Genomic DNA, 115,343 nt, shown 5'->3' with positions numbered 1-115,343 from the left:
GCCGTAGAAGACGCACGGATACCCGTCGCGGCGCAGCAGGATCAGCGCGTATGCGCTCTGCTTGAACCAGTCGTCGATCCACGATTCCAGCGATTCGCCCGGCTGGGAGTCATGGTTGTCCACGAAAGTAACGGCGTTCGTCGGGTGGGTCTGCACGAGCGTGTCGTCGAAAATTTTCGTCAGGTCGAAGGCGCTGCCGGACTGCGAAGCTTCGTGCAGCTTGTAGTGCAGCGCGACGTCGAACAGATCGATCCGGTAATCGACGTTGTCGAGGAATTCCCGGCAGGCGTTCAGGTCGTTGTTCCAGAATTCGCCGACGATGTAGAAGTCTTCGCCGCGCTTGCGGATCATCTCGCCCGCGAATTCACGGATGAAGTCATGGTTGATGTGCTTGATCGCGTCCAGGCGGTAGCCGCTGCACTGAAGCGTATCGACGAGCCAGCGGCCCCACTCCATCATCTCTTCGCGCACTTCCGGCAGCCGGTAGTCGATATTGGCGAACATCAGGTAATCGTAGTTGCCGAATTCGTTGTCGACCTTGTCGTCCCAGCCGCGGTTCTCGCCGCCGATGCGGTAGATGCCGTTGTTGCCGGTCGCGTTGTCGAAGTCCGTGCCGTTGAAGTGGGTGGCATCCCATTTGAACGCGGAATACTGCTCGCCGCGGCCCGGGAACGTGAACTTGGTCCAGCCTTCGATCTCGAACGGCTCTTCCGAGATGACTTCGTTGCGGTTGTTCGGATCGACTTCGACGACTTTGAACCGTTCCGTCTCGTCCGCGCCGGCTTTGTGGTTCATGACCAGGTCGACGTAGACGGCAACGCCGAATTCGTGGCAGGCCGCGATAGCGCTTTTCAATTCTTCCTTCGTGCCGTATTTGGTCCGGACCGTGCCTTTCTGGTCGAATTCGCCCAGATCGTACAAATCGTATACGCCGTAGCCGGTATCTTCCGCGGATTGGCCTTTGGTGACAGGCGGAATCCAGACGGAGTCAATGCCCCATTGCTTGAGTTCGGGAGCCATTTCCTTGAGTCGGTTCCAATGCTGACCGTCGGCATCTACGTGCCATTCAAAAAATTGCATCATTGTGTGGTTAGCGGGCATGTTAAAAAAAACCTCCTCGAATATGTTGGGGTTCGGCTGCGTATGCGGATGTCCGTAAAAGCGAACTCGGAAGCCGGATGCCATCAGGCCGTCATGTAGATAAAAGACGCATGGGCGTCCGGGGTAATCGGTAAGGAACGCTGCGTTGGAAAGTCGCGATCGGGATGCCGGATCTCTTTTCGATGACGAAGAAAGAGTGGCTCGCTCGCTAAAGGAATAATACAAGTTACCCAAAAGGATGGGGGGCTTAAACGAGCCGGATTTTTTTTGTGGGCAGAATAAATCGATAGGGATTTCGTTAACGCTTACATGGAAAAGATAAGGGAACGATTGAGCCGGCCTGCTTGAATAGGGAGCCGCAGGGGGTAATGATAAACTGTGCCGTTTGCGGGATCTTTGCGGAAGCGGACCAACTTTGGGGAGGCGTTTTTCTTGACGACCGAAAACATGCTGGAACTGATGCAAAACAGACGCAGTATTTACGGAATCAGCAAGGAACAGACAGCATCCGACGACAAAATCCGCGAGCTGATCGAGCAGGCGCTGCTGCACGTGCCGTCGGCATTCAATTCGCAGAGCGCGCGCGTCGTCGTCCTGCTCGGCGAGCATCACGACAAACTGTGGGACTTCACGACAGGCATCCTAAAAGAAATCGTGCCGGAAGGCAGCTTCGGGCCGACGCAGGAAAAAATGGACAGCTTCAAAGCGGGCTACGGCACCATTCTCTTCTTCGAGGACGAATCGGTTATCCGCGGCATGCAGGAGCAGTTCCAGGCGTATCAGGACAATTTCCCGATCTGGTCGCAGCAGTCTTCGGGCATGCACCAGTACGCGATCTGGACGCTGCTCGAAGCGGAAGGCTACGGCGCTTCGCTCCAGCATTACAATCCGCTGATCGACGAGAAGGTCAAGCCGGAATGGGACATCCCGGAGAGCTGGAAGCTGATCGCGCAGATGCCGTTCGGCAAGCCGACGGCCCCGGCCGGCGAGAAGCAGTTCAAGCCGCTCGAAGAACGCCTGAAATGGTTTAAGTAAGGCGCGGCGGACCCTCATCACGGGAATCACAATTAGGGAAAAAGAATGGCTATCACAGAAAAAAAGACCGCTCGCGATGCGTCGTTTACGCATCGGAGCGGTCTTTTTGCGAGTTAGAACAGTTTCTCCTGCTGCGGTTGTTCCGGTTCGTCGGCCTGCGCCGCCTGCCCGGCTTGTTCCGGCGGCGGCCACGGCGCTCCGGCGGGAATCGGCTGGCCGAGCAGTTCCATCAGCTCCAGCGCGTTGGGCGTGGCGTCCTTGTCGGAGTTGTTGTTGAACGCGACGTACACATGCTTGCTCTGCTTGTCCAGGTCGAGCAGGATATCGCGCCATTCGGTCAACTCCTCGGTGCTGTAGCGGTACAGATAGCGCAGCTTGCGCCAGTTCGGATCGCTGCTCTTGTGCCAGCCGCCGACGTTGCGTCCGTGCATCCGCACATAGGTCGCTTCGTCGCTCGTCGCGTGCGCGATGATCGGAATCGATCCGCTGCCGGCCTGCGGTTCGTCGACGACGGTCTGAATCCAGCCTTCTTTGCGCATAAAATCAAGCGTCTTGTCGCGGAACTGCGGCGAATACCACGATTGGTGCCGGAATTCGAGTGCGCACGGCACGTCCTTCATGAATTCGCGCGTGACGCGCAGCTTCTCCACGTTCTCGCGGGTGCAGTCGAACCAGGGCGGGTATTGGAACAGCGTCATCGTCAGTTTGTCCGCTTCGATGACGGGCGCAAGGCTCGTATGAAAAGCGGCGAACATCTCTTCCGGCGTGTCAAAATAATTCTTTTTCTCGCGCAGATGCCCGGTCATGCCCTGATACGCCTTGATGACGAACCCGAAATCGTCCGGCGTCTGGGACACCCATTTCTCATAATTTTTGACGGGCTGGATCGCGTAAAACGAACTGTCCAACTCGACCAGCTTGAACGTCTCGCTGTAGGCGGGCAGCCGTTCGGCGGGTTTCTTTTTGCCGTATAGTTCGTCGTGGTCGCTAAAATTCGTAAGTCCGATCGTGATGATGGGAATCCCTCCTCGTCCGGCGCTGAGAAGCCTTTTTCTTCTTATTACACGAAAACGGGGCGAAGCAATCGGCAGCGCAAATGAAGGGTGAAGCCTGGGCCCGCGGCAGGTACAATGGAGAAGCACGATCATATTCCCGCAGCGGAGAGGAAGAAGAACATGACGGAATCCCGATTCGAGACCGCCGAAGAGTTGGCCCAGCGCCAGCTCGACTGCTATAACGCCCACGACCTGGAGGGCTTTCTGGACGTGTATGCCGAAGACGCGAAGCTGTACGTGCTGCCGGGCGGGACGCTGATCGCCGAAGGGCGCGAGCAGATGCGCGAGCGCTACCGCACACGGTTCGAGCTCGACAAAGTGCAGGCCAAGCTCGTCAACCGCATGGTGCTCGGCAGCCGGGTCATCGACCACGAGCATGTGACCCGGGCCGGATCGGACGCGGTCACGCAGGCCGCCGCGATCTACGACACGCACAGCGGCCGCATTACGGCCGCCTGGTTCGTCTCGGAGTGACGGGAAGCGCGGGGCAATACGCCGAAAAGGAAAAGCCGTCCCTGTCCGCAAACGCGGTCGGGACGGCTTTTTGGTTGTACGGGCCTCGAGGTGAGGCCTCGAAGGCAGGACCTCGAAGGCAGGCTTCGCAGCCGGTGTCTCGCAGCCGGTGCCTTGCGGTCGGCGCATACGGACGCATGCGGATCGGGCAGGGTACGCTCGGCGGTGCCAGACCAGACGGCGTTCGGGCGAGAGCCGCCGCTTGCGAGGGCCGCGGACCGGAGACGGCGGTCTTCAAAAGGCGTCCGGGCTCCGGGCTCGGATTCCGCGCCGGGGCCGGTCAGCCGAGCATCGGATTGCCCTGCATGCCGACCCACAGGTCGGACTGCTCCAGCTGCGCGGCGATGCGCAGCAGCAGGTCTTCGCGCCCTTTGGCGGCGATCATCTGCACGCCGAGCGGCAGGCCGTCTTCGGTCAGGTGCAGCGGCAGGCTGGTCGCGGGCTGGCCGGTCAGGTTGGCGAGCTGCGTAAACGGCGTATACGTCAGGCTGCGCTCGAAAATGTCGTACAGCATCTGCCGCTGTTCGCCGGCGGAAAGCTCGCTCACGCGCATCCACGGAGCGGCCTGCTCCGGCGTATGCGTCAGCTCGCCGACGCGCGGAGCGGGCAGGGCGCTTGCCGGCGTCACGTACAGATCGTAGCGTGCCGACAATTCGGCCATCTGCGCCGCGGCGACGTCCCATTCGTTCAGGCTGTGCACGAACTCGGCGGCGGAGACGTTTTTGCCGGCTTCGGCGAACACCCACGTGATGATGTCCACCTCTTCGGGCCGGATGTCGCGGCCGAGCATGCGCTCCAGCGAGATGAACATGGCGGACACTTCGCCCGCGTTCATCGTGTAATAGTTTTCCATCAGGCGGACGCCGTTGACCGGGCTGAGCTTTTCTTCGACCTCGTGGCCCTGGCTTTCCAGCCAGCGGACGGTCTTCAGCACGGCCTGCACGGCGTCTTCGCCGACGGGCGTGCCGACCGGCGACGCGGTCGTAAAGGCGATCCGCAGCGGGCGCGGATGAGGCGCGAGCATGTCTTGGGCGTAGACGCCCGGATAGAGCGGCGTCTGGAACGCGGCTTCGGGCTGCACGATTTGCAGCAGGTCCAGCAGCGCCGCGCTATCGCGCACGGTGCGCGACAGGGCGAAGTCGATCGACGCGCCCTGCCATTGGCGGCCGATGCCGGGGCCGACCGGGGTCCGGCCGCGCGTCGGCTTGAGGCCGAACAGGCCGGTGAACGACGCCGGGATGCGGATCGAACCGCCGCCGTCGCTCGCGCCGGCGGCGGGCACGATGCCCGAGGCGATCGCGGCCGCCGCGCCGCCGCTGGAGCCGCCCGGGGAATACTCCGGATTCCACGGATTGCGCGCCGGCCCGTATAGGGCCGGTTCGGTAATGTTCTTGAGCCCGAATTCGGGCGTATTCGTGTGGCCGAGCGGGATCAGGCCGCCGGCCCGCAGGCGGGCGACGTAATTGGAATCGCGGCGCGCGACGTTGCCCTGCAGCAGGGCCGAGCCGGAAGTGAGCGGCTCGCCTGCGAGCGCCTGCGAAATGTCTTTGAGCAGGTACGGCACGCCGGCAAACGGGCGCTCCGCGCTCGGGGCGGAGATCGCCGCCGCTTCCGCGAGCGCGGCTTCGCGCCGGTCGCGCACGACGGCGTTAAGCCGCGGATTCACTTCGTCCATCCGCGACAAAGCGGCCTGCGCCAGCTCGACGGCCGACACTTCCTTGTTGCGCAGCAGCCCGGCCAGGCCGACCGCATCGTATTGGACGTATTGGGCGAACTTCATAAGAGATTCCTTCTTTCTGAACGTCGCCGCCGCTTCGCGCCGCCTAAGGCTTTTCCTGAAACGGCGCGGAGCAGCGGGGAATGACGGAATGGAATGGAGTGGAACCGGTTTGGCACACGGCCGGGTGAACAGGTCCGGGCGGGTCTGAACCGGACCTGCTCTAACCGGAACCCGACCTGCCCGGACGTTAGGACGACGAAAATGTTGACTTCCGGTATACATTTTCCGCTCCGAGAGCCGTTTTCCTGCCGAATGTTGACTTTTTGCACACTTTTCTCTTCATATCGGTCCGTAACGGCGCTGAATCGGGCGAAAAGTTGACTTTTCGTACACATTTAGGCCGGAATTGAAGATTATCGCCCAAAATGTTGACCTTTTGCACACTTTTCTCCCGGCCTCAATCCCCGACCGATTTCGCCGGCACGTCCTTGCCTGTCGGCAGCGGCTCCGCGTCCGGTTCGGGGATGTGCTCGCCGGCGGCGAGCTGGACGTTGTTGCGGCCGCTTTGTTTGGCGCGGTAGAGCGCTTCGTCGGCGAGCTTGGTCAGCCGCTTGAGCGGGCGGCCCGGACGGGCTTCGACGAGGCCGAAGCTTGCGGTCGCGCCGACCGGACCCGAAGGGGTCATGACGGGACCGGAATCCAGTTCGCGCCGGACGCGTTCGAGCAGGCCGTAGGCGTCTTCGAGAGAGCGCCCCGGCATGCAGAGCGCGAACTCCTCGCCGCCGTAACGGCCGAATACGTCGCGATCGCCGAGATAGATTTTGCAGGCATGCACGACATGCCGGATCACGCAGTCGCCGACGTCGTGGCCGTGCGTATCGTTGATCGATTTGAAGCGGTCGATATCGAACAGGGCGATCGTCAGCGGTTCGCCGATCTCCCACGCTTCGATCAGCAGCTTCTCCGAACGCTCGACGAAATGCGTCCGGTTGTAGATCTGCGTCATGCCGTCATAGGTCGCCATCTGTTCCAGCTTGCGGTGCAGCAGCACGTTCTCGGTGACGTCGAGCACGACGACCGTGCGTCCGGCCGGAGAGCCTCCGTGCTTATGGTAGACGATCGACGAACGGAAGCGGTAATGGCGGGCGCCGTCGTCCGCCAGCCATTCGATCTGGCGGTCTTCCGCTTCGAGGAACGTCATGTCCGTATCCCACGGACGGAGACGGCGCGCCGGGAACGCCTGGTCCGCTTTTTGGCCGATGCGCTCGGGCGTGAGGAACGGGAACATCTGCGAAGCGGCTTTGTTGTAGTCGGCGAGCCGGCCGGCGGCGTCGAGGACGAGGACGCCGTCGCGCATGCTTTCCAAAATATTTTCGCGTACGACCGGGGTCGAAGTCAGCATGCCGGCCGACAGGATCGCCCAGCAGTACAGCAGGTTGGTCAAGCTCATGGTAGCGGGTACGGGATCGATATGGTAGGGGGTAAGGTTCAGGATGTAGACCAGGGAGGCGCCGATCGGAAGAAACAAGCTGACGAACATGGTCGCCGTCTGCTTGCGGTAGACGTTCAGCGTCTGGCGCATGTGCATGGCCAGCAGCCACATGCCCACGACGCCGCAGCCGAGCGTATAGCTGCCGTTGACGACGTACCAGAGGCCCATCGCGAAGTCGGCCAGCGGCCACGGGGAATCGGCGCGCAGGTCCATGCTCTGGTAGACGAGGCCGTGCAGGTCGTTGGTCAGCATAAGCAGCGAGGTAAGGAAGGGAATGACCAAAAAGGCCGCCGTCGCGCGGGGAGTCATCATTCGTTCGCGCCCGATGTAGTGGAACACCACAAGCAGGTTCAACGGCGAAATGAAAGGAAGCCCCAGATACTCGAAAGAAATCCAGAACTTGATCTCCGCAAGCGACGAGCTGGCCAGTTCGAGGGAACTGCCGAACGTATAAATGGCGGTTGCCACGGACATCCAGATGAACAGCGTCATGCCCGTGAAGCGCGTTTTTTGAAAAGAAGCGTATAGGGCCAACAGAACGCTGAGTACGCCCGACATGGCAAAAACAGCGATAAAGGTGGAGAACGCAGTATTCATGGATGGGGGAACTCCTGTCTTTTAGAGTCAAACCGATTTTGCGCAATCCGATTCGTACAGCATCAAAATCATACCATAAAAAGATGCGCGAAAAGTCGTTTTATCCCCGGCCGAGGCAGAAATATATGCACAATTTTAACGAATCGGCCAGTGCTCCGCGAGCGGTCCGCCGTCGCCGTGGACCGGATCGGTTCGGGGCAGCGGCACGCGGGCGATTTCTTCGATCGACTGCTCCCGCTTGCCGTCGTTTTCGATCCGCGTGTTGTAGTCCATGCCGTCCGGGTAAGCGCCCACGACCCGAAAATCGGCGCTCGCGGTAATGCGTTTGTGGCCGGTGCCGGCCGGCAGCACGATAACGTCGCCCGCCTGCAGGTCGAATGTGCTGCCGTTCTCGCCGCCGACCTTGAGCAGCAAGGTGCCGCACGTCACGCCGAGCACTTCGTGCGCGCTGCTGTGGTAATGATGGTAATTGAACACGCCGTTCTCCCAGCTGTTGCGCCAGTTGTGGCTGTTGAAGACCGATTCGGCCCACTCCGGCTTGTCGCCGAGCGCGCCGGGATACAAGATCACGGGCAGCTTCGGATTGTTGGGAATGATGCCGTCGTCCTCGAAATAAAACGTTTGCGCTTCGCGTCGTTCGTTCATGGTACGCACCTCCGCAGGATGAATGTATGGCAATGATTACCCGAATGCGGCGGTCAGCGATACGGAATCGGCGGAGAAAATCCACAATTTCGCGGCAAAAAAGGTACTTTACCCGCTATAATAGCGGATAGGCCGGATCCGGCGGGAACTTCGCGGACGGACCCGGAAATTCGGAAAGGAGCGCAGCATATGCCGACCCTGGACCTTTTATCGTATATGACGGAAGAGAATTTGCGCGAGTGGATGGAACGGTTCCGCGCGCTCGGACCGCTGCCCGGCATTTTTCTGACGTTCCTCAAATCGTTCGTGCCGCCGCTGCCGACCGCCGTGATCGTGGGCGTCAACGCGGCGGCGTACGGACTGTGGCTCGGCTTTCTCTACTCGTGGATCGGGCTGGTCGCGGGCTGCATGACGACGTTCCTGATCGTGCGCGCCGTCGCGTCGCGTCCGTATTTCCGGCGCTGGGCGGAGCGGCCCAAAGTGCAGAAAAGCCTGCTCTGGGCACGCCGCAACGCGTTCAGCTTCGTGTTCATCCTGAGCATGATGCCGGTCGGGCCGTTCGCGATCGTGAACACGGCGGCGGCGGTCGTGCAGATGCCCAGACGCGCGTTTCTGCTCGCGATTGCCGGAGGCAAAGCGATCATGGTGCTGGCCGTCTCGTACGTGGGGCATGATCTGGCCCGGTTCGTCGAGCGGCCGTACGAGCTGCTGTACGTGGTCGGGTTTCTCGCGTTCTCGTTCTGGGCGAGCCGGCGGGCGGAAGCTTATTTTACGCGGGACACGCCATAGGGACAGGCCGCGGAACAACGCCGTGTACACCTGCGCAGAGTCGCGGCAGAGCAGTAGCAGAGAGCCGTTTCCGGATCGGGAACGGTTTTGTTGTGGGAAAAAATAGGGCGTTACCGTTTGGGCGGGGCTGCGGTATAATCGGGATATTCCAACGAAAGCCCGCCCGGGCGCAGACCGGAGCGGGCCGGCGAAAAGGGGACGAGGCCATGATGGCGCAACAGGGGAAACAGCGGATCGAGCTTTTCGAAAACGGTTTAAGTTTGGTGTTCGACGTGACGGAGGAAGGCGACGTCCGGCTGCTGCACGCAGGCTGCCTGCCGTTCGAAGAAGAGCGGATCGACGAGCGGGCGCGGCAGGGCTTCCGGGTGCTCGAAGTACAGCTCAGCGGCGAAGACCGCGACGAATACCACGGGAGAAGCCACCGGGCTTCCTATCCGGGACTGCGCCTGAGATACGTCCGGCATGCCGAACAGCGCACCGGGGCGGGACTGCTGTTCACGCTCGACATGCACGACCCGGCGACGGGACTTGCGACGACTTCTTTTTTCCAATTCCATGACGGGCTTGCGGTGCTCAAGAGCTGGACCGAGCTGCGCAATGCCGGCACGGAGGAGCTTGGCGTCGAATACGTGTCGTCGTTTTCGCTGAACGGGCTGGCCAAGGACGGAGCGGGCGACCAGGACGACAAAATGAAGCTGCATCTGGCGCACAACGGCTGGCAAAGCGAAGTCCAGTGGCGCAGCAACACGCTGCCGGAGCTCGGATTGTCGCATATGACGGATCGCAGCTCCAAACGGATCTCCCTGAGCAACACGGGTTCGTGGGCCGCCGCGGAACATCTGCCGATGGGGCTGCTGGAAAATACGGAAGCCGGCACGACGCTGTTCTGGCAGATCGAGCATAACGGATCTTGGCATTGGGAACTGCTCAACCAGTTCGACCATCTGTCGCTGCTCGTGAGCGGTCCGTCGGAGCACGATCACGGCTGGTGGAAAAAACTGCTGCCCGGCGAGACGTTCGCAAGCGTACCGGTCGCGGTCGGCTGGGCGCGCGGCGGCTTCGAGGAAGCGATCGGCGAACTGACGCGGTACCGCCGTGCCACCCGGCGTCCGAATGCGGACAACGAGCATCTGCGCATCATTTTCAACGATTACATGAACTGCCTGTGGGGCAATCCGACGACGCAGAACCTGCTGCCGCTGATCGATGCCGCCGCGGACGTGGGCTGCAAATATTTCTGTATCGACTGCGGGTGGTATTCGCCGGGCGTCTGGTGGGACGGAGTGGGCGAATGGCTGCCGTCGGAGGAGCGCTTCCCGGAAGGCATCAAATACGTGCTCGACTATATTCGCGGCAAAGGCATGGTCCCGGGACTGTGGCTGGAGATCGAAGTCATGGGCATCCACAGTCCGAAGCTTGCGGAGGCGGACGATTCCTGGTTCTTCATGCGGCACGGCAAAAGGGTCAAAGACCGCAGCCGCTACCATCTCGATTTCCGCAATCCGGCCGTCGTCGCCCATGCGGACGAAGTGCTGCGCCGGCTCGTCGAGGAGTACGGGGTCGGATATATCAAAATGGATTACAATATCAACGCCGGACTCGGCACGGAACTCGATTCGGACAGCCTCGGTGACGGCCTGCTCGAACATAACCGCGCGTATCTGTCGTGGATCGACCGCATCTTCGCCGCGTATCCGGAACTGGTCATCGAAAACTGTTCCAGCGGCGGCATGCGTATGGATTACGCGATGCTCAGCCGGCACAGCATCCAGTCGACAAGCGATCAGGAAAACTACGTGAACTACGCGCAGATCGCGGCGAGTTCGCCGGCCGCGCTGACGCCGGAGCAGTCGGCGATCTGGTCGTATCCGCTGCGCGAAGGCGACGACGAGGAAGTCGTCTTCAATATGGTGAACGCGCTGCTGCTGCGCGTGCACCAGAGCGGGCATCTGGCGGAGCTGAGCCCGCCGCGCCGCGAGCTCGTTCGCGAGGCGCTTGCGGTGTACAAAGCCATTCGCGGCGATATTCGCGAAGGGCTTCCGTTCTGGCCGCTGGGGCTGCCGAAAATCGAAGACGGCTGGGTCAGCTTCGGCCTGCGCCGGGGCGGCACGCGCTACGTCGCCGTATGGCGGCTGGACGACGCCGCAAGCGAAGCGTCGCTGCCCCTGCCCGGCCTGGCCGGCAAAGCGGCGGAATGCCGCCTGCTGTACCCGCAGGGCCGCTCCGGCGGCGGCTGCGTCTGGAACGCCGAAGACGGCGAATTGAAGGTCCGGCTCGACCGGGAGCGGACGGCGCGGCTGTTCGAAGTCGTCGAGAGCGGAACGACAGGCACCAAATAAAGGCGAAAACGGCAAAAAGACCGCAGCCCGCGTAAGCGGGGGCGGTCTCTTCTTAATGTACCCGAAGCTTGCGCTCCGGCTGCCGCCGATCGGCTCGGCGGCATTCCTCGAGGTGTGTTAAGTAAGGGCAAGCCCAAAGGGCTGCGTTAACCGCCGTAAGGCGGAAAATCGATCATTCGTCGTAAAAATTAGTGGCGGTCTTTGGCTTCGCCGATTTTTTCCTGTACGGCGCCTTTGGCTTTGTCCATCTTGCCGTCAGCTTGCATGCCCGGATCGTTCTTCGCATTGCCGACCTGATCTTTGATCTCGCCTTTGGCTTTGTTCACGCCTGCCTTGATTTTGTCGCCAAGTCCGTTGTCGCTCATGCCGAACATCTCCTTCGCATTTTGGGAATAAGTTCACATCGTGGTGCTAGTTTTTAATTACCCTTCGCCTGCGGAGGTTAAACGAAATTTGTCGATAAATCGTCTGCCGATCGCGAACGGCGGCGAGCCGCCCGAATTTCCTTCGGGTTCGGAAGAAGGCTTGGCGGAATCCGGGGCCGGGAGGGTTTTATTGGACTCGTCCCCCCGTGCCGATGGTATAATCGGTTCAACGGGGTTTTATTTTTATTCAAGACCGCTTGAATATTTTGGGGCACGGGTCGGACGCACGGGTCGGCTCTCCCGCAGGCACAATACGCAGTTTTCATTTTCTATGGGAAAGCGGGTGAACAAAAAATGAAAGATTCGATGCAAGCGGCGGCGTGTCCGTCGCCGGCTTTGACCGCGGCGGCCGGCGACCTGCTTCAACTTGCCGCCGAAGTGTCGGGCGCGGAGACGCTGTTCGTCGCCAAGCGGACGGAGGACGGCATCCGTCCGCTGTTCGTATGGGGCCGGGCCCGGGAAGGGCTTCGCGTCGGTGAACTGCTGAACCTGCCCGATCCGTCGGGCGGGGAGAGCGGCCTCACCGTTGAGCTGCCGCTGCTGAACGGGAACGAACACGGGCTGCTGGGCGCCCGGCGCAGCGGCAGGGCGTTCGACGCCGGCGAAGAGCAGGCGCTCGGACGCGCGGCTTCCGTCCTCGCGCGTCTGGCCGAGTCGGAAGAGAAAAGCTCTGCCGTGCGGCGCGAGCAAGAACTGCGCCAAAGCCGCGAAGACGCGGAGCGGGCCGCCCGCCAGACCGGCGAGCTGCTCGCGATGATGGGGCACGATATTCGCACGCCGATGAACGGCATCGTCGCCATGTCGGAACTGCTCAAGGAAAGCGGGCTGACGACCGAGCAGCAGCAGTATTTGCAAATCATCGAAGGCAGCCAGCAGTCGCTGCTGGAACTGGTCGGCAGCATTCTCGATTACGGCAAATTGGAAGCCCGGCAGATGAAGCTTGAGCCGGCGCCCATGGACCTGCTGGGGGCGCTCGAAGACACGGTCTACCAATTCGCGGCCAAAGCGGCGCAGCGCCCGGAGCTCGAATTGACGCTGGATCTCGATCTCGACCCCGGACTGATCCTGATCGGGGACGTCGGCAAGATTCGCCAGGTCGTCAGCAACCTGCTGAGCAACGCGATCAAATTCACGGCGGCCGGGGAAGTGCGGATTTCGGCGCGCCGACTGGACGGGCAAGAGGGCGGCGATGCCCGGGCATGGATCGAAATCGTCGTCTGCGATACCGGAATCGGCTTGTCGGAAGCCGACATCGGCCGGCTGTTTCAGGATTATGCCCAGGTGCACCGCGACGAAGCGGGAGACTATGGCGGAACGGGACTCGGCCTGTCGATCAGCAGGCGGCTGGTCGAGCTGATGGGCGGCCGGATTCGGGCCGAAGGACGCGAAGGCGTAGGCACGCGAATGATCTTCGCCGTGCCGCTGGAGATCGACCGCGAAGTCGAACCCGGCGTGTCCGATCCGGCGCAACTGCGGGACCGGCGTCTGCTGCTCGCCGCGCGCGGAAGCGGAACGCGCCTGACGCTGTCGCGCCTGGCCGCGCGTCTCGGCATGGAAGTGTGGACGGCATCGACCGTGGCGGAAGCGGCGCTCGTGCTCGTCGGCGAAGGCCCGTTCGATCTCGTGCTGAGCGAATGGGCGCTCGAAGAAGACCCCGGGCCGCGGCCCGATCTGCCGCCCGGGGCTGCGCCGGCCGCTCCGCTTATCCTGCTGCACCCGCTGATTCACGACAGCGAGCCTGCCGCGCCCGGCGGACGCCCGGTCCCGGCTTCGCTGACGAAGCCTGTCCGGCGGAGCGAACTGTGCAGCGTGTTGGCGCTGGCCTGCTGCCCGGCCGAAGGTTGAACGGGCGGCCGCGAGCGATGCGGCGAGCCAACGGGAAATGGAAAACGGGAAGAGGAAAAAGGAAAAAGGAAAAAGAAAAAGGACCTTTTCAAGCCCCTCGGCGGGGCGGGAAAGGTCCTTTGTGCTGGGTGCCGCGTGCGTCGTCTTCCGCTTGTCGAAGCGGCAGCGTGTAGGACTCGGCCGCCGGCGGTCTGCCGCTTACGGGGACGACGGGCTGCCGGACTCGACGCCGCCGGACGCCGGAGCGTCGAACGGCTCCGCGTCTTCCATGAATTCGTCCAGGTCGCGGTCCGCTTTGTTCTGGTTGCACAGCATGCAGGCGCAGACGCAGTTGAGCGGCGTCGTATGGCCGCCTTTGGCGCGCGGCAGCAGATGGTCGATCGTGTCGCCGTATTCGCCGCAGAAATGGCATGTATAGCGGTCGCGTTCCAGAATGTAGCGGCGGAACGTCCGATTCGTATACAACCGCCGGATCGTGAAGCGGTTGACGAGTACGGCCGCGTGCTCGCGCACGAGGCAGCGCGCCATTTCGAGGTCGGTCTCCTGCTGCCAGCGCCGCCCTTTGTCGGTACGGCCGCGCATGCGGATCGTCCCCTGGCGGGTCGGCCGCAGCTCGGCTTCGCGCGTCGGCTCCAGCAGCGCGTCGGCCGGCGGTTCCGGCGGCGGACGCCGAACGCGCCGCTTGGGCGCGGCTTCGACCGCTTCGACTTCTTCGGGCAGCGGCTCATGCGGCCGCGCTTCGGCCGAAGGCGGCATCGGGTCGGATGCCGCGTCGGGCGCCTCCAGATTCGGCGACCGGCGCCGCTTGCGGCAGTCGCGGCAGGCCCCGCGCCGCGATTCGCTGCCGGACCGCTTGCCGGTCCGGCGCAGGAAGTCTCCGAGCGGCTTCGGCTCGCCGCAGTACAGGCACGCCTTGACGCCGCCTGTCGGCGCGGCGTCCTCGCGCGGATCGGCGGCGGCTTGTTCCGCCGCGCCGGTCCGCGCCTCCGCCGGCCTGTCCGGGGCCGGCGGCGTTTCCTTGTCCGGCGAGCGAGGCGCGCCGGACCGCTCTTCGTCCGGCGTTATGCCGCCGGACAGGCTCTCCGCGCCTTCGGCGCCCGGCGGCGCGGTTTTGTTCGCGCCGCTCCGACGGCGCTTGCGGCGCCGCTTGCGCGGCTTGGCGCCGTCGACGGCGGGACCGGCGCTGCGCACGGTCTCGGCCCGGCCGACGTTGTCGGCTTCGCCGCCGGCGTGGCGCTCTGCTTCGGCCTCGGCCGTCGGGCCGGGCTCGGCGGCCGCTTCGGCGCCGCGCTTGCCGCGGCGGCTTTTCGCGCCGCCGCGTCTTTTTTTGCGCCGGGCGGAAGCGGGGGCTTCGGCGTCGGCGGGATCGGCTTCGCGGCGCTGGCCGCGGTCTTCTTCCGGCGCCGGGGCGGCCGGCTGAACTTCGCGGGAAGCGCCGGGCGCCTCGGCCGAAGGTTCGGACGCCGGCGGGCTGCCCGCCGGCGTCTGCGAACCGGAGCGCCGCTTGCGCCGGCGTTTGCGTTTGCGCGGCGCGTCGGCCGCGATCGGTTCCGGCGTCTCGGGCGGCGCCGCGTCCCGTTCGGACGGGGAGGCATGCGAGCCTGCCGCCGAATCGGCCAGCGGCTTCGGTTCTTGCGGGTTGCGTTCACGTGTCATGAGGCGATCCTCCTTTCCGGATAGGCCGCGGCCGATTCCGTATTCGGCCGCGGCGTGGTGCGTGTCGGACTCAGCCGATGGTCACTTTGCCTTCCGGATAGCGGAACGGCTCTTTGTCCATTTTCGGCGTCAGGGTAAAAGCGAGCGTGATCGGCCCGAGTCGGCCGACGAACATGAGAACGATGATCAGGAATTGTCCGAACGGCGTCAGTTGGGACGTCAATCCCATCGAGATGCCTGCGGTCGCGTAGGCGGACGTCGTTTCGAACAAGATACCGAGGAACGAATAGTTTTCCGTGACGGACAAGATCATGGCGGCCACGACGATCAGCAGAAAAGACAGCAGGGAAAACGTGATCGCTTTGTATACGCGGTCCTGCGCGATCCGGTAGCGGAAAAAGACGATATCCTGCCGGCCGCGGATCATGGCGAGCACCGCTCCGATCAGGATGGCGAACGTGGTCACTTTGATGCCGCCTCCGGCCGAGCCGGGAGCCGCGCCGATAAACATCATGATGACGATGAAGAACTGCGTCGCCTGCCGCAGCGCGCCCACGTCGAGCGTCGCGAGACCGGCCGAACGGGAAGTGACCGACTGGAAAAACGAAGCAAACGTTTTGCCGGACAGATCCAGCGGCTTGAGCGTCGCGGGATTGTTGAATTCGAACACGAAGATCACGATTGCGCCGACGATAACGAGAGCGCCGGTCATCGACAGCACGACTTTGCTGTGCAGCGACAGTTTGCGCTTTTTGGGAAAAGCGAGCAGGTCGGCAATGACGATAAAACCGATGCCGCCGAGCAGAATCATCGGCATGGCGATCAGGTTGATAAACGGGTCATCCACGTAATGGATCAGGCTGCCCGCCCGGCCTTCGATAGCCCCGAACAGGTCGAAGCCCGCATTGTTAAAAATGGAGATGCTATGAAAAGCGCCGAAATAGGCGGCCTGTCCCAGCGGCATTTCAAACGAGAAACGGGCGAACAACAGAATCGCGCCGACCGATTCGATCACGATCGCGTACACCAGCACTTTGCGGATCAGCCGAATGATACCTTCCGTCGAGCTCTGGCTCAGCGTTTCCTGCAAAATCAGCCGTTCGCGGAACGTGATCCGGCGGCGGAACACCAGCGCGATCAGCGTGGCGACGGTCATGAAGCCGAGTCCCCCGATCTGGACGAGCCCGATCAGAACGAGCTGCCCGAACGTCGTCAGGTCGACGCCGGGATTGACGACGGACAGTCCGGTGACGCACGTCGCCGAAGCGGCCATGAACACGGCATCGAGGTAAGCCATCGATTGCCCGGAGGCGGAAGCGGCCGGAAGGCACAAAAGGCCGGAACCGGCCAGAATCATGACGAGGAAACCGGCGGCCAACACTTGGGGCGGATTGAGTCTGAGCAGCGGATTTCGGCTTCTTACGGGTTTGAACATAATGGTGCCCTCGCCTTATAGGTTAGAAATGGGATTTCCGATTCATTGTATTACCGGCGTCCGTCAAAGTAAAGGATCGCCTATAGGCGGGCGCTTGGCGCACCCTGCCCGGCGACGAGCGGAGAGGTTCGAAATCGTGCTTGTCCGCGCTGCGAACATACGGCGAACCGGCCGCCGAGGGGCAGTCGCGAGGTAAGCAGAAAGCAACCAGAAGCAAACGCAAGCAATCATAGGCGGCCCTGTGGCAATCGACGGACAATCGAGAGGCGATCGAACGGCAATCCAGAGCCAACGAATCCTGTTATCGCTATTTGCGTTTATTTCGCTTTTTTGAAAATCTAACGAATCGTGATGTTCTTATTTGGCATTTTGAGCAGGGATTTGGCCGTTTTGGAGCAAATAGCGTGATTAGCATTCGTTAAAAATGCGCAAAAGCGGTTTCGAGGGCAAATAGCGTGTGTAGGATTCGTTAGGTCGGCCGTGGCGTTCAGTTATGCAGGATGCCAGGTATTAAAAAAAGCCGTACGCCCGGGGCGTACGGCTTTTTTATCTGTAAAGGCGGCTCCGAGCCGGTCAGGCCGAGGAAACGCAACAATTTATCTTTTGGTTTTTACGTTAATCAACGTAAAAACGCAACAATCTCCTCATTAAATTTCTCCGGTTCGTCCATCATGAGGGCGTGGCCGCTTTTCTCGAACGTCACGACGTGGGACGTGGCGATGCCGGCGTTCATCGTCTGCGCCAGGCCGTAAGGGCAAATCTCGTCTTTCTCGCCGTGGAAAATGGCGGTCGGTACGGTGATCTGCGCCAGGTCGCCGCGCAGGTCTTCGTCGCGCAGCATCTCGGCGGCGCGGAGCGTGCCGACGGCGGACGCCTGGAAAGCGACCATTTCGACCCAGGCGAACGAAGAAGCGCTTGGCGATTTGTGCGTCAGCTTTTTGCCGAACGCCGTAATCATTTTCGGGCGATCTTCCAGCGTAGGCTGAATGATCTGTTCGTTGACGTCTTCGATCGTCATCGCGTTCGGCACGCCGTCGCGAACGGTGAAGCTCGGAGCGGCCGCGCCGATCAGCAGCAGCTTCGATACGCCGTGCGATTGATGGCGGGCCGCGTAGCGTACCGCTGTCGCGCCGCCCATGGAGAAGCCGACCAGCACGGCGTCTTCGAGGCCCAGCGCGTCGATGACCGCACGGACGTCGTCCGCGTAGCGGTCATACGTGTAGCCTTCCCACGGGGCGTCGGATTTGCCGAAGCCGCGCGCGTCGATGCCGATGCAGCGGAAGCCCATGCCCGGCAGGCGCATATATTGGTATTCGAACATTCGCGAATCGAGCGGCCATCCGTGCAGGAAAATAACCGGTCTTCCCTGACCTACGTCTTCCACGTAAATATTGACTCCCGGTTCCACTTCAACGTATTTTCCCATGTTCAAAAACCTCCTCGGATGTGTGCCGCGTATGCGGAGTGCGATGTATGTGGCGAATGATGGATAAGATGAATAGGCCAAAACGATATCTGGGATTAGGATCGCTGCCGCGCCGCCGGGCCGGGGGATTGGGCCCGCGGCGAAGGCCTGCGATCGATCGCTTATCTATTACCCGCAAATCGGCGTTGAATCCCCGGGTCGTCCAAAAAAAGCGGTCGAAGCGGAACTCTCTTTTCCCGAAAGCGTTTTACCCCGGCGATTCGCCCCTATCCCCGAGAGGGTATTGTTAAGCGGACGGGCGAACGGCGGCGCAGGCGGAGCGAACAGGCCGTTTCCGAGCGGGCAAGCTGCGATTGAATCAATTCGCAAGGCGCGGACATGCGATCGAGCAGGCGCGCAGAGCGATCGGTCAAGCCGCCGCCGTCGCCCCAAACAATAGAAATCAGACTGTCATAAATCACACTGTAAGGAGGCGCATCATATGGCAAAATGGAGCAGACTGCTGGGAGCGGCGTGCTTGTCGGGCGTGCTGCTCATGCTGACGGCCTGCGGAAACGGCCAATCGGCTGACGGGAAAGTACATATCGAGTTTTTCCAAAACAAGCCGGAAGCCAAAGGTTCGTTCGACAAGCTGATCGCGAAGTTCAACGAGGAGAATCCGGACATCGTCGTCACGCAGACCAATCCGCCGGACGCCGAGACGGTGCTCATGACGCGGGTCGTCAAAAACGACGTGCCGGACGTCATCGGGATGGGCGCGACGGACACGTACTCCGTCCTCGGACAAAGCGAGATTTTCGCCGATCTGGCCGGAGAGCCTTTTCTGGACCGGATTAATCCCCGCTATATGCAGATGCTGAACGATCTGACCGGCGAGGAAGCGATTACCGGCATTCCCTACGCGGCCAATGCCGACGGGATTATGTACAACCGCAAAATTTTCGAAGAGCTGAATCTGGACGTGCCGAAGACGTGGGACGAGTTCATGGACACCGCGCAGAAGATTCAGGACGCGGGCATCACGCCGTTCTATCTCACGTACAAAGACGACTGGACGACCAATCTGCTGTTCAACGCGCTGGCCCCGAACATCGCCGGCATCGACTTTTTCCTGGAACGGCGCGACGACAAAGTGACGTTCGCGGATCCCGTCATGCGCGAAGTCGCCGAGAAAGCGCTCGCCGTGCTGCCTTACGGCACGAACGACAACTTCGGCCGCACGTACGCCGACGGCAACCGCGCTTTCGCCAACGGCGAAGCCGCGATGTATATTCAGGGCAGCTGGGCGATCCCGGAGATCCGCAAAGCCAACGCCGATATCGACCTCGGCTTCTTCGCGACTCCGACCGGCGACGACGCCGAAAGCAACAATCTCGTCTCCGGCGTCGATACGCTGCTGGCCGTCGCCGAAAGCACCGACCACCGCGAAGAATCGATGAAATTTATCGAATTCCTGATCGCGGACGAGAACATTTCGCAGTACATCAAGGAACAGACCGCCTTTTCCGCCGTCGAAGGCATCGACCAGAACGATCCGGCCGTGGCCGAGCTTCAGCCTTATTTCGACTCCGGCCGCCTCGTCGACTTTGCCGACCATTACATCCCGGCCGCCGTACAGCTCAACTCGCTCGTGCAGGAATTCCTTCAGCGCGGCGACGTCGACGCTTTCCTGAAGCGCCTCGACAGCGAATGGACCAAAGTCGCCAACCGCAGATCCTGACCTTTTGATCCGGCGGCTCTTTTGACCCGCTATTGATCTGCCGTCCCTGATCTGCTCGGCCCGCTCCACCCAGGCGGCCTGGATACAAGGCTGCCTGCCCCCTACCCTAAAAAAACAACTCGACGCGCGAGCGTGAGCGGAGGGCGGGGAAATCCCGGAAAAGCGAAGCGGTCGCCTTTGAGGTCCGATTTTCACCTTGCAAAAGTTCAATCCAAAAATCGGACCGAAACAGCGATTGAAGGGATTCCCCGCCCGGAGCGCCTCCCGAGCACCGGAGCGCCTCCCAAGCACCCGAAGCGCCTCCCGAGCCCCCACACCGCTCAAGCGTCGAGAAAGGAGGACCCTATGGCAAAAAGAAAAGCCGCCTTTTACTGGATGACCGTCCCGGCTTTGCTGCTGTTTTTCGTATTCCATACGTTCCCGGCCCTGCAGGGGGTATTCTACTCCTTCACGAACTGGAACGGTTTCGCCAAAACGTACGACTTCGTCGGCTTCAAGAACTACTATTATCTGTTCCAGGACGACAACGTCGGCAACGCCTACTGGTTCACGTTCAAGTTCGCGATTCTCGTCACGATCGTGATCAACGTGCTCAGCCTGCTGATCGCGATGGGGCTGAACGCCAGCATCAAAGCACGGAACTTTTTCCGCGGCGTGTACTTCCTGCCGAACATCCTGAGCGTCCTGATCGTCGGCTACATATTCAACTACCTGTTCTCCAACGTGTTCACCGTCTGGGGCGAGAACCTCGGCATCGGGGCGCTGTCCACGAACCTGCTCGGCAGCCAGACGCTCGCCTGGATCGGCGTCGCGTTCGTCGCGATCTGGCAGGGCATCGCGCTGAACACGATCTTGTACCTGTCCGGCCTGCAGACGATTCCGACGCAGCTGTACGAAGCTTCCGGTCTCGACGGCGCCAACAAATGGCAGGAGTTTTGGAAAATTACGTTCCCGCTCATCGCTCCTTTTTTCACCATTAATATGGTCCTGGCGATGAAGAATGCGCTGATGGTATTCGACCTGATCGTCGCGCTGACGAACGGCGGGCCGGGCCGCGCCACGCAGTCGATCTCGCACCTGATCTACACGGGTGGCTTCGAAGGCGGCGAATTCGCGTATCAGTCGGCGAACTCGGTCATCTACTTTATCGTGATTGCGGTCATCTCGATCGTGCAGATCCGATACTTGCAGAGAAGGGAGACGGATATGTAATGAAAACCCGCAAACGGACCAACTGGATCGCCATGATCCTGATTGCGCTCGGGACGATCTTCATCTTGTTCCCGCTGTACATGGCCGTCACCATCGCGCTCAAAAACCAGACGGACATGCTGAATTCCATTTTCGGCCTGCCGACCAATCTGCGCTTTGAAAACTTCGCCAAAGCGATCGAAATGACGAACTTTTTCCAGGCACTCGGCAACAGCGCGATCGTCACGATCTCGACCGTTGTCCTGACCATCCTGAGCAACTCGCTCGTCGCCTACGCGGTCGCGCGGAACATGGGCAAGAGCAAGTTTTTCAAAGGACTGTATTTCTACTTTATCAGCGCCATGTTCATCCCGTTCCCGATTATCATGCTGCCGATCGTCAAACTGACGGCATCGTTCGGGATGACGAACCTGCTCGGCCTGATCATCCTGCACACGGTGTACGGACTCGCCTTCAACGTGTTCATCTACGTCGGCTACATCCGCTCGATTCCGATCGATCTGGAAGAAGCGGCGACGGTCGACGGCACGGGGACGTTCGGGACGTTCGTCCGTATCATCTTCCCGCTGATGGCGCCGATCAACGCGACGGTGGGCATCCTGATCTGCCTGTCGACGTACAACGACTTCCTGCTGCCGCTCGTCATCTTGAGCGATCAGAACCAGTACACGCTGCCGCTCGTGCAGTACGTGTTCCAGGGACAGTTCAACACGGAGTTCAACCTGGCGTTCGCGTCGTACCTGCTGGCGATGCTGCCGATGATCGTCATCTATCTGTTCGCTCAGAAGTGGATCATCAACGGCGTTACGCAGGGCGCGGTCAAATAAGCTTCTCCGAAATGTCGTTAATGTCCGGCTTCAAGCGTCCGGTTTCGCCTGCGAAGGCGGGCCGGGCGCTTTTTGCGTATCAAAAAAGGGCCCGGCGCAAGATCAGTCCGGCATGGATGGATCGGCGGGGCATGGCGTATAATGGCGGCATGGGAAAAAAGGCGAGGCCCGCGCGTCTCCGTACGGAGGACGCGGCATAGCGGGCCGGAGCCGGAAGGAGGCACGGATGTGGCGGTGATTAGTTTTGACGACGAGCGGATGGAAGCCGCATGCGGCGGAAGGGACATGAAGCTGCTGGCCAAAGAGTATGCGCTGCTGCGCTTTTTGCACGACAACGTCAACCGGGTGTTCAGCCGCGACCAACTGCTGGACCGGGTCTGGCCGGGCGAATACCCGGTCGACCGCACGGTGGACGATCACGTCTACCGGCTGCGCAAAAAGCTCAAAGCGGCGGGCGGGCCGTCGATCGAGACGATTCGCGGCATCGGGTACAGCCTGGCGCTGAGTCCGTCGCCTGTAGGCGCCGACGCACTGTCGCTGCGCGATCCGGCGGTGCAGGAAGCGATGAACGGCATCTTCGCGCGGTATCACCGTCTGGGACAGGGCCGGGCGCTGCTCGCGTTGGCGGCGCAGCGGGAATCGCTCGGCTTCGAGCTGGACGCGTTCTACGCCTTGTACGTGCATTTCGTCGAAGGGGACCTGCGCTGGTTCGTGACGCACGAAGCTGCGCCGATCCGCGAGCGGATCTATTGGCTGCTGCTGTTCTATCTGGTCGTCGATACGCCGGAGCCCAAGTCGGCCGTATGCGAACGCGCGCTTCGGCTGCGCGCCCTGCCGCCCGAAGGGCACCGGGAGATGGAGATTCTGAACATCGCCGACCTGTACGCGGAGGAAGGACGGATCGGCGAAGCGCTGTCCACGCTGGATACCGCCCGCCGCGTGTCGCGGGAACAGGCTCTGGACGGATTCGTCGTCCCGATCGAGATCAGCGCGTTGTACGTCCGGCTGATGCAGGGCGATCCGGCCCTTGCGGAGCGGCAGTCTGCGGAAGCGGCCCGGCTGCTCGAACGCGAGCCTTATTTGCGCGAGCTGGCCGGCTACCGGCTGCTCGAAGGAGCCCGGCTGCTGCTTGCGGGCAGCGCCGCGGCAGGCGAGGCGCTGATCCGCGAAGGGCTGGACACGCTTGCGCGGTCGGGCTTCGTGCCGCATCGGCTGCTCGCGCTGCGCAGGCTGGTCGGCGTGCTGGACCGGCATGCGCCAGGCGGGGACGCCGGGCGCCGCTACGCGAAGCAGCTGCAGGCGGAATACGCGAAGTTCGGTCTGGACGAATGGCAGGACCGGCTCGGCGAACGCATTCTCGATTATTTGGACCGGCTGGAAGAGTCCCTCTGATAAACCTCTGACATTTCCCGGCTAGACTGAATCCGTGCTTAACGACGGAGGCGGTTCTTCGGAATCGCCGGGAGAGGAAGAACGAGGAATGGAGAACAAGAAGAGGCAAGAAGCAAGACAGGGCCGCCCGGTCCCGGCAAGAGGCGCGGAAAGCGGTCGCAAGGCAAACAGCGAGGCCGCGGGCGCCCGCCGGTCTTCGCTGCTCCGGCATCCGGTCTTTGGCCGGATGTTCGCGGCGTACGGCATTTCCGTATTCGGCGACTGGTTCGACGTGATCGCGATCCAGGTACTGATCGGCTACCGCTGGCAGGCGAGCCCGCTGGAGATCGCGCTGGTGCCCGTCTGTATGGCGCTGCCGGGCATGCTGCTCGGCACGGCAGCGGGAACGGCCGCCGACCGCTGGAACCGGCTCGCGCTGATGCGCCTGTGCGACGTGCTCACGGCGCTGGCCACGCTGGGCATTTTGTTCGTTCCGAACCTGTACGGGCTGTTTCCGCTGCTGGCGCTGCGGGCCGCGCTCGGCGTATTCAACGTGCCGGCGCAGCAGGCGCTGACCCGCCGCGTCGTCGACGAGGAGCGTCTGATCGACGCGTCCTCGCTCAACGGCCTGGCCAGCCAACTGTCGCGGATCGCCGGGCCGCTTGCCGGGGCGGCCGTGCTCGCGCTGCTGTCGCCGCAGGCGTGCATGCTGATCAATGCCGGCGCGCGGCTGCTGTCGTACGGCATTTTGAAGACCGTTCCCCGGGAGGCCGATCGAGGTCCGGAACCTGCCGGGCAGGCGAAGGGCAAAGGCGGCTCGAACTTCCGCCGCGAATGGCGGGAAGGCTGGGCGTTGATCCGCCGCACTCCGCCGCTGCTGCGCGCGATGGCGTTCGCGCTGTGCGGCATGCTCGTCGTGCAGATGATCGACTTCCAGTTCATCAGCCTGTTTCGCGCGATCGCGCCGGACCGCGAGACGGCGATCGGCTGGCTGCTGGCCGCTTCCGGCGTGTCGGCGGCCGCTGCGGCCGCGGCCAATATGCGCTTCGGGCCGCTGCGGCGCAGCGGGTACGGGCTCAAGCTCGGCGGGAGCTATGTCCTGATCGGACTGTCGATCCTGCTGCTCGGCCTGCTGCCGACCGGCGCTTCGACCGCCGCGCTGCTCGGCCTCGGGCTGCTGCTCGGAGCGGGCAACGGGCTGTTCATGGTCACGTTCAACCATGCGCTTCAGACCCAGACGCCGGCTAATATGACCGGCCGCGTCTTCGGCATCCAGGGCACGCTGCTGAGCGCGGTCATGCTCGCGGCTCCGCCGCTTGGCGGGCTGTTGGTGCAGCGGTTCGGACCGGGCCCCGTATTCGCGGCGGCCGGACTGTCGATTCTGCTGCTCGGAGCGGCGGGATTTGTGTTCGGACGGACTTTTTGGAAGACGACGCCTGCGAAGTAGGAATTTGGACCTCTTTTTGCCCCTTTCCGGGAGGAAAGGGGCTTTTGTCATCGAACCGTAATATAAGGTTACAACTTTTTTTCTGGAAATATCCTCAGGATGTCTTAAGCTAGAAGAGCAGGGTTTTTCCCGATTGACAACAACGATCGATGACACCGACTCCGCGCACGGGCATCCCCGTCGCTTGAACCTGACCCGCTATGTGAACTCTTGAACATTCTCGGTGCTTCGCGAACAGCGCCTTCCACTCCATATATCCTTCGGGAACGAAATGAGGACCTCCAATTATGAAAAGAACACGCCGCCTTGCCGTCTCTGTCCTGGTCTGCCTGTCCGTCGCGGCTGCGGCGCTGACCGCGTCCGCCGCCGCTTCCATCAAAGTGTACCGAAACGGGACCGAAGTCGTGACCGAAGCTTCCCCGAGATTCGTCGAAGGACAGGTCATGATCCCGCTCAGCCTCGCCGGAGAACTGTTCGACCAGGACATGGACTACGATTCCGTGCAGCGCGTGCTCAACGTCGACAGCCGGACAGGCGAGATCGCGAAGTCCGCGGACGGCAAGCTGGCGGTGACCGGCACGGCCGCCTTGAACGGCATGTGGGACGACCTGATGCTGCGCAGCGGCGATCGCGTCGTCGGCGTGCCGGGCAAGACGCTCGGGCCGGACAGCCCGTATCCGCCGGAATTCGCTTCGGCTCCGCTTACGGGAGGCCCGGCTGCGGACATCGTCATCCTGCTGACGCAGGGCTACGGGACCGGGTTGTACGTCAACGAAGCGTTCGTCTATACGGCTGAGCTTGAGCCGGTTGCGCTCGAAGACGCCCTCGTGTCGATGCGCAAGCAGACCCGGGCGGGCTTCCGTGCGGACGGGAGCGTCTTCGTCGAGACGGGCGGGCAGTTCACCGCCATCGCGGCGCAGCGGCTGCTGACGGATCGCGGCAATCCGGGGGCGGCGCCGACTTTCGGCGGGGTCGTGCGCTACGCGGTCGAGGACGGGCGTCTGACCGCGACGGCGGGCGTGCAGGTCGGGTCTTCCGAATTCATCGGCGATCTCAAGCTTGTGTACACGTACGCCAACGGCGTGCTGCAGGCCGGAGCGCCCCGGTTCACCGCGTACGAAGAATACCGGTAATCGGACGCCTGGTCGGATGCTTGATCCGGCGCTTTGAGCGCCGGCGCCGTCCCGAACACCTCCGGCGCTTGCCGGCTACCCTTTTGCGGCGGACGTGAAACGAGATTTACAGCACTATGGAAAAAATGGAAAAGCTATTTCAAACTTTATTGTTATCGGGTAAGATCAAGATAAGAGGAATTTCCTATTCCCAATATAACGAATCGGGCGTAATGCACACATCGATTCAAGAGGGGGCGACGGAACTTATGCAAGAGACGGGACTAATTCAGGATATCGTATACACAGGGGTTCCGGGGCTTGACGAACTGCTTGGAGGCGGTGTTCCAAGGGGGACCACCATCATTCTCGAAGGCAATCCGGGCACGGGCAAGACGACGCTCGGGATTCAGTTTTTGCTGGAGGGAGCCAGGCAGTACGGAGAGTCCGGCATTTATATTACGTTCGAAGAACTTCCGGAGCAAATTTACCGCGACATGTCGGGGTTCGGCTGGGATCTGAGAGAGCTTGAGAGACAGAACAAGCTGCGGATCATCTGTCTGGAACCGGACGTACTGCTCGACCAGATGATGCGCACGGACGGGCTGTTCGAACAGCTTATCCGCGAGATCGACTGCAAGCGCGTCGTGATCGACAGCATCAGCCTGTTCCGCAAACTGGGCGGCGACCAGACCGACGGACGCGACCAGATCTATTCCATCCGCAACATTATGCGCAAGTTCGACCTCACCGCTTTTTTCCTGAGAGAATACGGAGAGACGGAAGGACGCTCGACGCCTTTCGAAAACTACGTGTGCGACGGCATCATCCGCCTGTCGCTGAGGGAACATCTCGAAAAATACCGCAAGCGCACGATCGAAATCCTCAAGATGCGCGGCACGTGCATCGTGGAAGGCGAACACCATTACCGCTTTTTGAAAGACGGCATTCGCATCCTGCCCGCGCTGTCGATGGTCGAAGACAAGATTCTGAACGACGGCGTGGACCGGCTGAGTACGGGCATCGAGTCGCTGGACGAGCTGATGATGGGCGGAATCCCGCAGGGAAGCGCATTCATGTTCGACAGCAACAGCAAAGCCAACTACAAGTACCTGATGAATTCGATCCATGCGGAACGGTTGAGACAAGGGGACTGCGTGCTGTTCATGCTGTCGGGGCTGAGTTCGGTCGAGACGCTGGAGCAGACGCTGGAACTGTTCGGGGTATCGCTGAAGGAAGCGGCGCTGGAAGAACGGGTCTTTTTCATCGATCATTATCACCGTAAAGTCGCGCCCGAGTACGAGAACCGGATCGTGTACGTCGACCGTCTCTCAAACGAGGAATACCAGAAAAAAGTGTATGAAGCGATCAATCCGTATTTCCGCGAATCGATGGTGCTGGGCAAACGCTGGTTTATCCACTATGACCTCAACACGATCATTTCCGAGCGGGGACGCGAATTTGTCAAACGGAATTTCGCCGACGAGATGGCCCGCTGCAGGGCGGCCGGCATTACGGTTCTCTGCCAGAGCAATTTTACGGAAATCGGATTGGAGACGTCTTCCTTCCTCGAACGGGCTTCGAACGGGGTCATCCGCACCTGGGTAGACGGAAGCTATCAGTATCTCCAGATCACGAAATCCCCGGGCGGCCGCATGTCGGCTCCCCATATCGTCGATAATATCAGGGACAGACCGTATGTTAGGCTGATATAGGGGGCACATGAGAAAGATGACGATTTCGGATCAGGAGTTGTTGAAACTGCAGATGGAGTGCACCGTGTTTTTTGAAAACAACCCTTACGCCTATGAAACCGCAAGGGGGCTCGCCAAAAAACTCGGACGCGGCGTTGAGCCGCTGGAAGTCGTACTAAACCGCTTGGCCGCAATCTCCATCCTGGACAAAAGAGGTGAAGGGAACATGGCTATCTATTCGTACAAAACCCCTTATACTCAAAATGAAGTGGAGATCCATTAATATGATCGAGAAAAGCTGGGCAATGGACGTCAGGAAAACCGTCGAAGAAATCCAACATACCTATGCCGAATTTACGAATCTTTCCATTTTGATCGTGGACGGGGAAGGGCGGCCGCTCGTCAAGCCTTCCTCTTACCATCCCTTCTTCAAAAAGTTGGTCGAATCGGACGGGGAAACGCGCGAACGCTTCTGGCAGGAAGTCCGCCATTACGCGGGGCTGACCAAGCCCGCGCTGTGCGACCTGTGGCTGCCGGGCGTGAAGTTCATCATCGCGCCTTTCCGGTCGCCGGCCGGAGACGCCGTGCACTACGTCGTGGCCGGGGTGCTGATCCAGTCGGGCACCAAAGCGATGCTGGAAGAAGAAGTGACCCGCAGCGGCCTGTACGACGAAGGGCGCAAGCTGCTGCTCGATCTCGTGCTGGAAGCGGAAGAGCTGTCGAGCGAAGAAGCCGACATCTGGCGCGAGAAGATCGGGAAGCTGGCGGAGACGGCCGAACGCATCCTGCGCTCCGCTTACCGCGAGACGTACGTGCGGGATCGCCTCGCCGAACTGCGCGGCGTGCTGTCCGTGGCGCGGCGGGACCGTGCATCGGTCAGCCAGACGTTCGAACAGTTTATGGAAGTCAGCGGCGCATCCGGTGTGATGGGCTACGCCGAGAAGATCGGTCCCGGCGAATACCGGATCAACCGGATCGCGGGCGAAGGCACGGCCGCGCTGCAGGACGCCGAGTTCCGCGAAGGCGAAGGCTTTCTCGGGCAGGCCGCGCTGAGCGACAGTCCGATGCAGTGGACCGATATCCAGCGGGACCCGCGCTCGTTCTTTCTCAAGCAGCGGCTGGGCGCCGAATTTTACGGGCTGCGCTGCTTTCCCGTCCGCGTGGGCGGCGAGCAGCTCGGCATTCTGTTCATCGTGGACAAGAACAAGGTGCAGGTCGATTCGCTGCTGCGCGAATTCGAAGACATCCTGATTGCGCTCGTCGGCGAATATATCGCCAGCGGCACGATCGAAGCGCGCATGGAACGCCAGATCCAGCGCCTGCGTCCGCTGATGGAAGTGACCCGCTTCATGATCTCCGCCCAGAACACGCAGCGGATCATGTTCATGCTCGTCGACATGAGCCTCAGCCTCGTCTGGAATCCTTCGTCGGCGATCATCGTGCACGAAAGCTCCAACGGGCAAAAAGTGCAGATCGTCTCCCGCGGCATCGCCAACGATTTCGCCGAGCAGTACGCGCGCGACGTCGCCAAGCGCATCCTGCGCGAAAATCCGGCGCATTCGCCGGGCTTCGAACTGTCGCAGACCGAAGAAGGCCAGCTCATGATCGAATACCCGATCGTGTACGCGGGCAAGACGCGCGGCGTTCTGGCCGTCTCGCTCGGCAGCGAGCAGGAAGCGGAAGAATGCCGCGAAGTGCTGCTGGCGCTTGCCACGATGGGCAGCATCATCCTGCAGTCGGTGCATGACCAGCGGCAGCTCGGCCTGCAGAACGAACGCTTCCTGCGCCTGATGCACGCTTCGGCCAAGCTTGGCGAAAGCGATCAGGGCAAAGTGTCCGACCTGTCGCTGAGACTGGTCGACGAGTACGCCCGCTACGGCGGCATCAAGCCCGAGGAAGCGACTTTCCTGCAGCGGACAAGCATGCTGTCGGTGCTGGACGATGCCGCGCGGCGCGAATTGGGCGAAGCGTTCCCCGACGAGCTGGCGGTGCTCAAAGAATATCGCGCCATGGTCGACTCGGAAGGCCAAACGGGAAATTTTTCCTATTCCCGGCTGGCCCAACTGCTGCGCACCGCGCTGTACTTCGCGGCGCTCGACGAAGAAACGGCGGGCCGCCTGCATCTGACGGGCGTCTCGCCGGAACTGTTCAACCATTTCCGCAAGTTCATGGCGGTTCGGCATACGGTGCAGAGCGAAGTCGTGCTGTCGGACGGTTCGACGGCCGCTTTCAATCCCGCCGAAGCCGAAGAACGCGGCATCGACGCGATCGTCAAGGAATTCGGGCTGTCCAAGCGGGAAAAAGAAGTGCTGGAGCTCGTCGTGCGCGCGTCGAGCAACAAAGACATCGCCGCCAAGCTGTTTATTAGCGAGCATACGGTCAAAAACCATTTGACGAACATTTTCAACAAGATGAGTGTAAGCGATCGGGCCCAGGCGATCGCGAGAGTGTTCAACCGGGGCATCGGCTGATCCGCCGACGATCGTACTACTACCCTGATCCATACGGCGTGAAACAAAAGAACCTTCCTACTTTGGAAGGTTCTTTTTTTGTCGGTTTTTCGAACAGACTAGTCAAAAATTCCCCTTTCTCTAACTTGATATGGAAAATTAAAGTGGAATGATGTATAAAAGTTCCAAAGAGATTTTTATTTGGGAAAAGGCATCGATCCGCCGGACTGCCCAAAGCTTGCCGTCGTTGAGTCGCAACAACAGAGACAGAAACAGAGAGGGTGCGGATGCGCAAATGGAAAAAGGGATACAGCAAAGGACTTGGAGATCTTGGATCAGCGGACTGCTGGCCGTCGTCATGGTCATCGCCATGTTCCCGGTGGGGCCGGGACGCGCTTTGGCGGCAGGGACGCTTAACGTCACGACTTCGGTGCCCAACGCCGTAGCCGGCGATACGACCGATATCAATCTGGCGTATACGAACAGCGCGGTATTGAACCTGAATGTGGGCGCCGTCGATTTCCATCTTCCGACGGGCCTCAAAGCGACCACGTCGGACCAGATCAACGGCGTGAATCTGACCCCTTCGCAGATTTTGGATGGCGGCCAGCGGGTACGGATCAGCGGGCTGAGCCTCACGCTTCTGCAAGCGACTTCGACGCTCTCGCTCAAACAGAAAACGATGCCCGTATCCGGCAATTATAATTTCGAAGTCCGGGTCTACGGTCTTACCCTCACCGTCATCAACACCACGCCAAGCGAAACGCAAACGGCAGGGCTGTCGATCGGCGCCTTGAGCCTGTCGATCGGCGGCATCCAGGTCGTCAACAATCCCGGCGCTGCCGATACCGTTACGGTCGGCGCCGTCAAGGCCGGCGACGTCGTCAAAATCTACAATCCCGACGCCTCGCTTCGGACGCAGCTGACCGCCCAGTCGGACGGAACGCTGACCGTTCCGGTCGTGCTCAATCCGGCAGGCGGAACCGTCAGCATCAGCCAGACGCGCGGCGGGGTAGAAAGCCTTAGACTGCCGGTCGTCTATCTGGAAGAAATCGTGCCCCCGGTGCTGCTGACTTCGGTCTATGTGTCCAACCAGTCCGGCAATGCCGACAGCGTGACGGTCAGCGACCTGAATCCCGGCGATTCCGTTCGCCTGTATACGTCGTTGACGGGCACGACGCCGCTCGCGACGTCTTCCCCGGTCGCGGCCGGCCAAAGTTCGGTCGTCGTACCGACGACGCTGACGCCGCTCGGCGGCAGCGTCTACGTATCGCGGGTACGCAGCGACGTCGAAAGCGTCCGCACACTCGTGCCTTACCTGCCGGAAGTCGTAGCCGCGCTGACGTCCAATCTCGTGTCGATCACGAACGGTTCGGGCAATTCCGACCAGGTGCGGGTCACGGGCCTGACGCCGGGCGACATCGTCCGCGTCTACGCGACGGACGGCACGCTGCTGAACTCGCTGACGGCGAATTCGAGCGGCATTGCCCAGGGAACCGTAGCGCTGGCGCCGGGAGGCGGCACCGTCAATCTGGTGCTGCTGCGCAACGGCGTGGAAAGTCTGGCGCTTCCGGTCGCGTACGTGGCCGAGACGGTCCGCTCGCTGCTGTCGAGCGATATCGTGATCACGAACAACAAAAACGACAGCGACGTCGTGACCGTGAAGGGCCTGCAGGAAGGCGACCGTATCGTGCTCGCGGTCGGCACCGGCACCCCGATCACTTCGCCTCCGGTCGGAAGTAACGGAAGCATCGATCTTCCGGCGGCGCTGCTCCCGAACGGCGGCAGCGTGACGCTCAACATTTTGCGCAACACGATCGAAGGACCGAAGCTTACGCTGCTGTACGATCCGGAGAAAGTCGATGCGCCGCTCACGTCGCAGATTACGCCGACCAACAATTCCGGCGACGCTGACCGCGTGAGCGTCAGCGGCCTGGAAGCCGGAGACGAAATTCTCGTCTACGCTTCGGCCGACGCGACGACGGAACTCGGCCGCGCGACGGCCGTCGCCGGCGGTTCTTCCGCCAGCGCCTCGGCTGCGGTTACGTTGACGCCGGCAGGCGGCACCGTCTACGTGGCGATCCAGCGCCACGGCGTCGTCAGCACGCGCACCGCGGCCGCTTACAGCACCGAGACGGTCGCGGCTCCCGCGCCCAATACGGTAACCGTCACGAACAATACGGCCGGCAGCGATTCGATCGCGGTCACGGGCCTGCAGGCCGGCGACAAGGTTCGCGTCTATGAAGCCGACGGCACGACGTTGATCGGCGAAGCTTCCGCCGTCGGTTCGGGCGGCGCCTACTCGGCTTCGCTGACCGGACGGACGCTTGCGCCCGCGGGCGGAAACGTTCGGGTGAGCATCGTGCGCAACACGATCGAAAGCGCCAAAACGACCGTCACCTACAATGCGGAATACGTGGCTCCGCCGCCACCCGCCACGATTACGGTGACGAACAACGCGAATCCGACCGCGGATACGGTCCGGGTCGGCGCTTTGCAGGCCGGCGATTCGATTCGCATTTACCAAAACGGCACAAGAACGGCGGAAGTGCCGGCAGCGGGAATGACGGCTTCGACCAACGTGACGTTGAACGGAGCCGGAGGCACGCTCAGCGTCAGCATCGTGCGCAACGGCGTCGAGAGCACGACGACGACCGTGACGTACCCTGCCGAAATTCCGAACTTTGCCGGTTCCGTCTCCGTGGTGAACGCGGAAGGCGATTCCGATACGTTTACGCTTACGGGCATGACGGCCGGCACGGCAGTGACCGTCTATCCGCAGGCCGACGGCACGGGCACGGCCCTGAACGCCGGCACGGTCGGCGCGAACGGCATCTTGAGCCTTCCGGTCACGCTTATTCCGGGCGGAAGCACGCTCAGCTTCGTCTTCACGCCGCCAAGTTCCGGCGCAAGCGCTCCGATCGCCGTCACATACGGCCCGGAACCGGTCACGCCGCCGAGCATGGACAGCATCGTACCGGCGAACAATACGGGCAATGCCGATACGGTCACGATCTCGAACCTCAACGATAACGACACGGTCAAAATCTTCGGCGTGAGCGAAGGCGGAACGTTGTCCCAAATCGGGACCGGCTCGGCAAGCGGTGCTGCCGGCAGCGCGTCCGCGGTCGTCAATCTGGCGCTCGTTCCGGCCGGAGGCACGATCGCCGTCACGATTACGCGCGGCGGCCTGACCAGCGAAGCGACGCGCGTCAATTACCCTTCGGAAGTCGTCAACGCTCCGGCGGTCGCGGACATCACCGTCGCGAACCTGGCCGGCACGGGCAGCGACTCCGTTAAAGTGGACAATTTGACGAACGGCGATTCCGTCACGGTCCGCAGCTACTCGGCCGGCAGTGCGCTGATCGAGACCCAAACGGCGAGCGCCGTCGGCACGTCCGCGCAGGCGGCGCTGCCGCTGGCTCCGGCCGGCGGGTACGTGACCGTCACGATTACGCGCAACACGATCGTCAGCGCCGCGACGACGGCGAATTACAGCGCCGAGACCGTTCCGGCTCCGGAAGTCGGTCAAATCGCGGTCTTGAACAACGCGGACACGGCCGCGGATCGCGTGACCGTTCAGGGCCTTGCGCCTAACGATTACGCGGAAATCGTCAGCTATAACGCGGCCGACGTCGAAATCGACCGCAAGCGCGTTCCGGCGCAGGGCGGCGAAGCGTCCGCCCTGATCGCTCTGGCTCCGGCCGGCGGCCATGTCACGGCGGCGATCATTCGCTACAGCACCGACGGAACGGGCGGCTTGTCCAGCGCGACGACCCGCGTGTCCTACAGCGCCGAAGTCGTGCCGCCTCCGGCGGCAGGGACCATTGCGGTCCGCAACAATTCCGGCAGCGGCGATACGGTCGCGGTCAGCGGGTTGAATGCGGGCGACCAGATTCGCGTCTACACTGCGGACGGAACGACGGAGCTCGGCAGAGCCGACGTCTCGGGAACGTCCGCCTCGGCTAACGTCACGCTCGTTCCGGGCGGCGGCGTCGTGCGTGTCACGATCGTGCGCAGCGGGCTGGAAAGTACCGGTACGCAGGTGTCGTACGGGGGCGAAGTCGTTCCGGCGCCGGAAGCTTCCGGCATTACGGTCGTCAATGCGGCGGGAACGTCCGCCGATACGGTGACGGTGTCCGGGCTTGAACCGGGAGACGTCATCAACGTATACGAAGGCGCCGATCTGCTCGGCACGGGAACGGTCGCGGCCGGCGCGGCATCGGTGCAAATTCCGGCCGCTCTGCGAAGCGCGGGCGGGATCGTTCAGGTGACGATCACGCGCAACACGATTACCGGCCCGGTTACGGGCGTGCCGTATGCGGCGGAAGTCGTTCCGGCCCCGGCCGCGGCGGAGATTGCAGTCTCGAACGTATCCAATACGGGCGCCCTGCTCGATACGGTCACCGTTACGGGAGTGACGGCGGGCGAGATCGTTCACGTCTACGATTCTTCGTACACGGAGATCGGCAGCAGCCCGTCGAACGGAGCGATCGTGACGGTCGGCATTCCAGGGAATCTCGCACCGGCGGGCGGAAGCCTGCTGGTCAGAATCGAACGCGGCGGATTGTTCAGCGCCTACGTTCCGGTCACTTATGAAGCGGAGACGATCGAGCCGATCGAACAGAATGCCGTCTCGGCGACGAATACGACCGGCGACGTCGACGCGATGAGCGTAAGCGGCCTGAATGCCGGCGAATCGGTACGCGTCTACCGGGCGAACGGCGTGCTGCTGACGACGCAGCCATACACGGCGAATCCGACCGTGTTCAATGTGGAATTTGCGCCGGAAGGCGAGACGCTGACGCTGATCCGCGTACGCGACGGCATCGAAAGCGTCGGCATCGCCTTTACGGTCGAAGCCGAAGCCGTGCCGGCCGTGGATGCGGTCAACGTGACCGCGACGAACAACGCGGGAGCGCGGGATACGGTGGAGGTTGCTGTCGCGGTAGGCGATTACGAGGCCGGCGATGTGTACGTCGCCTATGACGAGAGCCTGAACGAATTGGGCAGAAGCGACGCCTACGTCAACGGAATGTTCATTATTCCGGTGACGCTGCTGCCGACAGGAGGCACCGTTCAGGTGGCTCTGGAACGCAGAGGCGTGACCGGCCAGGCTTCCGGCGTGACTTACGCGGCCGAAGCCGCGGCACCGGCTCAAGGGCCGGCTGCGGCGGACATTACGGTCACGAACGATCAGGGCGGCACCGATCCGGTTGTCGTCGATAACGTCGAGACCGGGGATGTTGTGGTCGTCTACAATGCGGCCGGTACGGAAATTGGCCGCGCGACCGCCGCGGCGGACGGCAGCGTGACGGTGCTCGTCAATCTGGCGGACGCCAGCGGAGGCACCGTTCAAGTCTCGATCGTGCGCGGCGGAGCCGAAAGCGCACGGACGCCTCAGACGTACGCGGCTTACGATCCGAATCAGCCGGAAGTACCGGCTGCGGCGCAGGTATCGATTCTGCGTTCGACCGATCCTGCGGACGAAGACGAAGTGACCGTTACCGGCCTCGAAGCCGAAGACGTGGTCGAATTCTTCGATGACGAAGACACAAGCATCGGCACGGCCGACGCGAACGATTCGGGCGTCGCGGTTCTGCGGACGCTGAGATTGAAATCGTACGCGAGCACGCTTAAGCTGAACGTGCTGCGCGAAGGTTCCGTCAGCGGACCGCTTGCCGTCGCCTATCCGGCGCAGGCGACTTCGGTCGCGGCACCGGCTTCCGGTGACATCACGGTGAACAATGCCGCGGGGACGTCCAGCGACACGGTGACCGTGACGGGCGTCTTTGGCGGAGACCGCGTCCGCGTGTACACGCCGAACGGCGCGGTTCTGCTCGGCGAAGCGACAGCTTCGGGCACAAGCGCCGTCGTACCGGTGCAGCTCTCGGCTGCGGCGGGCAGCGTGCGCATCAACATCGTGCGCGGCGGCGTCCAAAGCGCCGGCACGCTCAAGCCTTACGCGGCGGAACCGGTAGTGACTCCGGCTCCGGCGGCGGCCGATATTTCGGTCGTCAACGCGCCGGGAACCGCTTCGGATACCGTCACGCTGCTGGGCGTTCAATCCGGCGACATCGTGAGAGTATACGCGGTGGGAAGCGGCACCGAGCTCGGGGAGCGTACCGCTTCCGGTACCGAAGTGATCGTTCCGGTCGCGCTGACCGCTTCCGGCGGAAGCGTGGAAGTGACCGTCGAGCGCGGCGGATTCGAAAGCACGCGGACGACGGTCGCTTACGGGGCGGAAGCGGCCCAGGCGCCGGCGGCGCCTGCGGCAGCCAGCATTGAAGTGACGAACGAGACCGGCGAGGCTTCGGACACGGTGACCGTGACGAATGTCCAGGCGGGCGACCTTGTCCGGGTCTTCGAAGGCGGCGGACCGGTTGCGATCGGTCAGGCTTCGGCGACCGGATCAAGCGTGACGATCCCGTCCGCGCTGCAGAGCGCGGGAGGCACCGTTACGGTTACGATCGAACGCGGCGGAGCGCAGAGCGCAAGGTCGGTTGCCGTCACTTACGGCGCCGAACCTCTGCCCGAGCCGCCTGCGGCAAGCAATATTACGGTGACGAACGCGGCCGGCACGACGTCGGATCGGGTCGTGATCGTGGAAGGCGTGCAGGCTTTCGACCTCGTTCGCGTCTATAACGAAGACGGTTCGGTCCTGCTCGGCCAGCTCACTTCGTCGGGCACGACCGTCACCATTCCGGTGGAACTGACGCCGGGAGGCGGCAGCGTGAGAGTGACGATCGAGCGCGGCGGCGCGGAAGGACCGCTGTCGACGCCGGTACCTTACACCGCCGAGCCGACGCCGGAACCTCCGGCGGCTCCGGCTGCGGGCAGCGTAACGGTGACGAACAACGTCGGCACTTCGGCCGATACGGTCGTCGTCGCGGATATCCGGTCCGGCGACATCGTCCGCGTCTACGCGGCGAACGGCACGACGCTGCTCGGGCAGCATGCTTCGACGGGCACGAGCACGACCGTCGCCGTCGCGCTGAGTGCGCCGGCCGGCACCGTGCGGGTCAGCATCGAGCGCGGCGGCGTGCAGAGCGCGCTGTCGGCCGCGGTGAACTACGCCGCCGAACCGGCGGCTCCGGACGCACCGGCGGTCGGCAGCGTGACGGCCACGAACAATGTGGGCACGCTGTCCGATAACGTCGTCGTCGCCGGTATTCAATCCGGCGACATCGTCCGCGTCTATGCCGCGGACGGCACGACGCTGCTCGGCCAGCATACGTCGACGGGCACGAGCACGACGGTTCCCGTCGCGCTGGGCGCGCCGGCGGGCACAGTTCGCGTCAGCATCGAGCGCAGCGGCCAGTTGAGCGCCCTGTCCGGCGCGGTCGCCTATGCGGCCGAACCGGCGGCGCCTCAGGCGCCTGCTGCCAATACCGTTACCGTCACGAACGACCCGGGCACGATCTCCGATACGGTCGTCGTCACGGGCGTCCAATCCGGCGACATCGTCCGCGTCTATGCGGCGAATGGCACGACGCTGCTCGGGCAGCATGCTTCGACGGGCACAAGCGCGACCGTCGCCGTCGCGCTGGGCGCGCCGGCCGGCACCGTTCGGGTCACGATCGAGCGCAGCGGCCAGGAGAGCGCGCTCTCCGCACAGATCGGCTACGCGGCCGAGATTCCGGCCGTACCTGCGCCGGATGCTCCGGCAGTCGGCGACGTTCAGGTGACGAACGCCGTCGGCACGACGGCGGATAGCGTCGTCGTCGCAGACGTCCAATCCGGCGACATCGTCCGCGTCTATGCGGCGGACGGCACGACGCTGCTTGGGCAGCATACGTCGACCGGCACGAGCGCGACCGTAATCGTCGCGCTCGGCGAAGCGGCCGGCACGGTTCGCGTATCCATCGAACGCGACGGCGTTCGAAGCGACCTGTCCGCACCGGTGAACTATGCGGCGGAACCGACTCCGCCGACCCCGGTCAGACCGGACGCGCCGGACGCAGCCGATATTTCGGCAGTCAACAATCCGGGTACGGCGGACAGCGTCCGCGTTGAGGACGTGCAGTCCGGCGATATCGTCAGAGTCTACGCGGCGAACGGCACGACGCTGCTCGGCCAGGCGACAGCCGGCACCAATTCCGTCGATATTCCGGTCACGCTGTCGGCGGGCACCGGCACGGTGAACGTCACGATTACCCGGGACGGTCTGGAAAGTCTGCCGCAGCCGAAAAACTACGCGGCGGAAAACGTTCCGGCCCTTGATCCGGCGAGCTTTACCGTGACGACTACCGTCTACGGCTCGGGCCTGGCGGCCGTCTCCGACAACGATCTGATCGTCGGCGATACGGTCATCCTGAGCGGCGGCAGCGGCGAAATCGCCCGCGGCACCGTGACTTCGGGAGGAAGCGTGAATATCGCGATTCCTGACGGGGCGCTCAATCCGTCGGGCGGCACGTTCGAAGCGGTGCTGGAGCGAGCCGGCCAGCGCAGCACGCCGGTGACGGTCAATTACGGTTCCGCTCCAAGCGGTCCGGTAGAAGCGCCGACACTCGCACAGATTGCGACCGATCCCGCGGCGGGCACCGTCACCGTGAACGGTCTGCAAGAAGGCGACACGATTACGGTCACGGACGGCGCAGGCGGCATCCAGACGTCGGAACCGGCCGGTTCCGACGGAACGGCGACCGTCGACGAAGTGGTGTTCTCGCCTGAAGGAGGTACGCTCCAGATCGTCGTCGACAGAGGCGGCGATACCAGCGCGCCGGTCACGGTCGCTTATGCCGCCGAGACTCCGGATGCTCCGGGCGCTGCGGCGATCGCGGTCGTCAACGCTCCGGGCACGACGAACGATACGGTAACGGTCGACCAGCTTACGCCGGGCGATCGGGTGCTGGTCTACGATTTCACCGGCACGAACCTGATCGGGCAGGGCACGGCGGGCTCCGCCATTCTCGCGATTCCGGTCGCGCTTGCGGACACGGCCGGACAGGTCCAGGTCTCGATCGTAAGAAACGGTCTCGAAAGCGCGAAAACGCCGTACGATTACACGGCAGCCGCGGCGCCAAGCGTTCCGGCTCCTCCGGCGGCGGATATCGCGGTCGAGAACAATGCGGGCAGCGATGACCGCGTCGTCGTGCAAAACGTGCTGAGCGGAGACCTCGTCACGGTCTACGCGGCGGACGGCACGACGATCCTCGGTCAGGAAAAAGCGACCGCAAACGGCCCGCTCACGATTGACGTGACGTTGGGCACGGCGTCGGGCGAAGTGCAGGTGGCCCTGACGCGCGGCGAAGCGCAAAGCACGAAGACGACGGCGCCGTACACGGCCGAAGCGTCCAGCGTTCCGGCACCTTCCGCGGGCAGTATCGACGTGGACAACAACGCGGGCAATGCCGATACGGTCGTCGTGCGGAACGTGCAGGCCGGCGATATCGTCACGGTCTACGCTTCGAACGGCACGACGATTCTCGGTCAGGAAACGGCGCCGGCAAACGGCAGTATGACGGTCAACGTGACGCTGGGTACGTCGGCAGGCGACGTTCTCGTCGCGATTACGCGCGGCGGCGTCCAGAGCGCCCGGGCGACGGTCGGTTATGCGGCCGAAGCTTCGGACGTTCCGGCGCCTCCGGCGGCGGACGTCACCGTCGACAACGACACGGGCAGCACCGACAGCGTTATTGTGAAAAACGTGCAGGTCGGCGACGTCGTCACCGTCTATGCGTCGAACGGCACGACGATTCTCGGTCAGGAAACGGCGACGGCAAACGGCGACCTTACGGTCAACGTGACGCTGAGCGGCGCGGAGGACGAAGTCCAGGTCGCGATTACGCGCGGCGGGGTCCAAAGCGAGAAGACGACGGTCGGGTACACGCCCGAAGCGTCGAGCGTTCCGGCACCGCCGGAAGCCGGCATCGTCGTTACGAACAATACGGGCAGCGGCGACACGGTCGTCGTGCCGAACGTGCAGGACGGCGATATCGTCACCGTCTATGCGGCAAACGGCATCACGATTCTCGGTCAGGAGACGGCGACGCAGAACGGACCGATCACGATCAGCGTGACGCTGAACGCGGCGTCCGACCTCGTGCAGGTTGCGATTACGCGCGGCGCCGTGCAGAGCGCGAAGACGACCAAAGAGTATGCCGCCGAACCTAGCAGCGTACCGGCTCCGCCGGCGAACGCCATTACGGTCACGAACAATACGGGCAGCAGCGATACCGTCATCGTCTCCGGCATGGAGATCGGCGATATCGTGACGGTGTACGCGGCGGACGGCGTCACCGTAATCGGTCAAGGCACCGCGACCGAAGCGGGCACGCTGACGATCGGCGTCACGCTGAACGCGGGAGCGGGCGATGTTCGCGTCGCCGTGACACGCGGCACGATCCAGAGCGCCAAAACGCCAAAAGGCTATACGGCCGAACCGTCCAACCTGCCGGCTCCTTCGGCGGGCGACGTCACGGTCGTCAACAATCTCGGCGCGCAGGATAGCGTTACGATCCGCAGCGTCCAGGCGGGCGACACGATTACCGTCTACGCGGCCAACGGCACGACCGTATTGGCCCGCGTCACGGCGGAAACGTCGGGCGATCTGACGATTCCGGTCACGCTGCCGGAAAACAGCGGCACGGTGAATGTGACCGTATCCCGCGGCGGCGTGGAAAGCCTGCCGGCATCTCCGGCCTATACGGCGGAACCGACGACGCTTGCCGCACCTGCGGCAGGCAGCATCACGGTTACGAACAACACGGGCAGCTCCGATGCCGTCGTGCTGACCGGCCTTCAGGCCGGCGACACGATCATCGTCTACGCGGCCAACGGCACGACGATTCTCGACCGGATCACGGTCGGTTCCGATCCGGCATCGTGGACGGTTCCGGTCACGCTGATTCCGGGCGGAGGCAGCGTGCAGGTGTCGATTCTGAGAGGCGGTATCGAAAGCGCCAGAACGACCATCGACTATGGCGCCGAAACGTCGAGCGTTCCGGCTCCGGCCGCGGTCGGCATTACGGTTACCAATAACGGCGGCGCAGGCAGCAGCGTCATCGTGTCGAACGTGCAGCCGGGCGACATCGTCACCGTCTATGCCGAGAACGGCACGACGGTCATCGGCCGGGCCCAGGTTCAACCGGGCGCGACGAGTGTTGCCATTCCGGTCGTGCTCGACGAAGCGGGCGGAAACGTTCAAGTGACGCTGACGCGCGGCACGGTGCAAAGCGCTCCGACAGCGGTCGCCTATGCGGCGCGCGTCGAACCGCAGCCGGGCACGGGCGGAGGAGGAGGCGACGGAGGCGGAGGCTTTACGCCGGCCGATCCGGCCGGACCTGTCGCACCTCCGGCACCGACTCCGAATCCGGTTACGCCGGAGACGAACCCGGTCACGCCGGAGACGGAAGGCGAAGGAGAAGAGATCGACGCTCCGGGCCGGATCGTGTCGCTGACGGTACGCGCACCGCGGACGTTCAACGATATTTCCGGATACTGGGCGCAGCCGGCGATCGAACGCCTGGCCTCGCTTGGCGTCATCGACGGCAACCCGGACGGAAGCTTCGCTCCGCGCGAAGGCGTATCCCGTGCCCAGTTCACGAAGATGGTCGCCACCCTGCTGGGCATTCAATCCAAAAACGCTCCGATCTTCGCCGATACGCCGGCTAACCGCTGGTATACGGAATCGATCCAGGGCGCTTACGAACAAGGCATCGTGAACGGGTACAAGGGCGGCAGTTTCGAACCCGACGAACCGGTCACACGCGAAGAAATGGCCAAGATCCTCATGAACGCCATGCTGTGGCTGAACCCGGACGTGTTCGCGAACGATCCCGACTACTCGTTGACGGAAGCGTTCCGCGATTCCGGCAAAGTCGGCAAGTGGGCGGAAGAACCGGTCAGCCGGATGCTGGAAGAAGGCATCCTGCTCGGCAAAACGAACGGCGTGCTCGATCCGAAAGGCAATGCGACGCGTGCCGAAGCGGCAGCCGTCCTGATTCGCCTGATGGAACGCATGAGCGACAACTTCGACTTTTAATCCAACAAGATCGTCTGCTCCAACCGTTCGAACGTTTTACGTCTGAAAAAGAACGACAAAAACCCCCGCTCTCCATTTATGGAGCCGCGGGGGTTTTGACGTGCGATCCGATTGCGATTGTTCCCGGCCTGCGCGTTCTGTTCGTGCGCGGCGCGGCCTGCGTTCCGGGGGTGTGCATGCCGTTCATGTTCAGCCTATTTCGTTCAGCCCAGCAGGCCGAGCAGCATGGGAGCGCCGAGCAGCGTGAACAGCGCGGCGAGGATCATCGAGATGCTGGAGATGGTGCCGGTGAGCGGATTCAGCTCGAACGCTTTGGACGTGCCTGTTCCGTGCGCGCTTGTGCCGAACAGGACGCCGCGGGCGATATCGCCTTCGATCCGCAGCAGCTTGACGACGGAAGGGCCCATCATGGCGCCGAGCAGCCCGGTCATGATGACGAACACGGCTGTGATCGTCGGTACGCCGCCGATCATCTGCGAGACGTTCATGGCGATCGGCGTCGTGACCGAGCGGGGAACGAGGCTGCTGGCCAGCTCGCCGTTCAGGTGCATCAGGCGCGCCAGCAGCGCGGACGACGTCATCGCCATGACGGAACCGAACAGGACGCTTGCGACGATCTCGCCGGCATGCTTTTTGAGCGTTTGCAAATTTTTGTACAGCGGAACGGCAAACGCGACGGTAGCCGGCTGAAGCAGACGGGACAGCCAGGCGCCGCCCTGATTGTATTCGGCATAGGTGGAATGGGTGGAGAGCAGCACCGCGACCAGAATCACCGGCGTAATGAGCAGCGGCGAGAGATAGACGCGCGGATATTTGCGATAGACCCATTTGGCGGCATAATAAATGACGAGCGTGGCGGTGAGGTACGTGACGGCTTGATTGATCATGAAGGGCGGCTCTCCTTTCTTCTCGATAACGCTCCGGCCAACAGGCCCGAGCTGGTCATGACGATCAGGGTGCTCAGCACCACGACGGCGAGGATACGCATGCCGTCCTGTTCGAGCAGCGGAATATAATTCATGACGCCGACGGCGGCAGGGATAAAGAACAGCAGCAGTTCGGCGAGCAGCCAGGTGGCGCCGAGTTCGATCCACTCCAGCTTGACGATCCGGAACTGCAGCAGCAGGAACAGGGCGAGAATGCCGAGGATGCTGCCGGGCAGCGGAAGGTGCGTCCAGGCTGCAAGCCGGTTCATCAACTCGGAGAACGCCATCAAGCCGGTAATCTGAATCGCGACGAGCAGCACTTTTTTCACGGGGACGCTCCTTTCTGTAATCTCTTCTCTATATTGAAAATTTTACATCTCTTTCTTTCATGCGTAAAATGAATAATAAGAATCATAAGCATTACTTTTGGTTATGGTAGAAGACCAGAATATGCAGTATAAAAGAAAAGGCGGCGAACAGATGGATATCCGGCACCTGACTTATTTTCTGGAAACGGCACGGCTCAAAAGCTTCACCCGGGCCGCCGAATCGTTATACGTGAGCCAGCCCGCGGTGAGCAAAGCGATCCGGCAGCTCGAAGAAGAACTGGGCGCGACGCTGCTCGACCGGGTCGGCCGGCGCGTCGAAGTGACCGACGCCGGCCGGGTCGTTATGGAACAGGCCAAAGCGATCACGCAGTCGTTCTCGAACCTGTCCGCGCAGCTCGGCGACTTGGCGGAGCTGAAGCGCGGGCATATCCGGATCGGGCTGCCGCCGATGGTCGGATCGAGCTTTTTTCCCAAAGTGATCGGGGCGTTCCACGACCGTTACCCCGACGTGACGCTGCAGGTGTTCGAAGACGGAGCCAAAAAAGTCGAAGCGGACGTCGCGGAAGGCGTGCTGGACATCGGGGTCGTCGTGCTGCCGCTGTCGTTCGACGTGTTCGATTCGTTCCAGTTCGCCGAGGAGCGGCTGAATCTGGTCGTGCCGGCGTCGCATGCTCTGGCGGGCGCGCCGAGCGCCAAGCTCGGGGAGCTGGCGCAGGAGAACTTCGTCTTTTTCCGGGAAGATTTCACGCTGCACGACCGGATCATCAACGAATGCCTGCAGGCCGGCTTCCAGCCGAGGATCGTGTACGAAAGTTCGCAGTGGGACCTGATCAGCGAGATGGTAGCGGCCGGACTCGGCGTAGCGCTGCTGCCCGAGACGATCTGCCGGCAGGCGTCGGGCAAATCCGTCGCCGTCGTGCCGCTCGAACAGCCGGCGATCTGGTGGAGACTCGGCGTCATCTGGCGCAAAGACCGCTACCAGTCGTACGCGGCGCGCGAATGGATCGCGTTCACGCGGGAGTGGCTCGGCGGCACGCCGATCGAGGAGCGGGGCAGGCTTGGCCGGCGGGGCGGGTGAGCGGAACGGAACGGAACGGAACGGAAGACCGGGCGTGTTCGGTAGCCGGATGAGCGGAACGGAAGACCGGGCGTGTTCGATAGCCGGGTGACGGAGGTGTCCGATAACCGGATAACCGGATGGCGGGAAATGGGCATCCGTGCGGCGGGTTCGAACTGTAACGAATCGTAGGCACCTTATTTGCCGATTTTTCGCCTTTTATGAAATCTAACGAATCGTCGTATCCTTATTGGGCGTCAAAAGACCGGATTCACGGGATTCGGAGCCAATAGCGTTGTGACGATTCGTTAGTTTGGCAAAAAGCGTGCTGGAGAGCAAATAGCGTGCTGACGGTTCGCTACGGCGAGAAGCGGCGTGAGGTTTGCCGATCTAACGCCTGCCCGCTCGCTCGCCTGACCACTATACCGTCCAACAGCCCGCACGTGCGCCTGCCTCACAACTGTATCGTCCAACAGCCTGCTTCATGCGCCCGTGTGACAACTGGATCGTCGACGGCCCGCCCGTGCGCTCGCCCGACAGCCGCCCGCGCACTCGTTTGACCGCCTGACGTCCGGCTTCCGCCTCACCGCCCAACGCACCAAAGGCTTTCTCCTTCGCGGAGAAAGCCTTTTTTGCCTGCCGGTCTATTTTCCAATCTATATACCAGCCTATCTATATTCCTATAGGCCCGCCCATCTATCCATCTACCCATACATGTGCCCGCCCATCTATCCGCCTATCCGCTCCTCTGCCTGCCTACCCGAAGGTACCGTTACCGTCGCGGCTTTATTCCGGCACCTCTTCGAACGACAGATTGATCGGCCGGTCGGGCAGCGGTTCTTCCGTTTGAAGATGGGTGGTCGGCACGGTGTCCGGCACCTCGTCGAACGCGAAGCCGTCGACATGGATCTGCCCGGAACCGCTCAGCAGAACGCCGAACGAGATCTGCGCGGCGGATTCGGGGACGTCCAGCACGATCGCGTAATGGTTCCAGTCCAGCGTCCCGGTCAGCGGGCGATTCGCCATGTTGTCGAACTGAAGCACGTCGCCGTCGGCCGCGTCTACCCGCATCCACAGCGCCGCGAAGCCCGGTTCGACCTGGTCCGTTTTGACGAATGCCGACAGCCGGATTCTCTGCCCGACATAGCGTTCCGCCCGAAAGACCTGCATCATCGTGCCGAACTGCTCCGGCGTCTCGGCCGCGGCCGACTTGAGATAGCCGGACCCGGTTCCCCGGTGCACCGTATGGCGGTCGATGCCCATTTCGTACAGAAAAGGATGACTCCCGCTCATGAACCAGCCTTTGACCGGAGACTCTTGAAGATTGGAATTTGTCTGCATGGAAAGTTCCTCCTTGTGCAGCATGCCGCCCATCCATCTACGATAACGGGCAGGCGGCAGCCCGTATATTTTTTTGAATGCCCGGCTGAACGCTTCCTGCGACTCGAACCCGAACCGCAGCGCGAGATCGAGCACCCGCTCGTCCGTATGCAGCAGCGCGGACGCCGCGCCGGCCAGCCTTCTTGCGCGCACATACTCCGACATCGTCATGCCGGTCTCTCTCTGGAAAATCCGGTGAAAATGGAAAAAGGAAAACCCGGCTTCGGACGCGATTTCTTCGCCCGTCAAGGCTCGTTCCAGATTGCGCTCGATATAGTCGATCGTTTTTTGCACCGCAGGATTATAGCTCACGTGAACGCCTCCTTGTACCCAGAGTAGCAGACCGGGCGCAGCGGGGTTTTGACTTTTTTTGCGACCTTTTATTCTTTCTTTAGATTTGCCTTCTACACTTGGGGCAGACGAAAAAGAAAGAGGCGATGCACACATGCAGGCGACACAAACGGAACGGGAAAACAGGATCGTAATCCCGCAGGCGGAGCAGCCGCTGGTCGAGATCGGGAACGTCACCAAACGGGTGCGGCGGCGGACGCTGCTCCAGAACGTGTCCTTCACGGTCGAACGGGGCGAGATCTGCGGGCTGCTCGGGCCGAACGGGGCGGGCAAAACAACGCTGATCCGCGTCATGACCGGACTGATCCGGCCGGATTCCGGCGACGTCCTGATCGGCGGGCGCAGCGTGGTGCGCGATCGGCAGGCGGCCGCCGCGCAGTTCGGCGCGATCGTCGAGTCGCCGATCTTCTTCCCGTACATGACGGGGCGCGACAATCTCGACAATCTGGCGCTGCTGCATCCGAACCTGCCCGACCGCGCGGCGCGGCGGCAGCGGGTGCGCGAAGTGCTTGAGATCGTGCGCATGGACCAGAGAGCCGACGAGCGCGTCAAAACGTATTCGCTCGGCATGAAGCAGCGGCTCGGCATCGCGCAGGCGCTGCTCGGCGATCCGCAGCTCCTGATCCTCGACGAGCCGGCCAACGGACTCGATCCGATGGGGATCCGGGAACTGCGCGAGCTGATTCTGCGGCTCAAGCACGACCTCGGCAAAACGGTGCTGATCTCCAGCCACCTGCTCGACGAACTCCAGAAAATCTGCGACCGCATCGTCGTCATTCGCGAAGGCGAGCGCGTCTTCGCGGGCAGCCGGGAAGAGATGATCGGCGACCACGGCAGTCTGGAAGAAGCGTTTGTAGAAAGGATGACGACATGAGCCTGCTGCTGTACGAACCTTCAAGCGGCGACGGGGTCGGCTTTCGCAGGCTGCTGGCGGCGGAATGGGGCAAACTGTGGAACCGGCGCGTCGTGCGGCTGATGGCGTTCGCCGCTCCGCTGATGGCGCTCGTGTCGGCCCGCTATTTGCTGTCGCAAAACGGCGTGCTCGATCCGGGACTGCCGGAGTACGCGACCGCCGGCAGCGTGCCGGTGCTCGCGCTGGCCGAGATGCTCGTCACCGCGTTCAGCGGCATGATGCTGGTGCTGGCCGGCCTGACGGTGACGGAAGAATACCGCAGCGGCCAACTGCGGATGGGCCTGCTGCGCGCGGTGTCGCTGAAGCGGATCATGGCGGCCAAATGGGTCGTCTGCCTGTCTTTTATGTGGATGCAGCTGGCGCTTTATCTGATCTGCTCGGCGGCGATCGGGCGAATTCTGTTCCCCAACCCGGAGACGTATCCGTTGTTCTACGGGGCCGGCTTCGCGACGTACGGACAAGGGCTGCTGTACGATCTCGCGTACTACGGATTGGCCGCTCTTGCGCTGGCCGCGCTGCTGACCGTCTTTTTCTGGCTTGCGGCGGTCGGGCGTTCGTCCACGGTGACGCTTGCGCTCGGAATCGGCTTCCTGCTGCTGTCGTACCTGCTGCCGACGCTGCTGACGTATTTCCGGCCGCTGTTCGAGCTGGAGGCTTATGTACGGCTGTATTTTCTGTCGCTGCTCATGATCGAATGGGAAGGTCTTGCGGCGATGCTTGCGGACCTGCACGGGCTGCGGCTGTGGAATCTGGGCGTGATCGCGGGCTACGGCCTGCTGTTCGGCGTCCTGACGGCGTTGATCTGGAGAAGGAGGGATTCTTTTGAATAAGGAAAAACAAAGCGGAGTCGGAACGGGCAATCTGCTCCGAAGCGAAGCGCAGCGGGTGTTCAAACGCAAACGGACGTGGGCGGTCATCGCCGTCTACCTGCTCTTCGTGCCGCTGGAATGTCTGTTTCTGGCGATGATGAACACAAGTTTCTACGACATGAACCGTCCCGTGGCGCTCGATTCGCTGAATACGGCGCCCTTTCTGCTGCGGGAGCTGGCGATTCTGATGCATTTCGTCGTCATTCCGATGCTTGCGGCGGACAGCTTCGGCGGCGACGTGTCTTCGGGCGCGCTGCGGCTGGCGCTGATCCGCCCGGTGTCGCGCGTGCGCCTGTTTCTGGCCAAATGGGCCGTGCTGGGCTTGATCGTCGGCGTCCTGACGCTGTTCACGTGGGCGGCCGGAACGGTGTTCGGGTCGATCTTTATGGCGCCCGCCGCCGAGACGACGCTGCCGGGCGCGGGCACGGTCGGCGCTGCGGGCGCGCTCGGCTACGGGCTGTCTTTTTACGGCATCGCTTTCTGCGTCTTCGTCGCCCTGATCGGGATCGGCGGCCTTGTGGCGCGGCTTGTGCCCAATCCGGTGCTGGCCTATGTCGGCACGCTGGCGGTCATCGTAGGCGGACTGTACGCGTCGGACCGGCTCGCTTTTCTGCTGTCGGTGTCCGATTCGATCTTCCGGTTTCTCGGCCAAACGGGCGGCAGCGACGCCGGGCTCGGCTGGACGGTCTGCGTGCTGCTGGCGGGCTGCGCTATAATGGGAACATGGAGTTGGAAGCGGAGAGAATGGACGCAGTAGGAACGGACGGCTTGGAAAACGGGCGTGCCGCTGCGAAAACAAGGAGAGGATGAGCGGACATGGCCGATACGGTGCTGTTGGTGGACGACGAGCGCGAGATCGTGGCGTTCATGCGCGATGCGCTGGAAGACGAAGGATACGAGGTGTTGTGCGCGTACGGCGGCCAGGAGACGCTGGCTCTGCTGCCCCGCCGGCCCGATCTCGTCGTGCTCGACGTGATGATGCCCGGCATGGACGGCTACGAGCTGTGCGCGGCGATCCGCGAAAGCGCGTCCTGCCCCATCTTGTTCGTCAGCGCCCGGCGTTCCGAAGAAGACCGCGTGCGCGGGCTGATGGCCGGCGGCGACGACTACTTGGTGAAGCCGTTCGGCCTGCGCGAGTTCAAGACGAGAATCTACGCGCATCTGCGCCGGGAAAAAAGAGACCGCGGCGCAGCGGAGCGCTACCTGCGCTTCGGTGCCCTCGCGATCGACGCGCAGGCCCGCGAAGTCCGCCTCGGAGAGACAGCGCTTGCGTTCACCGGGCGCGAATTCGACATCGTGCTGCTGCTGGCGCTGCACCCGTCGCAGGTGTTCGCGCGCGAAGACATCTACGAGCGGATCTGGGGCCTGGAAGCAGACGGCGACTCGTCGACGGTCACGGAACACGTCAAAAAAGTCCGGGCCAAACTGCACGCCGCCGATCCCGAACTGAACCCCATCTCCACCGTGTGGGGGGTCGGTTATAAATGGCGGATATGAAGGAGGGAGCGGAGGTCGGGATGCGTAGAGCAGGCGAGGATCTCGGGGCAGAGCCCGGGAGCGAAGAGAGCAGGGAACAATCCGTGAGCCAGGCGGGTGAAGTTCGCGGGGCGGAATCCGCAGGCGAAGGGGGCGAACGGAGTGGAGAGCGGGCGGCTCGCGGGGGAGAGCACGTGGGCGAAGAGAGCAGGGAACAATCCGAGAGCCAGGCGGGCGAGGTTCGCGGGGCGGAGTCCGTAGGTGAAGGGGGCGAAGGGAGTGGAGAGCGGGCGGCTCGCGGGGCAGAGGCCGGGAGCGAAGGGAGCAGGGAACAATCGGTAAGCCAGGCGGGCGAGGTTCGCGGGGCGGAATCCGTAGGTGAAGCGGGCGAACGGAGTGGAGAGCGGGCGGCTCGCGGGGCAGAGCCCGTGGGCGAAGGGAGCAGGGAACAATCCGTGAGCCAGGCGGGCGAAGTTCGCGGGGCGGAATCCGTAGGTGAAGCGGGCGAACGGAGTGGAGAGCGGGCGGCTCGCGGGGCAGAGCCCGTGGGCGAAGGGAGTGCGGCGGGCAGAGCTCCGAATGAACACGCCGCTGTTCGGGGCGGAAGCGCGCCGGGCCGCAGCCCTGCGAAAGATCGGCTGCTAAAAAGCCTGATCCAGCGCACGTTCCAGCGGACGTTTCTGCTCAGCGTGCTGGCGACGGTGCTGACGTGGGCACTGGGTCTGGGCGTCCTGCTCGTCTGGAGCGGCTCGCTGCGTCCGGCGAATTATTACGAAAGTCTTGTGCCGCAGGTCGCCGAACAGGTGCGGCAGCTGGGCGATCCGGTATCCCCGGCTTCGCAAAGCGCCGTCGCGGCGATCGTGCCGGCCGACGGAATGGCTTACGAAGTGTTCGACGCCTCGGGCCGACGGATCTACGGCTCGTTTGTTACGGACAGCGCGCATTCGATCCGCGGCGGGCCGGATCTGCTGGCGCGTCTGAACGGCCATGTATCGGCGAACGGCTATTATATCCGCTACGAGCCGCTGACAGGGCCGGACGGCGCATTCGCCGGCGCGATCGCGCTGCGCTACAAGCTGACGGCCGCCGCGGCGAATCCGTCGCATGCCGTGCCGCTGCTGCTCGGCGGGCTGCTGATGGCGGCCGCGCCGTTCGCTTATTTGTACGGGTTCACGGTCTGGAGCGGCCGCCGCCTCAGCCGCAAGCTCGAAGAGCCGTTCGGGCATCTGATCGAAGGCGCGGAGAAGATCCGCGAGCACGATCTGGATTTCTCGCTGGAACGCGGAGGAACCGGCGTCCGCGAGCTGAACCAGCTGCTCGCCGCATTCGAGCAGATGCGCGAAGCGCTGCGGGAATCGCTGCGGCGCGAATGGGAGTCGGAACGCGACCGGCGCGACGCGATCGCGGCCGTCGCGCACGACCTCGGCACGCCGCTCAGCGTGATTCGCGGGCACGCGGAAGTGCTGCTGGAAGACGGAGGCCGCCGTCCCGAGCGCGCGGTCCGCTACGCCGAGACGATTCTCGGCGCGGTGGACCGTTCGATCTCGCTGACGGCGGACCTGTCGGAAGCCGCGCGGGTGGAACGTCCGGACTTTGCGCTCAGTCCGGAGCCGGTCGACCTGGAGGCGGCTTTCCGCGCCAAAGGGCGGGAATACGCCTTTCTGTGCCGAAAGCGCGGCCTCGCCTTCGAGCTGTCGGCACACGACCTGCGGGCCGAGGGCGAACACGGCCCGCTGCGATTGGATCAGCACCGGATCAACCGGGTGCTGGACAATCTTGTCAGTAACGCCCTCCGCTACGCGCCGGAGGGCGGCTGCGTCGCGGTCGAACTTCGAATCCGGCCCGGCACGGCCGAATTCGAAGTGCGCGACGACGGCCCCGGCTTCGCGGAGGCCGGGGGCGGCCGCATCTTCGAGAAGTTCTATCGCGAAGATGCGGCAAGGTCTGCCGACGCCGGAACGGGCGGCGTCGGGCACTCCGGTCTCGGGCTGTTCATCGCCCGAACCGTCGTGCGCCGGCACGGCGGCGAGATCGCCGCGCGCAACCGCCCGGAGGGCGGCGCCAGCGTCTCCTTCTCCGTCGCGGAGCTGGAGGACTAGCCGGGCTGCGCGGCTGGGTTTGGCTGGCGCCCGGCCGAGCCCTGCGATCCCCGCGCCCAACCGCGCCCGACCGCGCCCGACCTGCCCTGCGCCCCCACGCGTTGCCCCGCCGCGCCCGGCACCCTCACGCGCCAATCCCCCGCGCCCAACCGCGTCCTGCGCCCCCACGCGCTGCCCCGCCGCGCCCGGCTTCGTCCTACGCTCTCCCGCGCCAATCCCCCGCGCCCGGCCGAGCCCTGCGCCCCCGCGCGCCGATCCGCCGCGCCCGGCCGAGCCCTGCGCCCCCGCGCGCCGATCCGCCGCGCCCGGCTTCGCCATCGGGCCTGCCAACCCCGCCGTCCCGATCCGCCTTCCACAGCCTACAGCCGCATACCCCGCCCAAGTACCGGCTCAAAACCACCAATCCGACTTTACCCCACTCAAATAAGTGCGCCAAAACAGCTAATTTCCGCGGCCTGGCCGCTGCATAAAAAATAAGTGCGACAGAACACTTATTTTCCTCGTTCGGCCTGCCCAACCCGGATATTGGCCCAAATAACTGTTCTCCTGCACTTATTTTCGAAAAATAGTCTTTTTGAAGCGAAATAACTGCTCTCACGCAGTTATTTTCGTATTCGAGCGTATAGAAGGACATTTCGAGCTTCCAAGCGCTCTGAGAAGCCCGAAGACGTGCTTGCGTGCGCCGCGGAACGCTTCAGGCTCTGCCGGCCGCGAATATTTCGAGCCTCCGGCGCTCCGCCGAGCCCGAGCCTACCCCAATCCAACTCAAGCAAATTAAAAAAACCAAAAACACCACCAACAAATCGCGAGATTTGCGGTGGTGTTTTTTGAGGCGTCCGGTCTGTTTGCACGATAAGCTTAACTTTTGATCGACGGGGGCAAGTTTCTCTGTTCGCATGCGGAATCCGGAATCTTCTTGCAGGATTCCTTCTAATTTTGTTCTGCCCTCATGGCCGCCGCTGCGCCAGCTCTGCGCTCCGCCGCCGCGAGCGCGCTTCGCAACCCGCCGCTGCGCCAGCTCTGCGCTCCGCCGCCGCGAGCGCGCTTCGCAATCCGCCGCTGCGCCAGCTCTGCGCTCCGCCGCTGCGAGCCTGCTTCGCAACCCGCCGCTACGCCAGCTCTGCACTCCGCCGCCGCGAGCGCGCTTCGCAACCCGCCGCCGCGCCAGCTCTGCACTCCGCCGCCGCGAGCGCGCTTCGCAATCCGCCGCTGCGCCAGCTCTGCACTCCGCCGCCGCGAGCGCGCTTTGCAATCCGCCGCTGCGCCAGCTCTGCGCTCCGCCGCCGCGAGCGCGCTTCGCAACCCGCCGCTGCGCCAGCTCTGCGCTCCGCCGCCGCGAGCGCGCTTCGCAATCCGCCGCTGCGCCAGCTCTGCGCTCCGCCGCTGCGAGCCTGCTTCGCAACCCGCCGCTGCGCCAGCTCTGCACTCCGCTTCCGCGAGCCGCCTTCGCCCCTACCGCCTCACTCTTCCTCCGCCGCCCCCGGCCGGTCCGGCTGCTGCCGGACGTAGCTGCTGGACAGTTCGAACAGTTGGAGCATGCGGTTGTACTGGTCTTCGGTGACGCCGGAGTCGGACGTGCCGCCTTTTTTGAGCGGGTAGTAGGTGCCGTCGGCGTATCCGGTGCCGGGGATGAACAGCGTGTCGCCCGCGATCAGCGAGCCCGAAGGCCAATAATAGCGTTCCGGGATCATGTTCTCCGACTGGTTCAACAGATCCTGGCCGAAGTGGATATGGTCGTCCAGCGAGACGCCGAGCAGATTCGCCGCCGTCGGCAGGATGTCCACCTGGGCGCCGAGCTGCGGCTGCACATGGGCTTCGTTCGTGTCGTCGCCGAGAATGAGGAACGGAATGTTCGGCATGTCGCTGTACGTGTAATCGTGACCGAGAATTTCTTTGGTCAACGCCAGGTCCCGTTCGTCCATCGAATGCAGCGGCAGGCCCAGATGGTCGCCGTACAGCATCAGCAGGCTGTCTTCCCACAGCCCTTTCTCTTTCAATTCGTCGATCAGCCGGCCGAGGCAGTAGTCCGCATAGTTCTGCGCGCGGATGTAATCGCCCACGAGCGTGCCTTCGTAACGCGCCGGCAGATCCATTTTGTATTTCTCCGCGGGAATCGTGAACGGGTGATGCGCGCTCATCGAGATGATCTGCGCGTAGAACGGCTGGTCGGCTGTGTCCATCTGCTGCAGCACGTCGGTCGTCTTGTCGTACAGCACTTCATCGGAAGCGCCGAAGAAGACCGTATCGTCCATGCCGAAAAATTCCTGGTCGTAATACTTGTCGAACCCGAGCGCGGCGTACAGCTGGTTCCGGTTCCAGAACGAGACTTGATTGGTGTGGAACGTGGCCGTTTGGTAGCCGCTGTCTTCCAGCAGCTTGGGCAGGCTCGGCAGTTCCTTTTCGCCGTACGCGACGACGGACGCTTTGCGCGGCGGGATATAGAACGACGTATTCACCGTAAACTCCGCGTCCGACGTGTTGCCCTGTCCGGCGCTTTGGTAGAAGTTCGGGAAATAGAGCCCTTCCGCGGTGAGCTTGTTCAGGTTCGGCGTCACTTCCTGTCCGTCGATCTTGAGGCCGACCATAAAGTTCTGAAGCGATTCCAGCTGGAGGATGATCAGGTTCTTGTCTTCGGCCGCTCCGTAATGCGCCGGCGCTTCGGGCTGCTCGATACTTTTGAGTTCGTTGATCCGGGCCTGGCTGATCTCGTCGAGCGGCACCGGTTCTTCGTCGCGGTCGGTCAGCAGCGTGTACGCTTCGTAGTTGAGGATGCCCATCTTTTCCGCTTTGACGACTTCGTTCATGCTCGCGCGGTTCGGCCAGACGTTCATCGTGCACAAGACCAGCGAGACAATCAGCACGCTGCCGAGGACGCGGCGGTTCATCGGGCGGTGAACGACGTTTGCCCGCCATTTCCGCGCTTTTTTACTGGCAAAGAACCACACGGTCAGCACGAGAATATCGGTGAAAATAAGCAGGTACTGCGGCGCAAGCAGCGTGAACACGCTGTCGCTGACTTCGACGGCCTGCCGGCTCTGGTCGAGCGCATGGTAGTTGACGACGACGCCGTAGTATTTGAAATAGATGATCGCCGTGAAAAAAAGTCCCGTGACGAACAAATTGGTGACCATATACCATAGCAGTTTGCGTTTGGTCGCCAGCCATTCGAACAGGCAGAAAATAATCCACAAAAACGGGATCTCTGTCAACAGCGGTCCCCACAGCGGAGTATCTTCGAAAATCGGTCCCCAGGCGATATAGCCTTTGACCAAAAGGATGAGGGTGAACAACACGAAAGGTCGGGTCCATACAGACCGCAGATACTTGATCGGCTCCATGGTGCAAAGCTCCTTTTCTGTACATGAAAATAAAGAGGGTCCGCCGGAACATTCGTCTCGCCGGAAAACCTTTTATATAAGGTTAAACCGTTCGCGGCGTTTTGCCTCATTTTGGCTCAAGAGCCATAAATCCTTAGCTATTATGCTCCCGGACGCAAAAGATGTCAAAATCGTTTCTTATTTGTCTCCAATTTGCTCAAAACGCTGGAGATTTGCGCCGATAGAAGATAAACTAGCGATAGAATGCAGAACCGTCGGCCCGTTACCAGCCCAGCGCCAGTCCGTTTTTTTGCGGAAGCGCTTATCGACAACAGGACATGCGCGCGATTTACGGTCTCGGCGACCCCGCCGGGTCGCTGTTTGCGCCCATGCCGTACCAAGGAGGCAATCATGAAAAGAAAGCTTTTCGGCTTGTTCGCAGTATCGACTCTTCTAGTGACTGTACCCGTCGTCGCGGAAGCGGCTCCCGGCAAAGTCGACCGTCCCGTCAATCTTCGTTCGGCTCCGTCGGCTTCGGAAGGAAGCGTGCACCGCACGCTGCAGCCGGGCACCAAGCTCGAAGTGCTCACCGCGCTCAACGCCCACTGGCTCAAAGTCGATGTAGGCGGCAAGACCGGATACGTATCGGCCTCCTATGTAACGTATGCCAAAGAAACGCAGTCGCAGAGCGCCGTCAAGGCCGCCGCGTCTTCGTCTGTCAAAACCGCGTCGTCCGCGGGCGTCAAGGGGACGCCTTCGGTCAAGCCGATCTCGGCCGCCGCGCAGGCTCCGATCGTCCAGGCGACGGTGGAATCCGTCGCTTCCGAACCTGCTCCTTCCGCGGCTCCGGCCGTCGTTCCCGCAGCCGTTCCCGCCAATACGGGCAGCGGAACCGTCGCCAAGAACGTGAACTTCCGCGCCGAGCCGACGACGGGCAGCGCCGTGCACCGCGTCCTGTCGGCCGGCGAAGCGTTCACCGCCGTCGAACTCGCGAATTCCGCCTGGCTCAAGATTACCGACGCCAACGGCTTGACCGGCTACGTCTCGACCAGCTACGTCACGTATACGCTGCCCGGCGGAGCTTCGGTCTCGCCGGCCGCGACTCCGGCTCCGCCGGCTGTCGACACGGCCGTGCCGCTTCCGCTTCCGAGCGTCCCGCTGCCGGTCGTCCCGCTTCCTACGCCGTCGACCGGCAGCGCTATCGACTCGAACACCGCCGACCGGATCATTCAGGACGCGCTGTCGCTGCAGGGCATCACGCGCTACGGATTCGGCAAGAACGAAGCGCCGGTGCTGCTTGACTGCTCTTCGTTCACGCGCTACGTGTTCGGCCTGCAGGGCCTCAACCTGCCGTTCGGCACCGCGTACCAAAAAGACATCGGCATTGCGGTGGACAAAGACCAATGGCAAAAAGGCGACCTGCTGTTTTTCTGGAGCAGCGTGCCCGGCCTGATCGGCCATGTCGGCATCTACAACGGAGAAGGCGGCCTGGTCCACAACAGCGCGAGCAAAGACGGCGTGGTCGTGGCCGACCTCGACCTGAAATACTGGCAGGATCATTACGTGTCCGCAAGACGCGTACTGCAATAAGCTTTCGGCAGTATGACGAACCGATGTTTTCGAAGCTTTCGCCGTGGCGAAAGCTTCTTTTTTTTGCGGCAAAACAAGAAACTTGCGCAGCGCTTCGTCTATAATGGATAGACGTCTGCGGAAGGAGAAATGGGCATGGCTTATACGGTAAAAACTTCTGTGCGGCCGCTGGTGGAATACGTGTTTCGCAGCGGCAGCCTGGAGTCCGGCACCCGGTTCGGCAGCGCGCTGCAGGAAGGCACGCGTATCCACCGCGAAGTGCAGGAGAGCTACGGGGAGAACGACCGGAAGGAAGTGTTCGTGAAAACGGAACTGACCTGCGCCCAAGGAGAGCTGACCGTGCAAGTAGAAGGGCGCTGCGACGGGCTGCTGCTGGGCGAGGACGGTCTGTATACGATCGACGAGATCAAATCGACGTCGGAGACGGCGGACTTGATCGAAGACGGGCATGACGTGCATTGGGCGCAGGCCAAATTTTACGCCTACATGCTGACGCTGGACCTGAAGCTTGAACAGATTCGCGTCCGGCTGACGTACGTGCACAAGCCGGGCGGCGAGCGCAGCGTGCGCGAAGTCGTGCAGACGGCGGAGGAGCTGGCGTCGTTCGTGCAGGACGTGGCCGAGCGCTACGCGCCGTACGCGCTGCTGCTCAAACGGCGCGAAGAACGGCGCGACGAAGCCGCTTCGGCGCTCGCTTTCCCGTTCGGGCGCTACCGCGAAGGCCAGCGGCTGTTCGCGGGAGCGGTGTTCAAAACGGTGCGCGAAGAGAAAAACCTCATCGCGCGGGCGCCGACCGGCACGGGCAAGACGATCTCGACGCTGTTTCCGGCGATCAAAGCGATCGGGGAAGGGCTGATCAGCCGTATCTATTACCTCACCGCCAAGACGACCACGCGGGCCGGGGCGGAAGAAGCGCTGGCGCTGCTCGAACGAAGCGGGGCGTATTTGAGTTCCATCACGATTACGGCGAAAGACAAAGTCTGCTTCAAGGAAGAAGAAGACTGCGCGGGCGGCCAATGCCGGTTCGCCGTCGGGTATTACGACCGGATCAACGCCGCGCTGATCGATCTGTTCGAGCACGAGACGAGAATTACCCGCGACGTGCTCGAAACCTATGCGCGCAAGCATACGGTGTGCCCGTTCGAGTTTTCGCTCGACGCGGCCTATGCGGCGGACGTTGTCGTCTGCGATTACAACTACGTGTTCGATCCGCGCATCGCGTTCAAACGGCTGTCCGACGAGCAGCGGAGCCGATCGGCGCTGCTCGTCGACGAAGCGCACAATCTGGTCGAACGCGGACGCGAGATGTTCTCGGCCGACGTGCTGAAATCGGCGTTCCTCGCGATCAAGCGCGGCTACAAAGACGTGCACGAAGGCGTGCGCGCCGCGGCCGACCGGGTCAACGCGTATCTGATCCTGCTGCGCAAACAGGCCGGGGAAGAAGGGCGCTTCGTCGGCAGCGAGCCGCCGGAAGTCATGTTCAAGCTGCTGGAGCCGTTCGTCGAGCAGGCGGAACACGCGCTCGTGACCGTGCACGGCAGCGAAGCCGAAGAAGAACTGCTGGAAGCCTATTTCTCGGCGCAGGCTTTCCTGCGGGTCGGGCGGCTGTACGGCGACCCGTACGTGACTTACGTGGAGACGGACGGCAGCGAAGTGCGGATGAAGATGTTCTGCCTCGATCCGTCGCAGCTGCTGCTCCAGTCGTCCAAAAACTACCGTTCCGCCGTCTATTTTTCCGCTACGCTTGCCCCGCTCGGGTTTTACCGGGAGATGCTAGGCGCCGCGGAAGACGACTATACGCTGTCGATTCCGTCGCCGTTCAGTCCCGAGCAGCTCGAAGTGACGGTGCTGCCGTTCTCCACGCGCTTCCGCGACCGCGAACGGACGCGGGACGCGCTGGCCGGGGCGCTGGCGGACACGGTGACCAAGCGTCCGGGCAACTATCTGTTCTTTTTTCCGTCGTACGCGTATTTGCAGGAGATCCGGCAGGCGTTCGAGACGCGCGTCGACCGCGAGGCGATCGAGATTCTCGGGCAGGATTCGGGCATGTCGGAACTTGCGCGTACCGGATTCCTCGACGCGTTCTCGGCGGATCGGGAGAAGACGCTCGTCGGCTTTGCCGTCATGGGCGGCGTCTTCTCGGAAGGCATCGACCTCGCCGGCGACCGGTTGACCGGAGTGGCCGTGATCGGCGTCGGCCTGCCGCAGATCGGGCTGGAGCGCGACATCGTCCGGGATTACTACAACCAGCGCGGCCGCAGCGGCTTCAACTACGCCTACGTCTACCCGGGCATGAACAAAGTCCAGCAGGCCGGCGGGCGCTTGATCCGGACCGAAGCGGACCGCGGCGTGCTGATTCTGGCCGACGACCGGTTTCTTCAGGAACCTTACCGCTCGCTGCTGCCGGACGAATGGGGAACGAAATAACGCATTGGCGAAAAGAAGATGGATCGAAGGTACAACGAAGGCACGACAAAGGTACAACGAATTCACAACAAAGGTACAACGAAGGCACAAGAAAAAGCCCTGCGCGCGATGCGCACGGGCTTTTTTCTCATGCAATACACGGCTCTAATGTCAAAGTTGACATTCATCAAGTCCGGTCATACAATGAGAAAGCAAATAGATAGGCAGGCTAAATATTAGTCAACCTAAATATATTTTTGTGGAAGAAGCAGACGCATTTCCGGCAACGGAGAAAGGGAGGCGTATCGCCATGGAATCGCGCTTAAGCCCGCTGGCCCGCGAATTGATGATTACGATCCGGAAATTCCAGCACGGGCGCAAGAAGAAGCATACCGGTCCGATGGCCGGACGCAAGCAGAGCGAAGGCATGCTGCTCATGGTGCTTCGCAGCCGCGTCGACCACGGGGAGCCGGGCATCATGGTCTCGGAGATCAGCCGCATTCTGGATGTGGCTTCGCCGACCGTGACGCAGCTGATCAAGGGGTTGGAATCGGACGGCCTCGTCGTGCGCGGCTCCGACCCGTCCGACCGGAGAGCGGTACGCATCTCGCTGACGGACGAAGGGGTGCGCGTCACCGATTCGTTTATTCGGGAAATGGAATCGATGGTCGGCGGATTGACGGATCATCTGGGCGAGGAAGATACCCGGACGCTCGTTCAGCTGCTGAACCGCACGCACGATTATTTCGCCGGTCGGGAGAACGAAGAGTCCGGCCAAGACCCGCACGCACAGGCGTCGGACGATAAAGGAGAGAGACCGTTATGTTGAAATTGTTTCGCATGCTGAAGCCTTACCGGGTCGGCGTCGTGCTCGTCCTGCTGATGGTGTTCGTGCAGGCGCTCGCTGAGCTGTTCCTGCCGACGCTGATGGCCGACATCGTCGACAAAGGCATCGTGAACAGCGATATCCCTTACATCTGGCAAATCGGCGGCATCATGCTGGGCGTGGCGATGATCGGGATGCTGTGCTCGATCGCGGCCAGTTATCTGTCGGCCAAAGTGTCGCTCGGCTTCGGCCGCGACCTGCGCAGCCGGGTGTTCTCGCATGCGCAGCGTTTTACGCTCAAGGAATTCGACAAGTTCGGTACCGCGTCGCTGATTACGCGCACGACCAACGATATTACGCAGGTGCAGCAGGTGCTGACGATGATGCTGCGCATGATGGCGATGGCGCCGATGATGATGATCGGCGGCATTATCATGGCCGTATCCAAAGACGCCAAGCTGTCGCTGGTGCTCGTCGTGGTCATCCCGGTGCTGGCGCTGCTTATCTTGCTGATCGGGCGCAGCGCGCTGCCGCTGTTCAAGGCGATGCAGAAAAAGATCGACCGGCTGAACCTGGTGCTGCGCGAGAACCTGACCGGCATTCGCGTCATTCGGGCGTTCGGACGCGAAGACAGCGAACGCGACCGCTTCGACCATGCAAGCAGCGATCTCAAAGACACCGCGATCCGCGTCAACAAGCTGATGGCGCTGATGATGCCGGCCATGATGCTGATCCTCAACTTCTCGACGATCGCGATCATCTGGTTCGGCAGTATCCGCATCGACGCCGGCGAGATGGAGATCGGCAACCTGATGGCTTTCGTGCAGTACGCCATGCAGATTCTGTTCTCCCTGATCATGGTCTCGATCATCTTCGTCATGGTACCGCGGGCTTCCGTATCGGCCAGCCGGATCAACGAAGTGCTCGATGCGCTGCCGGACATCGAAGATCCGACTCAGCCGAGCCGCCCTTCGCAGCGCGGACGGCTTGAATTCCGCGACGTCTCGTTCACTTACGAAGGCGCCGAAGCGCCGGCGATCGAACACGTCTCGTTCGAAGCCGGCCCCGGCGAAGTCACGGCCCTGATCGGCGGAACCGGCTCGGGCAAATCGACGCTCGTCAGCCTTATTCCCCGCTTCTACGACGTCTCGTCGGGATCGGTCCTCGTGGACGGCGTCGATATCCGCGAGCTGCAGCAGGAAGAACTGCGCCTCAAGATCGGCTACGTGCCGCAGAAGGCGCTGCTGTTCACCGGCAGCGTGACGGAAAATATCCGCTACGGCAAACAGTCCGCCAGCGACGAAGAAGTACGCGAAGCGGCGCGGATCGCGCAGGCGGCCGAATTTATCGACGGCCTGGACGAAGGCTACGACGCGCCGGTCTCGCAGGGCGGATCGAATCTGTCCGGCGGCCAGAAGCAGCGGTTGTCGATCGCCCGCGCGCTGGTGCGCCGTCCGGAAGTGTACATTTTCGACGACAGCTTCTCCGCGCTCGACTTCAAGACCGACGCCAGGCTGCGCGCCGCGCTCAAGCAGGAGACGCAGAATGCGACCGTGCTGATGGTCGCGCAGCGGGTCAGCACCGTCATGGATGCCGACCGGATCGTCGTGCTTGATCAAGGCCGCGTAGCCGGTATCGGCAGCCACGACGAACTGCTGCGCACGAGCGACGTCTACCGCGAGATCGTGTCTTCGCAGCTGTCGGAAGAAGAAATGGGCAAACGGGCAGAGGAGGGAATGTCATGAGCGAACACAATCGCAATCAACCGCCGCGCAAAGGTCCCGGACCCGGCCCGGGCATGGGCGGCCCCGGCGGCATGATGATGCCGGTCGCCAAGCCGAAAAATTTCAAGGCGACGTTCAAGCGTCTCACCGGCTATTTGGCGCCGTACAAATTCCACCTGCTCGTCGTGCTGATCACGGCAATCCTGAGCACGGTGTTCAATATTCTCGGTCCCAAGATCATGGCGAACGCCGTGACCCGGCTGAGCGAAGGCGTCATGGCGAAGATGCAGGGCATCCCGAACGCCGCCGTCGACTTCGAATACATCTGGCAGATCATCATGATCCTGGCCGGCTTGTACGTCTTGAGCGCGCTGTTCGGTTATATCCAGCAGTTCGTCATGGCCGGCGTCGCGCAGCGCACCTCGTACAGCCTGCGCAAAGAGGTCAAGGAGAAGCTTGACCGCCTGCCGCTGAAATATTACGACAAACATCCGTACGGCGACGTGCTGAGCCGCGTCACGAACGACATGGACAATATCAGCAATACGCTGCAGCAGAGTCTGACGCAGATCATCACGTCGCTCGTGACGATCATCGGCGTCATCATCATGATGCTGACGATCAGCCCGATCATGACGCTGATTACGGTGCTGACGATTCCGCTCAGCCTGGTCGTCGTCATCCTGATCGCCAAGCGCTCGCAAAAATATTTTGCCAGCCAGCAGCGCTCGCTCGGCGACCTGAACGGACACGTCGAAGAAATGTACAACGGCCAGCGCGTCATCAAAGCGTACGGCCGCGAAGCCGCTTCGCTCGAAAAGTTCGAGACGCATAACGAAGAATTGTACGAATCCGGCTGGAAAGCCCAGTACATTTCCGGTCTGATCATGCCGCTGATGTCGTTTATCGGCAATATCGGCTATGTGCTGATCTGCGTCGTGGGCGGCATCTTCGTCACCAACGGCCGGATCAATATCGGCGATATTCTCGCGTTTATCCAATATGCGAGACAGTTCTCCCAGCCGATCACCCAGACGGCGAACATCGCCAACATTATCCAGTCCGCGATCGCTTCGGCGGAGCGCGTCTTCGAAGTGCTGGACGAAGAAGAGCAGACGCCGGACCGCAAGCTCGAACGCCATCTGACGGGCCGCGGCGAAGTGAAGTTCGAACACGTGCGCTTCGGATATACCGAAGAGAAGATGCTGATCAACGATATGAGCATCGACGTCTCGCCGGGACAGACCGTCGCGGTCGTCGGCCCTACCGGAGCCGGCAAAACGACGCTGATCAACCTGCTGATGCGGTTCTACGAATTGAACGGCGGCTCGATCAAGATCGACGGCGTCGATACGGCCGATATGGACCGCAAGCAGCTGCGCAGCCTGTTCGGCATGGTGCTGCAGGATACGTGGCTGTTCGGCGGCACGATCCGCGAGAATATCGCGTACGGCCGCGAAGGCGCGACCGAAGAAGAGATCGTGCGCGCAGCCGAAGCGGCAAGAGCGGACCACTTTATCCGCACGCTGCCGGAAGGCTACGACACGGTGCTCAACGAAGACGCGTCGAACATCTCGCAGGGGCAAAAGCAGCTGTTGACGATCGCGCGCGCCGTTCTGGCCGATCCGCGCATCCTGATTCTCGACGAAGCGACGAGCAGCGTCGACACGCGGACCGAAATCTTTATCCAGCAGGCCATGGGCGAGCTGATGAAGGGCCGCACAAGCTTCGTGATCGCGCACCGTCTGTCGACGATCAAAGGCGCCGATCTCATTCTCGTCATGAATCACGGCGAAGTGATCGAGCAGGGCACGCACGAAGAACTGCTGTCCTCCGGCGGATTCTATGCGGATCTGTACAACAGCCAATTCTCGGAAGAAGCGGGATAACGGGAACCCGACGTCCCGAAGCCCCGGAAGCCTGTCCATACAGGCTTGGACAACACTTTGGAAGCAAGGTCGCACGCAAGAACCGGCAGTCTCTGCCGGTTCTTTTTCGTGCGCGTACGGCGGACTTTCTTTTTTTTGCGGCAATTGTACGGTTCTGATGGATTTCACCCGTTTATTCGATATAATTAAAGCAAAGGGTTACTTGCCTCAAGCAAGAGCATTTATCGTGTATGCAACAAATATCATAACGCAAAGTGGGAACCGATTTATGATCTCTGTCCTTGTCACCGGTTTAACGGAGAATTGGAACGGCATGCTGATCGTTTTGTCGCTGGCGGTCGCGCTGCTCTCCGCTTATTTGGGCTTCGACCTCGCCGTGGGCAAAAGCCGGTCCGCCAAAGGGGCGAAGAGGCTCCGCCTTGCCGCGGCCGCAGTGGTTCTCGGAACGGGTACCTCGCTCGTCCATGTTATGAGTCTGCTTTCTTACCATCATCGCATTACGCCGCATTACGCGCCGGCACTCGTCGTGTCGGCCGTCGCGTGCGCCAGCTTGTCCGCTTACATAATGTTTGCGCTGTTCGCCAGGCAGAGCCCGCTGAGCAGCCGGCTCGCCGGCGGCGTTTTCGGTCTCGGTGTCACGATCATGTCCACGCTCGGCTTGTTCGCGCTGCGCCCCGGACTGTTCGTCGCCGTCGATCCGTTCGTCGGCTTTTTCTCGGTCGCGATCCTGTTCATCGCCGCTTACTTTGCGCTGTACGTGCTCGGCAATTTTCGCGGTTCGGCCGCAAGCGGAATGTCCAAGCCGGGCGCGGCCCTTATTCTGGGCTCGGGCATCTTCGCGATGCAGTACACGCTGCTGGGCGCGCTGCGCGTCGACGGCGTCCGTTCGGACGCGGCCGTGCTGGACTATGCCGGCCTGCCTTCGTCCTATTTCGTGGCCGGCGTCTCGGCGCTGGTCGCGCTGATTCTGGCGATCACGTGGATCTTCATGGTATTCGAGCGGCGGACGCTCAAGCAGATCGCTTTTCTCGATCCGCTGACCGGCCTGCGCAACCGTTACGCGCTGCCGGAAGAGTTCGAGCGCCGGGCGGCCGACCTCCGGCTCGGCTCGATGGTGCTGATCAACCTGGACCGCTTCAAAGTGATCAACGACACGCTCGGACGCGATCTTGGCGACCTGCTGCTGACCCATGCCGCGAAGCGGATCCGTACCCGGATTCAGGAGCGCGAAGCGCTGTTTCGTATGGACGGCGACGAGTTTTTGCTCGTCGGCTCCGACAGCGATCCCAACGTGCTGCTTCAGCGGGTCGATCGGATGCTCGAAGAGATCAGCCGTCCGTACATGATCGAAGGCAACGAATTGTACGTGACGGCAAGCGCCGGCATCAGTCTGTTCCCGGACCACGGAAGCGACCGTTCGTCGCTGCTCAAGGCGGCCGACGCGGCCCTGTACCAGGCCAAATCTTCGGGCAAGGACAAAACCGTTTTCTTCAACGCCGGCATCGGCGGGCAGCTGAGCCGCAAGATGGAGCTGGAGAAAGACCTCAGGCTGGCGCTCGAACACCGGCAGTTTTTTATCGTCTATCAGCCGAAATGGGACGCGAAGCTCGGACGGGAAGCCGGGTTCGAAGCGCTGCTGCGCTGGCAGCATCCGGACAAGGGCATCGTATCTCCCGGGGAATTTATTCCGATCGCGGAAGAGACGGGGCTGATCGTGCCGATGACCCGCTGGATGCTGGGCGAAGTGTGCCGGCTGAACCGGCGCTGGCACGACGAAGGCCTGTTCCGGGTGTGCGTCTCGGTCAATATGTCGTACCGTGTGTTCGAGAGCATGACGCTGCTGGACATGGTCGAAGACGCGCTTCGTTCGAGCGGCCTGGAAGGCGCGATGCTGGAGCTGGAAATTACCGAATCGATCGCAATGAAAAATATGGCGATCACGCTGTCCCAACTTCAGCGCGTGCGCGATCTGGGCGTCAAAGTCTCGATGGACGATTTCGGCACGGGGCATTCTTCGCTCGGCCGGCTGGACGAGATTCCGGTCGATACGCTCAAGATCGACCAATCGTTCGTCAAAAGCAGCGACCGCGTCTCCAAGCAGGCGCTGATCGTCGGCATTATCGGCATTGCGCGCCTGCTTGACCTGGAAGTCGTGGCCGAAGGCGTCGAGACGGTCGAGCAGGCCGAGTTCCTGCTGTCGCGCGGCTGCGTCCTGATGCAGGGCTACTATTACGGACGCCCGATGCTGCCGGAAGAAGTGGAAGCGGGCGCATGGAAGCTTGCCGCGGTCACCAATCAGGCGGCGAGCGCCGATTGATTCGCTTTGAAATCGTTATCGGCTTGATCGTTCGCTTATTTTCACCGCGGCCTGCTGACGTTCGCTTTGTGTCTGGGTAATAACTTGGAAACGAAGGCCGGATTACGACGTCCGGTCCGCGATTAAGCGAACGGGAGATGAGCCTATGCGTTGGGAAAAAGCAATGCTCGTATACAACAGCAAAGCCGGCAAGGAAAAAGCGGGGCAGCTTGGCGCGGCGGTCGAAGCGCTGGCCGGAGAGATCGGCGAATTGACGCTGGTGCAGACGCAGAATCCGGGCGACGGCGAGACCGTGTGCCGCGAGCGCGGCGGCGAATTCGATCTGGTGCTGCTGCTCGGCGGCGACGGAACGGTGCACGAATGTATCAACGGCGCGGCCGAAGCCGATCGCGTGCCGGACATCGCGATTCTGCCGGGGGGAACGTGCAACGATTTCGCGCGCACCCTGCGCCTGCCGCTGCAGGTCGGACGCGCGGCGGAGGAAGTGCTGGAAGGCCGGCTGCTCGATACGGACGTCGGCACGGTCAACGGACGGATCTTCACGAACTTCGTCGGCATCGGACTCATTACCGATACGTCGGAAAATATCGATTCGGACCAAAAAGAGCGCATGGGCAAACTGAGCTATTTTCTCAGTACGCTGCGCACCCTGCGCCAAGCCGAGCCGTTTCGCTTCCGTCTGACGCACGACGAAGGCGTCGTGGACAGCGAAGCGGTCATGATCCTCGCCGCCAACGGGCGGTCGCTCGGCACGGCGAAGCTGCCTTTTCCCGGGGACGGCGTGCACGACGGCCAGCTCGACGTGCTGATCGTCCGGGAAGCCGGATTGTCGCTGGCCTGGCAGGTCATCAACGGAGGCGACCTGACCGATTACCGCGAGAGCGGGGGCGTGATCGAATATATCCGTACCTCTTCGCTGCGGATCGAGACCGACGAGCCGAAGCGGATCGACGCCGACGGCGAGATCTATCTGGAGACGCCGGCCGACATCTCGGTGCTGACGTCTCGCATGCGGTTTTTCTACGGCCCGGAATCGGCGGGCATCGCGGGCGGCTTGATCGGCGGAGCCGCCGCGAAGGCGGACGCCCCCGAACGATGATTGGCAGCGGACTGCCCGGCTTTGGGCCCGGAAGATTTTGAGATTCAGGCCCGCCGGGCCTTTTTGTTGCCTATATGACCGGAAGCACGGCATGCAGAATCCGCTTCCGGTTTTTTTTTGCGCGGCGAATGATTGGCGGCGAAAATAATAAACGTTGACCGGAAATGACTCGTGAGTCATAATGAACAGGAATGACCTGCGGGTCACCTGAAGCGGCGCAGCCGTTTGGGGATTTTCGCGCGGACCCACTTGCGTGACCGGGTTTGCGTAATGGCGTTGGCGTAACCGAATTTACGCAAGCGGGTGTGGCTGGCAGAACTTGCTTGGCCGGGTTTGCGCGACCGGGTGCTGCTGGCCCGGCTTGCATGACCGGACTACCGCAGCGGAACTTGTACAGAAGCACGTACCATCATCATATCAGGCATCGGGAAGATGCCGAGCGGGAGGAACAGATGAACAAGAGAACAGGAGTGACCGGGGCATTGACCGGACCGGTCGGAAGATGGGTCGTCGTCGCGGTCTGGATTGCCGCGGCCGTGCTGTTGAACGTGATGTGGCCGGGCATCGGCGAACGCGAGAATAACGGAGCCGCGGATCTGAGCGCCGATTATCCGTCCGTTCAGGCGGCGCGGCTCGCCGAGCGCGAGTTCCCCGGAGACGGCGGACAGCCGGCGCTGCTCGTCTGGAACCGCGGCGCGGGACTCAACGAAGCGGACCTCAGCGGAATCGCCAAGCTGACGGAGTCGCTTGAAGCCGAGCCGCTGCCGCAGCAGACCGGGCTGCTGCCGCTGCACCGGCTGCCGGAGCCTGCCCGCCAGGGCCTGCTGTCGGAAGACGGCAGCACGATCGTGCTGCCGGTCACGTTCGGCGAAGGCGCCGATACGGAAATGCTCAAGGAAAGCGTGGCGCAGCTGGAAGAGCGCGCATCCGCCGTGCTCGGCGGCGATCCGTTCGCGGCGGCAGCCGGAACAGGCGAATTGTCCGCGCGCGTGACCGGGCCGGTCGGCATCGCAATCGACGCCGGCGCGCTGTTCCAGAACGCCGACGTCTCCTTGCTGATCGGCACCGTCGTTCTGGTGCTGGTCATCCTGCTGCTGATCTACCGTTCGCCGATTCTGGCCCTGATTCCGATCGTGGCTGTCGGCTTCGCATATCTGGTCATCAGCCCCGTGCTCGGCACGATGGCCGACCGCGGCTGGATCGTCGCGGATTCGCAGGGCATCTCGATCATGACCGTGCTGCTGTTCGGGGCCGGGACAGACTACTGCCTGTTCCTGATCACGCGCTTCCGGCAGTGTCTGACCGAGACGCCCGACAAGCGTACGGCGATCAAGGCCGCGCTGTCCGGTTCGTCCGGCGCCATCGCGATGAGCGGCCTGACGGTCGTGCTCTCGCTGTTCACGCTGCTGCTGGCGCAGTACGGCGCCTACCACCGCTTCGCGGTTCCGTTCGGCGTCGCGATCCTGATCATGGGCATCGCCAGCCTGACGCTCGTACCCGCGATGCTGGCTCTGATCGGCCGCGCTTCGTTCTTCCCGTTCGTGCCGCGCACGCCGGAGATGGAACAAGAACGCGCCCGCAGCAAAAACAAGCCGTTCCAGCCCCGCCCCAAAAAAGAAAGCCGGATCGGCCGCCTGGTCACCGTCCGTCCGTGGACCGTCGTCATCGCGTCGCTGATCGTGCTCGGCGGACTGGCCGCCGCTTCGACGCAGGTTCGCTTCACGTATGACCTGCTGTCTTCGTTCCCGTCCGACATGCCTTCCGTCGAAGGGTTCGATACGATCGCGAACGGCTTCTCGCCGGGCGAACTCGCTCCCGTGCAGGTGATCGTCGATGCCGAAGGCGTGGAGACGGGCCTCGCCGGGCAGCTGGCCGATCTTGGCTTCGTCGACGCGGTCGCCGAGCCGGAGAGCGGCGCGCAGAACAGCAATATCCAGCTCTACAGCGTCAAATTGAACGTGAATCCGTATGCCAACGAAGCGATGGACGACGTCGCGCGGCTGCGCACGGCTGCCGAATCGGCGCTGACGGAAGCGGGCGTCGCTTCGGCGGCGGACAAAGTCTGGATCGGCGGACAGACCGCCACCCAGGCCGATACCCGCGCGGCGACCGAACGGGATACCGACATCGTCATTCCGGTCGTGATCGGGTTGATCGCGATTCTGCTGCTCGCCTACCTGCGGTCGGTCGTCGCCACGGTGTATCTGATCGCGACCGTCGTCTTGTCCTATTTTTCCGCGCTGGGCCTCGGTTGGCTCATTCTGCATTACGCGATGGGCCAAGAGGCGATCCAGGGCGCGATTCCGCTGTACGCTTTCGTCTTCCTGGTCGCGCTCGGCGAGGATTACAACATCTTCATGATCTCGAGCATTTGGAAAAAAAGCCGCCGCCTGCCGCTCAAGCAGGCGATTCGCGAAGGCGTCGGCGAGACCGGCACCGTCATCACTTCGGCCGGCGTTATTCTCGCGGGCACGTTCGCGGTGCTTGCGACGCTGCCGATCCAGGTGCTGGTGCAGTTCGGCGTCGTCGCCGCGCTGGGCGTCCTGCTCGACACGTTCATCGTGCGTCCGTTCCTCGTACCCGCGATCACGATGCTGCTCGGCAAAGCCGCGTTCTGGCCGGGCCGCGCTCCGGTCACGGACAAAGAGCCGACTTCCGACACGCCGGCTTCGGGAGTCTGAGTATAGGTTTGGTTCAGCTTGGGCAGGGTTCGAAAGCCGCCTAAACGCTGTCTGCCGAGGCAGATGCCCGTCCGCTTAATTTGCCGCCTTGCCTTTACTCCGCTCGCGCTGCGGGTCATAATGAACAGTGTTGTGACGGGTAGGCAAGAGCCGGGCATCCGCCCAGAGGCATTATGAAGAATTAAGGAGTGGAACGTTTGAAAACACCTGTATATTTCAATCATGACGGCGGAGTGGACGATTTGGTCTCGCTGTTTCTGCTGCTGCAAATGGACGACATCGAAGTCACCGGCGTCTCGGTCATTCCGGCCGACGGTTATCTGGAGCCGGCTACCGATGCCAGCCGCAAGATCATCGACCGCTTCGGCAGAGGCCGGGCCGTCGAAGTGTCCAAATCGAACTCGCGCGGCAAAAATCCGTTCCCGGCCGAATGGCGCATGCATTCGTTCTTCGTGGACGCGCTGCCGATTCTGAACGAATCGGGCCGCATGGACGCGCCGCTGTCGCCGCTTCCGGCGCATCGCCATCTGATCGAGACGGTGAAGCGTACCGAAGGGCAGACGACGCTGCTGTTCACCGGCCCGTTGACCGATCTCGCGCGAGCACTGGACGAAGCGCCGGAGATCGAGCAGAAGATCTCGCGCCTGTTCTGGATGGGCGGCACGTTCCAGGCCGGCAACGTGCAGGAACCGGAACATGACGGCACGGCCGAATGGAACGTGTTTTGGGACCCGGAATCGGCCGACCGCGTGTTCCGCAGCGGTATCGAGATCGACCTGGTCGCGCTGGAGAGCACGAACAAAGTGCCGTTGACGCTCGCGGTGCGCAATCGCTGGGCTTCGGAACGCCGCTTCGAAGGCGTCGATTTCCTCGGCCAGTGCTACGCGTTCTGCCCGCCGCTCGTCTATATGGAGACGAACTCCACCTATTATCTGTGGGACGTGCTGACGACCGCTTCGCTCGGCAAGCCGGAACTGGTGGAACGCCGCACCGTGAACGCGATCGTCATCCCCGACGGCCCGAGCCAGGGCCGCACGGTCGAGACGGCCGAAGGACGCCCTGTCCAGCTCGTCCACGACGTGGACGGCGCCGGCTTCTTCGATTACGTCACGGAGCTTGCGAAGGGGTCCGCGCCCGAGCGTATATAATACGCTCGGGCTTCGCGCCTTGCTGCGCAAGTCGATACCTGAGCGTTCGTAGTGCGCTCGGGGCTTCGCGCCTTGCTGTGCAAGTCGATACCCGAGCGTTCGTAGTACGCTCCGGGCTTCGCGCCTTGCTGTGCAAGTCGATACCCGAGCGTTCGTAGTACGCTCGGGCTGCGCGCCTTGCTGCGCAGCGGGGCAGCCAAATCAACAATAGGGAAAACCCCCGCCGTCTGCTCAAGCAGGCGGCGGGGGTTTTCTGCTGTCCGCCGGGCTGTTTTCGGGCGGCGGCAGCTCCGGAACGCCTTTTACCCTTCCCAAACCGCTTATTTAAAATAGGCATATCAAAAGTTGACTTTTCGTCAGCTTTTTTCTCTTTTTTGACCCATTCCGGAGAAGTTGCTGACTTCAGGTCAACAATTTCTCTGAAATGGACGGTGTGGCGGGGAAAAACAAAACAAAAGGTGACTATTCATCAACATTTGTTTGTTCAGCTGAAGCTGTTCGCTCGAATTGCTGACTTTTCGTCCACTTTTCCGACTCGGTTGTTATTCGACTCTGGGGTTACTCGACTCTGGGGTTACTCGTCCCAGCGCTTATCCGGTTGGAGGCTTCATCCGGCACAGGAATCCGAACGGAGGCGTCCGGCAGGGAAGACAGGTTCACACACACGCCCTGGCTGCAAAGTTTTCGGGAAAAACTTTTGCCAAACGCTCGCTTTTTCGACCTAGCGGTGCTATAATTTAAACAAGGATTTAGAACAAGTCTAAATTTAAAATAAAGGAGCCAATCACTCATGGAAACCGTCAAAACGAACGTAAACGTCGATACTACCGTCGAATTGCATCGCGCGCTCAATAAACAGGTCGCTGACTGGTCCGTCCTCTACACGAAGCTGCATAACTACCACTGGTACGTCAAAGGCACGCATTTCTTCACCCTGCACGCCAAATTCGAAGAACTGTACAACGCCGCCACGCTGCGCATGGACGAAGTGGCGGAGCGCCTGCTCACGATCGGCGGATCGCCTGCCGCGACGCTGCGCGAACACCTCGAACTGACCAGCGTGTCCGAAGCAAGAGGCGACGAGACCGCCGAGCAGATGGTCGAAACGCTGGTGCGCGATTTCCGCGCCGAATCGGCCGAACTTCAGGAAGCGATTCAGATCGCGGGAGCGCTTGAAGACAAAGTCACCGAAGACATGCTGATCGGCATGCAGACGGCCGTCGACAAAGACGCCTGGATGCTGGAAGCCTACATGGGCCGCTAAGGCTAACGCCCAAGAAATCGCCTGCTCAACTGTGAAATCGCCTGCTCAACCGTCGACTCGATCGCTTGCTCAATCACCTGCTCGACCGCCGATTCAACCGTCGACTCGATCGCTTGCTCAATCACCTGCTCGACCGCCGATTCGACCGTCGACTCGATCGCTTGCTCGATCGCCGATTCAACCGTCGATTCGATCGCCGATTCGATCGCCTGCTCAATCGCCGACGAAATCAACGGTCCCATGAACGACAGCACCGCGAAATACGAAATATATTCAACCGGGTTCGGAATGCCTGCTGCGACAGCCGCGCATCCGAACCCGGTTTTTTGTCGCGCTTTGCCGTCTGCCCTTTTGGTTTCGACACGAAATCTTCGCGAAATCGTCTCTTCTTTTCGGCCGCGCTGGCTTATGATACAAATAGATGTGATTACGATCACTTACGGGAATGGAGGGGTAGGCATGGAGGAGCGCGAAGAGCGCGCAGTTCTGCTTGCGGAAGCGGAACTTTTTATCCGCCGGTGCTATGCGGAACTCGGGCAGGCGGAGGAAGAAGCGGAGCGGCGCATCGGCGAGATTCGCCGGGAGATCGAAGCAAGCGGGACGTACGCGCACACGTACGACGAACTGCGCCACGGGGCGCGGATGGCTTGGCGCAGCAGCAACCGCTGCATCGGGCGCCTGCCGTGGGACAGTCTGCACGTGATCGACCGGCGGGAACTCTCGTCCGAAGCGGAGATTGCGCAGGCGCTGATCGAGCATCTCGATTACGCGACGAACCGCGGCCGTATCCGGCCGACGATCACGGTCTTCAAGCCGGCCGATTCGACCGGACCCGGCGTGCGTGTATGGAACGAGCAGCTGATCCGCTACGCGGGTTACCGGTCGGGCAGCGGGGCGCGTATCGGCGATCCGGCTTCGCTGGAATTTACGGCCGTGTGCGAACGGCTCGGCTGGAGCGGCGCACGAACGGACTACGACGTGCTGCCGCTGGTCGTCCAGCTCGACGGCCGGGAACCGAAATGGTTCGAGCTGCCGCGAAGCAAAGTGCTGGAGGTCGACATCCGGCATCCGGACCTTCCGGGCTTCGACGAACTGGGGCTCAAATGGTACGCGGTGCCGGCTGTCTCCGGCATGCGGCTTGAGATCGGCGGCATCTCCTACGGCGGAGCGCCGTTTAACGGCTGGTACATGGGCACGGAGATCGGGGCGCGCAACTTCGCGGACGAAGGCCGCTACGATCAGCTGCCCGCCGTCGCCGATCTGATGGGACTCGATCGCAGCCGGCGTAGCACGCTCTGGCAGGACCGGGCGCTGGTCGAGCTGAACGTCGCGGTGCTGGAGTCTTACCGGGCGGCCGGCGTCAGCATGATCGACCATCATACGGCGGCCGCGCAGTTCGAGACGTTCGAGAAGCGCGAACGCGAAGCCGGCCGGGCCGTGACGGGCAACTGGGCCTGGCTGATCCCGCCGATGTCGCCGGCTACGACGCACGTTTTCCATAAACGGTACGACAATACGATCGAGAAGCCGAATTTCTTTTATGCCAAAAAACCGTATGCCGCGCAGCGCGACTCTTCATCGGCTGCGTCGCCTGTGTGGGCTGCGTCGGGAGAAGCATCGGCAGAAGTTTCTGAAGAAGCGTCGGGACAGACGGAGCGGCCACCGGCCGGCGTGTGTGCGATGACCGGCGCGGGCCGGAGTCCGGCAGCCCGGGAGAGCGGCGGCGCGGATCGCCTCGCGTCCCGCCCCGATACGGGTTCCGCTCCGGCCGGAGCATGTCCGTTTCATTAAGCGCGGCCGGGCGAAACAGAAAACCGTCCGGAATCAAACAGCTAAGACTCGTCAAAAAACCTCTACCGATCAAGCGGCAGAGGTTTTTTTGGGTGTTTCTGTTCCGATCGTTCGATGCGCCTGCGAACAGTCACGTTTTACTGCGGATTCGTCGTCCAGATGCCGGCCGATTTCACGAATACGCGTGTCGGCAGCTTCAAGGTGGAGACGGCCAGGTCGGCAACGTCTTCGGCCTGCATCATGCGGTCTTCGTCGCCGATCGGCAGATTGTTGTTGGACGCGAGTTCCGTGTTGACGGTGCTCGGGTTCAGCGTCACGACGCGGATATTCGACTTGCGCACTTCCTGCATGACGGCTTCGCCCATGGCGATCAGTCCCGCTTTGGACGCGCAGTAGGCCGAGCCGGTCGCGAAGCCGCGTTCGCCCGCCGTGGAAGCGACGTTCAGGATGTTGCCGCCGTTCTGCTCGATCATGAACGGCAGGGCGGCGCGTGTCGCGTAGTAGGCGCCCATGAGGTTGACACGGATGATTTGTTCCCACTCGTCCGGGTCCATCTCGACGAGTTTGCCGAACGAGCCGATGCCGGCGTTGTTGATCAGGATGTCGATCGCGCCGAGCTGTTCGTGCAGGGTATGGATCGCGGCTTCGATATCGGCGCGGGCCGAGACGTCGGCTGCGTGCACGAATACGTTCACGCCGTATTTTTCCGACAGTTCGCTCTTGAGCGATTCCAGGTCGGAAGCGGTACGCGCGATCAGTCCGAGATGCACGCCTTCGGCGGCGAGCGCTTCCGCGATGGCACGTCCGATGCCTTTGCCCGCTCCGGTAATGACGGCCGTTTGGTTTTTGAGTTCGATCAGGGTCATCTTAACTTCCTCCTCGTTAGAAAATCCTACTTTAAAAGTGTAACGGACCGGACCTGTTTTTCCAAGCGCGCCGCAGATAGCGAAGCAGGCAAAAACGTAATAAAATCATGTTTTCGCGACTTTTGTCGGTCGGTTGTTTCAAAAAGCGAGGAAGCGGGTAAAATTATTATTTGTTTCCATTTTGCAGCCAATAGCGGTATACTATTCTCCGGCTTCCCTTTATAAAAAGCGGCGGCATGCCGATATTTATTGTAAAAAAGGAACGGGAGAAACCGCATGAACAGAATTCTTATCGAACGAACCATTAACGACGTCCTGACCCGTTCGAACAGCCAGATCGAAGTCGTGCTGGAGCATCTGTTTCCCGGCAAACGATTGATCGGCGGCAAATATAATCTCGACGAGAATCGGATTACGCTGTATTTGGGCGTGCTCGAACAGCAGTGCAAGCTTCTCTTCGATTCGCTTGAACCGTTCGAAGAATATGTGCGAGTCGTTCTGGCCCATGAACTGGGACACGCGCACGACCCCGAACTCGACTATCTGTCCGAACGTCTGGTCAATATTCGCGGCAAGCTGTCTCGCACCCGCGTCTCGCTCCGTCTGGAAGAAAATGCCTGGCGGTATGCGGACGACCTTCTGCGCCGGGAGAATCCCGCGATTTTCGACACGATTATGGGGTACTCGCTGAGCGGCTATTACGAACTGCTGCCCGAATATGCCCATTATGCGGAATCGGCCGCGACGACGGCTTGAACGATTCCGCGTTTTTCTTTTTGCTTGAGACGTTTTGCCCCATTTTTCGCCTGAAACTTCCGGCCTTTGTTTCCTTCGGGGAACGCGGGCCGGAAGTTTTTTTGCGTACGTGTAACTTTTGCAGGATTCGAACGTGGTTAGAGTGTTCCGAAAGGGGGGAGAACGATCCGATCGCTCGATGAGCTGTACCGCCATTATATGCAGGACGTCTATCGCTATCTGCTGTTTCTCAGCAGGGACCATCATACGGCGGAAGACTTGACGCAGGAGACCTTTACCCGGGCTTATCTGCATATCGAAAGTCTCGGCGACGGGGAAAAAGTCAAGCGCTGGCTGTTCCGGGTGGCGCATAACGCGTTTATCGACCGAACCCGCCGCGCCCGGAAAACGGACATACGCGAAGCGGAGTTTTTCGAACGGCTGCGCGATGCGGAGACGCCGGAATCCCTCCTGCTCGGCAAAGAGGCGGGCGAAGAAGCGCTCGAACGGCTAAGCGAACTGCCGAATGCGCAGAGGCAAGCTTTTCTGCTGTACCATCATTACGAATTTTCTTATGCCGATGCGGCGGAGATTATGGGCATCGGGCTGTCTCTGTACAAGTCCACCCTGTTTCGCGCCCGGCAAAAATTGAGAGCTTATACCGAAGGGAGAATGCGGCGTGACTGAATCGTTCAAACGCAAATTGCAGGCTTATCAGAACGGAACGCTGCCCGGCGAAGAGCGGGCGGAACTGGAAGCGGAGCTTGAGAAGCTGGAAGCTTATCAGGCGTATCTGGACGAGCTGATGGAAGACGACAGCGAGCCGGACCGCCGGGCGGATCGTGCAGAAGAAGACGGAAGCGGAAGCCGGGGCACGGAGAATGGGCCCAAAAGCGGCTTCGGCGAAAACGGGCGGCTGCGGCGGAAAAAGGAACGGCGGATCATCCGGCGCGCCAAATGGAAATCCAGAGGCATCACGGCGCTTGTGACGCTGGTCGTGCTCGGCCTCGTCTTCGGAGGTTCGGGGCTGTTCACGCATTACTACTATACGCAGAGAGAAGTCGGACCTACGGCCCAGGCGCTGCGCGAAGTGAACGAACAGGCGCTCGGCCTGATCGTGGAGACGACGATGCCGAACCGCTATCTGATGCCAAATGGCGGAGATCCGGGTCTCTTGTTCGATCTGACGATCTCCGGCAGGGTGCAGCATGTATGGGGGAGCGAAGGGGTATCGGAAAAAGAAATCCGTCAGGACTACCGGTTCGGCCGAATCCGGGATACGCGCATCACAAGCTTGAACGGCGCGTCTGATCTGTATTCGAAGCGGTTTGCCACAGCGGACGAAGGGCGGCTATGGCTGCCCGGCGGCAGCGACCGCAAGCAGGAAGAAGCCCGGAACGCCGGCGTCTGGCAGACGTTGTCCGACCTGCCCAAGCTGACAGTGTCGGAGCTGTACGTGTCGCTGGACCGCGAATACGGGCAGCAAGAGCTGGACCGGAAGTTTTGGGGGCTTCGGGTTGCCCCTCGCTGGTTCGCCGCGCGCAGCGGACAGGAATGGGCCGGCATGGACAGTTACACGGTGATAGACGCGCAGGGGAACGCCAAGCCGGCGCAGCCGGAAGATTACCTGAATCTCTACGTGCACAATCCGGTCGGCGCAAACGGAGGCATGGGGGCGAGCTACATTCCGGTCCGCAGCGAGACGAACGGGGAATACCTCAAGCATGGAGCGCTGTCCTGGAAAAGCGGGCTGGTCGAAGCGCTGCGACGCGTCGCCCAGAGCCCGGAAGTCGCGGCGTCGGTCAGCCCGGTCGATTTTGCTTCGGCCGCGGCGGAAGTCGAGGCGAACGGATCGAAAGTCTACGGCGTCGTCGTGACAGGCCGCAGCGAAGAACTGGCGAAGCTGCAAAACGAGCCGTGGATGAAAGGGGCGATCGTGCGTCTCGGCGACAGCGCACTGGATACGGCCCAACTTGATCCGTACAAGTCGTACCGTTGACGCAGTAACAGCTGACGCAGCCCCGGCAGAGCCGAAATCCGCTAAGGCACCGAAGGCACGCATACAAATCAGGCTCCGAAAAAATCGCCCGACGCTCCCGCAGCGGAGGGTCGGGCGATTTCGGAGCCTGTTTGGCGTTCGTGTTTACAGGCCGGGCTGCCGCCAAACGGCCAAACGGCTAAGGGGCCAAGCGGCCAAGCGGATAAGACGCCGGCCGGCGGCAGGATACTTTTTTTCGGCGCGTTACACGCTGCGAAACACCGGTTCTTCGCGGATATGCCGCACCGGAATATGCGGGAACAGCCCGGCCAGCCGGACCGCAAGCGCGGCCATGCCCGGTTCCTCGCTCTCGGCGTGGCCGAGCGCGATCAGCCCGCACGAACGTCCGAGCCGGTTCGCTTCGCGCACGTATTCCGGCGTTTCCCATTCCGGGCCTTCGCCGTACACGACCAGGTCCGCCCGCTCCGCTTCCAGCAGCGGAATCGCGAGCGCGCCTCCGCCGCGGTAGCCGGCCAGCAGCACGGCCCGCGAGCACATCGCTGCGGGATCGCCGGCGAGGCGCAGCGCAGGCAGGCCGAGCCGGCGCTTGATCCCGGCCGCGATCTCGCCGAGCGCCGCCGGCGGAAGATCCGCGAGCGCCGCTTCCGGGCGGTGTTCGCGCACGTAGGGCGCCCAGCCCAGCGCTTCGGCCAGCGCCGCCGTCACGCCGTCCGGCACGTAACGGTGCAGCGCGTCATGACAGCGGTAGACGGCGACGCCGGAGCGTTCGACCGCCTGCCGCTTGGCCCGCGCGACTTCGCTCTCCGCCGCTTCGGCGCCGCGTTCGAGATGCGAGAAAAACAACCCTTCGTGCGCGATCACCAGATTGGCGCCGGCTTCCCGGGCCTGCCCGATCACGCGCAGCGTCGGCATGAACGCGGTGACGATACCGGTCACCGGCAGATCGGGCCGGCCGTGCAGCAGCCGGTCGACGGTCGGCTCCGGCATCGAGGACGCCGGGGCGAGCAGAGCATTGATGACCGCACGCGCGGTCGGGATGGTCGGCATGATCGGCGTAATCGGCATGGACGAACCTCCTCCTGTTCAAAGGGAATACACGGCTGCGACCCTGCGGGCCTTAGTCGTAAATCAGGCGTCCCTGTTCGTCGGCAATACCCGATTTCCGGTAGAAGTACGTGTTCACGACGTCCCGCCACTGGCGCGCGTTCTCCGCCTGGCCCTGCAGACGGTCCGAGATATGCGCGAAACGTTCGGCATCGACTTCGTTTTCGAGCCCGCGCCACTCTTCGATCCACGCTTCGACCGCGGCCGCGCCTTCGAATCGGCTGTCGTAAATATGCTGGATGACCGTTTTGCCGGATTGAAGCCGATGCGTATAAGGGACATGATGGAAAAAGAGCAGCAGCTCGTCCGGACAATCGGCGAGCGATTCGTAGCGGTCCCGGTTCTCCGGGGCGTACTGCCCGGTATAGCCTGTGCCTGTCGCAAGCGTCCGGTCGACGCCGACGCCGTTCCGGTCGGCGAAATGGTATGTGCCCCATTTCGAATATTCGTAGCCGTCCACGTCGACGGCGTAATGATAGTGCGGCTGTACCATCCAGCCGACGGCGAGCGGGGCGGTGTAGCTTTCGTACACCGGCCACGATTGCAGCAGCAGCCGCCGGACGAAAGTCGCCGCGGCGCTGCCCGTTCCGAACGTCAGCGCGCTCCACTCGGCGGCGATCTCTTCGGCGGAAGCTTCCGGGTTCCATGCCAGGCGGCCGAAGCCGTACAGATTGGCCTGCGCCAAATGGTGGCCGGTCCAGTTGTCGTCGTCGCCGATATTGGAGACGGCCACGACGCCGCTGTAGGCGAAGCGGTGGACTTCGCCGGCGGCGATCCGGCTCACCGTGCTGCCCGGTCCGGCCAGCCGTGTATCGAAGTCGAGCGCCTGTTTCCACTGCGGGACGAGGAAGCAGACGTCGCGCTGCTGTCCCGTATATTCCTGCGCGATCTGGAATTCCATCATCTGATTGGTACGCGGCATTGCGCCGAACAAGGGCGAGACCGGCTCGCGCGTCTGAAAGTCCATCGGGCCGTTCTTGATCTGGAGCACGACGTTTGCGCGGAAGCGTCCGTCGAGCGGGCGGAAATGGTCGTAAGCGGCCCGCGCGCGGTCTGTCGACCGGTCGCGCCAGTCCTGATGGCAGTCGTAGACGAAGCAGCGCCACAGCACGAGTCCGCCGAACGGGGCCAGCGCGTCGGCCAGCAGGTTCGCGCCGTCGGCGTGATCGCGCCCGTAGCTGAACGGTCCCGGCCGGTTCTCGGAATCGGCTTTGACGACGAAGCCGCCGAAGTCCGGAATCGCCGCGTAGATTTCTTCCGCCGTGCGCCGCCACCAGGCTTTGACGTCTTCGTCGAGCGGATCGGCCGTATGAAGCCCGCCGAGTTCGATCGGCGCGGCATAGTTGACGCTCAGGAACAGCCGGATACCGAAGCCGCCGAAGATCTGCGCGAGCCGCGCGACGTCGGGCAGGCGATCGGCGGCGATCAGCTTCGTTTCTTCGCGGTGAACGTTGACGTTGTTGACGCAGATCGCGTTAAGGCCGACCGAAGCGAGCAGCCGGGCGTAATCGGCGATACGCGGCGAATCGGACAGCACCCGGCCGTTTCGGTAGAAGATCGAGCCGCCGGAATACCCGCGCTCCACGCTGCCGTCCATATTGTCCCATTGGTCGATCATCCGCAGCGCGCTGCGCGGCGCTTCTGTCCGGTCCAGCTCCGCCGGAGGACCTGCCTCCGACAATTGGAACAGCCGGAGGAACGCGAAGACCGCGTGCAGCAGGCCGACGTCCGAGCCGCCCAGCAGCACGGCGTACGGCTCGGCCGCGGCATCCGCGCCGCCGGAACTTTCCGCTTCGGCGGGCGAGGCTTTGCGGCTGTTCGCCGTGCCGAAGCGCAGGCGGAAGCCTTCCGGCGCCAGAGCCTGCGCGTCCATCTGCGCCAGGGCGGCCTGCGCCGCTTCGGGCGAGCCGAGCGCGATGGCCGGCGCGCCCGCCTTGATCGTCAGCGCCGGCTCGATGCCGGCCAGAGCCGCTAGGCCGCCGGTCAGTTCGCGCAGGGCGGTCGCGCCCGGCCCTTCCGGCCGCAGGTCGAACCGGGCGGACAGGCGCGAGAGCAGCGGCCGCCACGCTTCGATGACGCGTTCGTCCGTCCGGCGCCCGGCCGGCAGCCAGGCGCGGTAACCTCTCGACGTTTCCAATCTGCTCATCGTTCTCTCCTCCCGCGGGCGCCGGCCGGGTTCAAGCCGTTCGCGCCGCCTCTTTTTCGGCCGGGACCGTACGCGCTTGCCGCTTGGACCCGGGTGCATCTGCCTGCCGTCTTCATGAAATATTCCTCCCTGTCAGAAGCCGATTTGATCCGGGAAAATCTTGTATACAAGAACATCCCCATCATAGGGTCATTCCCTAAAACTGTCAATCGGTGCATTCCGCTTCCGGCGGAAACGTTGTATACTACCGACAACAAGCAAAGGGGGCGCATGGCCATGACCGTTAAAGCGGAGATTTTGCGGCAGCTGAAGCACGATATATTGACGCTTGCGCTCAAGCCGGGCAGCCGGCTCGGCGAGACCGCTTTGTCGGAACGCTTCCGCATCTCCCGTACGCCGCTGAGGGACGTGCTGAAGCAGCTCGAACGCGAAGGGTATCTCGACGTCTACCCGAAGCGGGGCAATCTCGTGTCGTACATCGACCTGGAATCGGTCGAACAAATCATCTATCTGCGCGTCACGCTCGAACGGGACATCCTGCGCAATCTCGCTTCCCGGACCCGGCCGCTGCCGCCGGCCGGCGTGCTGGAGCTCGGCGGCATCCTGGAGCGGCAGGAACGGATCGTCCGCAGCGGGCAGGACCGCGAAGATTTCCTGCATTGGGACGACGCTTTTCACCAGGCGCTGTTCGCGCTGGAAGGCCGGGAATTGCTGTGGGACCTGATCCGGCAGGCCAACGTCCATTACGCGCGGTACCGGCGGCTGCATCTGCTCGAACGATCGAAGATGGAGACGCTGCTCGGCGAGCATCGCCTGATCTTCGACAGCGTGGTCAACCGCGATGCCGCGCGGATCGACGAACTCGTGCAGCGCCATCTGCACGAAGACGTCAACGCGGCTTATTTGCGGGAACATTTCGCCGCTTACCTCAAGCTGCCGCCGCTCGGCGAGCCGGAGCAGCCGCTATAACCGGAGCAGCCGCTATAACCGGAGGCGCCTGCGGCCGGTTCCGCCGGCGGCCCGGTAGACCCCCGGCAGAGCGAACCGCGCAGGCGCCGGGGAGCCGCACGGGAAGGCACACGTCAAAAACCGCACGTCAAAAACCGCACGTAAAAAAACCGCAAGACAAAAAGACGACTCCGGCAAACATCGGAGTCGTCTTTTGCTGCGGTGGCCGGTCCGGCGGCCCGACCGCCGATTCTAGTTGCGGGTCGATCCTTCGACCTGTCCGTCGTATTCGGAGAAAGCGTCTTTGAGAATGTCGAAGCTTTTCTTCGGCCGTTCGTGGTAGGCCGGCAGATCCCACGCATCCCATGTGTACATGCGGGATTTCGGGGCTGCTTTCGAAGGAGAGCCCGCCTGCGACAGCACGGCCGAGACCGAGATGCCGTTCGTGTCGATCGGCGTGACGCTGTCCGTGCCGTACGGATACTTCCATACCTGCAGGCGGCTCGGATCGGTGAAGCCGAGCAGCATCCACGGGATGCGCAGCTCCAGCGTGTCACCTTCGAGATACCAATCCGACAAGTTGTTGAACTTGTCGGATTCCGGGTCGTTCGTGCCCCAGTGCAGCTTGCCCACGTCGTACGCTTCGAACGGCGTATCGACTTTGCTCTGGGGCAGGTACAGTTCCCGGTTCAGCGCGAGCTTCCACGGCAGGAAGAGGCCGGCTTCGTCGTTCGCGTAGGCGGCTTTGTACGGTACCGACTTCAGCTTGTAGCCGTACAGCCAGCTGAACTGGTCGTAGCCGCTGTTCACGTACAGCCGTCCGCCCTGCCCGGCCGCGAAGCGGGCGAGGAATTCCTGTCCGCCGTCGAAGCGGATCCCCGGCGCAAGCTTCGCGTTCCGGCTGCCGCCCGGCGTCGTATCGAAGCCAAGCGTCAGTTCGTCGGCGTCGAAATTCCAGTCTCCGCCGTCTTTTTGCAGCAGCACGTACAGATCCGAAGCGTCGTGGGTCATCGCCATTTTTACGCCGTTCCCGACGTCTTCGGCGACCAGTCCGCGCTTTTCCCAGTCGTCGGTTCGGCCGTCGATCGTCATCGCGTCTTCGGCCGTTTCTTCCGGCTCGATCGCGACCACGCCGAAATGTTCTTCGTTGGTCAGGCGGTTGCGCCACATGGCCCGGCGGTCGCCGGGCGCTTCCAGTTCGATCGTGTTCCAGGTGAACTTGAACCATTCGTCCTGCCACTCGAACAGCAGCGCCCCGTCGTAATCTTCGTTATAGATCTGCTTGAGCATGCCCGCGTTCAGTTCGCCCTGCTGCTGTTCCTGGTGCATGCCCTGACTTCGGCCGAGCAGGCCGTAGTGGGCAATGCCTCGCGAACTCGGCATGCCGAATTCGGCGATGATCAGCGGGATGCCTGTGTGATGCGCGCGCAGTTCGTTCAGATAGCCGGCATACGGGTCTTTTTCCCCGGCGGCATTCACGTAATCCAGATATTTCTGGTCGCGGCGCAGCGAATCCGGATAATACGGATACACGTGGTACGACGCGAAATAACCGGCTGACCAGTCCTGCGTCGGCTCGATATGCATCGGATCGACGGGCACGAGGTCTTCCTGCGGCAGCGGCTCGTTCGGATGATCGAGTGGATCGGTCGTGACCCAGTTGGTAAAAGAAACCGGGTGCTGCCAGCCGTATTTCATCTCTTCTTCCGCCAGCACGTCAAGCATCTGCGCCAGCCAGCTCTCGAACGGGGAAGCTTCGGCCTTGGCACGGAAATACTTGCCGGCGTAAGGTTTCATGCCGACATGCGCTTCGTTGGTCGCCTGCACGGCATACGGATACCATTCCGTGCCGACGATCCAGCCGAGCAGATACGGCGACACGTCGGCCTTGTACGTACCGGACGCGTGCCCGGTTCGGGCCGGGATATCGGCCTGGCCGTGCACGACGGCCGCCGCGTCGCGAATCTCCTGTTCGAAGCTGCTTGTGATCGTCTTGGAGAACGCGTCGCGGCCGTTCGAGTCGGCGCCGATCAGATCTTCCTCCGGCGACCAGATGCCCTGCATCAGCATGAGCGGCTTGTCCTGGCCGGCGTTGAATTCCGCCAGCGCTTCATAGAAGTCCGGCGGCAGGATCGTGTAGATGCGGACGGCTTTGATGTTCATGGCCTGCATCTGCGGGAACCAGCGCAAATAGTCGTCTTTGGTCGGCGACACCTGGCCGGGGAAATGTCCCGGCGTCGTGGCGCCGAAGTTGATGCCGGGCCAGAACGAAGTCTGCCACTGCTCGCCGTCGTACGTCGCGAGCTGCCCGTCGACGACGGAAGCGGTGCGCTTGATCCCGTTTTGTTCGAACACGGGGATGCGCGGAGCCGGAAGCGGCACGACAGCGGACGGATCGGAACCGGCCGGCTTGGAGTCGGGTCCGCCGGCCGTTTCGTCGCCGAAGCCGGCCGAATGCCAGATCAGCACTGCGGCCAACGCCAGAACGACCAATCCGAGAAAGCTTAGGAAAACATACGGAATCTGCCGGGGCCTGCGAAAATTTTTGCGAGAACTCATGCTCCACCTCGGTTTGCATAAATTTCGTCATTGGAACGATTTTACTGTCATTGTACAGGATGCGCGGCGGGGATGCGCGATTTTTATCGTATTGAAGCCTGCGGCGCCCGATCCGCAAAAAACCCGGTTTCCGCTGGGGAAACCGGGGCCATGCCGCGAAGTTCGACAAGCGGCCGTCTATTCTTCGATGCGTTCCAGCGGATCGGTCGCCGGACCTTCGATCACGTCGCCGTTATACGCGAAGCGCGAACCGTGGCACGGGCAGTCCCACGAACGTTCCGCTTCGTTCCAGGCCGTCTCGCAGCCCATATGCGTGCAGGTCGTGTCGACAAGGAACAGCTCGCCTTTTGGATCGCGGTACGCGCCGACCTTTTTGCCGTTGTGGCGAACGAGTGCGCCCTGATCGGGTTCCAGGTTGCTGATCTTCTCGTCCGCGCCGCCGAATTTGCCCGTAATCATTTCTTTGGCCATTTTCATGCCGGTTACGAGCGTCTGTCCCAGGCTCTTGTCGTTGAAACGGCCCGGGTTGAACGTGTTCATATGCGGGTTGGAGCGGCGAATGACGTTGTCGCGAATAAGCAGGCCGGCGAACGTACCGTTCGTCATGCCCCATTTGTTGAAACCGGTCGCGATGAACGTGAACGGATAGTCGGAGGACAAAGGTCCGATATACGGGATCTTGTCCAGCGTGGTGATATCCTGCGCCGACCAGCGGAACGGAATCTCGCGCGAACCGAACGTTTCGCCCGCGAATTTCTCCAGCGCCAGATAGTGGTCGAACGTGTTCTCGTCCTTGCCGGTCGGATGGTTCTCGCCGCCGACGATCAGCACTTCTTCGCCTTCGAACGTCGCCGAGCGGATCGAGCGCTTCGAGTCGTCGATGCTCAGGTACATGCCGCCCTGGAACGACGTTTCCGGCTTGACCGCAAGCGCGTACGAACGCTCGACGGACAGTCGGGTAAAGTAGCCCGCCGGCACGTTCCAGAACGGATAGTGGGTCGTGACGATCATCTCGTTGCAGTAGATGCGGAATTCGCCGTCGATCGTGTACGCTTCGATCGGCTTGCCGTATACCGCGCCTTCGATCGTCGTATTTTCATAGATCAGCCCGCCGTTCTCGATGATCTTCTCCACGAGGAACTTGAGGTATTTGAGCGGGTTGAACTGCGCCTGTCCCGGCATGGAGATGACGCCTTTGGCCTGGACCGGAATCGGCAGCGAATCGTGCCACTCGCCGGGAATGCCGAGTTCCTGGTACGCTTCGAACTCTTTGCGCAGATCGTCCAGTTTGTCGTCCTGCGTCGTATACAGATAAGCGGTCTCTTCTTGGAAATCGCAGTCGATGTTATGCTTCTGGACCATGTCGCGGATGAAATTCAGGCCTTCCATATTCGCTTCATAGTAGGATCTGGCGATTTCGGGACGGAAATTGGTCAGGAATTCGCTATAGATCAAGCCGTGCTGCGCGGAAATTTTGGCGGTCGTGTAGCCGGTCGTGCCGTCCAGAATCTGACCGGCATCGACCAGCGCGACTTTGTAGCCTTCGAGCGACAGCAAATAGGCGGTCGTCACGCCGGCGATGCCCGCGCCGATTACGGCGGCGTCGACTTTGAGGTCTTCGCGCATCTCGGGGAAAGTCGGCAGCGTCGTGACCGTTCTCCACATGGACCTCGGGTATCTCGGAAGTTCGGATGGAACGTTGAATTTTTCGCTCATGTTTATGGTCCTCCTCGGTGTCGGTCGGGATTGTCTGAACTCTACCTTCCTTATTTACCACCTCGGGGCATTAAGAAACGAAAGAGCGAGCAGTCCAAGCAAGTAAACTTGTTCGGAGCTGCCGGAAATCGGATGAATCGGGCGAGCGGAGCCGTAAAAGCAAGGCGGCCGCAGCGCAAAAAAAAGCTTGCTTTCCGCCGAATCGTCCGGTTAAGATAAACGCATACGACGACAAGGAGGTGAGACAGGATGCGTAACTTTAATTCGCTGAACTCTTTATTTGTAGTGCTCGATCGGCTGCCTTTGGCACTGGGCGGCATTGTTCATGTTCAAAACCGCAACGGGATCAGTCTGTCCAAATTTGAGCCGACAACGCTGAAATTCGGTCAAGGCACCCGTCTGTCCGGAACTGCACATGAACAGCGAAATGCCGCTCCTGTCTCGCGTCTGCGGACAAGGTCAGCGCTCTTCGCGCGGCCGATCGACCAACCGCAGCCTTGACCGCCCCCGGAACGCACTGTCCGGGCGTACGGTTCCGGCTTGCCGGGCCGCGCGTACTAGCGCTTCAACCTTCATCCGAATACGAATTTCGAGGCCGCAGGGGGACATTTCCCCTGCGGCCTTTTTGCATACCCAAAATTCGAATACGCGGGGGGAAAGTCTCCGTCCGGTCCCGGAAACGAGGACGGTCGGAGCGCACCCATTACGGAACACGCGAAAGGATGAACGACATGTTAATGATCAACTGCTATCAAGTCAAAAAGTTTTACGGAGCCGAGGAAGTGCTGAGCGGAGTCTCGTTCGATATCTATGAAGGGGAAAAAGTCGGGCTGCTGGGCGGCAACGGAGCCGGCAAATCGACGCTGTTTCGCCTATTGTCCGGTGCGGAACCGCCCGACGAAGGAAACGTGTCGCTGCGCCGCGGCGCGCGCGTCGGCGTGCTGGACCAGATTCCGGATTACGGGGAGCAAAGCGTCGGAGACGTGCTGCTGGGCGTGTTCGGGACCTCGCTTGCGCTGCAGGCGAAGCTGCGCGAGCTGGAAGCGTCGATGAGCGGGGCGGAAGGCGCGGCGCTCGACCGGATGCTGCGCGAATATGGCGAGACGCAGGAAGCGTTCGAACGCGGAGGCGGCTACGAAATTCCGGCCAAAGTGGACACGGTCGCTTCCGGTCTGGGCATTTCCGCCGGGCAGCGGGAGCGTCCGTTCGCGGAACTGTCCGGCGGCGAGAAGACCAAAGTCGCGCTGGCTGCGCTGCTGCTGGAAGAAGCCGATCTGCTGCTGCTCGACGAGCCGACCAACCATCTCGACATGGAAGCGGCGGCGTGGCTGGAGAGCTTCATCCGCGATTCGTCATCGACGATCGTCGTCGTCTCCCACGACCGTTATTTTCTGACGCAGACGGTGGAAAAGGTCATCGAACTCGAAGACGGCGAAGCGACTTCGTATCCGTGCGGGTACGTGCAATACCGGGAGGAAAAAGAAGCCCGGCTGCTGCGTCAGTTCGAAGATTACAAAGAGCAGCAAAAAGTGATCAAGCAGATGAAAGAAGCGATCAAGCGGCTGATCGAGTGGGGCAAAAAGGGCGACAACCCGAAGTTTTTCCGCAAAGCCGCTTCCATGCAAAAAGCGCTCGACCGAATGGAAAAGGTCAAGCGCCCGGTGCTGGAGCGCACCGCGATCGGGCTGGCGCTTGCGACCGACGGACGCACGGGCGAAGACGTGCTGACGCTGGACGCGGTGCGCAAATCTTTCGGCAGCCGCGTCCTGCTGCGCGAAGCGGAAGCGCTGCTGCGCTACGGCGAACGCGCCGTGCTGGTCGGCGGCAACGGAGCGGGCAAAACGACGCTGATGCGCATGGTGCTGGGCCAGGAAAGCCCGGATGCCGGCGAACTGCGCCTCGGCTCGCGCGTGCGCCTCGGCTATCTGGCACAGGAAGAATCGCCGCCGGCCGACCGCACGAGCGTGCTCGATTATTACAAAGAGCAGGCCGCCATGGAAGAAGGCGAAGCGCGCGGCAGCCTGGCGAAGTTTCTGTTCTACGGCAAAGACGTGTTCAAGCCCGTCGCCGGACTGTCCGGCGGCGAATGGAGCCGGCTGCGCCTGGCCGTGCTCATGCGGCAGAAGCCGAACCTGCTGCTGCTCGACGAGCCGACCAACCACCTCGATATTGCTTCGCGCGAAGCGCTGGAAGAAGCGCTGGAAGAATACGACGGCACGATTCTGGCCGTCTCGCACGACCGGTTCTTCATTAACCGCATCGCGCAGCGCGTCTGGTCGCTGGAAAGCGGCGAGCTTGTCTCGACGCTCGGCGGCTACGACGATTACCGCGCCGAGCGGCAGAAAGCGCAGCGCACAGCCGAGGAGCACTCGGGAGCGCAGGGCGCGGGAGTGCGAAGCGGGAACGGGGCGGCGTCCGCCGGAGCCGGAAGGCGTAACGGAGGGCAAGGCGAAGCAGCGCGGAGCGGGAATGGAAGGCAGAGCGAGGAATGGCGAAGCGGGAAGTCCGGCGAAGGGCCGGGAAGCCGGAATGGAGGGCAGGGCGAAGCACCGCGCCTCGATCCCGCGAAGCTGGAGCGGGACATTGCCGAACTGGAAGTGCGCGCAGCCGAACTCGGCGCAGCGCTGGCCGACCCGGCCCATGCGCTGGAGGCGCACCGCCTGAGCGAATGGCTCGCGGAGCAAGACGCGACGCAAGCCCGGATCGACGCGCTGACGGAAGCGTGGCTGGCGCTGGCGGACGGGGAGTGAAAAGCCCAAGCCGAATCCGGGCGGGCAGCGGTCAGGCGCATTGGCCGACAGCGAGAAAGGAACAGTAAAAGGTAAGAGCAGAGGTAAAGGGAGAGGTAGAGGTGAAATGAAAGTAAAAGTAACGGCGAAATAAAAGTGAATTTAAAGAGGAGAAAAGAAGATAATAGGCGGTGAAAAGAGAGTCGGAGAAGGAGATTTCGTGCTGGGAGCGGCGGCGTGGATGCGGCGAACGAATCCGCACCGATGCAGGACGTTAAACGGCAAGCAGGTCTACATTAAACAAGCTTATGTTCAAAACAAACTTATGTTTAAAAAATTTATATTCAAAACGGGTTTGTATTCAGCTCGATTTGAGCTTCGTTTCGGTTTGTTATCCAATCCGCCGGCACACAATTTGCTCAGTCTGGCGGCGAAAGACACGAAATAACTGCGAAAATACAGTTATTTCGTGCTTTTCGCAACACCATCCGCAAATAGCTGCACCAATGCATCTATTCGGCGGCGAATGGCTCCTTTTGAGCCATATGGCTTCAAATAACTGTATCTGCGCAGTTATTTGAGTTTTGACCGACAAACCGAGCGAATTAACTGTATCTACGCAGTTATTTTGCCGGAACCGTGCTTGCCGCGCCTGCCGGCGTCGAATCGGTCCCGCTCTCGTAACCGCGATGCCTTCGGGCCCGCGCCAGTGCCGGCATTGCGCCAGCACTCGCCGCGCCCGCCTCGCGTCTAGCGTCCACGCCGCAGCCGCGCCAGCACCCACGCCGCGCCCGCCTCGCGTCTAGCGTCCACGCCGCAGCCGCGCCAGCACCCACGCCGCGCCCGCCTCGCGTCTAGCGTCCACGCCGCAGCCGCGCCAGCACCCACGCCGCGCCCGCCTCGCGTCTAGCGTCCACGCCGCAGCCGCGCCAGCACCCACGCCGCGCTCGCGCCGCGCCAGCACCCACGCCCGCCCTGCACAAAAAAGGACGTCCCCCGCAGGGGACGTCCAACGTGTCGAGAAAGTCTAATTTTGAACAAAGTGAGGAGGCGGAGGGAGAAATTCAGTGTAGGAGCGCCAGCGTTCGCCTTTGAAATCAGGAAAATCCCATTCAAATTTGATCCTTTTTCCTGATTTCAACACGCGACCGGAACGAATTTCTCCCGCAGCCGACAAGCTTCTCATACGTATAGGACTTTCTCGACAGCCTGGACGTCCCCCCGCAGGGGACGTCCTTTTTCAATCTTTTCAACCTTTTCAATCCTCTAACCCATCCTCCGCTTACAGCAGCCCTTTGCCGGCTTTGCTGCTTTCGTTCGTCAGCTTCGGCAGGGCGCCGGGGCGGGAGAACGTGAAGTCCGGTGCCGGGGTGAGGACCGGCTTTTCGCCCATGGCCTGAGGTTTCGCAACGTATTCGAATTTGCCCTGGTTGTCCATGGACGGGCCTTTGGCCCAGCGGCCTTCGGCGCTTTCTTCGCCCTCGGAGAAGTTCATGAACTGATGCGAGACTTCCTGCAGCTCCAGCTCGCGAGGGAACGAAGCCGGCACGATGGTGCCTTCCATCGATTCGATCTCGGCGATGGCGGCCATCCACTGGTTCTGGTGCATCGTGTCACGCGCCAGCATGAAGCCCATCATTTTGCGGATGCCGGGATCGGTCGTCATCTCGTACAGGCGGGCAACCTGCAGGCGGCCCTGGGACTCGGCGTTGAGGTTGGCGCGGAAATCGGCGAGCAGGTTGCCGCTGGCCACGATGTAGCGCGAGTTCCACGGGTAGCCTACGCTGTCGGTCGGCGTCGCGCCGAGGCCGGACACGATCAGATGCTGCGGATTCATGCCGCCGAGCGCCGCTTCGATCAACGGGTCTTTGGCCGCTTCTTCGAGTTGGTCGACCGGCGCGCCGTCCAGCAGCTGGGCGATCATCGTGGTCAGCATTTCGACGTGGCCGATCTCTTCCGTACCGATATCGAGCAGCATGTCGCGGTACTTCTGATCGGCGCGACAGTTCCAGCCCTGGAACAAATACTGCATCATAACGGACATTTCGCCGTACTGGCCGCCGAGGACTTCCTGCAGTTTTTTGGCGAAAATCGGGTCCGGTTTTTCCGGTCTGGCGTGGTATTGAAGTTCTTTCATGTGGATAAACATCGTAATTCCTCCTCTTGATGGTCAAGTTGGTCTCTGGCTGCTAAAGGCCTGGAAACGTTCGACTTTCCGACGAAGCTTACAGAAAGATGCATATCTGGATATGAACACTCAATCCGTTCCGCTATTTTTTTACCCGCCTCACGGAAATTTAATCTTTTTTGTGAACGAAAAAGGATCGGGATTTTATTTATCGAAAAGAACAGCAAGTGACACACCGCGCAGAATCGGGCTCATGATCGAAAACGGATCAAAAAAATCTAAAACGGATCGAATCAGTCGGGCGGAGCGTCTAATCATGGGCGGGAACGAAACCTGCTGCTGCCAAAAAAGACCTTGAAGGAGCGAAAACCCGATATGGAGAGCGTAACGAAACGAAGATTAAGCACGGAAGAAATCGAGCGGATCGCGCAAAAAACGTTCGGATGCGGCTGCACGAAGATCGAGGAGTTGACCGAAGGGTGGGCCAATTCGGCGTACGCGCTGGACTTGGAGAACGGCGGCACGGCCATTCTCAAATCGGCGGCGGAGTCCGAGGAAGGCCGGATGCGCTGCGAGCGGGGGCTGATGCGGACCGAAGTCGAAGTTATGCGCAGGCTGAAGGAAGCCGGCACGGTTCCGGTTCCGGACATTTACGCGTACGATGCGGAGAAAACGATCGTGCCGTGCGAATATTTTCTGATGGAGCGGTTGACCGGCACGTCCTACGACAAGGTGCGCGGCGAGCTGCCGTCCGGGGAACGCGAAGCGATCGACGCGGAACTGGGCCGCTTTTTCCGGCAAATCCATGAGATCAAAGGGACGGAGTTCGGCTATTACCTGCCGCATCCGTCGAATGCTCCGAGTTGGGACGACGCTTTTCTCGCACTGATGCGCGACGTGATGCAGGACGGGCGGGACGCGGGCGTGAAGCTGCCGATGTCTTACGAGGAATTGGACGAGCAGTTGGAGCGCCACCGTCCGTCGCTGCGGGCATTCACGACGCCGACGTTGATCCACTGGGATTCCTGGCCGGGCAATGTGCTGGTCAAGGACGGAAAGGTGGAAGGGATCATCGACTTCGAACGCGCGCTGTGGGCCGATCCGCTGATGGAATACGTCTTCGGCAAATTCATGGATTCGCCGGCTTACGAGACGGCCTACGGTCTGGAAGGCGAAGCGTCCGATCGACTCGTTCGCCGGGCGCTGTACCCGCTGTATCTCGATCTGGTCATGCGGGTGGAATGCGATTACCGGGGGTTCGGGCCGGAACATACGGAATGGGCGCAGCAGAATCTGAAGCATGGCTGGGAGCGGCTGCTGGACATGACGAACAGTCTGTAGCGTCTTATGCATCCTGTGCGGCCGTACCGCGGAATTCTTTTTTCTGCGGTACGGTTTTTTTGATGCGCGAACGCGTTTGGGCTTCAAAGCTGCAAAAAGGTACAAAAAGTTGGAATAAACTTTAATTTTGTCCCAACTTCGTTGCTTCGACATGGGTCGAGTCGGTATAATGGGCGTTGTGCCTAAACGGCGTTTTCGCCGGTTTTCGCGCGGTCTTTTGGATGTGTCCACTGGGTAAATCTCGCATTCGCGCCGCTTTGCGTTCGCCTTCCGGCGGAGCGCCAGGCGAAGAGAGGAAGGGAAGACGTGCTTTTCAATTCTTACGAGTTTATTTTTGCGTATTTGCCGGTCGTCTTTATCGGCTACTTTGCCTTGAACCGGTTCAAGCTCTACAATCTGGCCAAGATCTGGATGGCGTTGGCCTCGCTGTTCTTTTACGCCTATGAGGATACGCGGTATTTGCCGCTCATTCTGGGCTCGATCGCATTCAACTACATAGTGGGGCGCGGCCTCAGCCATATCAATGCGAACGGCGTGAACCACAAAGGCCGCTGGCTGTTGATTCTCGGCGTGGTCGGCGACGTGGCGCTGCTCGGCTACTACAAGTACGCCGACTTCTTTATTGACAATTACAACGGATTGTTCGGACAGGACGCTTCGCTGCTGCACATCGTGCTGCCGCTCGGCATCAGTTTCTTCACGTTCACGCAGCTCGCCTACCTGGTCGACGCTTACCGCGGCAAAGTGAAGGAATACAATGTGGCCAACTACATTTTGTTCGTAACGTTTTTCCCGCATTTGATTGCCGGTCCGATTTTGCACCACAAGGAAATGATGCCGCAGTTCGACGATCCGGAAGGCAAACGGATCCGGGCCGACAACATTTCGCGCGGTATTTTCATTTTCTGCATCGGCTTGTTCAAAAAGGTCATCATCGCGGACCTGCTTGCGCCGATCGCAACGGCAGGCTTCGACAGCGGGCAGGCGCTGCACTTCGTGGAAGCCTGGACGACGTCGCTCGCCTATACCGGGCAGCTGTACTTCGACTTCAGCGCATACTCGGACATGGCGATCGGTCTCGGCCTGATCTTCAACATCAAGCTGCCGGTCAACTTCAACTCGCCGTACAAAGGCACGAGTATCAAGGACTTCTGGGCGAGATGGCATATGACGCTCAGCCGTTTCCTGAAAGATTATATCTACATCCCGCTCGGAGGCAACCGCAAAGGCACGACGCGGACCTACATCAACTTGTTCCTGACCTTCCTGATCGGCGGATTCTGGCACGGAGCGGGCTGGACCTTTATCATCTGGGGCGCGATGCACGGCGCCGCGCAGGTCGTTCAGCGTCTCTGGCAGCTGACCGGCATCAAGATGAACAAATACGTCGGCTGGTTCATTACGTTCAACTTCGTCAATATCGCCTGGGTGTTCTTCCGGGCGCAGCACTGGTCCGACGGCGTGCGCATCCTCAAAGGGATGTTCGGCATGAGCGGGGTCATCCTGCCTCCGGACCTGCTGACGGCCGGGCTGCCGCTCGTCGCGGTGTCGCTGCTGATCGCTTTGTTCGCGCGCAACTCGATCGAATTGACGGAACGTTTCAAGCCGACGCTCGGCCGGGCCGTATTCGCGGCTGCCCTTTTCGTCGTGTCGCTTCTGTATTTCAACCAAATCAGCGAATTCCTCTACTTCAACTTCTGAGATAAGGATTCGGTTCGTCATGGGGGAAGGTTATGGATAACAAAGGTTATCGCAAGTTTTTGCTTAAATTTACCGCCAGCGTGCTCGTGTTCGCGCTGCTGGTCGGTTCGTTCATGTATGTCGTCGACCCGCTGCAAATGTACCGCAAGTCGTCGTTGTACCCGCCGCTGTATTCGTCGCAGGAGCGTTACCAGAACGCGGGGCTCGCCCGCAGCTACGATTACGATACGATCATTCTCGGCAGTTCGATGACCCAGAACTTCGTGCCGTCGTACGTCGAGAGCGTGCTGGGCGGCCAAGTGATGAAGCTGTCGATCGAAGGTTCGACGGCGATGGAACAAAGCGCCGTCGGACGGACCGCGCTGGATACCGGCAAGGTCAAGCGCGTTCTCTGGGGCCTCGATTACTTCGCGATGCGCCAGGATGTCGGGGCGGAGTCGGAGAATATGCCGATGTACATGTACGACAACAATCCGTTCAACGATTACGAATATTTGTTCAATATCTCGAACGTCAAGCATGCGTGGAGAGCATTGACGACGCCGGAAGAAGAGTCCAAAGCGTTCCGCAATCTGGATCTGCTGCGCAACTGGGACAAATCGGCCAAGTACAGCCAGGCGGCCGTGCTCGACACATGGGAGAAAGCCCGAATCAAGGAAGCCGGCTACGGCAAAAACGAATTTTCGCTCGAAAACGTGGAAGCCGTGTTCAACAAATACGTGCTGAGCCTGATCGAAGAACATCCGGAAGTGGAATTCACGTTCTACTACCCGCCGTACACCATTTTGCGTCAGCAGGTGTGGGCGGAGACGAATCCGGTCCGGGCGGAAAACCAATACGCGATGAAAAAGTATATGTTCGAACAGTTCAGCAAGCATTCGAACGTCAGCGTGTACGATTTTCAGGAAGATTCGTCGATCACGTACGATCTGGGCCAGTATAAAGACTTGTCCCACCACAGCCAGGCGATCAACGAACGGATTGTGCGCGAAATCGCGGAAGGCAAAAATTTGGTGACCGCGGACAACGTGGACAAGTTCAACGAAGAGCTGGAGAGCCAGCTCTCGCATCTGGCGGTCGATATGGACAGCGGAGCGTTCAGCCTGTTCGTCTACGTCGACGACAAGGAAGTGGAATTCAGCGTGCCGGCCCAGGTGCGCGAAGGCCATATTCTCGTGCCGATCAAAGAGCTGGCGGCCGCATTGGGCGCCGAATTCGGCTTCGACGGCACGAGCGTCGTCAAGCTGCGCAAAGGCGACGTCGTCGCGACGCTGACCAAAGGCAGCTCGCAGATGACCGTGCAGCGCGGCGGGGACGAAGCCGATGCGCAGACGGTCGATCTCGGCTACGAGATGCAGAACCTGAGCGGCAGCATGATGGTCGCGGTCGAGCCGGCTGCCGACGCGTTCGCGCAGTCGCTCGAAGTGACGGAGCCGCAGCCGTATCTCAAAGAGATCCGGATCAAGACCGGTTCGGCGGAATAAAGCCTTGCCGCGCGCGAAGTTCGTTCGCGCACACCGATAACGAACAAGCGCCGCGGAACGGGGATCTCCCTGCTCCGCGGCGCTTGTTCGTTTGGGCCGCGGCGTTCCGGGCTATTCGGCTTCGCCGGCCGTCTCGGGAACGAGCGGCACGAACATCGGCGGCAGCGACAGCAGCGAAGCGAGCTGCCGGAAATGCTGCGGATTGTTCAATTCCTGCGACAGCTGCCAGCAGTGCCGCACATGCTCCGCAGCCTGGGCGCATCGGCCGCGTCGGTTATGGTAGACGGCCAGATGGAAGTGCAGACTGGCAAAGCTGCTGCGTACGATCGGTTCCGGATAATAATTATCGGGTCTCTGCGCCATGTAACGATCCAGCGGCACGTAATGGTCTTCAAGCAGGCGGTCGACGTCCGCGTCGTAACGGTTCGCCGCTTCGACGATGTTGACCAGGCCGCTCACCGTTTCGTTCGGATGGCGCTGCATGTAGGCGGAATAAGCCGGCAGAACGGACAAATTGCCGAGCGTCAGCTCCAGATCGAGCATGTTGCCGAGCGCGAACACCTTGAAATTTTCGACTTCCGCCCGTCCGTCGTCGTCCAACCCTTCGAAGCCGTCCAGATTGCCGTAGCGTTCGCCGTACGGCCGCGCTTCTTCGTAGCGCTTCTGCCCGATCAGCGCCAACTGCTTATGCAGGAGACCGCTGCCGTAATAGAACACGAGCGATTTGACCGGCCGGACCGGCGGTTCGTCTTCCTGCGGCTTCGCCTTGCCGGAGCGCAGCTCGGCGTACAGCCCGGAAGCGGCTTCGAACAGCTCGTCGGCCGCGGCTTCCATCTCGGCGTACTTGCCCAGCTCGTAATAGAGGTTGCCGAGGCGCAGAAGCGCGTCGAGTCTCAGGCGGATCGGAAGCAGGCCGCAAAAAGGTTCGAACCGGACAGCGGCTTTGAGCTTTTCTTCGCCGTCTTCGCCGAGCCGGGCGCGAAACAGCCGGTACTGGCTGACCGCTAAGCGGAGCGAATGCTGGTGTTTCTCGTGTTCGATGACGCTCTCGTAGAACGGGATAGACTGGATAAAATGACCGTTCATGAACAGTTCTTCGCCTTTTTCGAACACGAACGGCACGTATTTGAGATCTTCGAGCAGCCGCCGCAGCACTTCATGCACGAGATCGGTCCGTCCCGATTCCGAGCAGGCCAGCAGAAAAGGCTCGATTCGCCGCCGGTTCGGCTTGCCGCCGTAGAAGCATTCCCCGACATATTCGTCGAACAGCCAGCCCGGCGGCATACCCAGCGCCCGGGTGATCGTATCCAGTTGGTGAAAAGAAACGGGCTTCGGCGGCGTGCTGTTCAGGATTGCGCTGAATACGCCCCGGTTAATGCCCGATTTTTCGCTCAACGTCGAGAAGTTAAGGCCTTGACTCGCCATTTCTTTTTCGATCGCCGAACGCAGTTCAAACGATTTTTGCATGATGCACCTCTCAGAGGTCCTCCGGTTCGGACTGCCCGCTGTACATGAGCGTGAGCGAAGCGAGCAGCCGGAACATTCGGTGATTGTTCAATCGACTCGAGAGCTCCCAGCTTTGCAGCGCCGCTTGAAGCGACTCTTCGAACCGGCCCCGGCCGAAGTGGTAGATCGAGAGCTGGTAGAGCAGGCGGGCGAAGCGATTGCGGCATACCTGTCTGTAGTAGGCGTTGTCCTGCATTGCCAGCATCTGCTCCAGGTCGAGCGGAAAGCGCGGCAGCCATTCGTCGACCGAGATGCCGAACCGGTTCGCGGTCTTGAGCAGAACGATGAGGCCGGATACCGTTTCTTTGGGATGCAGTTCGAGCATGTCGATATAATCGGGCAGCACTTCGAGCTCTCCGCCGAGCAGCCGGCAGCCCAGTTGATTGGCGTGCGCGAACAGCGTCATGCCCCGGGCGGCCTGCTGCGCTTCGGCGTCGCTGCCGGCCAGCCAGCTCAAGTCTTCGTAAAAGCGGGAATACGATTGGGCGGCCTCGAATTCGCCTTTTTCGCACAGGGCGATCTGCTTGACGACATAACCTTGCCCGTAATAAAAGACGAACGTCCGGCCGAGCGGGGAATCCGGGCGGAACGGTCTTCCGGGCTTTTCTTTCGTGCCGAACAGCCGGAGGCAGAGCGAGATCAGTTCGTCGCCCAGCTTCTCCAGTTCTTCGGCGTCCATGCGGTTGTAGCACAGGTAAGCCATGATCAGCAGCGATTCCATCTTGAGTTCGTCGGGCAGATTATCGCGGTAAGGCGAGAAAGCATTGAGCTGGCGGGAGTTGTTCTCTTCGTCCTGATTGAGCCGGAGCATGAAGAGGCGGTAATGGCAGACCGCTTTTTCCACGGAATGACGGTCGTCCTGATGCAGCAGCATATACTCAAATAGACGTTCGACGAGAGTTTTGGTTCCCTCTTTTTTGAAACCATGCTCCGCGATTTCAAACAGGAGCGGCAAATAACGGGAATCGCCTTCGAGCCGGGCCAGAATCCGTTCGACGCATGCCGCCTGCCCGAGCTCGATACATCTTGTCAGGAACGGCTTGATTCGGCTTCGGCTCGGACGGCCGTCGAAGAAGCATTCGTCGACGTAAAGGTCGAAGTAAGCTTCTTCCTTGAGCCCGAGCGCCGAAGTGATTTGGTTCAAATGATGAAAAGCCATCGGACTGCGACGCGACGCTCCGCCCACGAGAATGAGGCTGAGCGATCCGCGGGAGATTCCGGATTTTTCCGACAAAACGGAGAAGTTGTAACCCAACTCCCGCATATCCTGTTTGATGGCCGATCGAAGTTGGTTGGAAGTCTGCATGTAGGCACCTCGGTCAGGAATATGAAAAAGCCGACCCGACGAATGTCGGGCGGAAAATTGAATTGCAAGCTAGAAAAACGTGTACTCTTCTATAGATCGATTCATTATAAGCCCCGATAGCGAAACGTTTGTGACATATCTTTAATATCTTAGTAACTAAATAAAGAAAAGTGTAGGGTTGGGGGGAGGTGGAAGGAGGGACTTGGCTCGCTTATTTTTGTACTCGAATAGGTGGTTTTTTTAAGTGAATTCATCGCTTTCAAAAAGTGATTTCAAACAAAAAAGAGTACAACTGCGCGTTCGAGAACGCACTGCTGTACTCTTTTTAAGTCAAACTTTAGGTACCTACACCGTTAACCAGAAGTTTGAAAGCAAAATCTACCGTTGAATAAACCGGTGAAGAAACGAGCAAAAAAGAAGCAGTCATGACCAAAATCAGGCCTTTAGCCGATTTACGCATTTTGATACATCTCCTTCATGAGAATTTCGTATCTTTTCGTCTGTTCCAGAGTTGCGAAAGTTCTAAATTCTTCAAAAAAAGGAACGCATTTCATGAACACATTCTTATTGCTTATTTTAATTGATTTTTTTAATGATTGTAAAGAGTAATCGATCGCGCGCACGTAATTTTCTTTTTTTGCATAATAAATCGACAGTTCGTGGAAAAGGTTTGGCAGAATTCGATTTATCGTCGTTTGTCTGTAATAACTGTCTTTGATTTTAGGTATGTCTTCTTCGTCTTTTAAATAAGCGGAAAAATGATGGATCACAAAATCTATGGAGAAGGAATGCTTGTTTGCGGATTCTATGATGGTTAAAAAACTCGGGAGGATCTCTTGGGGATGTTGTTCCAAAAATTGCATGTATTCCTCAAGATATTCGGTATTGCCCATTAGTATTTCAAGATTAAGTCTATTGGCTTTCGCAAAAAGCTTGAACTTATCGACTTCGATTTGCCCATCGGAATCGAGTCCTTCAAACCAACTCAAGTCTGCATATTTATCGATAAAGGCTCGTGCTTCTTCGTAATGCTCCTGAGCTTCAAGCATGCCGCCTTTGACTAAGTAACCTTGTCCATAATATTTGACAAGCGGTCGATCGGTCATCAACGGTTCGTATTTTTTGCTTTTTTTTCGTTTTGCATTTTCATTTTCGTATACGGTTGCAGAAAATTCGATCAACTCGTCGGCGTAATGTTCCGCAGTTTTCCAACGTTCAAGCGAATAATAAACGTTCGTCAACTGAAGCAGACCGTCCAAACGATGATGATCGGGAAGTTTGCCGCAGAACGATTCAAAACGAAGCGCCGCACGAAGGTTCTGCTCGTTATCTTCTCCAATCGCCGCCCGGAAAATCCGATAGTGGCTGATCGCCAGCCGCTCCGAATGATGGTATTTCTCGTTCTCCACCACGCATTCGTAGAAAATGAGCGATTCCTGTTTGCGGCCCGTCGTGAACAGCGTCTCCGCGATGTCGAAGATCATCGAGACGTGCTTGAGATCTTCAAGCAGGCGGGACAGCACTTCGCGGATGCAGTCGGTTCGTCCGAGTTCGGCGCAGCGAATCAGGAAAGGCTCGACGCGTCGCCGGTTGGGCTTGCCGTCGTAGAAGCATTCTTCGATATACAGGTCGAACATCCAGCCTTCCGGTTTGCCGAATGCGCGGGTGATCGCTTCCATCTGGTTCAGGGAAATCGGCTTCGGCGGGGTTCCGTTCAAGATGGCGCTGAAGATGCCGCGGTTAATGCCGGACCGTTCGCCGAAACTGGAAAAGTTCATGCCGAGTTCGGCGATGCCGTTTTCAATTTCCGAACGGAGAGTTTTCGTTAGTTCCATGTCTGCACCTCGCTTACGCTGCTAGAGTCCATTCCGGGTCTAGGCTTCTCATATAATTCTTTTAATACTAGTAATTTACAATATACAGGACAAAATGAATAAAGGTCAACGACTTTCGCACAGGCAAAAAATGGATGGAACCGGGAGCGTATTCGTTGGCTGCATTTCTTACATTTAGAGGAAAAAATCGGCTCGTGTACGGACTTGGATGGTGCGTTAGATTATATATCGGAAAGCCAAGGGAAGATATGATAGTAATTTTGGCCATACATGAATATAAGTATTTTTAAGGGTAAAAGAGAAGGGAAGGACGCGCTTTTCGGGATTCGGGGTGTTTTGGGTCCGGGCGGTTGCAATTTTGCGTCGGGGAAGCGAAAATAGGTGGAAAGCGGCACGGCCGTATGGAAAGCCTTCTACAAGGACAAGGGAGGGGCAAATCGGTTGGCGAAAAGACTGGAAGGAAAACGGATCGCGATTACCGGTCCGCGCAAAGCGGAAGAGTTGAGCAAAATCGTGCAGAACATGGGCGGAACGGCGCTCGTGCGCCCGGCGCAGGGAACGGTGTTTCTGGACGAACCGGAGCTGGGCGGCGGAATCTCGGAATGGATCCGCCTGAAGCCCGAGTGGTCTCTGCTGACGACCGGGATGGGGCTGGAAGCGCTGATCAATACGGCGCAGGAGATGGAAGTGTCGGAAGCTTTTATGGAAGCTTTGGCCCATTCGAACGTCGCGGCCCGCGGGTACAAGACGGTCAACGCGCTCAAGAAGCGCGGGATCGCTCCGGTCGTCCGCGACGACGACGGCAGCACGGAAGGATTGATTCGCGAGCTGGAAGGACACGATTTGTCCGGAACGAAAGTGATGGTGCAGCTGCACGGCGATCCGGCGCCGCATCTCGTCTCCTGGCTGGAGAGCCGCGGGGCTTCGGTGCGCACGGTGCTGCCTTACAAGCATATCGCGCCGCCGGACGAACAGCTTGAACAGCTGCTGGGCGACATTCTCGAACGCCGCGTGGACGCCGTGACGTTCACGAGCGGTCCGCAGGTGCGTTTCCTGATCGCTCATGCGGCCGCGGCGGGCAAAGAAGAAGCGCTGCGGGCTTCGTTCGAGCGAGAGGTCGTGGCGGTGGCGGTCGGCAAAGTGACGGCCCAGTCGATCCGCGAAGAAGGCATCGAGCGCGTGATCGCGCCCAAAGAAGAGCGGATGGGCAGCATGATGGTGGAATTGGCGAAGTATTACGCGGCTTCCGGCGAACAACGGGCGGAAGACGGGGAAGAAGAAAGCACGATTTGAGCTTTCGCGTTCCTGAAGGTTGCAGGGGACAAGCGAACGTATCCCATTTCATAAACGGAGGAATCTTTCAATGAGCGATCTGTTTAAAAAGGCGTTGTCTCTCGGAATCGGCCTGACGGTAGCAAGCAAGGAAAAAGTGGAGAAAACGGTCGAGGAATTGGTGAAAAAAGGCGAGATCGCGCCGTCCGAATCGAAAGCGGTCGTCAACAAGCTGATCGAGCGCGGAGAAGAAGAACGTTCGACGATCAAGAACATGGTGCAGGATCAGGTTCGCCGCGTGCTGCAGGAACTGGACGTTCCGTCCGGCAGCGACGTGGTCAGTCTTGAGCAGCGGATCGCCGTGCTGGAACAGCGCGTCGCCCAGCTCGAAGGCGGCAAGCCTGCGGTAACGGCAGACCCGGCTGCGGAGACGAACAACTACCGGACAGGCGCGCCGGGCGAAACGACGGCCGAGTAACATGGCGGTCCATATCCGGCATGCCGGCCGCTACCGGGAAATCGCGGTCGCATTGATCCGGCACGGCTTCGGCTATATGGTCGAGGAGATGGGACTGACGCGCGTTCTGCGGCTGCCTATCCGCTGGATTCGGCGCGAGGCGCCGGAAACGAAAACGCTCGGCGAGCGTATCCGTCTCGTCATGGAAGCGCTCGGGCCTACGTTCATCAAGCTGGGGCAGCTGGCGAGCACCCGCTCGGACCTGCTGCCGGCGTCCGTCGTGCTGGAACTGTCCAAGCTTCAAGACGACGTGCCCCCGTTCGGGGCGGAAGAAGCGAGGCAGATCGTGGAGCTGGAACTCGGCGGTTCGATCGAGAGCTTCATGACCGATTTTTCGGAAGAGCCGATCGCCGCCGCTTCGATCGGGCAGGTGCACAGCGCCCGCCTGATCGAAGGAGGGCAGCGGGTCGCGGTCAAAGTGCAGCGGCCCGGCGTCAAGCGGCTGGTCACGCGGGATCTGGAAATTTTGCACGATCTGGTCGCGCTCGGCGAGAAACGCTGGGAGTGGGTAACCCGCTACCAGGTGACGCAGCTCGTGGACGAATTTGCGCGCTCGATGGAAGCGGAGCTGGACTATACGTCGGAAGCGCGCAACATGGAGCGGATCTCCGCGCAGTTCAATCAGGACCCCCATATCCACGTGCCCGACGTGATATGGGCCTGTACGTCCGAACGCGTGCTGACGATGAGCTACATCGAAGGCATCAAGCCGACGGACCGGCAGTACCTCGAACATCGCGGCTACGACGTGAAGACCATCGCATCGCGGATCGTGAACGCCGTGCTGAACCAGATTTTTATCGCCGGCTTTTTCCATGCGGACCCGCATCCGGGCAATCTGCTGATCATGAAGGACGGATCGATCACGTTTCTCGATTTCGGCATGGTCGGCCGGCTCAGTCCGGATATGCGGGAGTACCTGTCGTCGCTTGTTATTGCGCTGATGCGGCAGGATACGCCGGCGATGGTACGGGCGATCGAACGGATGGGCATGATCCACGAAGAGACGGACGTGGGCGCGCTCAAGCGCGATCTGGAACGGCTCAGGGAGAGATATTACGACGTGGCTTTTTCCGACGTCAATCTCGGGCAGGTCATCAACGATTTCTTCTCCACGGCCCGCCAGCACGGTATCGGCATTCCGCCGGATCTGCTGATGCTGGGCAAAGCGCTGATCACGACGGAAGGCATGGTGGAGCAGCTCGATCCGTCGCTGAGCATCGTGACGCTGGCCGAACCGTTCGGCCGCAAGCTTGCCCGGGAGAAGTTCGGGCCCGACCGGCTGCGGCGCAAAACGGTCAGCGGGGCGCTCGGCCTGGCCGATTCGCTGGCGGGGCTGCCGGACCGGCTGCGCCATCTGACGTCCTTCATCAGCGGAGGCCGGGTCAAGGTCGAACTGGAGATGCCGGAGCTTCGGCGGGCGTCCAAGGGCGTCGACCGGCTCGTCAACCGGCTGGCGTTCAGCATCGTGCTGCTCGCGTTCAGCATCGTCATGGCCGGCCTCGTGGTCGGCGCTTCGCTGGCCCAGAAAGAGACCGTCATCTGGAATTATCCGATCATCGAGATGGGACTGGTCGTGGCGGTGCTGATGGTGCTGCTCCTGCTGCTGTCCATTTTCAAGTCGGGTCGTTTCTAGCGGGTGCAAATTCATGAAAAAAGCGGAAATAAACGGGTCAGACGGCGAAAAGGTTAGGAAATCGCCTTCTGGCTCTTTGTTTTGCGATTTTGCTGCTGTAGCCGTGCCTGTTCGAATTCTGTATAATGAGGGTCTTGACGACAACGGACCCGGGTTTTTCTGAAAGGGGAAAACGCCACGACTACTACCCTTTCAACGCTTAATCACAGGTTTACGTTTTCCTGAAACGCACACGCTTTAGGTGCGATTCAGGGGAGCGTAACCTTACCTTTAGTGTTGACAAGGTATTACAACAGTGAGATACGGAAAGCGAGAGGATTATGGAGTTCAGACAACAATGGTTCGGCAATGTGCGGGGCGATGTCCTGTCCGGCATCACGGTGGCGTTGGCGCTGATCCCGGAAGCGATCGGATTCTCGATCGTGGCGGGCGTCGATCCCATCGTCGGTTTGCATGCGTCGATCGTCATCGCGATCGTGATCGCGTTCGTCGGCGGGCGAGCGGGCATGATCTCGGCGGCGACGGGCGCAATGGCGGTGCTGATGGGCAGCCTGTACCGCGATTACGGGATGGAGTATTTGTTGGCGGCAGGCGTGCTGGCCGGCATCATTCAGGTTCTGCTCGGCGCTTTCGGCATCGGGCGCTTTATTACGTTTATCCCGAAGCCCGTCATGACGGGCTTCGTTAACGCGCTTGCGATCATTATCTTCATGGCGCAGCTTCCGCAGTTCGTCGGGGCGGGACCGGCGATGTATATCGTGGTAGCGGGCACGCTCGCGATTATCTACGTCCTGCCGCGGTTTACCAAAGCCGTTCCGGCGCCGCTCGTGGCGATCGTCGTCATGTCGCTGATCGCCGTCTGGTTGAACCTGGACGTCAAAACGGTCGGGGAAATGGGCGAACTCGGCAATACGCCGCCGATGTTCCATATCCCGCAGATCGAGCTGACCTGGAATATGTTCAGGGTCATTCTGCCGGTGTCGATCTCGCTGGCGCTGGTCGGTCTGCTCGAATCGCTGCTGACGGCCACGATCGTGGACGACATGACCGAGACGAAGAGCAGCAAAAACGTCGAAGCCCGCGGTCAGGGCATCGCCAACATCGTCAACGGATTTTTCGGCGGCATGGCCGGCTGCGCGATGATCGGGCAGTCCGTCATCAATATCAAGTCGGGCGGCCGCGGCCGGCTGTCGACCTTTACGGCCGGCGCGTTCCTGCTGGTCCTGCTCGTGCTGCTGGGCGATATCGTCAGCCGGATTCCTCTGGCGGCGCTGGTCGGCGTCATGATCATGGTCTCGATCGGCACGTTCGACTGGAGCTCGCTGTACCGGGCGAACAAGATTCCGATCGCCGATACGATCGTCATGCTGGTCGTAGTCGGCATCGTCGTGGCGACCGACAATCTGTCGATCGGCGTAGGGGTCGGCGTCGTGCTGTGCACCTTGCATTTCGGTTGGAAAATCGCGAAGCTTAAAGTGACGGCGAATGTCGGGGCGGAAGACGGAGCCAAAGTATACGAAGTGCGCGGCCAGATGTTTTTCGGAACGGCGTCGCATTTCGTGGAACATTTTACGCCGGCGAACGATCCGGACCGGGTCGTGATCGACTTTTCACATTCGCATATCTGGGACCACTCGGCCGCTTCGGCGGTCTCCCGAGTCAAATTCGAGTATTACAAGTTGGGTAAGCAGGCAGACATTCGCGGACTGAACGACGAGAGCCGCGCAACGATTGAAAAAACGGGACTTTCCGCGCCTTCGGGCCATTGATTTCGGAAAAGGGGCGATCCGCTTGGACGGATGCCCTTTCTTTTGGAATTCGCATCAAGCGAATGCCAGCATCGCGGAAGAAGTCCCCACACGGAGGAATATACAGAATGAAAACATTTAAAGATTTGGGGATCGCTCCCGAGGTGCTGGACCGTTTGCAGGCACAGGGCATTACCGTACCGACTCCGGTACAGCAGGCTTCGCTTCCGCTCGCTTTGGCCGGACGCGACCTGATGGTTCAGGCGCAGACAGGCACCGGCAAGACGCTGGCCTTCATCCTGCCGATTCTGGACAAGATCGCAGCCGGACGCGAATGGAACGACGGCGGCCGCTCGGAAGGCATGGGCCTTCCGCCCGCGCTCGTCGTGGCACCGACGCGCGAACTGGCGCTGCAGATCACGGTCGAAGCCCGCAAGATGGCCGGACCGGAAATGCGCATCCTGTCCGTATACGGCGGCCAGGACGTCGAAGCGCAGCTGCATAAGCTCAAAAGCGGCTGCGACCTCGTCATCGGCACGCCGGGACGCCTGCTGGACCATATTCGCCGCGAGACGCTGAAGCTCGGCAAGGTCAAGACGCTCGTCCTCGACGAAGCGGACCAAATGCTGCATATGGGCTTCCTCAAAGAAGTTCAGGCGATCATCGAAGCGACGCCGCCGTCCCGCCAGACGATGCTGTTCTCGGCAACGCTGCCGGACACGGTGCGCCATCTGGCCGGCGCGTACACCAAAGACGCCGAGCAGATCAGCATTACGCCGACCGAGAAGATTCCGGCGCGCAATATTCGCCAGATCGCGCTCGAATGCACGGATCGCAACAAATACGATGCGCTCAAGTTCCTGATCAACCGCGACAATCCTTATCTGGCAGTCGTCTTCTGCCGGACGAAGCGCCGCGCTTCCAAGCTGAACGAAGACCTGCAGCTCGAAGGCTTCAACTCCGCCGAGCTGCACGGTGACTTGTCGCAGAACAAGCGCGAGCAGGTTATGCGCGCGTTCCGCGAAGCACGTCTGCAAATCCTCGTCGCGACGGACGTTGCGGCGCGCGGCCTCGACGTCGAAGGCGTCTCGCACGTCTTCAACTTCGATATTCCGCAGGATACGGACAGCTATATCCACCGGATCGGCCGGACCGGCCGCGCCGGCGATAAAGGTCTGGCGTACACGTTCGTCGCGCAGCGCGACCACGGCATCCTGGATCTGATCGAACAGGCGACCCGGCAGCGGCCGGAACGCGTCGCTTTCCAGAACGGCGGCGTTATTCGCGTCGCCGACGCTTCGCGCCGCACGGGCGGCGAAGGCCGTGAAGAACGCGAAGGCCGCGAAGGCTCCGTCAAGGGCGGCGCCCGGCGCGGCTCGGGCGGAGGCCGCAGCAATCAGGAAGGCGGCCGGGGGCGCCGGGGCAGCGAGAGCGCCGGCGGACGCGGCGAAGCTTCGCGCGGCGCCGCGCGCCGCGTAGCCGGCGGCGAAGACCGCGCCGGACGCGACGGCGCGGGAGCCAACCGCCGCGGCGGCAGTGCCCGCGGCGAGAGCGCGGGCCGGGGCGGAGCGCGCAGCGAAGGCAGCGGCTCCGCGGGAGCCGGCCGCGCAGGGCGCACCGGCGGCGAGCCGGGCCGCGGCAGCGGCGGGTACTCGCGCGGCGCCGATACGGAGCGCAGCGCAGGACCTTCGCGCGGCGGAAGTCCCGACCGCGGCGGTCAAAGCCGCGGCGGCAAGGGCGGTTCCGGCCGCAGCGGCGGAGGCCGTCCGGAAGGCGGCGGCAGCGGTAACGGCGGACGCAGCAGCGGCGGCGGTCGCGGGTCCGACTCGGGCAGCCGCGGTCGGCGCCGCTAAGCGGCGATAGCTGCCGGCTCTGCCCGCGCCGGGTCAGTCCGGCCGGATAGAATGAAGTGACGACAAAACGAGCCCCGGGGATTGTCCGGAGGCTCGTTTTTTTAAGTTTTCCCTAAAGGTTTTCTCTTCGCTTTTTCTCGCGGAATTCGGCATAAATCTACCCCATGAAAAGTGATTTTTTATGTTATTTTAGCAAGAATTGTTTTTCAGTATCAGAGCCTATCATTACAAAGTAAGCACGAGAAAGAAGGTGACCGTATTGGCTTACAACGCTTACCGCAGCGAAGAACCGTTGTACACCATGATCGAGTACTTGAGGCACGAACTGCTGAAGATCACGGAGCATAAAAGCTTTTGCGACCGGGATGTTGTCGAGTTAAGCCAGCGGTTGGATGCTTACATTGTACTCGCGCAGCGACAGAAGTCACAACGCCCGCAAGCGGAATCAGGCAGTTTGCAGCAGACCGCTTATTAGAAGTCGGCCGGTATCCAACGTATATTCTTATAATTACGACTTATGAATGATGCTGAAGCCGTACAAGCAACCTCATGAAAACCGTTTGATCAAATGAATGGATTCCGGCCCCACCGATCCATCTTTTGATTAGACGGTTTTTTTCCATATGCTAAAAACCGGACCGCCTTGTTTACATATTTTATTTTTTTATTTTTTTGTTATCTTGATGTAGCTACACTTTACCGTTACAATAAGTTTAGTGCGATTTTGCCCGTATTTACGGGATGCAAGCGGAATACCGACCTTTTAGGTTCGTTTTGCGAAATCGGAAATATTCGAAACCTTTCGATACAAAAGCAGGATATTTTTTAGCTAATAATTTATAATTTTTCGGACAAAAAGTAGCAATTTATCCGAAATATGCTATACTACGTATTAACTTAATCTTTTGCTAAACGCTAACTCAACATAGAGAGGAATATAAAATGAAGGATACTGGTATGATTCGTAGCTTGGACAGTCTCGGACGGATCGTCATTCCCAGCGAGATTCGGGGAACACGAAATATCGAGATTGGCGATTCGTTGGAATTTTTCGTAACTGACGACGGAATGCTTGTGATGCGCAAGTACAAGTCGACGGAATGTGCGTTCTGTCGTACGTTGGATAGTGTAGTTTATTACAAGGATCAATTCGTATGCGGGGCATGCCTGCAGGAATTGAAGCATGCGCCGGTCGTTCCGGTTCAGCAGGCGGCACCGATCGAAGAGTCCACTTCCAAGAAGCGGATTCGCGTATCGGACATGCTGCCTCGCCTGGAGCAGGCGTTGATCGATCACCCGGAAGCCAGCCAGAGCGAAATTGCCCAGATGTTGGGCATCAGCCAGAGCCGGGTCAGCCAGCTCAAGAAACAGCTCAAGTATAAATCCTGATTCGAAATCGTTTGCGAGCAAGAAGCAGCGCAGAGTACGTCAAGCGAAAAGGTCGGAAAGCCAAGGGGGCTTTCGGGCCTTTTTGTGTTATTCGGAGGTGGGCGGCGATAAATTTAACTTGACATTTGATAATGATTATCAGTATCTTAAACAGTAATGAAGAACCGATGAAGATCCGATAATGTTCAACGAATGCTCTTTTACGAGCACATTTTGGCAGACCGACGTTTTTTTCGAGTTTTATGAAGGCTTGCGAGCCGAGTCGCAACCAGCGGCCCAAGACCTTTCGGAAAGGAATGATTTGTTCTATGTTCCGTTTAAGCACATCCAACCTTGATATCGCCTACGAAGACCGTCTGATCGTCAAGGATCTCAATATCGAAATTCCGCAGGGCAAGATTACCGCGCTGGTCGGAGCGAACGGCTCCGGCAAGTCGACCATCCTCAAGACGATGGCCCGCCTCATGCGTCCCAAGAGCGGCAGCGTGCTGCTCGACGGCAAGTCGATCCACAAGCAGTCCACGCGCGACGTTGCCAAGCAGTTGGCCATTTTGCCGCAGACGCCGACCGCCCCGGAAGGACTGACCGTGACCGAGCTCGTATCTTACGGCCGTTTTCCGCATCAAAAAGGCTTCGGCGCGCTGAAGGCGGAAGACAAGAAGGTCGTGGAGTGGGCGCTCGACGTGACCGGCATGCGCGAATTCCACGATCGTCCGATCGACCAGCTCTCGGGCGGCCAGCGTCAGCGGGCCTGGATCGCGATGGCGCTCGCCCAGGAGACGGACATTCTGTTCCTCGACGAACCGACCACGTACCTGGACATGGCGCATCAGCTCGAAGTGCTGCAGCTGCTGCATGACCTGAACAAGACCGAAGGCCGGACGATCGTCATGGTCGTGCACGACCTCAATCACGCTTCGCGGTTCGCCCAGCATATGATCGCGATCAAGAACGGCGAAGCGCTCGCGTCCGGCTCGCCGCTGGAAGTCATGTGCCCGCTCGTCATGCACGAAGTGTTCGGCATCGAAGCCGATATCGTGACCGATCCGCGCACCGGCGTGCCGCTGTGCCTGCCGTACGCGCTGTACGCGCTGTCGGAAGGCAAGCGCGATCCGCTGCCGGGAGGCATGCTTCCGCTGACTCCGCAGAGCGGCGTGGACGCGCGGCGTACCGCTTCGCAGTAAGCCTGCCGTATTCGCCGCCTTGCGCTGCCGAACGCGGCGCCGTCCGAAGCTTGATTCGAATCGCAGGATTAGCCGTATTTTCAACGATATGTCCAACCGCATTCCCAACCGTATTCCGGCCGCCTGCCGGGGTACGGTTTTTGGCATGGCCAAGAAGAAGTCGTCCGGTTCGAACACAGGCACCGGCGTACGCTGTGACAAATCTTACGACCATGGCGGAGCAAAGGGGCAGAAGAGCGTACCGTTTGTGACAACTATGTGAATATGGGTGCAAAGTTGTGTTTACCTCTTGCAATGTGAAATATGTCACACTATAATAAGAGTATCAGGTGAACGAATTCACAAGCTAACCTGGACAGCAAGGTGAAGAGATTCACAATCTTAAATGATTGCCGAGTCAACGTCCCCCATACCGGGTAGTTCTTACAAAACCTTTTTTTTAACGTAGTATGTACAAGTTTTCACATCACTGTCGGATGCAAAAGCGTTATCCCATAAAAAATATTCTACTGGAGGAATTACTCATGAAGATCGCAGTTATCGGTTGTACGCACGCAGGAACCGCCGCTATCGTCCGCACCGCCAAGCTGTACCCGGACGCCGAGATCACGGTGTACGAACGCAACGACAACATCTCCTTCCTCTCGTGCGGCATCGCGCTGTACGTCGGCGGAGTGGTCAAAGACCCGAACGGCCTCTTCTATTCCTCCCCGGAACATTTGGCCGCTCTCGGCGTACAGACCCGGATGCGCCATGAAGTGCTGAACGTCGACGCGGCCGGCAAGACGCTCACCGTGCGCAACCTGGAAACGGGCGAAGAATTCGGCGATACGTTCGACAAGCTGATCGTAACGACCGGCTCGTGGCCGATCATTCCGAAGTTCGAAGGCATCGAGCTTGAGAACATCATTTTGTCCAAAAACTTCAACCATTCCAACACGATCATCGAAAAAGCGAAAACGGCCAAAAACGTCGTCGTCATCGGCGCGGGCTATATCGGTGTCGAGCTGGTCGAAGCGTTCGAGATGAACGGCAAAGAAGTGACGCTGATCGATGCGGAGAAACGGATTCTGAGCAAATACCTGGACGCCGAGTTTACCGATCGCATCGAAGATTCCCTGACCGAAAAAGGGATCACGCTGGCTCTGGACGAAAAAGTCGAGCGGTTCGAAGGCAAAGACGGCAAAGTGCAAAAAATCATCACGACAAAAGGCGAACACGAAGCGGACCTTGTCATCTTGTGTATCGGTTTCCGTCCGAACACCGAACTGCTCAAAGACCAGGTCGACATGCTGCCGAACGGCGCGATCCTCGTCGACAACTATATGGAGACCAGCGTCAAAGACGTGTACGCGGCCGGCGACAGCTGCGCGATCCGTTACAACCCGACCGGCAAAGCCGCTTACATTCCGCTCGCTACGAACGCGGTGCGTATGGGTACGCTCGTCGCGATGAATCTGGTCGAGAAGAAAATCGCCTACATGGGCACCCAGGGCACGAGCGGCATCAAGATCTATGAAGACAACATCGCAGCGACAGGCATGACCGAGACAGCGGCGCGGGAAGCGGGCCTCGATATCGCGACCGCGACGTTCGAAGACAACTACCGTCCGGAGTTCATGCCGGAATTCGAGAAAGCGACATTCAAGATCGTGTTCGAAAAAGACAGCCGCCGCATCGTCGGTGCGCAGCTGATGTCCAAAGTGGACCTGACCCAGTCGATCAACACGCTGTCGGTCTGCATCCAGAACAAGATGACGGTCGAAGAATTGGCCTTCGTCGACTTCTTCTTCCAACCGCATTACAACAAGCCTTGGAACTACCTGAACTCCCTCGGCTTTGCCGCGATGGAAGCCCAGCCGGTCGAAGAACGCGAAGAAAAAGCGGCCCGTTCCGTGCAAAAACAGACCCAGGCGTAAATCGCCTGAGTCTTGGGTGTTAAAAAAGAATAGACCCTATCGAAAAGCCCGCCGATTCGGCGGGCTTTTCGGCTTGCGCCGTTTGTTATACGCGGTTCGTTAGTAAGCGGTTCATGGTAGGTGGTTCATTGTACGCGGTTCATTGTATGCCGTTTGTTAGGCGTCGTCAGTGTTGGGCGCTCGGTTCATGCCGCAGATTTGGAGGGATTTGTATAGTCGGCCCGGTCTGCCGCCAGAGCGCCGGTCTGAAGACGAGGCTGCAGCCTAGCTTTCGTCCAGCCATTTCGGCGTATCGCGCCGGAATCCGTCGAAGTCGTCCCAGATGATCCGCGACCGGCTCAGCGTATCCGTAATTTCCGGTTCGCCGAACGGAATCGCCCAGACGATCGCGAACAGACACTCTATCGCGCAGTACAGGGAGACTCTGCCCCAGAAGTCGGGATCGCGGGGGCCGCTCTCTCTATAACCGCGCAGTTGGCCCCGGGCAAAAGAAGGACTGATGCCGCTCGTGAACGTCTCCATCCGGTTGAAGTCGCGCAGCGGATCGCCGGTGCCGGAACGGTTGAAATCGATCACGTTCAAGCCGCCGTCCGGTCCGAGGATCATATTGCCGGGATGATAATCGCCGTGCCGGAACCCGGCCGGCACGCCTTCAAGCAGCGGCAGCCGGGCTTCGATCCGCGCAAGCAGTTCGGCGCCGAACGGAAGCCGGTAGCTTCCGTTCTCGTAAGCCTGAATTTTGCGCGTCACCTCGCGGCGCACGGTATTCGCCGGCGCTTCCGCACCGGCCGGAACGCTCAAGCCGTGCATGCGGCGCAGCCAGGTGCCGGCGTCCCGGCCCCGGGCGTAAGCTTCTGCGCCGGAGAGCCCCGGCAGCATCTCCTGCGCGTCTTCGCCTTCGATCCAGCTCAGCAGCGAATAGACGAAGGGTGCGCCGGCTTCGGGGAACGTCCGATCCGCCGCTCCTTCGCAGATGCCGAACTCGATCGGGAGCGACATCGGAATGCCGAGCTTCGAAGCCTGGCGTACCCGTTCGAATTCTTCGCGCTTGGCTTCGGCCAGCCCCGGATCGGACAGCCGAAGCAGAAGCAGCTGCCCGTCTCGGGTCCGGATACGGTATTTGCGATCCGCGGACCAGCCTTTGTCGACCGGCTCGGCCGCCGCCCAGCCGTTCGATCCGGGGATAACGTTCATCCAGCGGGGAATACCGGGTTCTTTTGCAAAAAAATCGATCATGAAGGTTCACCGCCTTTCCCTGTATGATAGCACGGGCAGCCCGGCCATAAATAGGGGAAACGGGAGGCGGAAAGCGGGGAAATGCCGAGCGATGAAACGGGGAAAAGAAGACCCGAAGAAGAAACGGAAAATAGGACAAGAAAAATAAGTGAAAAGATTCACTTTATACATTTCGGTATGAGATTTGTCACGTACTCCGGCGAGTGCCTGAGCTAAAATGAGTACGACAAGGGAAGGTTCAAATTTTAGCTATCAAAGGAGACATCAACCATGGCTTATTGCAAACCGCCGCAAATCGCGGAAGTCACCGTTGAGAACGGCGTCAAAAAAGCGCACAGTCCGCTCTCTTCCGTATTGATCCTCGGATTTCTGGCCGGGGCGTTTATCGCGCTCGGCTTCCTGCTCGATATTCGCGTGATCGCGAATACGCCTGCCGAATGGGGCAGCATGGCCAATTTCGTCGGCGCAGCCGTGTTCCCGGTCGGCCTCGTGCTCGTGCTGCTGGCCGGCGGCGAGCTACTCACCGGCAACATGATGGCCGTGCCGCTGGCACGCCTGGCGCGGCGCATCTCGACAGGCGAGATGATCAAGAACCTGATCCTGATCACGCTCGCGAACTTTGCCGGCGCGATCTTCGTCGCCTATTTCTTCGGCCATATCGTCGGGCTGACCGCTTCCGGCCCTTATCTGGACAAGCTGGTCGACATGGCCGGACACAAGATCGACAGCACGTTCCTGCAATCGTTCGTCTCCGGGATCGGCTGCAACTGGCTGGTGGCGCTGGCCGTCTGGCTCAGCTACGGGGCGGATAACATGAGCGGCAAAATTATCGGCATCTGGTTCCCGACGATGGCGTTCGTGGCGATCGGCTTCCAGCACGTCGTGGCCAACATGTTCCTGATTCCGGCCGCCATTTTCGAAGGCCATTTCACTTGGGGCCAATATCTCGGCAACTTCGTGCCGGTCTGGCTCGGCAATCTGACCGGAGGCGCGATCTTCGTCGCCGCCGCTTACTGGGGCACGTACCTGCGCCGGACCGGCGAGCCCCGGCCCCAGGCTGAACCGGCGCAGGCCGCGCTTGCTGCTCAAGCCGACTACGGCAAGCCGGAGCTGCAGAAGCACGCTTGATCTGCCCAAGCCGCGCCTGAGCGTGCGCGCTTTTGCGCTCGCTATAGCGCGCGGCCGCGGCCGGGTCGAACGGCCGCAGGTGGGCAAAGCCGCGGCCGTGTCCGGCGGCTCCTCGATCCTGCCCTTTGGATCGGCCGCCGTCGACCCGGACATACAGCTGTCCGGGTCGGGCGCCTATACTTGCCCCATAAGCGAACGAATGTACGCCTTGCGGGGCGGCGTTCGAAGCGGCGGGGAGGAATAGAAGTGCATCCATATTTGATGGAAAAATTGCTGGAGGAACATAACCGGCAGATCGACGACATCGACCGGAATCATTGGCAAAAAGAGCGGTTGGAGCGAACACCAAGAAGCCGGGTCTGGAGATGGGTCTGGAGACGGCCGGCATCGGCGAGGCGCGGCGACGTGCCCCGCACGTTGTAGCACGGCATAATAAAAGCGGCTTCGCCTTGTGGCGAAGCCGCTTTTGTCATAGGGCATGGCTGCCGGAAAGTCTCGACCACCTGATGCTGACCTGCAATCCACATGTTGCTGTTTGAGCGGCTTGTTCGGATAAAATGCTGACCTGCAATCCACAATTTGTTCGAAATTCGCTTTTGGCAGGCGGAATCGAAGTGAAATGCTGACTTCCGGTCCGCTTTTTGCTGTTTGAGCGGCTTGTTCGAATAAAATGCTGACTTTTGGTCCGGATTAAGCGGTCGGCAAAGCGTCACAAAGCTTCGCAGCTGTCCGCTCTAGGTGCGTTCTTCGGTCAGCACCTGCGGCACGCCGGGCGCGCGGTAAGCTTCCATGCGGTCCAGCAGTTCGGCCGGGTCTTCCGCCGTCAGCATCATCGCCCGGTGATGCGGCATGACGAAGCCTTCGCCGGTCATCCGGTCGAACAGCGCGATCAGCGGATCGTAATAGCCGGCCGAATTCAGCACGCCGGTCGGCTTCGTATGCAGCCCGAGCTGCGCCCAGGTGAAAATCTCGAAATATTCTTCCATCGTGCCGGAGCCGCCGGGCAGCGTGACGAACCCTTCGGCCAGCTCGGCCATTTTGGCTTTGCGTTCATGCATGGATTTGACCATGATCAGCTCGGTGAGGCCCGTATGGGCGATCTCCCGGCCCTGCATGAAGTCCGGCAGCACGCCGATCGCCCGGCCGCCGCCTGCGAGCACGGCGTCGGCAACGGCGCCCATCAGGCCCATGCGCGAACCGCCGTAGACGAGCGTGATTCCCCGAGCCGCCATCTCGCGGCCGAGCGCCCGCGCGCTGTCCATGTAAGCCGGCGAAGCGCCTTCTCTCGAACCGCAGAATACCGCAATGCTGTTTGGCATGATGCAAATCTCCTTTTCCTCTAATCATAGCACGGAGGCCGACAAGCGCCCAGCCCCGAACGCCGGGTAAACAGACGGTAAATCCTGTCGATTATCCAACCCCTGCCGCCGGGCGCAAGGGGTCATCGTGCGTCAATACTGCCAGGTATAGACGGTCCTGCCTGCCCGGTCGAGCGCTTCGATGTATTGAATATCCCGGGCGGCACCGCCGTTTGCGTCGCGATCGTCGGAGATCACATAGCTGAGCTGGTCCGCTTCGATCGGGATCACTTCGCTGCCGTTTTCGTCATGTATGACGATCTGTTCGATCCGTTCGTCGTTGACGGAGCCGTCGAAGTAGGAGAAGTCGATGGCTTCACGGTCTTCTTTTTCGCCTACGCCCATGAAACCGTTGCCCGGCACAAACGGCAGTCGTTTGCCTTCGTCGGTCAGTTCGGGGGAGAAGTTCAGGCTGTGGTAGATGTACGTATGACCTTTGAGCCTGGCCAGTACCTTGCCGGTATAAGGCACGCCTCGGTAACGGTAAGGAAACGAAGCCAGCACCCAATCGCCCTGGACGATCTCGGAGTCGATCCGGATGCCGCTGACGTCGTGCTTGTATTCGTAGGCGGCCGCCTGCTCGACGATCTCTTCGAGCGAAGAAGCGGCTATCGTTTTTTGCCGGACGAGAATGCTTATGTTACCGGTCAGATCCA

At 61.0% G+C, this 115,343-nt stretch carries 77 protein-coding genes and 1 pseudogene (2 of these 78 cut by a window edge); 52 read left to right on the top strand and 26 right to left on the bottom strand.

Annotated elements, in window-relative coordinates:
- On the bottom strand, positions 1-1,101 hold the 5' portion of the coding sequence (locus FFV09_RS09090) for an alpha-amylase (protein WP_141447537.1). Its footprint begins 390 nt before the window's first position; the window shows 1,101 of its 1,491 coding nt (coding positions 1-1,101); its start codon is at positions 1,099-1,101; its stop codon lies beyond the left edge, outside the window.
- A gap of 447 nt (positions 1,102-1,548) precedes the next feature.
- Here FFV09_RS09090 and FFV09_RS09085 point away from each other — a divergent pair, with 447 nt between their 5' ends.
- A complete protein-coding gene (locus tag FFV09_RS09085) occupies positions 1,549-2,136 on the top strand; it encodes a nitroreductase family protein (protein ID WP_141450407.1) in 588 nt (195 codons plus the stop codon).
- A 113-nt stretch (positions 2,137-2,249) separates the two neighbouring features.
- Here the strand turns inward: FFV09_RS09085 and FFV09_RS09080 are convergent, their stop codons facing one another.
- A complete protein-coding gene (locus FFV09_RS09080; RefSeq protein ID WP_170315141.1) occupies positions 2,250-3,152 on the bottom strand; it encodes a DUF72 domain-containing protein in 903 nt (300 codons plus the stop codon).
- A gap of 159 nt (positions 3,153-3,311) precedes the next feature.
- On the opposite strand from FFV09_RS09080, the gene FFV09_RS09075 reads away from it, so the two are divergent.
- Complete coding sequence (locus tag FFV09_RS09075) at positions 3,312-3,665, top strand: nuclear transport factor 2 family protein (RefSeq protein ID WP_170314977.1); 354 nt, start codon at positions 3,312-3,314, stop codon at positions 3,663-3,665.
- 319 nt (positions 3,666-3,984) lie between these two features.
- Here the strand turns inward: FFV09_RS09075 and FFV09_RS09070 are convergent, their stop codons facing one another.
- From FFV09_RS09070 to FFV09_RS09060, 3 genes are all read right to left on the bottom strand, one after another.
- Positions 3,985-5,484: an amidase gene (locus tag FFV09_RS09070; RefSeq protein WP_141447535.1), complete on the bottom strand. Its 1,500-nt coding sequence runs from the start codon at positions 5,482-5,484 to the stop codon at positions 3,985-3,987.
- Between the two features lie 397 nt (positions 5,485-5,881).
- Positions 5,882-7,513 carry a histidine kinase N-terminal 7TM domain-containing diguanylate cyclase gene (locus FFV09_RS09065; RefSeq protein WP_141447534.1) on the bottom strand — a complete coding sequence of 544 codons (1,632 nt, stop codon included), beginning with the start codon at positions 7,511-7,513 and terminating at the stop codon, positions 5,882-5,884.
- A 135-nt stretch (positions 7,514-7,648) separates the two neighbouring features.
- Positions 7,649-8,158, bottom strand: coding sequence for a cupin domain-containing protein (locus FFV09_RS09060; protein WP_141447533.1), 510 nt, complete (start codon positions 8,156-8,158; stop codon positions 7,649-7,651).
- A gap of 189 nt (positions 8,159-8,347) precedes the next feature.
- On the opposite strand from FFV09_RS09060, the gene FFV09_RS09055 reads away from it, so the two are divergent.
- Together FFV09_RS09055 and FFV09_RS09050 are read left to right on the top strand one after the other, a co-directional pair.
- Positions 8,348-8,947, top strand: coding sequence for a TVP38/TMEM64 family protein (locus FFV09_RS09055; protein ID WP_141447532.1), 600 nt, complete (start codon positions 8,348-8,350; stop codon positions 8,945-8,947).
- A 206-nt stretch (positions 8,948-9,153) separates the two neighbouring features.
- Positions 9,154-11,286 carry a glycoside hydrolase family 36 protein gene (locus FFV09_RS09050; protein ID WP_425472286.1) on the top strand — a complete coding sequence of 711 codons (2,133 nt, stop codon included), beginning with the start codon at positions 9,154-9,156 and terminating at the stop codon, positions 11,284-11,286.
- A gap of 188 nt (positions 11,287-11,474) precedes the next feature.
- Here FFV09_RS09050 and FFV09_RS09045 read toward each other — a convergent pair whose 3' ends face one another.
- Positions 11,475-11,651, bottom strand: a complete 177-nt coding sequence (locus FFV09_RS09045) for a CsbD family protein (RefSeq protein ID WP_141447531.1) — start codon at positions 11,649-11,651, stop codon at positions 11,475-11,477.
- A gap of 354 nt (positions 11,652-12,005) precedes the next feature.
- Between FFV09_RS09045 and FFV09_RS09040 the strand changes: the two genes are divergently transcribed.
- Entirely contained in the window at positions 12,006-13,556 is a 1,551-nt protein-coding gene (locus FFV09_RS09040; RefSeq protein ID WP_141447530.1) for a sensor histidine kinase, read from the top strand.
- A gap of 198 nt (positions 13,557-13,754) precedes the next feature.
- Here FFV09_RS09040 and FFV09_RS24550 read toward each other — a convergent pair whose 3' ends face one another.
- The 3 genes from FFV09_RS24550 to FFV09_RS09025 form a co-directional block, all read right to left on the bottom strand.
- Positions 13,755-14,462, bottom strand: a complete 708-nt coding sequence (locus FFV09_RS24550; RefSeq protein ID WP_425472309.1) for an HNH endonuclease — start codon at positions 14,460-14,462, stop codon at positions 13,755-13,757.
- 820 nt (positions 14,463-15,282) lie between these two features.
- Complete coding sequence (locus FFV09_RS09030; RefSeq protein ID WP_141447529.1) at positions 15,283-16,647, bottom strand: TrkH family potassium uptake protein; 1,365 nt, start codon at positions 16,645-16,647, stop codon at positions 15,283-15,285.
- 619 nt (positions 16,648-17,266) lie between these two features.
- Positions 17,267-18,073 carry an alpha/beta fold hydrolase gene (locus FFV09_RS09025; RefSeq protein WP_141447528.1) on the bottom strand — a complete coding sequence of 269 codons (807 nt, stop codon included), beginning with the start codon at positions 18,071-18,073 and terminating at the stop codon, positions 17,267-17,269.
- 481 nt (positions 18,074-18,554) lie between these two features.
- Here FFV09_RS09025 and FFV09_RS09020 point away from each other — a divergent pair, with 481 nt between their 5' ends.
- The 10 genes from FFV09_RS09020 (at position 18,555) to FFV09_RS08975 (ending at position 41,892) form a co-directional block, all read left to right on the top strand.
- Positions 18,555-19,793, top strand: coding sequence for an ABC transporter substrate-binding protein (locus FFV09_RS09020; RefSeq protein WP_141447527.1), 1,239 nt, complete (start codon positions 18,555-18,557; stop codon positions 19,791-19,793).
- Positions 19,794-20,138: 345 nt separating this feature from the next.
- Complete coding sequence (locus FFV09_RS09015; RefSeq protein ID WP_141447526.1) at positions 20,139-21,005, top strand: carbohydrate ABC transporter permease; 867 nt, start codon at positions 20,139-20,141, stop codon at positions 21,003-21,005.
- Positions 21,005-21,832 carry a carbohydrate ABC transporter permease gene (locus tag FFV09_RS09010; RefSeq protein WP_141447525.1) on the top strand — a complete coding sequence of 276 codons (828 nt, stop codon included), beginning with the start codon at positions 21,005-21,007 and terminating at the stop codon, positions 21,830-21,832. The genes FFV09_RS09015 and FFV09_RS09010 overlap by 1 nt, the downstream gene beginning before the upstream one ends.
- Positions 21,833-22,060: 228 nt before the next feature.
- A complete protein-coding gene (locus FFV09_RS09005) occupies positions 22,061-23,224 on the top strand; it encodes a winged helix-turn-helix domain-containing protein (protein ID WP_170314976.1) in 1,164 nt (387 codons plus the stop codon).
- An 88-nt stretch (positions 23,225-23,312) separates the two neighbouring features.
- Positions 23,313-24,650 carry an MFS transporter gene (locus tag FFV09_RS09000; RefSeq protein ID WP_141447523.1) on the top strand — a complete coding sequence of 446 codons (1,338 nt, stop codon included), beginning with the start codon at positions 23,313-23,315 and terminating at the stop codon, positions 24,648-24,650.
- 287 nt (positions 24,651-24,937) lie between these two features.
- A complete protein-coding gene (locus FFV09_RS08995; RefSeq protein ID WP_141447522.1) occupies positions 24,938-25,783 on the top strand; it encodes a hypothetical protein in 846 nt (281 codons plus the stop codon).
- Positions 25,784-26,031: 248 nt separating this feature from the next.
- A complete protein-coding gene (locus tag FFV09_RS08990; protein WP_141447521.1) occupies positions 26,032-27,477 on the top strand; it encodes an ATPase domain-containing protein in 1,446 nt (481 codons plus the stop codon).
- Between the two features lie 16 nt (positions 27,478-27,493).
- On the top strand, positions 27,494-27,739 hold the full coding sequence (locus FFV09_RS08985; protein ID WP_141447520.1) for a hypothetical protein: 246 nt from the start codon (positions 27,494-27,496) through the stop codon (positions 27,737-27,739).
- Position 27,740: 1 nt separating this feature from the next.
- The gene (locus FFV09_RS24325; protein ID WP_281288484.1) at positions 27,741-29,927 is read left to right on the top strand and encodes a LuxR C-terminal-related transcriptional regulator; all 2,187 of its coding nucleotides are present in this window, start codon (positions 27,741-27,743) and stop codon (positions 29,925-29,927) included.
- A gap of 274 nt (positions 29,928-30,201) precedes the next feature.
- Positions 30,202-41,892: an S-layer homology domain-containing protein gene (locus tag FFV09_RS08975; protein WP_141447518.1), complete on the top strand. Its 11,691-nt coding sequence runs from the start codon at positions 30,202-30,204 to the stop codon at positions 41,890-41,892.
- A 203-nt stretch (positions 41,893-42,095) separates the two neighbouring features.
- Here FFV09_RS08975 and FFV09_RS08970 read toward each other — a convergent pair whose 3' ends face one another.
- Positions 42,096-42,779: a CidB/LrgB family autolysis modulator gene (locus FFV09_RS08970; protein WP_141447517.1), complete on the bottom strand. Its 684-nt coding sequence runs from the start codon at positions 42,777-42,779 to the stop codon at positions 42,096-42,098.
- Positions 42,776-43,147 (bottom strand): CidA/LrgA family holin-like protein, encoded by a 372-nt coding sequence (locus tag FFV09_RS08965; protein ID WP_141447516.1) that lies wholly within the window; start codon positions 43,145-43,147, stop codon positions 42,776-42,778. The genes FFV09_RS08970 and FFV09_RS08965 overlap by 4 nt, the downstream gene beginning before the upstream one ends.
- Before the next feature lie 151 nt (positions 43,148-43,298).
- On the opposite strand from FFV09_RS08965, the gene cidR reads away from it, so the two are divergent.
- The gene (gene cidR / locus FFV09_RS08960; protein WP_141450403.1) at positions 43,299-44,225 is read left to right on the top strand and encodes a cidABC operon transcriptional activator CidR; all 927 of its coding nucleotides are present in this window, start codon (positions 43,299-43,301) and stop codon (positions 44,223-44,225) included.
- Positions 44,226-44,990: 765 nt separating this feature from the next.
- On the opposite strand, the gene FFV09_RS08955 is transcribed toward cidR, so the two are convergent.
- Positions 44,991-45,896: a helix-turn-helix domain-containing protein gene (locus tag FFV09_RS08955; RefSeq protein ID WP_141447515.1), complete on the bottom strand. Its 906-nt coding sequence runs from the start codon at positions 45,894-45,896 to the stop codon at positions 44,991-44,993.
- Between the two features lie 133 nt (positions 45,897-46,029).
- On the opposite strand from FFV09_RS08955, the gene FFV09_RS08950 reads away from it, so the two are divergent.
- From FFV09_RS08950 to FFV09_RS08930, 5 genes are all read left to right on the top strand, one after another.
- Positions 46,030-46,809 carry an ABC transporter ATP-binding protein gene (locus tag FFV09_RS08950; protein WP_141447514.1) on the top strand — a complete coding sequence of 260 codons (780 nt, stop codon included), beginning with the start codon at positions 46,030-46,032 and terminating at the stop codon, positions 46,807-46,809.
- Positions 46,806-47,678 carry a DUF2705 family protein gene (locus FFV09_RS08945; RefSeq protein WP_141447513.1) on the top strand — a complete coding sequence of 291 codons (873 nt, stop codon included), beginning with the start codon at positions 46,806-46,808 and terminating at the stop codon, positions 47,676-47,678. The genes FFV09_RS08950 and FFV09_RS08945 overlap by 4 nt, the downstream gene beginning before the upstream one ends.
- Entirely contained in the window at positions 47,671-48,474 is an 804-nt protein-coding gene (locus FFV09_RS08940) for an ABC transporter permease (RefSeq protein ID WP_170314975.1), read from the top strand. Before FFV09_RS08945 ends, FFV09_RS08940 begins: the two co-directional genes overlap by 8 nt.
- A gap of 59 nt (positions 48,475-48,533) precedes the next feature.
- Complete coding sequence (locus FFV09_RS08935; protein ID WP_141447511.1) at positions 48,534-49,214, top strand: response regulator transcription factor; 681 nt, start codon at positions 48,534-48,536, stop codon at positions 49,212-49,214.
- A gap of 83 nt (positions 49,215-49,297) precedes the next feature.
- On the top strand, positions 49,298-51,292 hold the full coding sequence (locus tag FFV09_RS08930; RefSeq protein WP_170314974.1) for a sensor histidine kinase: 1,995 nt from the start codon (positions 49,298-49,300) through the stop codon (positions 51,290-51,292).
- A 1,460-nt stretch (positions 51,293-52,752) separates the two neighbouring features.
- On the opposite strand, the gene FFV09_RS08925 is transcribed toward FFV09_RS08930, so the two are convergent.
- A complete protein-coding gene (locus FFV09_RS08925; protein ID WP_141447509.1) occupies positions 52,753-54,630 on the bottom strand; it encodes an LTA synthase family protein in 1,878 nt (625 codons plus the stop codon).
- Between the two features lie 390 nt (positions 54,631-55,020).
- Between FFV09_RS08925 and FFV09_RS08920 the strand changes: the two genes are divergently transcribed.
- The 10 genes from FFV09_RS08920 (at position 55,021) to FFV09_RS08875 (ending at position 71,553) form a co-directional block, all read left to right on the top strand.
- Entirely contained in the window at positions 55,021-56,199 is a 1,179-nt protein-coding gene (locus tag FFV09_RS08920) for a C40 family peptidase (protein ID WP_170314973.1), read from the top strand.
- A 135-nt stretch (positions 56,200-56,334) separates the two neighbouring features.
- Positions 56,335-58,626: a helicase C-terminal domain-containing protein gene (locus tag FFV09_RS08915; RefSeq protein ID WP_141447507.1), complete on the top strand. Its 2,292-nt coding sequence runs from the start codon at positions 56,335-56,337 to the stop codon at positions 58,624-58,626.
- A gap of 289 nt (positions 58,627-58,915) precedes the next feature.
- Positions 58,916-59,434 carry a MarR family winged helix-turn-helix transcriptional regulator gene (locus FFV09_RS08910; protein ID WP_237401659.1) on the top strand — a complete coding sequence of 173 codons (519 nt, stop codon included), beginning with the start codon at positions 58,916-58,918 and terminating at the stop codon, positions 59,432-59,434.
- Positions 59,428-61,176, top strand: a complete 1,749-nt coding sequence (locus FFV09_RS08905; RefSeq protein WP_141447506.1) for an ABC transporter ATP-binding protein — start codon at positions 59,428-59,430, stop codon at positions 61,174-61,176. The genes FFV09_RS08910 and FFV09_RS08905 overlap by 7 nt, the downstream gene beginning before the upstream one ends.
- Positions 61,173-63,044: an ABC transporter ATP-binding protein gene (locus tag FFV09_RS08900; protein ID WP_141447505.1), complete on the top strand. Its 1,872-nt coding sequence runs from the start codon at positions 61,173-61,175 to the stop codon at positions 63,042-63,044. Before FFV09_RS08905 ends, FFV09_RS08900 begins: the two co-directional genes overlap by 4 nt.
- A gap of 313 nt (positions 63,045-63,357) precedes the next feature.
- Positions 63,358-65,361, top strand: coding sequence for a putative bifunctional diguanylate cyclase/phosphodiesterase (locus FFV09_RS08895; protein ID WP_170314972.1), 2,004 nt, complete (start codon positions 63,358-63,360; stop codon positions 65,359-65,361).
- Between the two features lie 145 nt (positions 65,362-65,506).
- Positions 65,507-66,460, top strand: a complete 954-nt coding sequence (locus tag FFV09_RS08890; protein ID WP_141447503.1) for a diacylglycerol/lipid kinase family protein — start codon at positions 65,507-65,509, stop codon at positions 66,458-66,460.
- Positions 66,461-66,912: 452 nt separating this feature from the next.
- On the top strand, positions 66,913-69,141 hold the full coding sequence (locus FFV09_RS08885) for an MMPL family transporter (RefSeq protein ID WP_141447502.1): 2,229 nt from the start codon (positions 66,913-66,915) through the stop codon (positions 69,139-69,141).
- A 197-nt stretch (positions 69,142-69,338) separates the two neighbouring features.
- Positions 69,339-70,289 (top strand): nucleoside hydrolase, encoded by a 951-nt coding sequence (locus tag FFV09_RS08880; protein ID WP_141447501.1) that lies wholly within the window; start codon positions 69,339-69,341, stop codon positions 70,287-70,289.
- A gap of 790 nt (positions 70,290-71,079) precedes the next feature.
- Positions 71,080-71,553: a Dps family protein gene (locus FFV09_RS08875; RefSeq protein WP_141447500.1), complete on the top strand. Its 474-nt coding sequence runs from the start codon at positions 71,080-71,082 to the stop codon at positions 71,551-71,553.
- Positions 71,554-71,555: 2 nt separating this feature from the next.
- On the opposite strand, the gene FFV09_RS08870 is transcribed toward FFV09_RS08875, so the two are convergent.
- Positions 71,556-71,795 carry a hypothetical protein gene (locus FFV09_RS08870; protein WP_141447499.1) on the bottom strand — a complete coding sequence of 80 codons (240 nt, stop codon included), beginning with the start codon at positions 71,793-71,795 and terminating at the stop codon, positions 71,556-71,558.
- 217 nt (positions 71,796-72,012) lie between these two features.
- On the opposite strand from FFV09_RS08870, the pseudogene FFV09_RS08865 reads away from it, so the two are divergent.
- Positions 72,013-73,110 (top strand): annotated as a pseudogene (locus FFV09_RS08865) (nitric oxide synthase oxygenase); the annotation flags it as partial.
- Positions 73,111-73,481: 371 nt separating this feature from the next.
- Here FFV09_RS08865 and FFV09_RS08860 read toward each other — a convergent pair.
- The gene (locus FFV09_RS08860) at positions 73,482-74,201 is read right to left on the bottom strand and encodes a 3-ketoacyl-ACP reductase (RefSeq protein ID WP_141450401.1); all 720 of its coding nucleotides are present in this window, start codon (positions 74,199-74,201) and stop codon (positions 73,482-73,484) included.
- A gap of 285 nt (positions 74,202-74,486) precedes the next feature.
- Here FFV09_RS08860 and FFV09_RS08855 point away from each other — a divergent pair, with 285 nt between their 5' ends.
- The 3 genes from FFV09_RS08855 to FFV09_RS08845 all read left to right on the top strand — a co-directional run bounded on the left by FFV09_RS08855 (position 74,487) and on the right by FFV09_RS08845 (position 76,944).
- Positions 74,487-74,966, top strand: coding sequence for a hypothetical protein (locus FFV09_RS08855; RefSeq protein ID WP_141447498.1), 480 nt, complete (start codon positions 74,487-74,489; stop codon positions 74,964-74,966).
- Positions 74,967-75,131: 165 nt separating this feature from the next.
- Complete coding sequence (locus tag FFV09_RS08850; RefSeq protein ID WP_281288495.1) at positions 75,132-75,632, top strand: sigma-70 family RNA polymerase sigma factor; 501 nt, start codon at positions 75,132-75,134, stop codon at positions 75,630-75,632.
- A complete protein-coding gene (locus FFV09_RS08845) occupies positions 75,625-76,944 on the top strand; it encodes an anti sigma factor C-terminal domain-containing protein (RefSeq protein ID WP_141447496.1) in 1,320 nt (439 codons plus the stop codon). The genes FFV09_RS08850 and FFV09_RS08845 overlap by 8 nt, the downstream gene beginning before the upstream one ends.
- A gap of 243 nt (positions 76,945-77,187) precedes the next feature.
- Here the strand turns inward: FFV09_RS08845 and FFV09_RS08840 are convergent, their stop codons facing one another.
- Both FFV09_RS08840 and FFV09_RS08835 read right to left on the bottom strand, forming a co-directional pair.
- A complete protein-coding gene (locus FFV09_RS08840) occupies positions 77,188-78,009 on the bottom strand; it encodes a Nif3-like dinuclear metal center hexameric protein (RefSeq protein ID WP_246098511.1) in 822 nt (273 codons plus the stop codon).
- 52 nt (positions 78,010-78,061) lie between these two features.
- Positions 78,062-80,194: an alpha-glucuronidase gene (locus tag FFV09_RS08835; RefSeq protein WP_141447495.1), complete on the bottom strand. Its 2,133-nt coding sequence runs from the start codon at positions 80,192-80,194 to the stop codon at positions 78,062-78,064.
- Between the two features lie 276 nt (positions 80,195-80,470).
- Between FFV09_RS08835 and FFV09_RS08830 the strand changes: the two genes are divergently transcribed.
- On the top strand, positions 80,471-81,163 hold the full coding sequence (locus FFV09_RS08830) for a GntR family transcriptional regulator (protein WP_141447494.1): 693 nt from the start codon (positions 80,471-80,473) through the stop codon (positions 81,161-81,163).
- Positions 81,164-81,394: 231 nt separating this feature from the next.
- Here FFV09_RS08830 and FFV09_RS08825 read toward each other — a convergent pair whose 3' ends face one another.
- Positions 81,395-83,701: a hypothetical protein gene (locus FFV09_RS08825; RefSeq protein ID WP_141447493.1), complete on the bottom strand. Its 2,307-nt coding sequence runs from the start codon at positions 83,699-83,701 to the stop codon at positions 81,395-81,397.
- Between the two features lie 177 nt (positions 83,702-83,878).
- Positions 83,879-85,417 (bottom strand): FAD-dependent oxidoreductase, encoded by a 1,539-nt coding sequence (locus FFV09_RS08820; protein ID WP_141447492.1) that lies wholly within the window; start codon positions 85,415-85,417, stop codon positions 83,879-83,881.
- Between the two features lie 249 nt (positions 85,418-85,666).
- On the opposite strand from FFV09_RS08820, the gene FFV09_RS08815 reads away from it, so the two are divergent.
- Together FFV09_RS08815 and abc-f are read left to right on the top strand one after the other, a co-directional pair.
- Complete coding sequence (locus FFV09_RS08815; protein ID WP_141447491.1) at positions 85,667-85,918, top strand: hypothetical protein; 252 nt, start codon at positions 85,667-85,669, stop codon at positions 85,916-85,918.
- Positions 85,919-86,148: 230 nt separating this feature from the next.
- A complete protein-coding gene (gene abc-f / locus FFV09_RS08810) occupies positions 86,149-88,167 on the top strand; it encodes a ribosomal protection-like ABC-F family protein (RefSeq protein WP_141447490.1) in 2,019 nt (672 codons plus the stop codon).
- 1,261 nt (positions 88,168-89,428) lie between these two features.
- Here the strand turns inward: abc-f and FFV09_RS08805 are convergent.
- On the bottom strand, positions 89,429-90,295 hold the full coding sequence (locus tag FFV09_RS08805) for a manganese catalase (protein ID WP_141447489.1): 867 nt from the start codon (positions 90,293-90,295) through the stop codon (positions 89,429-89,431).
- A gap of 354 nt (positions 90,296-90,649) precedes the next feature.
- On the opposite strand from FFV09_RS08805, the gene FFV09_RS08800 reads away from it, so the two are divergent.
- The 3 genes from FFV09_RS08800 to FFV09_RS08790 all read left to right on the top strand — a co-directional run bounded on the left by FFV09_RS08800 (position 90,650) and on the right by FFV09_RS08790 (position 94,800).
- A complete protein-coding gene (locus FFV09_RS08800; RefSeq protein ID WP_141447488.1) occupies positions 90,650-91,615 on the top strand; it encodes a phosphotransferase family protein in 966 nt (321 codons plus the stop codon).
- A gap of 306 nt (positions 91,616-91,921) precedes the next feature.
- Positions 91,922-93,316, top strand: a complete 1,395-nt coding sequence (locus FFV09_RS08795) for an MBOAT family O-acyltransferase (protein WP_141447487.1) — start codon at positions 91,922-91,924, stop codon at positions 93,314-93,316.
- Between the two features lie 32 nt (positions 93,317-93,348).
- Entirely contained in the window at positions 93,349-94,800 is a 1,452-nt protein-coding gene (locus FFV09_RS08790; protein WP_141447486.1) for a stalk domain-containing protein, read from the top strand.
- 111 nt (positions 94,801-94,911) lie between these two features.
- On the opposite strand, the gene FFV09_RS08785 is transcribed toward FFV09_RS08790, so the two are convergent.
- The 3 genes from FFV09_RS08785 to FFV09_RS08775 form a co-directional block, all read right to left on the bottom strand.
- On the bottom strand, positions 94,912-96,267 hold the full coding sequence (locus tag FFV09_RS08785) for a helix-turn-helix domain-containing protein (RefSeq protein WP_141447485.1): 1,356 nt from the start codon (positions 96,265-96,267) through the stop codon (positions 94,912-94,914).
- 10 nt (positions 96,268-96,277) lie between these two features.
- On the bottom strand, positions 96,278-97,612 hold the full coding sequence (locus FFV09_RS08780; protein ID WP_141447484.1) for a hypothetical protein: 1,335 nt from the start codon (positions 97,610-97,612) through the stop codon (positions 96,278-96,280).
- A gap of 452 nt (positions 97,613-98,064) precedes the next feature.
- Positions 98,065-99,447 (bottom strand): DNA-binding protein, encoded by a 1,383-nt coding sequence (locus FFV09_RS08775; protein ID WP_141447483.1) that lies wholly within the window; start codon positions 99,445-99,447, stop codon positions 98,065-98,067.
- A 441-nt stretch (positions 99,448-99,888) separates the two neighbouring features.
- On the opposite strand from FFV09_RS08775, the gene FFV09_RS08770 reads away from it, so the two are divergent.
- The 9 genes from FFV09_RS08770 to FFV09_RS08730 all read left to right on the top strand — a co-directional run bounded on the left by FFV09_RS08770 (position 99,889) and on the right by FFV09_RS08730 (position 110,965).
- Positions 99,889-100,740, top strand: coding sequence for a uroporphyrinogen-III synthase (locus FFV09_RS08770; protein ID WP_141447482.1), 852 nt, complete (start codon positions 99,889-99,891; stop codon positions 100,738-100,740).
- Positions 100,741-100,810: 70 nt separating this feature from the next.
- Positions 100,811-101,197 (top strand): phasin family protein, encoded by a 387-nt coding sequence (locus FFV09_RS08765; protein ID WP_141447481.1) that lies wholly within the window; start codon positions 100,811-100,813, stop codon positions 101,195-101,197.
- Between the two features lies 1 nt (position 101,198).
- Entirely contained in the window at positions 101,199-102,872 is a 1,674-nt protein-coding gene (locus FFV09_RS08760; RefSeq protein WP_141447480.1) for an ABC1 kinase family protein, read from the top strand.
- Between the two features lie 320 nt (positions 102,873-103,192).
- Positions 103,193-104,641, top strand: coding sequence for a SulP family inorganic anion transporter (locus tag FFV09_RS08755; RefSeq protein ID WP_141447479.1), 1,449 nt, complete (start codon positions 103,193-103,195; stop codon positions 104,639-104,641).
- A 107-nt stretch (positions 104,642-104,748) separates the two neighbouring features.
- Complete coding sequence (locus FFV09_RS08750; RefSeq protein ID WP_141447478.1) at positions 104,749-106,473, top strand: DEAD/DEAH box helicase; 1,725 nt, start codon at positions 104,749-104,751, stop codon at positions 106,471-106,473.
- Positions 106,474-106,732: 259 nt separating this feature from the next.
- Positions 106,733-106,948 carry an aspartyl-phosphate phosphatase Spo0E family protein gene (locus tag FFV09_RS08745; protein WP_246098510.1) on the top strand — a complete coding sequence of 72 codons (216 nt, stop codon included), beginning with the start codon at positions 106,733-106,735 and terminating at the stop codon, positions 106,946-106,948.
- A gap of 482 nt (positions 106,949-107,430) precedes the next feature.
- On the top strand, positions 107,431-107,862 hold the full coding sequence (locus FFV09_RS08740; RefSeq protein ID WP_246098509.1) for an AbrB/MazE/SpoVT family DNA-binding domain-containing protein: 432 nt from the start codon (positions 107,431-107,433) through the stop codon (positions 107,860-107,862).
- 308 nt (positions 107,863-108,170) lie between these two features.
- A complete protein-coding gene (locus tag FFV09_RS08735; protein WP_246098508.1) occupies positions 108,171-109,046 on the top strand; it encodes an ABC transporter ATP-binding protein in 876 nt (291 codons plus the stop codon).
- Between the two features lie 524 nt (positions 109,047-109,570).
- Positions 109,571-110,965 (top strand): FAD-dependent oxidoreductase, encoded by a 1,395-nt coding sequence (locus FFV09_RS08730; RefSeq protein ID WP_141447476.1) that lies wholly within the window; start codon positions 109,571-109,573, stop codon positions 110,963-110,965.
- Positions 110,966-111,229: 264 nt separating this feature from the next.
- On the opposite strand, the gene FFV09_RS08725 is transcribed toward FFV09_RS08730, so the two are convergent.
- A complete protein-coding gene (locus tag FFV09_RS08725) occupies positions 111,230-112,201 on the bottom strand; it encodes a phosphotransferase family protein (protein ID WP_141447475.1) in 972 nt (323 codons plus the stop codon).
- A 270-nt stretch (positions 112,202-112,471) separates the two neighbouring features.
- Here FFV09_RS08725 and FFV09_RS08720 point away from each other — a divergent pair, with 270 nt between their 5' ends.
- Positions 112,472-113,329, top strand: a complete 858-nt coding sequence (locus FFV09_RS08720) for a formate/nitrite transporter family protein (protein WP_141447474.1) — start codon at positions 112,472-112,474, stop codon at positions 113,327-113,329.
- Between the two features lie 246 nt (positions 113,330-113,575).
- Positions 113,576-113,752, top strand: a complete 177-nt coding sequence (locus tag FFV09_RS23705; protein ID WP_170314970.1) for a hypothetical protein — start codon at positions 113,576-113,578, stop codon at positions 113,750-113,752.
- Between the two features lie 311 nt (positions 113,753-114,063).
- Here FFV09_RS23705 and FFV09_RS08715 read toward each other — a convergent pair whose 3' ends face one another.
- Together FFV09_RS08715 and FFV09_RS08710 are read right to left on the bottom strand one after the other, a co-directional pair.
- Entirely contained in the window at positions 114,064-114,648 is a 585-nt protein-coding gene (locus FFV09_RS08715) for an LOG family protein (RefSeq protein ID WP_141447473.1), read from the bottom strand.
- 132 nt (positions 114,649-114,780) lie between these two features.
- On the bottom strand, positions 114,781-115,343 hold the 3' portion of the coding sequence (locus FFV09_RS08710) for a hypothetical protein (RefSeq protein ID WP_141447472.1). The gene runs 256 nt beyond the window's last position; the window shows 563 of its 819 coding nt (coding positions 257-819); its start codon lies off the right edge, out of view; its stop codon occupies positions 114,781-114,783.

The sequence above is a fragment of the Saccharibacillus brassicae genome (genome assembly GCF_006542275.1).
GTDB lineage: Bacteria > Bacillota > Bacilli > Paenibacillales > Paenibacillaceae > Saccharibacillus > Saccharibacillus brassicae.
Note: the sequence above shows the minus strand (reverse complement) of the source record. Positions and strands in the feature narration are given on the sequence as shown.

Bases quoted from the DNA above. Each gene is read 5' to 3' on its own strand.
- FFV09_RS09085 (WP_141450407.1), top strand. From the start codon at position 1,549: ATGCTGGAACTGATGCAAAACAGACGCAGTATTTACGGAATCAGCAAG.
- FFV09_RS09075 (WP_170314977.1), top strand. From the start codon at position 3,312: ATGACGGAATCCCGATTCGAGACCGCCGAAGAGTTGGCCCAGCGCCAG.
- FFV09_RS09070 (WP_141447535.1), bottom strand. From the start codon at position 5,484: ATGAAGTTCGCCCAATACGTCCAATACGATGCGGTCGGCCTGGCCGGG.
- FFV09_RS09065 (WP_141447534.1), bottom strand. From the start codon at position 7,513: ATGAATACTGCGTTCTCCACCTTTATCGCTGTTTTTGCCATGTCGGGC.
- FFV09_RS09060 (WP_141447533.1), bottom strand. From the start codon at position 8,158: ATGAACGAACGACGCGAAGCGCAAACGTTTTATTTCGAGGACGACGGC.
- FFV09_RS09055 (WP_141447532.1), top strand. From the start codon at position 8,348: ATGCCGACCCTGGACCTTTTATCGTATATGACGGAAGAGAATTTGCGC.
- FFV09_RS09050 (WP_425472286.1), top strand. From the start codon at position 9,154: ATGATGGCGCAACAGGGGAAACAGCGGATCGAGCTTTTCGAAAACGGT.
- FFV09_RS09045 (WP_141447531.1), bottom strand. From the start codon at position 11,651: ATGAGCGACAACGGACTTGGCGACAAAATCAAGGCAGGCGTGAACAAA.
- FFV09_RS09040 (WP_141447530.1), top strand. From the start codon at position 12,006: ATGAAAGATTCGATGCAAGCGGCGGCGTGTCCGTCGCCGGCTTTGACC.
- FFV09_RS09030 (WP_141447529.1), bottom strand. From the start codon at position 16,647: ATGTTCAAACCCGTAAGAAGCCGAAATCCGCTGCTCAGACTCAATCCG.
- FFV09_RS09025 (WP_141447528.1), bottom strand. From the start codon at position 18,073: ATGGGAAAATACGTTGAAGTGGAACCGGGAGTCAATATTTACGTGGAA.
- FFV09_RS09020 (WP_141447527.1), top strand. From the start codon at position 18,555: ATGGCAAAATGGAGCAGACTGCTGGGAGCGGCGTGCTTGTCGGGCGTG.
- FFV09_RS09015 (WP_141447526.1), top strand. From the start codon at position 20,139: ATGGCAAAAAGAAAAGCCGCCTTTTACTGGATGACCGTCCCGGCTTTG.
- FFV09_RS09010 (WP_141447525.1), top strand. From the start codon at position 21,005: ATGAAAACCCGCAAACGGACCAACTGGATCGCCATGATCCTGATTGCG.
- FFV09_RS09000 (WP_141447523.1), top strand. From the start codon at position 23,313: ATGGAGAACAAGAAGAGGCAAGAAGCAAGACAGGGCCGCCCGGTCCCG.
- FFV09_RS08995 (WP_141447522.1), top strand. From the start codon at position 24,938: ATGAAAAGAACACGCCGCCTTGCCGTCTCTGTCCTGGTCTGCCTGTCC.
- FFV09_RS08990 (WP_141447521.1), top strand. From the start codon at position 26,032: ATGCAAGAGACGGGACTAATTCAGGATATCGTATACACAGGGGTTCCG.
- FFV09_RS08985 (WP_141447520.1), top strand. From the start codon at position 27,494: ATGACGATTTCGGATCAGGAGTTGTTGAAACTGCAGATGGAGTGCACC.
- FFV09_RS24325 (WP_281288484.1), top strand. From the start codon at position 27,741: ATGATCGAGAAAAGCTGGGCAATGGACGTCAGGAAAACCGTCGAAGAA.
- FFV09_RS08975 (WP_141447518.1), top strand. From the start codon at position 30,202: ATGGAAAAAGGGATACAGCAAAGGACTTGGAGATCTTGGATCAGCGGA.
- FFV09_RS08970 (WP_141447517.1), bottom strand. From the start codon at position 42,779: ATGATCAATCAAGCCGTCACGTACCTCACCGCCACGCTCGTCATTTAT.
- cidR (WP_141450403.1), top strand. From the start codon at position 43,299: ATGGATATCCGGCACCTGACTTATTTTCTGGAAACGGCACGGCTCAAA.
- FFV09_RS08950 (WP_141447514.1), top strand. From the start codon at position 46,030: ATGCAGGCGACACAAACGGAACGGGAAAACAGGATCGTAATCCCGCAG.
- FFV09_RS08945 (WP_141447513.1), top strand. From the start codon at position 46,806: ATGAGCCTGCTGCTGTACGAACCTTCAAGCGGCGACGGGGTCGGCTTT.
- FFV09_RS08935 (WP_141447511.1), top strand. From the start codon at position 48,534: ATGGCCGATACGGTGCTGTTGGTGGACGACGAGCGCGAGATCGTGGCG.
- FFV09_RS08925 (WP_141447509.1), bottom strand. From the start codon at position 54,630: ATGGAGCCGATCAAGTATCTGCGGTCTGTATGGACCCGACCTTTCGTG.
- FFV09_RS08920 (WP_170314973.1), top strand. From the start codon at position 55,021: ATGAAAAGAAAGCTTTTCGGCTTGTTCGCAGTATCGACTCTTCTAGTG.
- FFV09_RS08915 (WP_141447507.1), top strand. From the start codon at position 56,335: ATGGCTTATACGGTAAAAACTTCTGTGCGGCCGCTGGTGGAATACGTG.
- FFV09_RS08910 (WP_237401659.1), top strand. From the start codon at position 58,916: ATGGAATCGCGCTTAAGCCCGCTGGCCCGCGAATTGATGATTACGATC.
- FFV09_RS08905 (WP_141447506.1), top strand. From the start codon at position 59,428: ATGTTGAAATTGTTTCGCATGCTGAAGCCTTACCGGGTCGGCGTCGTG.
- FFV09_RS08900 (WP_141447505.1), top strand. From the start codon at position 61,173: ATGAGCGAACACAATCGCAATCAACCGCCGCGCAAAGGTCCCGGACCC.
- FFV09_RS08895 (WP_170314972.1), top strand. From the start codon at position 63,358: ATGCTGATCGTTTTGTCGCTGGCGGTCGCGCTGCTCTCCGCTTATTTG.
- FFV09_RS08890 (WP_141447503.1), top strand. From the start codon at position 65,507: ATGCGTTGGGAAAAAGCAATGCTCGTATACAACAGCAAAGCCGGCAAG.
- FFV09_RS08885 (WP_141447502.1), top strand. From the start codon at position 66,913: ATGAACAAGAGAACAGGAGTGACCGGGGCATTGACCGGACCGGTCGGA.
- FFV09_RS08875 (WP_141447500.1), top strand. From the start codon at position 71,080: ATGGAAACCGTCAAAACGAACGTAAACGTCGATACTACCGTCGAATTG.
- FFV09_RS08870 (WP_141447499.1), bottom strand. From the start codon at position 71,795: ATGGGACCGTTGATTTCGTCGGCGATTGAGCAGGCGATCGAATCGGCG.
- FFV09_RS08855 (WP_141447498.1), top strand. From the start codon at position 74,487: ATGAACAGAATTCTTATCGAACGAACCATTAACGACGTCCTGACCCGT.
- FFV09_RS08840 (WP_246098511.1), bottom strand. From the start codon at position 78,009: ATGCCGATTACGCCGATCATGCCGACCATCCCGACCGCGCGTGCGGTC.
- FFV09_RS08835 (WP_141447495.1), bottom strand. From the start codon at position 80,194: ATGAGCAGATTGGAAACGTCGAGAGGTTACCGCGCCTGGCTGCCGGCC.
- FFV09_RS08830 (WP_141447494.1), top strand. From the start codon at position 80,471: ATGACCGTTAAAGCGGAGATTTTGCGGCAGCTGAAGCACGATATATTG.
- FFV09_RS08825 (WP_141447493.1), bottom strand. From the start codon at position 83,701: ATGAGTTCTCGCAAAAATTTTCGCAGGCCCCGGCAGATTCCGTATGTT.
- FFV09_RS08820 (WP_141447492.1), bottom strand. From the start codon at position 85,417: ATGAGCGAAAAATTCAACGTTCCATCCGAACTTCCGAGATACCCGAGG.
- FFV09_RS08815 (WP_141447491.1), top strand. From the start codon at position 85,667: ATGCGTAACTTTAATTCGCTGAACTCTTTATTTGTAGTGCTCGATCGG.
- abc-f (WP_141447490.1), top strand. From the start codon at position 86,149: ATGTTAATGATCAACTGCTATCAAGTCAAAAAGTTTTACGGAGCCGAG.
- FFV09_RS08805 (WP_141447489.1), bottom strand. From the start codon at position 90,295: ATGTTTATCCACATGAAAGAACTTCAATACCACGCCAGACCGGAAAAA.
- FFV09_RS08800 (WP_141447488.1), top strand. From the start codon at position 90,650: ATGGAGAGCGTAACGAAACGAAGATTAAGCACGGAAGAAATCGAGCGG.
- FFV09_RS08790 (WP_141447486.1), top strand. From the start codon at position 93,349: ATGGATAACAAAGGTTATCGCAAGTTTTTGCTTAAATTTACCGCCAGC.
- FFV09_RS08785 (WP_141447485.1), bottom strand. From the start codon at position 96,267: ATGCAAAAATCGTTTGAACTGCGTTCGGCGATCGAAAAAGAAATGGCG.
- FFV09_RS08780 (WP_141447484.1), bottom strand. From the start codon at position 97,612: ATGCAGACTTCCAACCAACTTCGATCGGCCATCAAACAGGATATGCGG.
- FFV09_RS08775 (WP_141447483.1), bottom strand. From the start codon at position 99,447: ATGGAACTAACGAAAACTCTCCGTTCGGAAATTGAAAACGGCATCGCC.
- FFV09_RS08765 (WP_141447481.1), top strand. From the start codon at position 100,811: ATGAGCGATCTGTTTAAAAAGGCGTTGTCTCTCGGAATCGGCCTGACG.
- FFV09_RS08760 (WP_141447480.1), top strand. From the start codon at position 101,199: ATGGCGGTCCATATCCGGCATGCCGGCCGCTACCGGGAAATCGCGGTC.
- FFV09_RS08755 (WP_141447479.1), top strand. From the start codon at position 103,193: ATGGAGTTCAGACAACAATGGTTCGGCAATGTGCGGGGCGATGTCCTG.
- FFV09_RS08750 (WP_141447478.1), top strand. From the start codon at position 104,749: ATGAAAACATTTAAAGATTTGGGGATCGCTCCCGAGGTGCTGGACCGT.
- FFV09_RS08740 (WP_246098509.1), top strand. From the start codon at position 107,431: ATGATTCGTAGCTTGGACAGTCTCGGACGGATCGTCATTCCCAGCGAG.
- FFV09_RS08735 (WP_246098508.1), top strand. From the start codon at position 108,171: ATGTTCCGTTTAAGCACATCCAACCTTGATATCGCCTACGAAGACCGT.
- FFV09_RS08730 (WP_141447476.1), top strand. From the start codon at position 109,571: ATGAAGATCGCAGTTATCGGTTGTACGCACGCAGGAACCGCCGCTATC.
- FFV09_RS08725 (WP_141447475.1), bottom strand. From the start codon at position 112,201: ATGATCGATTTTTTTGCAAAAGAACCCGGTATTCCCCGCTGGATGAAC.
- FFV09_RS08720 (WP_141447474.1), top strand. From the start codon at position 112,472: ATGGCTTATTGCAAACCGCCGCAAATCGCGGAAGTCACCGTTGAGAAC.
- FFV09_RS08715 (WP_141447473.1), bottom strand. From the start codon at position 114,648: ATGCCAAACAGCATTGCGGTATTCTGCGGTTCGAGAGAAGGCGCTTCG.